Genomic DNA, 92,134 nt, shown 5'->3' on the forward strand with positions numbered 1-92,134 from the left:
GCAGAAGGCTCGCTCGGCAAGATCGGCGAAAACCTGCAGCGTATGCGCGAACTGGCGGTCCAGTCGATGAACAGCACCAACAGCACCGACGACAAAGCGGCGCTTGACCAGGAATTTGGCGAACTGGCCAGTGAAGTGACGCGCATCGCCGGCGGCTCCGATTTTAACGGCACCAAAATTCTCGGCGCTGGCGCTACCTCGGCAGGCTTCACTTTCCAGGTAGGCGCTGGAACCTCGGCCAATGACAGCATTACGGTCAAGACCAAGGACATGACGGCCAACCAAAACATGGTCCGGGTCGTGGGCGGTTCGCTGACAGTCAACGTCGACGACGCAGCGACGACCAACATCGATGAAACCAACGCTACCGCAGTCCCTGTGTATGGACGTCAGGTCATTACCGGGACTGCAACGGCAACCAAAGACGTTGTCAACAAGATCGACGAAGCGTTAAAGACCGTGAACAAGGAGCGCGCTACCTACGGTGCTACGCAAAACCGCTTCGAATCGGTGGTGAGCAATCTGCAAATATCGATCGAATCGCAGTCTGCTTCCCGCAGCCGCATCATGGATACTGACTTCGCTGCGGAGACGGCCAGCCTGACCCGCGGCCAGATCCTGCAGCAAGCCGGCACCGCCATGCTGGCCCAGGCGAACTCGCTGCCAAACGGCGTGCTGTCACTGCTGCGCGGTTAATTTACCAGCAAGCGCAAGCCACGCAGCCCGGTCCGAATGATTTCGGCCGGGCTGTTTTACTTGCTACCCCGTCATTGTCGAGACGGCGCTACCGCGATGGTTCGCGCAGTTTTTACGCGAACCGCGGCAACACAATGCGCATGCTTTGCACATTTTCGTTTCCCAAGCTCAAGTTATCGAAAACCGCACCGTTACCCATAATAACTGCGGTGTGATTGTCCCGGAAAAATGGGGCAGACCAAGGTGAACAAGGCACCTTCGCCGACCCGGCAATACCTTCTGGAGAATTATCATGGCTGCATTTATCAACACCAACACCGCATCGATGAACGCTCAGCGCAATCTGAACGCTTCGCAATCTTCGCTGACCACGTCGCTGCAGCGCCTCTCGTCGGGCATGCGTATCAACAGCGCCAAGGATGATGCAGCCGGCCTGGCCATTGCCGACCGTATGACGTCGCAAATTCGCGGCAACACCGTTGCCATGCGCAACGCAAACGATGGCATCTCGCTGGCCCAGACGGCCGAAGGCTCGCTCGGCAAGATCGGCGAAAACCTGCAGCGTATGCGCGAACTGGCGGTTCAGTCGATGAACAGCACCAACAGCGCCGATGACAAGTCGGCGCTTGATCAGGAATTTGGCGAACTGGCCAGTGAAGTGACGCGGATTGCTGGCGGTACCGATTTCAACGGCACAAAAATTCTCGGCGCTGGCGCTACCTCAGCCGGTTTCACCTTCCAGGTGGGCGCAGGAACCTCGGCCAACGACAGCATCACGGTCAAAACCAAGAACATGGCATCTGAAGCAAAATTGGTCAACGTTGTCGGCGGCACCACCAGCACCACCATTGCCGCAGTCACCGACGATGCGAGCACCACCACCGTCGACGAAACCGATGCAGGCGCTGCTGCCGGCGCCACCGTGGCACGCAAGACGCTGACCGGCACTGCCGCCCAAACCGGCGACATCGTCAACAAGATCGATGAAGCGCTGAAAACGGTGAACAAGGAGCGCGCTACCTACGGTGCCACGCAAAACCGTTTCGAATCGGTGGTAAGCAACTTGCAAGTGTCGATCGAATCGCAGTCAGCTTCCCGCAGCCGCATCATGGACACTGACTTCGCTTCGGAAACGGCCAGCCTGACCCGCGGCCAGATCCTGCAGCAAGCTGGCACCGCCATGCTGGCCCAGGCGAACTCGCTGCCAAACGGCGTGCTGTCCCTGCTGCGCGGTTAATCTTTAGCCTCGGCATCAACATGATACAGCCCGGACCGATTCGTCGGCCGGGCTGTATCGCATTATGGAACACATTTTGTTCGCCGCACTCCGCCCAGGGTGGCGAAAAGGACCACTACCGGACGCTTCCGCGCCGAATTGACGGGTAAATCCCCCTTTAAAGTAAAGTTGCTTGCTGCCGATAACAAGGTATATTCTAATTTTACGTAGGAGGCAATCGTGGGACTTTCCTCAGCTGGTCTTGGCTCCAATCTGCCGGTCGATAGTATCGTCACGCAATTGATGGCCGTCGAACAGAAGCCTCTCGCACTGCTCGACAAAAAAGTAACGACCTTTCAGTCCAAGCTGTCCGCGCTCGGCACGCTCAAGAGTGCGCTGTCGACCTTTCAGAGCGCCGTTACCAAATTGTCCAACCTGAGCAAGTTCATGGCCATGAACGGCGTCATGAGCGACCCTGCGGTGGCCGGCGTGACCGCTGGCGCCTCGGCCACGGCCGGGACCTACTCGCTTGAAGTGAGCAAGCTGGCGCAAGCCCAAAAACTGGCGACCGCCGGCCAGGCAAGTGCGAGCGCGGCGATCGGATCGGGCACCATCAATTTCGACTTCGGCACCGTCGCCGGCGGCACCTTCGACGCCACCACGGGCAAGTACAGCGGCGCTTCCTTTACTTCGGCCGGCGGCGGCCTCAAGAGCGTGGTCATCGATCCCGCCAACAACTCCCTGTCGGGCATCCGCGACACCATCAACAAGGCTGGCATCGGTGTCACCGCGTCCATCGTCAACGACGGCAGTGCCTCGCCCAATCGTCTGGTCTTGACCGAAACGAGCACCGGCAAGGCGAGCAGCATGAAGATCAGTGTCGACGCCGCCGGCGACGCCGCCCTCAAAACGCTGATGAACCATGACCCGGCCGGGGTGCAGGGCATGAAAGAAACGGTCAGCGCGCAAAATGCGGAATTCAAGCTCGATGGCCTGGCGATCAGCACCCCCACCAACAATGCCGGCGACGTCATTGAAGGGGTCACCCTCAAGCTGACCAAGACCAATGTCGGGACCCCGGCCAGCCTGACCATTGCGCGCGATACCGATGCGGTGGTCAAGTCGGTCAATGAATTTTCCAACGCCTACAATGCGATCACCAAAACATTGAAGGACTTGACCGCCTACAACGAAGCGACCAAGACCGGTGCGGTCTTGAATGGCGACGCCACCGCGCGCAGCATCTCGACCCAGTTGCGCACGATGCTCACTGCCCCGATTGCCACCGGCGACTCGGCCTTTTCGGTGCTCTCGGCCGTTGGCGTGAGCGTCAAGGCGGGCGTGATGGCGGTGGACGACGCCAAGCTCAAAAAAACCATCGACAGCAATTTCAGCAGCATCGCCGGCCTGTTCGCCGCAGTGGGCAAACCGAGCGACTCGCTGGTGGCCTTCAAGAGCGCCAGCGACAAAACCGTGGAAGGCAACTACGCGGTCAACATCAGCCAGCTCGCGGCCAAGGGTAACGTCGCCGGCAACGCCACGGCCAACCTGGTCATTGGCAGCGGCAACAAGACCATGGACGTGACGCTGGACGGCAAAACGGCCACCATTACCCTGGGCGAAGGTACTTACGCCAGCGCCGACGCACTGGCCACCGAAGTGCAGTCCAAGATCAACGGCAGCACCACGTTTTCCGCTGACAGCTCGGCCGTCACCGTCACCAACACCGCCGGCAAGCTCACCATCACCTCGAACCGATTCGGCTCTGCCTCAGGTGTCAGCCTGGCCGCCGGCGCCGGCGCGGACAGCCTGCTCGGTCTGACCCCCGTCAGCAACGCCGGCCGCGATGTGGCCGGCACCATCGGCGGCGTGCCCGCCACCGGCAGCGGCAAGACGCTCACCGGCGGCGTGGGCGATGCCGAAGGACTGGCCTTGACGATTGAAGGCGCCGGTGCGCGCGGCACGGTCAACTACTCGAAGGGCTATGCAGCCCAGTTCGAGACGTTTGCAAAGAAACTGCTCGACACCACCGGCCCGCTTACCTTGCGCACCGACGGCATCAATACCTCGATCAAGGAACTGGCGGCGAACCGCCAGAAAATAGTTGATCGCCTGGCCGACGTCGAGAAGCGCTATCGCACGCAGTACACGACGCTCGATACGACCATTAGCAAGATGAACGCCACCAGTAGCTACTTGACTCAGCAGCTCGCTTCGCTGGCACGCCTGTAATTAAAGTTTATTGAAAGGACATACCATGTTTGGATCAACGCGCAGCGGTGCCAATGCCTACGCCAAGGTTGGACTGGAAACCGGCGTCGTCGCCGCCAGCCCCCACAAACTGATCGTCATGCTGTTTGAAGGCGCCATTGTCGCCATCAACAACGCCAGGACCGCCATGAAGGCGGGCCAATTCGAAGTCAAGGGCAAGGCCATCACCAAGGCGGTCCTGATCGTCGACGAAGGCATGCGCGCCAGCCTGGACAAGAAAGCCGGCGGCGAAATCGCGACCAACCTCGACGCCCTGTACGCTTACATCATCCAGTGCCTGATGCGGGCCAACCTGCGCAACGACCAGGCCCTGCTCGACGAAGCGCTGACCCTGTTGACCGACCTTAAAACAGCGTGGGACGCGATCGGCAATGTAGCGCCTCCCGCACCGGCCCCAGCCCCAGCCCCGCGCGCGACCGTCTACGATGGCCTGGCGCCACGTGCCACCTCTTATGTAAGCGCTTGAACCCATGAACAGCGAACAAATTATTTCGATTTACGAAGAAGTGTCGAGCCTGACAGGGCAAATGCTGGCTGCGGCCCAAACGCGCGACTGGGAGAACCTGGCCGCGCTCGAATCGCACTGCACCAGCCACGTGGCCACGCTCAAGCAAGCCGAGCCGGCACTGCCATTGACGGGCGAACTGCGCGCGAAAAAAATTCGCATCATTCACCAGATCATGGCCCAGGATCGCGAAATCCGTTGCCTGACCGAACCCTGGATGGCCGAACTGGCCGCGCTGATGCACAGCGCCGGCACCGAACGCAAGTTGTCGCGCGCCTACGAGGCGCACCGCACGGCTTGAAGCGCGCGGTTTAGTTTATTTAACCCAACATGCAGCTGCGCACCGACCTGACGCCGGCCGGCACGGTCGGCAAGGTCGACCGCGCCGGCCGCGCCGACGGCGTCGCCGACCCGCGCCAGGAAGCCTTCCAGCGCACCATGTCCGGCATGGTCGGCAAATCGATGCTCTCGCAAGTGCTCTCGCGCCTGGTCGACGGCAATTACATTGTCCGCGTCGCAGGCGACCCGGTGCGCATGCAGCTGCCGCCTGGCACCAGGATCGGCAGCGAAGTGCCGCTCACGCTGCTCTCGGCAGACCCCCGCCCCACCTTCCAGATCACCAATGGCAACGGCCAGGCGCTGCCCGGCACGCTGTACACGCCGCCCTCGCCGGCCTCGCAAGCTGCGCAATTGCTGGCCGACACTGCCAATGCCCTGCCGGCCAAGGGTGCCGCCGCCACCGCCGGCGCCGGCGGCACGGGCGGCGCCGCGCCGCTGCAAGCGGCCGTTCCCGCCAAGGATGGCGCCGCCGCCGCATTGCTGGCGGGCGCCCCGCCGGCACCGGTGCTCAGCGACGCGGGGCGGGTCATCAGCAGCGTGATCGTGGCGGCCCAGAATGCACCGGGCGCCGCACTGGCGCTTGCCGGGCACCAGCCGCTGATGGCCAACCATGCGCCGGACCCGGCGCAACTGGCCGCGCGCCTGCAGGACGCCATCGGCCAGAGCGGCCTGTTCTACGAATCGCACCTGGCCGAATGGGCCGAAGGCACGCGCCCCTTGAGCGAACTGATGCGCGAGCCGCAGACCGGCCGCCTGCCCTCGCCGGTGACCGATCCCACCACCGCCCAGTTCATTAACCTGCAACTGACCAGCCAGGAACAGGCGCGCGTCGCGTGGCAAGGCCAGCTGTTGCCGGGCCAGCACATGGCATGGGACATCCGCAAGGACGCCACAGACGGGCACGGCGGACGCGGGGCCGGTGGCGAGGAAGCGCCGACCTGGCGCAGCGGCATGACGTTCCGCTTGCCATTGCTGGGCGAAATCGCCGCCACCGTGGTGATGGCCGGCGACACCTTCCAGATCGAGATCCAGACCGGCAGCAGCGCCGTGGGCAGCCTGCTGCGCTCGCACGCGGCCGAACTGACAGGGGCGATGGAGGCGGCCGGCACGCCGCTGTCGTCACTGTCGATCGGCCACAAGCGCGAGGATGGCGATGGCTGACGCGGCCGATAAAGTCACGCTCAAGCGCAAGCAGCAAACCGCGGTGGCGCTTGCTTACACGGACGGCGCGCCCGCGCCCAAGGTCGTCGCCAAGGGTAAAGGCTTGATTGCCGAACAGATCATTGCACGGGCTGGCGAAGCGGGCGTGTTCGTGCACGAATCGAAGGAACTTGTGGCATTGTTAATGAATGTCGACCTCGACAGCCAGATCCCGCCCGGTCTGTACCGCGCGATTGCGGAACTGCTGGCCTGGCTATATCATATTGACTCCGCGCACGGGGCAAGAAGCACGCCGCCGCCCGATGCAACCCGATTCATCGACACCTAACAACGGCCGCGCCAATGCACACTCAAGAAGGTTCACTGCTGGAAAATTGGCACGACTATGAAGTCGATTCGCGCCGCGAGATTGTGTCACTGCTGCGCGCCATTGGCGAAAAAAACCAGCTGATCCGCATGCTGGTGCGCGGCGAAGCGGACGTGTGCGTCACTTCCATCCTCGACGTCGATCCTGACACCAACAGCATGTACTTCGACTGCTCGATCGAGGCCGATCAAAACCGCCGCATCCTGGAAGCCAAGCGCTTGTCGTTCGAAACCACGCTCGACAAAATCCGCATCCTGTTTTCCACCGAAGCGGCGCGCGCCACGACCTACCAGGGCGGGCCGGCGCTGCTGGTGGAGATCCCGCCCACGCTGATCCGCCTGCAGCGGCGCGAATACTACCGCATGGCCACGCCGGTCAGCAACCCGGTGCGCACCACCATCCCGATCCCGCCGGAACTGGGCGGCGGCAGCGCCATCGTGCCGCTGGCCGACATCAGTTGCGGCGGCATCGCGATTCTCGACAACAAGCTGATGCTGGGCGACACCATCGGCAACAAGTATCCCGACTGCCGCCTCGACCTGCCTGACATCGGCATGGTGACGACCGGGCTGCGGATCCGCAATTCGATGGAACTGACGCTGCTTAACAACAAAACCAACCGCCGGCTGGGTTGCGAATTTATCGACATTTCACGCGGCAATCTGGCGCTGGTGCAGCGTTACATTACCAAACTTGAACGCGAGCGCAATGCGCGCATTGCCGGCTTGAGCTGACACCACAAAGCTCTTCGAACGAAACAACCAGCGTAGTGCGCGCTGCACCCGTTTTTGCGCCCTGCGTGACCGGTGTCCCGAGTTGGAAGTTCATTGTATGAAGATCCCGAGAATCGACGCGATACTGCGTCAAAAATGCTCGCAAGGCCTCGGCCTTGCTCGGCGTTTGTTTCTTGTCTCTCGGCGATTTCGGAACATTGATCAGCAACGAATTTCTCACTCACGACACTAGCCCAGCCGCTCGCGCAATTGCCGGTTTTCCTTTTCCAGTGCGAGCGCCCACGACACCAGCCCGAAGCGTTTGGTATCAACCTGCTGCCAGAAACGCCCCGGGCTGCGCCTTGCCAGCGGCAACAGCTTGAGCGCCATTGCGCACTGCGCGCCCATGTCGGCCACTTCGGCCAACTCGCTAAAGCCGAACGGAAACGGTGCCTCCGGGTCGCCAATGGCATTGATATCGTCAGCCTTGAGCGCCTTGCGGCACGCCTGCACGCCATTCGCAAAATGCGCGGCCGCCGCCAGATCGTCATTTTCAGCCATCGCCATCGCCCCCAGCAGGCACGCGGCGGCAATCGACTTGGTGGCCAGCAAGGGACTAAACTCCATGAAATCGGCCTGTTCCACTGCCGTCAAGTACATACGCGCCAACGCGCGCGCGTCGCGCCCCAGCGCCAGCCGCCCAGCCAGAAAGGCGGACGAGATCTGCCAGCGCTTGGCATGTGGATTGGGCATGTCCTGGCCTAGGTAGGCGTCGATCAGCGGTAGTAAGTCGTCCACATGTTCCGACGCAGGTTCGTCGAGCAGGGCGTAGCCGAGCACCGTCAGCGCCGCACCGAAGTCGGCGCTGTCCATCTGCACCGTGCCCAGCGCGCGCGCGGCCAGGTCGGTCAACACCGCGCGCTCGCGCAGCCGGTCGCCCATGTGCACCATCGTGCGGTACAGCCACGGATTGTCGTAGTGGAGGCCGAATTGCGCCACCCAGCATCCCGGCACGTGCTTGAGCGCGGCAAACTCCGGATCGGTGTAGGCGCGCAGCGAGCGCTTGGCCAGCGGGTCGATCGATCCGATCAGAATCAACCATTCCGTCTCGGTCGGCGGGGCGTCCAGCGCCAGTTTGTAGAGCGTGCGGGCTGCCTGTTGCAGCACAAAACCGCCTGGCGCCGTCTGCGCATAGCGTTCCTCGAGCAGGAAGTACTGACCCATCGTGGCGCGGAACTTGGGGTAGTCGAACGCATGGAAGTGATGCGGATTGGGGTCATTGCCGGTTTCGTCGACCCATTGGTTGGGCACGCTCGCAACGATCCGACCGTCCGGGCGCAGTACGCGCACCGCTTCCTTCAAGAATGCCTGGTAGTCTTCCAGGTGTTCAATGGTTTCAAAGCTCACCACCAGGTCGATGCTGTCGTCGGCCAGACACGACAGGTCGGTCGCGCTGGCGGTGACGTACTCGATGCCGTACTGCTGGCCGAAGTGGGCGCTGGCGTAAGCCGCCGAGCCGGCATCGATATCGACGCCGATAAAGCGCGCCCCGCCAGACTGTGCGGCCAGGATGGCGCTGCCGTAGCCCAGGCCGCAAGCGCAGTCGAGCACAGTGTCGCCGCTGCGCACCAGGCTGGCGGCAAGCGCGTAGCGCACCATGTGGGCGTCGGCGCGCGCGCCGGCTTCGCGCGACATGTCCATGTGCAGGTCGCGCTCGGCCAACAATTGTTGCAATGGATAGGCGGCCAGCGCGGCGGGCGGAATGCGCTCGAATTCGAGCATGGCCGGCACCAGCGGGTCATTGCATTGTGTGAAGTAGCGCTGGCCCGATACGGCCTGAGGCGCGCGCCGAAAGCCCGCCTGGATGGCCGTGTTTTCCCAGTCCGCGCTGCGCCCCACCTCCCGCGACGTGCGGATCAGGTCGCGGTGCTCGGAAAAGCGGATCACTACCCAGCGCGGCTCGATCCGGTACAGCTCGGCGAAGCTCGATGCCAGCGTGCCCACTTCCAGCATGGCGCTGGCCTCGACTACCACGCAATCGTAGTGCGCAAACGTAGCTTCATCCCATGCGGCCAGTTCGGCCAGCGCATTGACGCTGTCGACCAGCGCGCCGCGCTGGCGCAACTGTTGTCCCAGCGTCGGGTCATTGCCGCCAACGCACAATACGGCGCCGGCGCCGACAAGGCTGACAATCTGTTCAGCATCCGAAAACGCCATCTGCATCTCCTGTCGTTAGCGGGCGTTCCAGGCGATCGGCCTGAAAATGACCCGGCACTGCATCTTACTCCCGTAACCGGGCAATCCGGGCAGGTACACCAGCGCGCCTTCGGCGACCTGGAACAAGCCATTGTCGGCCGCCGTCATCTGGTCGAACAGCACGTCCTCGCCCGGCGTCATGTTGGTCCCGCGCAGCAGGTCGCCATTGCTGATGAGCTGCACACTGTCGATCTGGATCCACGAATAATGCCGGCCGAACAAGATACCGACATTGAACTTCGATGACAGCGGCACCGACAGCGAAAAATACCCGTCATAGGTGGCGCTGGCCTCCACCTCCCTGACCGTATGCTCGCTGGCATTGGTCACCATCACTTGCAGCTTTTCGCGGCGATACGAGGCCGTGGCCGGCTGGATATCGAAGCCGCAGCGGTTCTGACCAAACATCAACACCGACAGCGACAGGTCGATTGCGCGCAACTCCCAGGGGTAATTGGTGCGCATCTGGTCCAGGTCCGCATTCATGTAGCCAAAGCCGTGCGTGCGCATTGCGCGCAAACCGGCGGCTGCGTCGAACAGCGCCATTTTCTTGTCGGTGCCCAGGTTGAAGTCGAACTGAAAGTCGGTCATGCAATCGAGTTCGGCCTGGGTCGGAAAATACAGCAGGCGGGCCAGGTCGATCACCATTGATTGCGCCAGCTCGCGTTCGTTGGGGCGTGGCTTGTGACAGGCCGGCATGTCGCGCACGTCGGCGATGAAGCGCAGGCACGCGGCTTGGATGACACCAACACGGGCTTGCTGCGCGGCCCCCACAACGCTGCCGGAAAAGACCGGGTCGCCCTCTTCGGTGTAGTCGACCGTGCTGGGCGCGCTTTGCGTGCACAGCATTTCAAAGCCGGCGATGTACATGCCCGTGAGTGCAGAGATGATGCGCGGATCCGAGCTGCCAGCATCGAACAGACCCTTGCGGTCCGTCTGGCGTGACGCCACCTTGTCGGCCAGCAGGTAGCGCCCGATCAACTCGACATTCAGGTCTTGCTTGAGGATATCTTTGAGCAGTGTCTGGGCCGTGCCGCTGTAGCCAAGGTCGACAAACATCAGGCAGTCGCCGCTTTCCACGCCGGTGGCCTTGCGCACATGTCGCACCAAGCGTTCGCGAAATTTCTGCGAGGCAGCCATGATCATCCTGAGCGTGTCGGGCTCCAGTACCAGGTTCATGAAATCTTTTTCCGGCTGGGTCGATTTGGCCACCCGCGTCAAGATGCTGTCGGCCAGTGCGCCCGGCAACAGCAATTGCCGGGTCAGTGCCTCGAACGCGGCGCGTGACAGCGACTTCGACAGTAGCGACACCACCCGTTCACGGCTGTTCAGCGAGGCGGCGATCGAGGTCAGGCGGCTGATATTGAGCGCGCTGCCGATGGGGGCGCCGGCAAGTTCCGCACACGCCCGGCCCGGCAAATAGCCGTCGCGCAGCAAGAAAGCCACCTTGAGGCGGGTACCGGCGGCGCGGATGGCTGCCGCTTCGCGCAGCACGAAATCGGCAAAGCAATACAGGATCGGACCGAGCGACGTGTAGCCGAAAGCGGCTAAGGGGTCACGCTGGTGCACGCATGCAATCTGAGCGTGATGGTAGCTTGGTATCGGAAACTGGCAACCCAGTTCAGGCATCAGCTGCACGGCGACCTGGGCCCGTGCCCTGAGAACTTCAGCGGCGCTGTCGCGCTGCTGGATGAAGTGGGTGGCGCGAATGCCGAAACGCTGCGGGCTGTGGTAGTCGGCCTCCATATTGTCGCCCAGGTGCAGGATCTGTTCAGGCTTGACCTTGAGCAGCGGCAGCAGTCGGCGCCAGATGCCGTCGGTCTTGGACAGCTTGTACACGTTGGAGCAGTAGACGGCGTCGATTAACTGTTCCAGCGGGGGCATGGCGGCAAACAGCAGCGCACGTAGCTGAGTTTGCGACAAGTACGTGTCGCTGACCACCACCACTTTCATGCCCAGTGCCTTGGCCTGCATCACCAGCTCGAACACGCCTTTGAAGGCAAAGCAGTAGTCTATTTCGCAAGCCAGCTCGGCAGCGGCGAGCGCGGCCAACTCGAGGTCGGTGGCGCCCGGTAAAGCCTGGCTGTAGATGTCGTTCAGATCGACTTCGCCGCACTGGCTATTGACCCACTTGATGCGACGCGCGGCAGTTTCCGCCTTGGCGCGCAGCGGCGCGGTCAAACCGAATTGCTGATAAACAGCGCTGTGGGCAAGGGCGAAGAACACGTCAGTCGGACTGGTCACCTTGCGCCACAGCAGGGTATCGAAACAGTCGAGCGAGAGGACTTTCACGCCATCATAGGAAGCCAGCCACGAACCGTCGAGCTCGTCTGCATGTAGTGCGTCTTGCATGTTTTCCTTCTGAAAGCCGGATCGACACCACCATATCACTTGCCCCTGCGCAGGTCTACCTACCGGGCAATTTACACTTGCATGTTCATGATTTCATGGTAAGCCGACACCAGCTTGTTGCGTACCTGGACCGTGGCCTGAAACCCAATGCTCGCCTTTTGCATCGACACCATCACGTCCGACAGGCTGACTGAATCATCGCCCATGGTGAACTTCTTGCTCATTTCGCCGGCGCCCTTTTGCGCCGCGCTCACTTCCGACAGCGAATTTTGCAAGGCGTCGGCGAAGTTGACCTTGGCGGCCGGCGTCTCGCCCACCCCGGCAAGGGGGCTGACGGCAGGTGCGGCCGGCTTGGTCGATGCCGCCTTGAGCTGGGCAATCATGGCCTCGATACGGCCGCCGTCGATAGCGCCTATGTTCATATGGTTCTCCGGTGAAGTAGCAAGGCAGGCGCGGCAACAAGCACCTGCCACGCGAGTACAATGCATGCACAAGCGAAGTCAGGCTGTCAGAATACCAGCGCGTGCGCACGGTGTCGTCACAAGCAGGGGGCAAAAGAGCGCTCTGTTTGGGCCTTTGATTGCCGGGGCGGGCCGCCATAATTGTGCCTGAGCCCCACTTTGTAGTTTGTGGGAACATTTGACGCGTAGGGCGGAACCGCCTGTCGGAAAAAAACAATCATGGCAGCAGCAACCGAAGAACTCGTCGACATCAACACCAGGGCCACGTTCTTCCAGACGGCCATGGGGCGCAACTTTGTGCTCGGCATCGGCATTGCGATCGTGCTGGCCATTATGGCCGGCGCCTGGATGTGGAGCCAGCAGCCGGAATACCGCATCCTGTTTGCCAATATCAGCGACAAGGATGGCGGCGCGATCACCGCTTCGCTCGACCAGATGGCCATTCCCTACAAGTTTTCCGAAGGCGGCGGCGCCATTCTGGTGGCGGCCGACAAGGTGCACGACGCGCGCCTGAAGCTCGCCGCGCAAGGCTTGCCCAAGGGCGGCAACGTCGGCTACGAGCTGATGGAAAACCAGAAACTGGGTGTGTCGCAGTTCCATGAACAGATCAATTACCAGCGCTCGCTGGAAGGCGAACTGGCGCGCTCGATCGAGTCGCTGGCCGCCGTCAGTTCGGCCCGCGTGCATTTGGCGCTGCCCAAACCGACCGTATTCGTGCGCGAACAGCAAAAGCCCACCGCATCGGTACTGCTGAACCTGCAGACCGGGCGCACGCTCGACCAGTCGCAAGTGTCGGCCATTGTCCACCTGGTCGCTTCCAGCGTGGCCGAACTGCCAACCTCGAACGTAACGGTCGTCGACCAGGCCGGCAACCTGCTGTCGGACACCACCAAGCAGGCCGGCGCCAAGATGCTGGACCCGAACCAGCTCAAGTACGTGGCGCAGATCCAGCAAAACATCATCCGCCAGGTGGAGTCCCTGATCACGCCGCTGGTTGGCCAGGGCAATGTGCGCGCCGAAGCGACCGCCGACATCGATTTTGCCCAGGTCGACACGGCCGCCGAAACCTTCAAGCCCAATTCGCCGCCCGAGCCGTCGTCGATCCGCAGCCAGCAAACTAGCGAGGCGGGCACCCCGGCCACGCCGGCAGTGGGTATTCCCGGCGCGCTGTCGAACCAGCCGCCGGGCGCGGCCACCGCCCCGATTGCCGGCGCCACACCCACCCCCGGCACGGCCAGCGCCGGCCCTACGCGCAAGGATTCGACCACCAATTATGAAGTCGACAAGACGGTCCGCTACGAGCAAAAGCCGATGGGCGGCATCAAGCGCTTGACCGTGGGCGTGCTGGTGAACCACCGCCGCATTATCGACGCCAAGACCGGCAAGGTCACCGTGCAGCCCTTGGCGGCGGCTGAAGTAGCCCAGATCAACGAGCTGGTCAAGGAAGCGATGGGCTACTCCAAGGAGCGCGGCGACACCCTGACCGTGACCAACGCCCCGTTCGACGGCGTCGGCAAGGCGGTCGACGCGCCCGAGGCGCTGGCCTGGTGGCGCGATCCGGATACCTGGGCGCTGGTGATGAAGGTGGCCAAGTTCGTGCTGGCCGCCGTCATCATCGCCTACCTGTTTTTCCGCATCCTGCGCCCCATGCTGCGCCCCGTGCTGCGCAAGCTCGACGAAATTTCCGACGTGCCCCCGCCGCCGCCGCGGCGCGTACTCTCGCCTGAAGAAGACGTTCAAGCCGCCCTTGCAAGCACCGAACTGGAGCACATGGAGGCAGGCCAGGCGCAGGGCTACCGCGAAAACCTGCAGATGGCAAAAAACTTGGCCAGGGAAGACCCGCGGGTCGTGGCAAACGTCGTAAAGGCATGGGTAGGCGCGAATGAATGATAACGGCATACAAAAAGCGGCCATCCTGATGCTCGCCCTGGGCGAGACCGAGGCGGCCGAAGTGATGAAGTTTCTCGGCCCGCGCGAAGTGTTGAAACTGGGCGCGGCGATGGCCACCATGAAGGCGGTGCAGCACGGCCAGGTGGTCGACGTGCTGGAAGCGTTCCGCGCCCAGACCGAGCTTAACTCGACGGTGGGTTTGGACTCGGACGAATACATCCGCCAGGTGCTGACCAAGGCACTGGGCGACGACAAGGCGGCGGTACTGCTGTCGCGCATTTTGGGCGGCAAGGACGCCTCGGGCATTGAAAGCCTGAAGTGGATGGACGCCTCGTCGGTCTCGGAGCTGATCCGCAACGAGCACCCGCAGATCATCGCCACCATCCTGGTCCACCTGGAACGCGACCAGGCCTGCGAAATCCTGGGCAATTTTACTGACCGCTTGCGCAACGACGTGGTGCTGCGCATCGCCACGCTCGACGGCGTGCAGCCGGCCGCGCTGCGCGAATTGAACGATGTGCTCACCAAGCTCTTGTCGGGCAACGAGAACATCAAGAAGTCGTCGCTGGGCGGCGTACGCGCGGCCGCCGAAATCCTCAACTTCATGAGCGGCGAGCAAGAGGGTTCGGTGATGGACAACATCAAGAACTACGACAACGACATGGCGCAAAAGATCATGGACGAGATGTTCGTATTCGATAACGTGATCGACATCGACGACCGCGGCATCCAGCTGCTGCTGCGCGAAGTGCAGTCCGAAATGCTGATCATTGCCTTGAAAGGCGCCTCGCAGGACTTGCGCGAAAAGATTTTCAAGAACATGTCCCAGCGCGCCGGTGAAATGATGCGCGAAGACCTGGAATCGAAAGGCCCGGTACGGCTGTCCGAAGTGGAAGCGCAGCAAAAGCAGATTTTGCAGATCGTGCGCCGCTTGTCGGATGAAGGGCAGATAGTACTGGGTGGAAAAGGAGAAGATTCGTTTGTCTGATACCCCAAAAGAACTGCAAAGCGCCTACCAGCGCTGGGAAATGAATTCGTTCGGCGACGAGCGGCCCAGCGTGGTGGCCAAGCGAGCGCCCCCGCCCGAGCCGCCGAATCTGGATGTAATCGCCGGCATGCAGGAGGAAGCGCGCCTGATCGGCTACGACGAAGGCCACGCGGCCGGCTACGCGGACGGCCTGGCGATCGGCCGCGCCGAGGCGGCCCAGGAACTGGAACACCTGCAGTCGATTGCCGCCACCTTCGGCACGGCGCTGGCCGAAGCCGATGAAACCATCGCCGGCGACATGCTCGAACTCGCCCTGCAGCTGGCGCGCGGCATGCTGCGCACGGCGCTCGACGTCAAGCCCGAACTGATCATCCCGCTGGTGCGCGAAGCCATTGGCTATTTGCCCATCTTGCAACAGCCCGCCATTTTGCAGCTGAACCCGGCCGACGCGGTCATCGTGCGCGGCGCCATGGGCGAGGAACTTGAAAAAGGCGGCTGGCGCGTGGCCGAAGACGACACCATCGCGCGCGGCGGCTGCAAGATCGATACCGCCAGCAACCAGATCGACGCCCAGTCCCCTGCCCGCTGGGCACGCCTGACTGCCGCGCTTGGCAAGAACAATGTGGAGTGGCTGGAGCGGTGAGCACCCTGCCCGACCGCCACATCACCCCCGATCGCCAGATCACGCCCGATCGTCAGATCACGCCCGATCGTCAGATCACGCCCGATCGTCATACCGCGCGCTGGAAGTCGTACATCCGCGACTGCACGGCGCTAGCGAGCTTTGTCGAGCCGATGCTGGTGTCCGGGCGCGTTACGCGCGTGGCCGGGCTGGTCATGGAATGCGTGGGCTTACGCCTGGCCGTTGGCAGCGCCTGCACCATTCCCATGCCCAGCGGCCAGCGGGTCGAGGCGGAAGTGGTCGGTTTCGACGGCGAGCGCCTGTTCCTGATGCCGCAGTCGGACGTTGAAGGCATCGTGCCCGGCACCCGCGTGTTTCCCATCGAGCCCTCGGTGCCCAAGCCGGGTTCGGTGGCGCACCCGCGGCGCCGGCCCAGCGACCGCGCGCGCCACCTGCCGGTGGGCTGGGGCTTGATCGGGCGCGTGCTCGACGGCGCCGGAAGGCCGCTGGACAATCTGGGTCCGCTCGACTCGAGCGAAAGCGCGCCGCTCAACGTGCGCCCCGCCAATCCACTGGACCGCGCGCCGATTGTCGACACGCTCGACGTGGGCGTGCGCGTCATCAATGCCATGCTCACGGTCGGGCGCGGCCAGCGCCTGGGCCTGTTCGCCGGTTCCGGCGTGGGCAAGTCGGTGCTGCTGGGGATGATGGCGCGCTACACCACCGCCGACGTGATCGTGGTGGGCCTGATCGGTGAGCGCGGCCGCGAGGTCAAGGAATTCATCGAACAGATTCTGGGTCCTGAAGGCTTGGCGCGCTCGGTCGTGGTGGCCGCGCCCGCCGACACCCCGCCGCTAATGCGCCTGCAAGGGGCCGCCTACACGACCACCATTGCCGAGTACTTTCGCGACCAGGGCAAGAATGTCTTGATGATCATGGATTCGCTCACCCGCTACGCGATGGCGCAGCGCGAAATTGCGCTGGCCATTGGCGAGCCGCCCGCCACCAAGGGCTATCCGCCGTCGGTGTTTGCCAAGCTGCCGGTGCTGGTGGAGCGGGCCGGCAACGGGCTTGAAGGCGGCGGCTCGATCACCGCGTTCTACACCGTGCTGACCGAGGGCGACGACCAGCAAGACCCAATCGCCGACTCGGCGCGCGCAATTCTGGATGGTCACTTTGTATTGAATCGCAAGCTTGCCGAATCGGGCCACTACCCGGCAATCGACATTGAGCAGTCGATTTCGCGCGCCATGCATGGCATTACCACCCACGCGCACCAGCTGGCCGCGCGCAAGCTCAAGCAGCTGTATTCACGCTACGAGCGCTCGCGCGACCTGATCAGCGTGGGCGCGTACGCAGCCGGCAGCGACCCGATCCTGGACCAGGCGATTGCCAAAAATGACAAGATTGAAGCGTTCCTGTGCCAGGAGATCCACGAACGGGTCGGCATGCTGGAGAGCTTGGGGCAACTTACCACCCTGTTCGACTGATGAATCCGGTCCGCCTGGGCCTATACTCGACCCATGGCAAAACAGTCTGCACTTGATACCCTGATCGAACTGGCCCAGCGCGACACCGACGAAGCGGCCAAACGGCTGGGGGTGGCGCTGAAAGCCGTGGACGAGGCCGAGCAAAAACTGACCATGCTGCTGGGGTTCCGGGACGACTACGGCATCAAGCTCGAAGCGGCGCAAATTGCCGGCATGACGCCCATGGCCTACCGCAATTTCATCGCCTTTATCGATAAGCTCGAAGTGGCCATCAATGGCCAGCGCGACGTGCTCAAGATCGCGCAAAACCGCAGCGCGAATGAAAAGACCACGTGGCAGGCGGCCGAGCGCAAGCGCTTGTCGTACCGGACCTTGAGCGAACGGGCCTCGGTCGAGGCGCTGCGCCTTGAAAACAAGCTGGACCAGAAACAGATGGACGAACACGCCGCCCGCCAGGCTTATTACAAACGTTGATTCACTACCGACTGCCCATCATGCAAAAGCCACTCCTCCCGATCCAGATCAGCGGCGCCAGCGCGGCGCCGGCCCGGGCCAAGAATGCACAGCCGGACGCGGGCGCCCAGTTCAACCAGACGCTCAACCGCGAGATCGCGCAGCGCCGTGCGCAAGCGCCCGAAGCAAACAAGCAAAACGGCCCGGCCAGGGCGCAGCAGGGCCAGCACAGCGACAAGGCCGGCGCGCCAAAGAAGGCGGCGTCCGAGCCAGCGCGCGCGACCAGTGAACGCAAGGACGACGCAGCTGCGGACACGGCCGCCGTGCCAACGATCGCGCCCGACATGGCAGCGCTGATGGCGGGCCTGAACCTGCCGGCAGCCATTGCCACCGCGCCGGGCGACTCTGCAGATAACCCGCAACTGGCGGCAAGCGCCGCGCCGCCGGGCCTGGACGCCATGTTCGCCGCAGCCAAAGCCACCGCTGGCATGGACAAGCTGATTGCGGCCGGGGCGGCCTTGCTGGAAGGCGGCGCCGTTGCGCCCGCGGCGCTGCCGGCCGACTTTGGCAACGCGATGGCAAAGCTCGACGGCGTCAAGCCGGCAGCGGCCGACAACGCCAATCCGACCGGGCCGGAAAAATCGACGCTGGCCAAAGACATTGCCGCAGCCCTCAGTCCGGCCGACACGGCGCCGGGCAAGGCTGCGCCGGACCCCGGCCAACTGGTCCAGGTGCGCGGGCGCGAAGCGGCCCTGCCCGACCAGATGCCGAAAGAACTGCCGGTCACCGCGCCGGCGGCGGCGCCGGTGCAGCAGGCATCGCTGGCGATGGCGAATGTGGTGAATGGTGTGGGCGCGGGCGCGGGCGACAGGATCGCCGCGCGCGTAGGCACGCCGGCGTGGGACAACCAGGTGGGGCAAAAGATTGTGTGGATGGTGGCGGGCAAGGAGCAAAGCGCTTCGCTCACGCTTAATCCCCCGGACATGGGGCCGATGCAGGTGGTGCTCAGCGTGACCAATGACCATGCGACGGTCACGTTCTCGTCGGCCACGCCGGAAGTGCGGCAGGCGCTGGAAGACGCCATGCCAAAATTGCGCGAGATGATGAGCGAGAGCGGGATTGCGCTGGGCAACGCGAGCGTGAATGACGGCTCGGCCCAGCAGCAACAGCAGGCGCGCGACGACGCGAGTGGGCGCATGGGGCGCGGCGGCGGGCGTCTGGAGGGTGACGCCAGCGGCAGCGCCGGGCAAGCGGAGGCCAAGGTGGCTGAGCGGCCTAAGCGGACTGGGCAATTGCCGGGGCTGGTGGATACGTTTGCATAAAGGTCGAAGGACGAGCGGCCGGGCGGGAACCGAAATATCAGCGGACCGGAAAATCAAACCTGCATCGTCGGGTCGGCCGGTTTTGATCCTGCGATTGGCAGTTTGAAATGACTGTATGCCTCAAGCCACGAGTTGACCCTTCTTATTCCCTCTTTTCAACACATCCAACTGCTCGGCTATTCGCGATAATGACATAATGAGACCACGTTCCATCCACTGCACCAACGAGGCAACTTGAAAGCGAATCCCAAAATGAAGGCTGATCCGAAGGCAGAGCCGGCAGCACCCAAATCTTCCAAAAAGAAGATGCTGGTCATCGCCATCATCGGCATCGTCGTGCTCGCCATTTCCGGCGGCGCAGCCTGGTATTTCACCCAGGGTAAATCTGACCCGGCCCACGCCGAAGTCAAGAAGCACGCCAAGCCCGAATTCGTCGTCATCGAGGCCTTCACCGTCAACCTGCAGCCGGAAAACGGCGAACAGTACCTGCAAATCCAGTTCACGCTGGAAGTAGCCGGCCTGGAACAGGTCGAGATCATCAAGACCAATATGGCGCGCGTGCGCAGCCGCGTGCTGCTGCTGCTGTCGGCCAAGAAGGCGTCCGAACTGTCTACCGTCGAAGGCAAGACCCAGTTGTCGAAGGAAATCATCGCCGTCATCAAGCAACCTTTCGCCACCGGCGCGCCGCCGCAGGAAGTGACCGACGTGCTGTTCACCTCGTTCATCATCCAGTGATCCTCCATGGCCGATAATTTTCTCTCCCAGGAAGAAGTTGATGCGCTGCTCAAAGGCGTCAACGGCGACCAGGACGACGCTGCCGCGCCGGAAGAGACGTCCGGCGTTCGCACCTACAACCTGGCCACCCAGGAACGGATCGTGCGCGGCCGCATGCCGACGCTGGAAATCATCAACGAACGTTTCGCGCGCTTGCTGCGCGTGGGCCTGTTCAACTTTCTGCGCCGCAGCGCCGAAGTGTCGGTCGGTTCGGTGCGGGTGTCCAAGTACAGCGAATTCATCCGCAACCTGGTGGTGCCCACCAACCTGAACCTGGTGCACATGAAGCCGCTGCGCGGCACCGCGCTGATGGTGTTCGATCCGGGCTTGGTGTTTCTGCTGGTGGACAACCTGTTCGGTGGCGACGGGCGCTTCCATACCCGGGTCGAGGGACGCGACTTTACCCAGACCGAGCAGCGCATCATCTTGCGCATCCTCGATATCGTGTTCGAGGCCTACACCAAGTCGTGGGAGCCGGTGTTCCCGGTCGAATTCGAATATATTCGTTCGGAGATGAATACCCAGTTCGCCAACATTGCCACGCCCAATGAAGTGGTGGTGTCGTCGACCTTTACGGTGGAGCTGGGCTCGGTCTCTGGCCAGATCCACTTTTGCATGCCGTACTCGATGATCGAACCGATCCGCGACGCGCTGACCTCGTCGCTGCAGGGCGAGGCGCTGGAAATCGACAAGCGCTGGATCCGCCTGATGACGCAGCAGATCCAGGTGGCCGAAGTCGAACTGGTGGCAACGCTGGGCCACGGGCGCGCAACCTTCGACGAAATTTTGAACATGAAAGTGGGCGACATCATTCCCTTGAACGTGGCCGAGCAGATCCAGGCTACCGTGGACGGCGTGCCCGTGATGGACTGCACCTACGGCATACTGAACGGCCAGTACGCGCTCAAAGTGGAAAAATTGATCGCCAATGCCGATATTAAATAATGACAGGAGTGCATAATGTCCGACAACCAAGATGATACGAGCATGGACGACGACTGGGGCGCGGCCATTGCCGAGCAGGCCAAGGCGGAAGCTGACGCACTGGCAAACCAACCGGCCAGCGCGGCTGTGTTCAAGGACTTTTCAAACAAGGGCACCAAGAACGAAACGCCGAACGATATCGACTTCATCCTCGACATTCCGGTGCAGCTCACGGTCGAACTGGGCCGCACCAAGATCGCCATCAAGAACTTGCTGCAGCTGGCGCAAGGTTCCGTCGTCGAACTGGACGGCATGGCCGGCGAGCCGATGGACGTGCTGGTCAACGGTTGCCTGATCGCCCAGGGCGAGGTGGTGGTCGTGAACGACAAATTCGGTATTCGCCTGACGGACATTATTACGCCGTCCGAACGGATTCGAAAACTCAACAAATGATGGTGAAGGCAGTTCCGGCACTGATGTTGGCCACCGTGCTGGCGTGCGCCTCCGCGGCGGCGCGCCAGACGCCAATGCCAGAGGCCGCCGCCCCCGCAGCAGCCCCGGTCCAGGCTGCGTCTGTTCCTGCGTCTGTTCCCGCGTCCGTTCCTGCTACTGCTCCCACGCCGCGCGCGCAGTCGCCCCGTCCGCTGCCCCAACCGGCCGCGCCAATGGCGGCGGCATCGGCCGGCAGCCTGCTGCAAACCGTGTTCGGCCTGGCCGTCGTGCTGGCCACGCTTGCCCTGTTCGCCTGGGCCATGAAGCGCTACGGTCCGCGCCCGGGCGCGGGCGCAGCGGGCCTGCGCATCGTCGGCGCCCTGAACCTGGGCGGACGCGAGCGCATCATCGTGGTGGAAGTGGGCGACCAGTGGATCGTGGTGGGCGCCTCGCCCGGACGCGTGAACGCGCTGGCGACCATGCCCAAACAGCAGCTTGACGTGGCCCCGGCCACGCTGCACCCGGCCACGCTGCACCCCGATGCGCCATCGGCCAGCAGCTTTGCCGAGTGGCTCAAACAAACGATCGAAAAACGCAATGCAAAATAAGCTGCTTTCCGCTTCCCGTACGGCCTTGACGTTTGCCGCGCTGGCGCTGCCGCTGCTGGCCGCCGCCGCGCCGGGGATCCCCGCCTTTACCAGCGCCCCGGCGCCCGGCGGCGGCACCGCCTATTCGCTGCCGGTGCAAACGCTGCTGTTGATGACGGCGCTGTCGTTCCTGCCGGCCGCGCTGCTGATGATGACCAGTTTTACACGCATCATCATCGTCCTGTCGCTGCTGCGCCAGGCGCTGGGCGCGCAATCGTCCCCGCCCAACCAGGTGCTGGTGGGCCTCGCGCTGTTTTTGACGCTGTTCATCATGGGGCCGGTGTTCGACAAGATTTACGTGGACGCCTACGTGCCGCTGCAGGAAAACAAGATCCAGATGGGCGAAGCGATGGACAAGGGCGTGCAGCCGCTCAAGGACTTCATGATCCGCCAGACGCGCCAGGGCGACCTGGCGCTGTTCGTCAAGATGTCGCGCTCGCCGGCGCTGCAAGGGCCCGAAGACATTGCGCTGCGCGTACTGATTCCCGCCTTTGTCACCAGCGAACTGAAAACCGCGTTCCAGATCGGCTTTGCCATCTTTATTCCATTCCTGATCATCGACATGGTCGTGGCCAGCGTGCTGATGGCAATGGGGATGATGATGATGTCGCCGGCCGTCATCTCGCTGCCCTTCAAGCTGATGCTGTTCGTGCTGGTCGACGGCTGGCAACTGATCCTCGGTTCGCTCTCGCAAAGCTTTTACTAGCAAGGGCGCACAATGACTCCAGAATCCGTCATGACGATCGGGCGCAACGCCATGGAAGTGACGCTGATGGTGGCCGCGCCCATGCTGCTGGTGGCGCTCATCATCGGTCTGATCGTCAGCATCTTCCAGGCCGCCACCCAGATCAACGAAGCGACGCTGTCGTTCATCCCCAAGCTGGTCGGCATTTTTGTGGCGCTGATCGTGGCCGGTCCCTGGATGCTGGCGGTGCTGCTCGACTACATGCGCCAGGTGTTTACCGGCATCCCCGGCCTGATCGGCTAGGCGCCTGGCCGCCACCCCATGCTGACACTGACCAGTATCGAGATGAACACCTGGATCGTGGCGCTGCTGTGGCCCTTGACGCGCATCCTGGGCCTGGTCACTGCCGCTCCCCTGTTTGGCAACAACAGCTTTCCCGTCTCGTCCAAGGTGGGGCTGGGCGTGCTGCTGGCCCTGATCATCGCGCCTACGGTCCCTGCCCTGCCGGCGGCCGATCCGCTGTCGATGGCCGGCGTGTTAATCCTGTTGCAGGAGCTGCTGATCGGGGTGGCGATGGGCTTTGCGATGCGCATCGTATTCGCCGCCGTGGAGATGGCCGGCGAAGTGGCGTCCATGACCATGGGTCTCGGTTTTGCCACCGTGTTCGATCCGCAGTCGCGCGGCCGCTCGTCGGCGGTCAGCCAGTTTGTGGCGCTGATCGCGACCATGGCTTTTTTGGCCGTCAACGGTCACCTGGTGCTGCTTGAGGTGCTGGCCGAAAGCTTTGTCAGCCTGCCCATTTCCGCCACGCCGATTTCGGGAACGCTGTCTTTGCAAGTGGTGAAATGGGGCAGCGTTATTTTTTCGACGGGGCTGCAATTGTCGCTGCCGATCGTGGCCGCGCTGCTGGTGACGACGGTGGCGCTGGGAATCCTGACGCGCGCCGCGCCGCAGTTAAATATTTTCGGTATCGGCTTTCCGATCACGCTGGGTGTCGGCCTTTTTTTGCTGAGCCAGACCTTGCCGTATTTGAGCGGACCGCTGCAAACGCTGTTCAATCAGGGGATGGAGGCCAGCCGCGGGATCGCGCGCGGGGCGGCTGACCGAAAGGCACCGCTGGTGCCGGTGCTTGCTCCGCCAAAGGCGCCGCCCAGGTAAAAGTTCAGCTGAGCTGCATGGCGACTGGCGCCGCTGGCGCCAGTCGCGGATGAAGAAATTCCCGCCCGGTTTAACCGATGTAATTAAACAGCGACAGCCCCGTCAGCGATTTGAACGACTTTTGCGCCGCTTCCAGCGTCTGCTGCTGCTGCGAGTATGAAGTAATGGCCGCTACCATGTCCAGGTCCTGCAGGTTCGACAAGGTCGATGCGTACTGGATGCCCAGGTCTTCGCCGGCGCTGTCGAGCGTGTCGAGTTCCTTCTGGCGCGAGCCGACCGCCGAACGCACCGTGAGCACCGAATCGAGCGCCGAAGTCAATCCTTCGGAAGCCTTGTTCAAACCGTTTTTCAGCGCGGCCAGCTGCGCCGGCGTGGAAGCGGGCGCGCGCAGGGTGGCGATCATGTCGGTCATGGTCTTGAACACCGACTGCTTGGCGCTCGGATCAATGTTGACCTTGTCGCCAGCGGCCGGGTTGCCCGCCACCGTGAACGACAAGCCCTCAAAGGCGATCTGCTGGCTCGGCTGGAATGGCTGCGGGCCGGACAGGCTGGGCGGCGGCAAGCCGGTTTTTTTGTCGAGCACGCTGTAAGTGGTGGCTGCCGGCGTGCCGGACACGGCAAAGCTGATTTCGTACTGGTGGCCGGTCAGCTTGCTCGCATCGGCCACCGCGCCCGTGGAGACGACCCCGGTGCCCGTATTGCCCGCCGGCGCGCTCAGCACAAACGTGCCGTTGCCGGTGCGGTTGCTTTCAAACACGGTGGTGCCCGAGTCGCCCGTCGGCACCTGGCGCGACGTGGACGCCTGCAACTGGCGCTGACCCTGGTCACCCAGGTACTGCGCGCCGGCGCCCGTCTTGGCAAATGGCGCGGTGTCGCTCTTGAAGCCGCCAAACAGGTAGTCGCCCGCGCTATCGGTCGAATTGGCCAGGCCAAACAAGTCTTCCAGATGGCCTTCGAGTTCCACCGCAAGCGAGGCGCGGTCGGCCGCCGACAGCACGCCATTGCTCGCTTTGACGGCGATATCCTGCACATCGTGAATCAAGTTGGTGGCGCTGGTCAGCGTCAGTTCTTCTTCCGTCAGCGCGGCGCGCGCATTCTGGCGGTTGATGGCGTACTGGGCGTTGACCGATTGCGACTGCGTCACTTCCAGCGCGCGTGCCGACGCGATCGGGTCGTCCGAGGGCGTGAGAATGCGGCGGTTGGCGGCGATCTGCTGCTGGGTGCGGGCCAGGCTGCTTTGCAGCGTGTTAAGCTGGCTGGTGCCGGATTCGTAAATGGTGCTCGAAGCGATGCGCATGATGTGCTTTCCGTAATGAGTTTAGCGACCGAGCGAGAGCAAGGTGTCGAACAGCGTGCTGGCCATCGCCATGACCTTGCCGGCGGCCTGGTAGGCTTGCTGGTACTTGAGCAGATTGGCCGCTTCTTCGTCCAGGTTCACGCCGGACACGCTTTGCTGCGCATTGTGCGCCTGGCGCAGCAGCGAGTCGCTGGCCTTGGCGTTCACTTCCACTTCGCGCGTCTTGTTGCCGATGAAGCTGGTCATTTCCGCATACGCCCCCTGGAAGCTGGTCTTGCCGCCCTCCATGGTGTTTTTGGTTTGCAGGTTGCCCAGCGCGCGCATGTTGCGGTTGTCGCCCGCGCCGCCCAGGTTCTTGGAAACGGTAAAGGTATCGGCGTCGCCCGGCGTGCCGCTCATGCCGATGTTAACGCCCCCAAAGTTGTAGCTGGCGCCGTCCTGATAGGGAACGGCCGCCGTGCCGGCCGGGTAGACGGTAGTCACGCCGCCCATGGTTTTTGTCACTGCCTGGCCGGGAGGAAAGCCACTCAGGGTGCCGCTGGCGGAACTGTACTTGAGCGTGACCGGCGCCGTCAGCGCGTTGCCCGGCGTTAGGTAGGCGGCGTCGACGCTGCCTTCGCTGATGCGCCCGCTGCCAGTGTTGGTGGTCGGCATGGCGGTGTTGATCGGCGCGCCTGCGGCAATTTTTGAGCGGTCAGCCAAGGCCACGCCAAAACCGGCGGCGCCGTTGATGGTCGGGCGCACCAGGAAATTGTCGCCGCTGCCGGAGGCGCCATTGATCGAAAACTCGATGCCGTCGATGCTCTGGGCGCCGGTCTGCGGATACGGGCTGATCACGGTCTGCTGGCTGTCGGACAGGCGCGTGACGACATACTTGGCGCCGTCATAGGCGACCTTGTAGTCGCTCTGCGTGAGCTTGGACGGGTCGCTGATGACGGCCTTGACAGCGGCGGTGCTGTTCAGGGAATTGTCGCGGCTGGCCGTCACCGACGGCTTGGCCTCGGTGAAAAAGTCGGCGCCCGGCTTGCCTTCGGCGTCCACGCCCAGGTGGTGCTGGTCATTAAAGGTGGCGGCAATGCTGATCGCGATGCGGCCGAGCGAATTTTGCGCGCGGTCGAGCGCGGTGTTGCGAAAGTCCATCAACCCGCCCAGCTCGCCGCCTTTAAGCGCGCTGTCGCCCAGCGGAACCACCTTGCCGCCGGCCACGTAGCCGACCTCGACCCGGGTCGGATCGGTGGGCGACGCCATGGCGGCCAGGTCGTACGATTTTTTCCCCACCACCAGCGGCTGGCCGTTGCCAATCGATACCGTGATGCTGTTGTTCGAGCCGGCCACGACGGTCGCCTTGATCTGCTTGTTCAAGTCCAGCACCAGCTGGTCGCGCTGGTCCATCAGGTCGTTCGGCCTGCCCCCGCCGGCGGAGGCGCCGCCGATCTGTTCGTTGAGCGCGGCAATCTGGTCGGCATAGGCGTTAATCATCGTCACGTTCGACGTGATTTGCGTATTGACCCCTTCGCGAAGCTCGCTCAGGCGGCCATTCAAGCCCTGAAAGCGCGCCGCCAGCGAATCGGCGCCCGACAGCAGCGCCTGGCGCGACGCGGTCGAGGCGGGATTGGAGGCGACATCCTGCACGCCCTTGAAAAAACCCTGCAGCGACGGCGACAGGCCGGAAGCCGGGTCGGCCATCACGTTGTCGATCTGGGCAATCTGGGTGTAGTACGCGTCGAGCGACGCCTTGGAGGTGGTCGCGGTGCGCACCTGGGCATTGAGGAATTCGTCGGAGTAACGCTTGATGTCGGTGACCTGGGTGCCGCTACCGATGAAGCCCGAACCAATGTTCTGGCCCGGTCCGGCGCCCTGCATGACGACCTGGCGGCTATATCCCACTACATTGGCGTTGGAGATATTGTGGCCCGTGGTCGACAGTCCCGCTTGCGCCGCGAACAGTCCGCTTTTGCCAATGTTGAGTATATTTCCGGCCATGATAGGGTTTCTTTCTTTTGTATATCACTGTCTACGGCAGAATCCCCGGAAACTTGACTTTCACTGCGGAAACGTTACTCAACCATCATGCCAGGTTGTGCTTGATGATGCGGCTCAGCTTGGCGGCGTACTGGGGATCGGTCGCGTAACCGGCTTGCTGCAGCCCCTGCGCGAAGCCGGCCGCATCCTTGGCGTTGGCCAGCACCTTTTCGTAACGCGGGTTGTTGGTAATCAATTTAGCATAATCCTTGAAACTGTCGGCGTACGAATCGTAGGCGCGAAATTTCTCGACCCGGGTCTGCGGCACGCCGTTGACATATTCGGTGGTGACGGCGGTGGCAACCTTGCCTTTCCAGCCAGGACCAGCCTTGATGCCGAACAGGTTGTTGGCGCTGCTGCCGTCCTGGTGTCGGATTTCGCGCTTGCCCCAGCCGGTTTCCAGCGCTGCCTGGCTGAGCATGAACTTGGCCGGGATGCCGGTGCTGCGTTCGGCCTCTTGCGCATGGACGGCCAGCTTTTCCTGGAACGCGCGCACGTGCGGCGCCTGGATGCGCCCGCTGGCAGCGTGGGTGACGCCGGTCGGCGCGCTGGCCGCGGCCGGGACGGCCAGCGCGGCCGGTGCGCTCATCATCGCTTCAAGCGTCGGCGTCGGCGAGCGCCCGGTCGGCTCGCCGCCGATGGCGAGCGCCTGCGTGCCGGCAGCCTGCGACGACAACTGGCGGATCAGCATGTCGGCCAGGCCCACGCCGCGCTTAGCCATGTTTTGGCTCATCTGCTGGTCCAGCATGCCGGTAAACATCTTGGTCTGTTCGCTGCCGGTCAATTCGTCCTGCGGGGTGGCTTCGCGCATGCTTTTCATCATCATGTTGATGAACATGGCTTCAAACTGGGTGGCCGCGCCTTTCAGCGCTTCCGGGGAACCGGCCTTGGCCGACTGCTTCAAGTCGCCCATGCCCTTGGTATCGAGGGCAAACTTGCTGCTCAAGTCAATGGATGGGACGCTCATGGTGGTTCCTTAAATGATTTCGAGGTCGGCGCGCAGCGAGCCGGCAGCCTTCAAGGCTTGCAGGATCGACAGCAAGTCTTGCGGCGAAGCGCCGATCGCATTCATCGCCTTGACCACTTCGGCGAGCGAGGCGCCGCCCTTGACCAGCAGCACCTTGCCCGGATCTTTTTTAATTTCAACCGACGCGTTTTGGGTAGGCGCCGTCTGCCCGGCTCCCAGCGGGCCGGGCTGGCTGACCTGGTTGTCGGCGCCGATCGTGATCGACAGGTTGCCGTGCGAAATGGCGCACGTTTCCAGCGTGACGGACTGGTTCATCACCACCGAACCGGTGCGCGCGTTCATGATCACCTTGGCAGCCTGGCGCGCGGGATTGACTTCCAGCGACTCCAAAATGCCCAGGAAGGCCACGCGCTGGTCGGACGACGAGGGCGATAGCACGCGGATCACGCGCCCGTCGAGCGCGGTGGCAATGCCGGGACCGAAATGGTTGTTGATCGCTTCGACCACGCGGCTGACGGTGGAAAAATCGGTGGTATTCATTTCCAGGCGAATTTGGTTGTTTTCACCCAGGCTGGAGGCGACGGCGCGCTCGACCGTGGCGCCGCCCGAAATCTTGCCCACGCTCAGGTGGTTGACTTGCACTTGCGAGCCGGCCGCAGCCGCCCCCACGCCGCCCACCAGCACATTGCCTTGCGCCATGGCGTAGACCTGGTTGTCGGCCCCTTGCAGTGGCGTCATGATCAGCGTTCCGCCGCGCAAGCTCTTGGCGTTGCCGATCGACGAGACCGTGATGTCGATGGTCTGGCCCGGCTGGGCGAACGCGGGCAGCGAGGCGGTGACCATGACGGCGGCCACGTTCTTGAGCTGCAGCGTGGTGCCCGGCGGCAGGTTGACGCCCTTCGCTTGCAGCATCGAGACGATCGACTGCACGGTAAACGGCGTTTGCGTGGTCTGGTCGCCACTGCCGTCCAGGCCGACCACGATGCCGTAGCCGGACAACTGGTTCTGGCGCACGCCGGCGATGGTGGTCAAGTCCTTGAGGCGTTCAGCGCGCACCAGTTGCGGCGCGAGCGTGGCAAGGCAGATGGCGGCCAGGGTCAGCCAGTGAAAAGTACGGCGCATGGGGAGTCCGATCAGAACGGTACGAGCGACTGGAAGAAACGCGACACCATGGCCGTCAGTTCAGCGCGGTCGATCTGGCTGTTGGTGCGGTACTCGACGCGCGCGTCGGCTACCTGGGTCGACGAGACGGTATTGCCCACGCCAATATTGTCCGGACTGATCATCCCTGAAAAGCGGATGAATTCCACGCCCTTGTTCATGGCGATCTGCTTTTCGCCCGAGACGATCAGGTTACCGTTGGAAAGCACTTCGGTGACCGTCACGCCCATGGTGCCGGTAAAGGTGTTGCTGGCGCTCTGGTTGTCGGCATCTGAAAACTTGGTGGCAGCTTCGGTCGCCACCGACGCGCCGAACACGCCGCGGGCCGGCACCGGCACCACAAAACTGGCCGAACCGGACTTGTTGCCCGAGCTGGCGCCGGCTTTCACGGCGGCGGTCTTTTCGATGATGTTAATGGTCAGCATGTCGCCGATATGGCGCGCGCGGCGGTCTTCGAACAGCGGGCGGTACTGCGAGCTCTGGTAGATGGCGCCATTGCTAGCTACCACGGGTTCGGTGTACATCGGGCGCGCGCTGGTGGGACGGTCGACAATGGTGCCAGGAGTGGCGGAGCAGCCGGCCAGCGCCAGCAGGGACAGAATCAGCAGGGTTTTCATGAATCTCTTCCGGTTAAAGCTGGGCCAGCTTTTGCAGCATCTGGTCCGACACCGTGATAGCCTTGCTGTTAATTTCGTAGGCGCGCTGGGTGGTGATCATGTTGACCATTTCCTCGACCACGTTGACGTTCGACGTTTCCACGTAGCCTTGCATCAAGACGCCCGCGCCATTGGTACCCGGCGTATTGGTGCCCGGGCTGCCCGAGGCGCCCGTTTCCACGTACAGGTTTTCGCCCTTCGATTCGAGGCCCGCCGGATTGACGAACGTGGTCAGCTGCAAGGTGCCGATCTGCGACGGCGCGGCGGTGCCGGAGACGGTGACGGAGACGGTGCCGTCGCGCCCGATCGTGATCGACTGCGCATTGGCGGGCACGGTAATGGCAGGCTGCACCACAAAACCGGACGAGGTGACCAGCTGGCCGTTGGCGTCGCTCTGGAACGAGCCGTCGCGGGTGTAGGCGGCGGTGCCGTCGGGCAGCAGCACCGAGAAGAAACCGGCGCCGTTGACCATTACGTCTTTCGAGTTGCCCGTCGCCTGGGGATTGCCTTGCGTGTGAATGCGTTCGATGGCGACGGTGCGCACGCCGGAACCGATCTGGGCGCCGGACGGCAAGTTCGTTTGCTGGGAGGACTGGGCGCCGGGCTGGCGGATATTCTGGTACAGCAAGTCTTCGAACACCGCGCGCGAACGCTTGAAGCCGTTGGTGCTGACGTTGGCCAGGTTGTTGGTGATGACGTCAAGCTGGGTCTGCTGCGCTTCGAGGCCGGTCTTGGCCGTGTACAGGGAACGGATCATGGTTTTCTCCAGTTACGGTGGCAAGGCGAAGTTTGCCGGCCACCGATCATTGAAGACCATTATGCGCGGGTGCTACTTAATTCAAAGCGAGGATCTGGGTAGCTTTACCGGCGTTGTTCTCGGCGTTCTTCATCAGGCTCATCTGAAGCTCGAAGCTGCGCGCCAGTGAAATCATTTGCACCATCGAATCGATCGGGCTGGCGTTGCTGCCCTCGAGGGCGCCGCCGGCCACGACCACCGACGGGTCGGCCGGGGCGGCGGCCCCGTCCTTCAGGCGGAACAGGCCGTCGTCGCCGCGCACCAGGTCTTTTTCGGGCGGATTCACCAGTTTCAGGCGTCCCAGCACGGTGGGCGCGCCCGGCTTGGTGGTGGTCGCGATGGTCGAGATGGTGCCGTCGCCGCCGATGGCGACCGTCACTTCAGGCGGCACCGTGATCGGGCCGCCGTCGCCCTGCACCGTCTGGCCCTGGGCCGTTTGCAGCAGGCCGTTGGCGTTCATTTGCAAGGCGCCGTGGCGGGTGTAGGCTTCGCTGCCGTCGGGCATTTGCACGGCGATCCAGCCTTTGCCCTTGAGGGCGACGTCGAGATCGCGCCCCGTCATTTGCAAGGGGCCGGCGCTAAAGTCCGTGCCCGCTTCGGTGTTGATCACAAAGGCGCGCGTGGGCAAGGCGCCGGCCGGGCCGACCACGGGCACGGCGCGAAACACGTCAAGCTGGGCGCGAAAGCCGGTGGTGGTCACGTTGGCCAGGTTGTTGGCGGCGGTGGCCTGCTGGTCCAGGATGTGCCTGGCGCCGCTGGCGGCGGTGTAGATCAGTTTGTCCATGGGGTTCCCCGACACGCTTGGCGGAATGCGCTACGCTTTTCCGCCCTACGGTCCAATGCGAATCGATTTTTCCACCCGCCCGGCGCGCCGCAAGGGCACGTGGGGCGAATTTTCCACCCGCCCGGCGCGCCGCAAAGGAACGTAGGGCGGAAAAGCCTTGGCGCATTCCGCCATGCTCAGTGTTAACGCAGATTGACCAGCGTCTGCAGCACAGAATCCTGCGTCTTGATGGTCTGCGCGTTGGCCTGATACACCCGCTGCGCCGTGATCATGTTAACCAGCTCAGCGGTCAGATCGACGTTCGAGTTTTCCACCGCCGACGACTGCAGCACGCCCAGGCTGCCCGAGTTGGGCGTGCCCACCAGCGGATTGCCCGAGGCCGACGTTTCCGCCCAGGCGTTGTTGCCCAGCGGCGTCAAGCCGTTCGGATTGGCGAAGTTGGCAAGCACGATCTGGCCCAGCGCGTGCGACTGGCCATTGCTGTACTGGCCCAGGATGATGCCGTCGGGACCGGCCGCAAAGCGCTGCAACTGGCCGGCCGTGTAGCCGTCCTGGGTGGTCTTCTTTTCGCTGGTGGCCGCGCCGTACTGGGTCGAGTTGGCAAAATTGAGTTTCAGCGTGAGCGTGTTGGCCGAACCGGTGGATGGAAAGATCGGCAAATCAATCTTCAGCGGCAGCGTTTGCGGCGCCATCGCCGAGGCGCTCAGCGCGCCGCTGGTGTCAAAGCGCAGGTAGCCCGAACGCACGGCGGGCACCGTCACCGCCGCCGCAATCAGGGCGTCGATGCCGTCCGGATTAATGCCGACGGTGGTGCCGGCGCTATTGGCCGCGGCCTGGATTGCAGCGAGCGTGGTCGGGGTCGCGCCGGCCGCCGCAGCGGCGTTCTTGACGGCAGTCGCGGCGGCCTGGGCGTAGGACACGGCCTGGGCCGAGGTGTCGCCCGGCGGCGTGGCGGCCGCGGCCTGGTAGTTGTCGCGCGCGGTCATGGACGCCGGATCGTCCTGGGCAGCAGCCGCTACTTCCTGGTTGGTAATTTCCACGCCATCGACTGCGCTGTAGACGTCCCACTCGCCGCCGTCGGTTTTCACATAGTAAGTCGACATCACGTGCGGATTGCCCAGGCTGTCGAAGACGTCGATCGGGGTCTGCTTGTTGTAGCTGGTCGGGTCGTTGGCGTTGAACGGCGCGGTCACGGGAACCACGCTGCCCGAATCGAGGTTGATCTCGGTGTCCACGCGCGAGGTGGCCACCGGTTTCAGGTCGGCGGTATTGATCTGGATGGGCGACGGCGAACCGGCCAGGATGGCGCCGGTCGGGCCGGCGGCAAAACCGGTCAGCTTGGCGCCCTGGGCGGTGACCATGAAGCCTTCCTTGTCCAGCGAAAACTGGCCGTTGCGCGAATACTGTGTGGCGCCGGCCACGGTGGTGCGGAAAAAGCCCGCGCCATTGATGGCAATGTCGAGCGGATTGTTCGACGCTTCGACGTTACCCTGGGTGAACTGCTGGGCGATCTGCGAAACCTTCACGCCGATCCCGGCCTGGTTGCCGCCGCCGCCGTTGAGCGAATTGGCGTACACGTCGGCGAACTGGACTTGCGAACCCTTGAAGCCGACCGTGCTGGCGTTGGCGATGTTGTTGCCGATGACGTCGAGCTGTTTTGCAGCGCCGTTCAAGCCGCTAAGTCCCTGTTGGAAAGACATGTGATTCTCCTGAAATGTTAGTGAATGCGGCCTGGCGCTACAAAATCTGGCGGATGTCGGCCATCGAGACCACGCCCAGCGTCGGCAAGTTGAGCTTGACGCCATCCTTGGGATTGGTGGTGACGCTGGCCACGCTGTCGAACGAGAGCGTCTTGGCGTCCTTGAGCACTTCTTCGCCGCGGGTGGCGACGACGCGAATCAAAAAATTGCCGTCGCGCAGAGTGACCGGCTTGCCGTCCGCGCCCATTTGCGATGGATCGGGCACGCCGTCCCACGCGATCGGCGTGATGCCCGGCTGCTGCGCTCCCATGTCGATCACCTGCACGTCCTTGCCGGTGCGCGGGTCGGTAATGATGACTTGCACCTTGTCGGCGGCGCTGCCGACCTCCACGCCCATGATGCCCTTGCCGCCGGCCAGCGCCACCTTGTCGCCGGCCACCAGCACGCCGTGGCCGATCATCGTGGCCGCCTGCAGCGATTCCGACGACTGGTAGCTCGACTTGAGCGACTCGAGCGTGGTATTTAACTGGTTGATGCCGGTGACGGTCGAGAGCTGGGCCAGCTGGCTGGTCACTTGCGCATTGTCGAGCGGGTTCATCGGATCCTGGTTTTTCATCTGGGTGATCAGGAGCGTCATGAACTTGTCCTTGTCGGCGTCCACGCTGGCGCCGGCCGTGCTTCCCTTCTTGGCATTGACGGTGTTCATCAAGTCTTGGGAGACATAGCCGGGCAGAGTTTGAATGGTAGTCATGGCATTTTCTTCGTCGTTTACTGACCAAGCGTCAGCGTTTTCATCAGCAGCGCCTTGGCTGCATTCATGGTTTCCACGTTGGTCTGGTACGACCGGGAAGCCGACAGCATATTGACCATCTCATCGACCACGTTCACGTTTGGCATCGCCACATAACCCTTGTCGTCAGCCAACGGATGTTTTGGATCGTATACCTGTTTCAAAGGCGACGGATCGTCGATCACCTGCTGAACCTTGACGCCGGTGCCGCCGCCTTCGGTCTGCACGGCCTCGAAAACCACCTGTTTAGCCCGGTAAGCCTGGCCCGTGGCGCTGCTGGCGGAATCGGCATTTGCAAGATTGCTGGCAACGGTGTTTAACCTTTGCGCCTGTGCGCTCATGGCCGAACCGGAAACATTAAAGATATTAAAGAGCGACATGATCAAGAACCTCCCTGGATCGCGGTCAGCATGCCGCGGATCTGCATATTAAGAAACGTGACGCCCGCTTCGTAGCGCAGGGCGTTGTCGGCGAACTGATTGCGCTCGACATCCATGTCGACCGTGTTATTGTCGGCGGCGCCCTGGGCCGGCATGCGGTACTGCACCGGCGTGCCGTTGGGCAGGTAGTCGCCACTGCCGCTGATCGGCATGTGGGCCGGCGCCGTCTGCGCCAGTACGCCGGCCGGCGGGGTGCCGCTGTTGCGCGCCACGACCGCCTGCAAGGCGCTGGCGAAATCGATGTCGCGTGCCTTGTAGTTGGGCGTGTCCGCATTGGCGATGTTGGACGCGAGCACTTGCTGGCGCTGCGCCCGCAGCCCCAGGGCCGCCTCGTTAAAACCCATGTATTCGTTGAGTTTGCCAATCATGTCGTTCGCCTCGCGTTCGCCTCGTTATATGACAGGATCGATAGTACGTGGGCTTGGGGCTTGCTAATCGGGCGATCAAGATGGGTAAACGGCGGCTGTTCATCACTTCGCCCCCCTCGCGCGAGGCCTATCATCGCTTCACTAGATAAAGGCGCCCACCATGAAAACCCTGTTGACGATCGTACTGTTCCTTGCCGCACCGTTTGCTCTGGCCCAGGCGCCGGCACGCCAGGACCTGGAGTCGCTGCGCCAGATGGCGCAGCAATATCTGGTCACCCAGAGCGCCGGCCTGCCGGGCAAGGTCACCGTCACGGTGGGCGCGCTCGACCAGCGCATGAACCTGGCCGCCTGCCCCGACCCGCAGCCGTTCCAGCAGCCGGGCGCGCGCGCGTGGGGCAAAACCACGGTCGGCGTGCGCTGTCTGGCGCCTACTGCCTGGACGGTGTATATTCAATCGCAGGTAAGCGTGCAGGCCGAGTACGTGGCCGCCGCCACGCCACTGGTGCAGGGCCAGACCATTGACGCGTCGCAGCTGGTGATGGTCAAGGGCGACCTGGCGGCGCTGCCCAACGGCGTGCTGACCGATATCGCGCAGGTCGTCGGGCGCACCAGCAGCATGTCGGTGCAGTCAGGGGCGCCACTCCGCGCCGACCTGCTGCGCAGCAAACCGGTGGTGCAGCAAGGCCAGGCAGTGCGCGTGGTGTCGGGCGGCGCCGGGTTCCGGGTGACGGCCGAAGCGCGCGCGATTGGCAACGCCAGCGAAGGCCAGGTGGTGCAAGTGCGCACGCCGGCCGGGGCGATTATCAGCGGCGTGGCCAAGGCCGGTGGATTGGTGGAAGTTGTTTTCTGAATATTTCAGGAAGTAGACGCAACAATGCTGCCGGTCGCGCTAAAGTTTACGGGGATGGCGCCGTAATAGATGCAGACCATGGAGTTTCCACTCCGCGCAGAGAAGGATGATGCCGTGAAAATCAACGATACAATCAAGGGTGGCCCTGCATTGGCGGCAGCAAATACGCCAGCACACAGCGCCAAAAACGCCGAAAAAGCCAGCACCGCAGGGCCGGCCAGCACCGACAGCGTACGCTTGTCGTCGCAGGGGCAAGCCATGTCGGCGGCAGCGAGCAGCACGGGCGTGTTCGACACCAAAAAGGTCGAGCGCATCAAGCTGGCCATCGCCGATGGGCAGTTCAGTATCAATTCAGAGAAAGTCGCAGACGGCTTGCTGGAAACAGTGCGCGACCTGTTGCATTCCCGCAAACGCTAATTGAAGCGACGAAGGCGAGCTTTTCATCATGTCCACGGCCAGTGCACACACCACGCTGCAAGACGAACTAAAACTGATCAATTGCTTGATCGACCTGATGAAACAGGAACAGCAATGCCTGGTGGCCGCCGATACCGACGGCCTCGGCACGCTCACGTCGCGCAAGACCGAGCTGGTTGAACAGCTCGGCACCCTCGCCGCCCAGCGTCACGCGAGCTTGCAGCAAGACGGCTGCGACGGCTCCGAAGCGGGCATGCAGGCGTGGGTGAAGCGGCTGAACAATCCCGCGATCCAGGCCAATTGGCAGCATGTGCTGGAAAAAATGCGCGCGGCGAAAGAACTGAACCGCATCAACGGCATGCTGATCAACAAGCAGATGACCCACAACCAGAATTTGATACAAGCCATGCGCACGCCGTCGCATGCGGTCGATACGGGGTTTTATGGCCCCAGCGGGCATGCGACGCCGGTCAGCGGGAAGCGGCCGTTGGTGGTGGGATAGAACTGACTTGCTACTTCCAGGAAAACCGGCCGCGCGTCGGTTTTTTTGTTTCTAGCCCCCAACAACATCGTGCTCGCGCACCACAACGATGTAACGCTGCTGCATGACTTTCGCAAGGGCGATGGAGACGTTCCTCCACCTTGCGTGACTAAATTGACACATTTCATAAATCAACTTTACTTCTGCGCGTGAATCCGTGAGTATCAGTCACGGGTTTCCGGTATAGACAAGTAATATTTTGTCACGGCAACTTCTATAAAAAGCTGCACGCCAGCGCCGGCCACAAGCTGGTCAATGCGCGATGCGGCAAACAACACGACTCATCTTCGGAGGAAAACAATGAATTGGAATAACGTAGGCAAGGCAAGTGTTGCAATCGTCGCAGGCGTGGCATGCATCGGCGCACACGCAGCGTCCAAGCACGGCGTGACCGCCACCGTGGCGGCCGAGAAAAGTTCGTTGGGCAAGAACGACAACGTCACCGTCCGCCTGACCATCACCAACACCTCGGCTCAGCCGCAAATGGTCTTGAAGTGGCATACCGCGTTTGCCGAGATTGAAGAGTCGCTGTTTGAAGTGACCCGCGACGGCGCCAAAGTTCCCTACCTGGGCGCCCACTACAAGCGCGGCACGCCAACGGCGTCCGATTACTATCTGTTAAAGCCGGGCGCCTCGCACACGGTACGCGTTGAACTGTCGGACATGTACGACATGAGCATCACGGGCCAGTACACGATTGCTTACAAGGCAGCGTCAGTGAACCTGTTCGGCACCCACGAGAAAACGGTTGGCGAGATCACCTCGCCGGTGGCATCGGTATGGATTGACGGCGCCCAGCCGCGCGGCGCCCAATCGATCGCTGGCAAGGCGCCGGCAGACACCGGCTATTCACTCGCCGCACTGTCGTTCAGCAAGTGCACCGCCGCCCAGCAGGGCGAGATCACCCAGGCCATCGGCGTGGCCAGCGGCTATGCCAACAATGCCACCAGCTACATGGGCGGCGCGCTCGGTGCTCGCTACAGCAAGTGGTTCGGCGCCAGCGATGCCGGCCGCATCGCACACGTGAAGGCCAATTACACCGCCATCAAGGGCGCGTTCGACAGCAAGCCGATCACGGTCGACTGTGGCTGCAAGAAGACCTACTACGCGTATGTCTACCCAAACCAGCCTTACAAGATCTACGTGTGCAAGGCGTTCTGGACGGCGCCGATGAGCGGCACCGATTCCAAAGGCGGCACGCTGGTCCATGAAATGAGCCATTTCACGGCCACCGCCGGCACCGACGACTGGGTCTACGGCCAGTCGGGCGCGGCCAGCCTGGCGATCAGCGATCCTGCCAAAGCGACCGACAATGCGGACTCGCACGAGTATTTTGGCGAGAACACGCCGGCGCAGAACTGATCAGCCGTGCTTCACGACAAGCCGGCGTCCTTGTGGGCGCCGGTTTTTTTCGTCTCGCCGGCAGCGCTGAACTAACTGTGGAAATAATGTTACACCGCTGGAACGGTCCACGACAAACATTTGTTTATTTGCCCTTGTAAGCGTTCAAAATTTAACAATCCATTGTCACAGTGCTCAAGCCAGATGTGACAGTAACAACTTGTTTTCATAGCGGGCCCGTTAAAATTTCTTTGGAGAACCAACAAAAGTTAAAAACATTAAACATTCGCCTATTTGACACAATTACCGATGATTCAACGTTTACTCGGCATCCGGGTTTATGTGACGATGAATTGTTGAGCTCGGTTTTATATGCATGACGGCTCAGCGGACAACGACAACCACATATACTTCACGGAGCAGAAATGAACTTGAATACATTGGTAAAAGCTGGCGTATCGATTGCTACACTCGCAGCATGTTTCTCCGCACAGGCTGCATCTAACGGCGTGACCGTCAGCATTGCACCGGAAAAAAATTCGCTCAAAAAAGATGACGACGTTGTCATGCGCGTCACCATCACCAACACCTCGGCCAGCCCGCAGTACGTGCTCAAGTGGCATACCCCGTTCTCCGGGATCGAAGACCATATCTTCGAAGTCACGCGCGATGGCGTGGACGTGCCCTACCTGGGCCGCCACTACAAGCGCGGCGCGCCAACGGCCAAGGATTACTACCTGCTCAAGCCGGGCCAGTCGCACACCAGCCGGGTTGAACTCTCGTCGGTCTACGACATGAGCGTGACGGGCGACTACGCCATCAAATACCACGTTGCATCGGTCAACCTGTTCATGCCGAGCAAAGGCTTGCCAAGCATCTCCGCCGCACCGGTTGGCGCCAACGTCGACGACCTGGCATCGGCGCCGGTATCGATGTTCATCGATGGCCGCCTGCCGCGCGGCACCGTGGTTGGCACGCCGTTCGAGCTGGCCAAGCAAGGCGCGGGCACCCCGGGCGCGATGAGCCTGGCCACCACCGGCTGCACCGCGTCGCAATCGAGCTCGATCACGTCGGCCATCAGCGCGGCCAAGACCATGGCCAACGGCGGCGTCAGCTACCTGAACGCCGGCACCAACGGCACCCGCTACAAGAAATGGTTCGGGACCTACAGCTCGACCCGCTACGCGACGGCCCGTTCGCACTTCACCGCCATCAAGGATGCGCTCGACAACAAGCCGATCGTCGTCGATTGCAGCTGCAAAGAGTCGTACTTCGCTTACGTGTACCCGACCCAGCCATACAAGATCTATGTCTGCAACGCGTTCTGGTCGGCGCCAACGAGCGGCACTGATTCCAAAGGCGGCACCCTGGTGCACGAGCTGTCGCACTTTAACGCCGTCGCCGCCACGGACGACCGCGCTTATGGCCAGTCGGCGGCAGCCAGCCTTGCCATCAGCAACCCGGCCGGCGCGCTGGACAATGCGGACTCGCACGAATATTTTGGCGAAAATTCGCCATTCCTGAACTAAGGAAGCACACTTCTTTCCCGGCTTGGGAATTTTGGCGGCGCCGTGCGAACGGCGCCGTTTTTTTATGTGGGCGCGTCGTCGCAACGTCGCGCGTGCGCGCTGGGGCGCTTAGCGCGCGGGTCCGAAAGTGAAGGTCACCGCGGGAACCACGGCCGCCGACACGGCCTCCACCTTGGATGCATCGCCAAGGTAGCCGCCCGTATAACTGAGCTTGTAGGTATGCCTGGGCTTGAAATCATAGCTGCGCGTGATGTCGATGGCGTGACTGATCTTGTGGCCCGGCTTGACGGCGATGAAGTCATCTTTGGTGAACGGGCCGCGCTTGACCATGGGGCCGGTGTAATCGACCTCGGCGCCGGTGGCCGCATCGGTAATGGCGAACTCGCGCCGGAAAATCTGCTTGTCTGCATACACGGCCTTGGGCACGTAGACCGGCTTGCCGCTGGCGTTGTCCAGCGTGAGCTTGACCACGACCTTGCCCCCGTTGGCGTCAACCTGCAACTGCTGTTTTATACTATTCATGCCACCATTCATGCCGCCTCCTGCGTAGGCCACCAGCGGCAGCGCCAGCAGCACCGCCATCATCGATTGAATCAACTTGTTCTCCCCAGGTTAATAGGTGCGCACCTCTTTCGGCGAATCGGGCACCGCCGACAAGATGGTGACGGTGACGCGCCGGTTGCGCGCCTTGCCTTGCGGCGAATCGTTGGCCGAGACCGGCATGTTCGATGCGCGTCCAACGGCCGTCAAACGCGCCGGCGCCACGCCGCTGTCGATGAACAAGCGTACCACGCTGCTGGCCCGTACGGCGGACAGTTCCCAGTTCGACGGGTAGAGCGCAGTGGCGATTTTGGTGTCGTCGGTGTGCCCTTCGACCTGCAGCGCGTGGGTGTCGTTGCGCAGCACCACGCCAAGGGCGCGCAGCGCCTGGGCCGACTCGGGGGCCAGACGCGCCTCGCCCGGGTCGAACAGCACGCTCGCGTTGATCTCCACCGTCACGCCCAGCGCGGTCTGGGTCACGCGCACCTTGCCTTCCTTGACCAGCGGCGCCAGGGCGGCCGACAAGTCCTTGGCCAGCTTCTTGAGCGTTTCGGCTTCGCGCCGCAAGGCTTCGTTGCGCTTTCTCATGGCGGGCGTATTGACGGGCGGGGCCAGCGTGGCCATCGGCTGCACCTGGCCGGGCACGCTGACCGCTTCGCGCTCCTTGCCGGTAAAGGCTTTGTCGAGCGACAGCGCAAAGGCCTTGTACTTGCCTTCGTTGACCACGGAGATGGCGTACATGACGACGAAAAACGCGAACATCAGCGTGATCAGGTCGGCGTAGGAAATGAGCCAGCGCTCGTGGTTGTCCGGCTCTTCGGCAAACCGTTTGCGCGCCATGGTCCGTGCTCCCTAAGCGCGCGACAGCAGGCTGGCGACGCGCTCTTCGATCACGCGCGAATGGTCGCCGCCGGCGATGTCGTGAAAGACGTCGGTCAGGATTTCATACTGCGTGACCGTCTCGGCGATGATGTTTTTGAGCTTGTTGGCGACCGGGTAGTAAAACAGGTTGGCTAGGCCCACGCCATACACGGTGGAGACAAAGGCGACGGCGATGCCGCTGCCCAGCCTGGCCGGCTCGGCCAGGTTTTCCATCACGTGGATCAAGCCCAGCACGGCGCCGATGATGCCGATGGTGGGCGAGTAGCCGGCGGCCGACTCCCAGATCTTGGCCGCCTGGCGCTCCGAAAATTCGTAGGCCGTTACTTCCGTTTCCAGCAGGCCGCGCACCTTGTCGGGCGCGATCCCGTCAACCACCAGGCGCAAGCCTTTCTGGATGAATTTGTCCTGCGACTTGAGCATGAACGGCTCGAGCGAAAGCAAGCCGTCGCGCCGCGCGTGCAAGCTCCATTGCGCGATGTCGCGCGCCAATCGCGTGCGCTGCGACTCGGGCGGGCGAAACACCCAGCGCAGCATGTGCACGCCGCGCAAAAAGGTATGCCGTTCGGTCTGCAGCAGCACCGCGCCAAAGGTGCCCACGACCACGATGATGAAGGCGGCCGGCTGCACCAGCGAGGCGAACTTGCCCCCTTCCATGCCGTGACCGAGCAGCAGCGCGGCCAGCGCGAGGACAATCCCCGCTACGCTGGCCCAGTCCACGCCTGCTCCCGTAGTGTCGCGCGCAGGCGCGCCACCGCTTGCGTATGCAATTGCGATACGCGTGATTCGGACACCCCCATGACGGCTCCAATTTCTTTGAGATTTAATTCTTCTTCGTAGTAAAGCCCCATCAGAATTTTCTCGCGCGGGGGCAAGGCGTCAATGGCGTCGATGACGGCCTGGCGAAAGTCGCCATCCATGAGCGAGCGCAGCGGGTCGGCGGCGTCCACCGCATAGCGGTCCAGAAAACTGTCGTTGCCTTCGCTGTCGTGGAAGTCTTCGTAATACACCAGTTGGTGGCCGCCGCCGTCCGAGAGCATGTCCTGGTAATCGCCCAGCGAGAGCTTGAGCGACTTGGCCACTTCCGATTCGGACGGCGCGTGGCCCAGCTTTTGCTGCAGCGCGCTCATGGCCGCTTCAATTTTGCGCATGTTTTGGCGCATGGAGCGGGGCAGCCAGTCGGACGAACGCAATTCGTCGAGCATGGCGCCGCGGATGCGCAGCACGGCATAGGTTTCAAATTGGGCGCCGTGGGTTTCCTCGTAGCGGGAAATGGCGTCCAGCAGGCCGATCATGCCAGCCTGGATCAGATCGTCGACTTCCACGCTGGCGGGCAACTTGGCCTTCATGTGGTGGGCAAGCCGCTTCACCAACGGCATGTGCTCCGTCAGTAAGTTGTTCTTGTCGGTTTTGCCTTTGACCGTGTACATGTTTACCGTAAAGTTTTATGAGCCAAAATGGGTGCTTCCCCCTGCTCGGCCTAGCGGCGCCATGCCCGCCATGGCAAACCGCCCTGCCAGCCGGCGAAACGCGACGGAGGCGCCCGCCAGCGGGAACGCATCGACCACCGCGCGCCCGAGGCGCGCTGCGCGCTGCAGGTATTCATCGGCCGGCACCGAGCCCATCGACACAAGTTGTACCGCAAGGTAACGACTTGCCGCAGAGGACATATTATCGTATACCACCTTCGCCTCCTGTTCGGAAGCCCCGGTCACCAAAATACCGTAGGGACGGCAGCCCAACTGTTGCGAAAGGCGCTTGATGAGGCGGTAGGCGGCCGTGATCGACTCGGCGCTGGTGGATACCTGGACCACGATTTCGCAGTTGCCCATGATGGGGACGGGAAAGCTGTCGCGGCTGTCGAACTCGCCGTCGACGATGACGATGCCGCTTTGCTTGACCAGCACATCGAACGTCTTGGCCAGGCGGCGCGCATCGTCCGCGCCGCTGCATGCGCGCCGGGTGCGCGCCATGCTGACCACGCCAAAGCCTTGCGGCACCTGGTTGATGACCTGGTTCAGGCCGCATTCCTGGCGCGCCACGTTCAGCAGGCTCGAACCGCGGTCCACGCCCAGGCGCTGGGCCACGCCGTATTCCTGGTCGCAGGCGTCGACGATGACGACGTCGTTGCCGGCGCGCGCCAGCGACGCGCCCAGGTTGACCAGCATGGCGCCCTTGTCGTCCTGGGCGGTGGCCGATAAAAACGTGACGATGCGCGGCTTTGGCCCGGCCAGCATCCTGCGCAGGCCTTCGGCCTGGTCGAAATCGAAATTAGCCAAGGAACACCTCGCGCAGGCTGCGGTCATTGTTGGCGTTGGTCGCGCCGGCCATCAGGAGCGGCAATTCGGCGTCCGCGTACTGGGTGGCGGCGTCGCCCTTTTTGAGACGGAAGGCGCGGTCGATCAGCATGGCGCGGTCGGCCAGGTGCAAGTCTTCGGGCACGCGCTGGCCGTTGGAGATGTAGAACAGGTTCAGCTTCTGGCGGATCACGACGTCGAGCACGTTGCCGAGCGAGGCCGCTTCGTCGAGCTTGGTCATGATTGCCCCCGCCAGACCGCTGCCCTGGTAGGCGCGCACCACTTCGTTGAGCGTTTCGTTGGTGGACGTCGAGTTCAGGCACAGCAGGCGCTTGACGTCCGCGCCGGTGCCCGACAGCATCGCCACCTGCTCGGCCACGTTGTGGTCGCGCTGCGACACGCCGACCGTGTCGATCAGCACGGTGTGCTTGTTGCGCAATTCTTTCAGGGCGATGCGCAGGTCCGATTCATCCTTGACCGAGTGCACCATCACGCCGAGGATCTTGCCGTAGATGCGCAACTGTTCGTGGCCGCCGATACGATACGCGTCGGTGGTGATCAAGGCCAGTTTTTCAGGGCCGTGGCGCATCACGCAGCGCGCCGCCAGTTTGGCGGTGCTGGTGGTCTTGCCCACGCCGGTGGGGCCGACCAGGGCGAAGACGCCGCCCTTTTCCAGGATTTCATTTTCGTTGGAAATGGTGGTCAGGTTGCGCGACAGGACAGTCTTGATCCACGCCAGGCTCTGCGCTTCATCTTTTCCCGACGGGAGTTTTTCGATCAGGTAGCGCGACAGGCTGGCCGAAAAACCGGCCGCCAGCATTTCGCGCAGCACGCTGGTTTTTTGCGGTTCGCGCTGCGCGGTCGTGCTCCATGAAATTTCGGCCAACTGGGTTTCCATCAGGCCGCGCATGGCGCGAATTTCGCTCATCATGCCGCTCATTTCGGCCGCCGCCGTGTCTTTGGCCTGCGCCAGCGCCTGCTGCATCATCGACGACATTTGGCTGGCCATCAGCGACATGTCGAAGTGGCCAGGGACTGCAGGTAGCGGAACCGCGGCTGCCGGCGCGTAGCGGTTGGCGTAGGACTCGGGCGGCAGCGACAGGCTGGGGCGCGGCTGGGCCATTTCCGTTTCATGCGCGGGCGAGGCCATCGAGGCGACATCGTCGCTGGCCAGCGCCAAAATTTCGACCACGCCGTCGACCGGGCGGTTCGACAGGATCACGGCATCAGGCCCAAGCGCGTCGCGCACCTTGCGCAGCGCTTCGCGGGACGTTGCTGCGGTAAATTTTTTGACGTTCATTGTCGACTCCTGGGTCCGGCCGGCGTGCTCACATGAGGCATTGACCGATTCACAGGATGGATTATTGACGATGCCGAACGGAAACCATCAGCGGAGAAGGACGGGGAAACAGGGTCACTTCAACGTTAGTCATTTCCTAATGGAAAAATGGCAATCCTGTGCGACAGGATTTTGGAGAAAACAGCATGATGGGCGCATGGAAAAGCTCAACTACGTGTACATATTGGACAGCGCGCCGCACTTGTTTATTGGCGTCACTGGCGACTTGGAAAAGCGGGTGGCGCAGCCGCGCAGGAAGCTGGTGTGGTTTGAACCGCATGCCGATTTGCAGACCGCCGTTGCGCGGGAAAAACAGCTCAAGAAGTGGAATCGGGCGTGGAAGGCGAAGCTGGTGACGAACAATAATCCGGAGTGGCGTGATCTGTATCACGACTTTGCACGATAGGCTTATCGCTTCGATCGGGGCCACCGTTGCGCTCCATGCAGCAGGCGTAAGAGCTCGATGCGCCCGGCCTTTGGCGTCACGCGATATACGGCAATAAAAGGGGTGCCGCTGATGACCAGTTCCCGAGTTCCGCGCATGCGACCGGTGCGGCCCATCTCCGGATGGTCGGCCAGCAGGCCCACCTGTTTTGCGCTGCAATCGCGCTGCTCAACGGCCGACTTGATACTGTCATGGGCAATGTAGTCGAGTTGCGCGACGCGATCATGAATTGCCCGATCCAGCCATACCAGTTTCACACTGCGTTCGCTGTAAACCTCTTGACCAATGCGGCCCGCTTCGTCGCCCAACTCGTATTCGCCTCATTATTTGTCACCCATTCCGCGCTCGGATCGTCCGCCTCTGCAATGGCTTGCCCGACCTCTTCACGGAACCACTTGTCATGACCGGCTGCTTCGTGCGCATTGCGCAAACGCGTGGCGGCATCGGCGCGCGATGTGACGCCGGCAACAGCGACGTCGCTATGATTGGTCGCATCCAACAGTTCAAAGCGAGCAATCCGCAGTTCCCGTTTCAAGTACTCCACACACCGGTCCAGGCTGCGCCACATGCGCGGCTTGTCCGTCCGCTGTACGCAAAGGGGCTTTTCTTGCGTACCAAGCTTCAATATGACCGACCAGCCGCCGGGCTGGCCGATATGCAAATACACCTCTCTTTGTCGCGTGACGTTAGCCATCAATCTACATTCCCGCACCCACCAGGCTGGTTACGCGGATCGTCTTGGTCTCGGGAATCTCATTGTGGGACAACACCTTCAACTGCGGCAGCGCGCGGCGCAGGAAGCGCGACAGCATCGCGCGCAGCGGCCCCGGCACCAGCAGCACTGGCGTCAAGCCCATCTGCTCCTGCTGGTTCGCCGCATGGCCGGCCTGCTGCGCAATCGTGTCGGCCAGACCAGGCTCAATGCCGGCGCCCTCGCCCCCTGCCCCCAACGCTTGCATCAGAAGCCGCTCGAGCCGGTTATCGAGCGTCATCACCGACAATTCATTGGTGCCCGGGAACAGCTGCTGCACGATCGCGCGGCCCAGCGCCACCCGCACCACGGCCGTCAGCTCGGCCGGATCCTGGGTCTGCGGCGCGTACTCTGCCAGCGCCTCGATCACGCTGCGCATGTCGCGGATGTGCACGCCTTCAACCAGCAGGTTCTGCAACACCTTCTGCAGGCTCGACAATGACAGCATCTTCGGCACCAGGTCTTCCACCAGCTTCGGCGTTTCCTTGGCGATATGGTCCAGCAGCGACTGCACTTCGGCGCGGCCCAGCAATTCGGATGCATGCGACGTGATCAAATGGTTCAGGTGGGTGGCCACCACAGTGCCCGCATCGACCACGGTGTAGCCCATGTTTTGCGCTTCATCCTTCAGACTCGCATCGATCCACACGGCAGGCAGGCCGAAGGCGGGATCGGTGGTGACCAGGCCCGGCAAGGTGCCGCTCGCCATGCCCGGATTGATCGCCAGGTACTGGCCGCTGAGCGCTTCGCCGGCGCCCACTTCCACGCCCTTGAGGGTGATCCGGTAGGAAGAAGGCTTGAGCTCGAGGTTGTCGCGGATGTGCACGGGCGGCGCCAGAAAACCGACTTCCTGCGCGAACTTCTTGCGGATGCCCTTGATGCGCTTGAGCAGCTCGCCGCCTTGCGACTTGTCGACCAGGGGAATGAGGCGGTAGCCCACTTCCAGCCCCAGCGTATCGACTGGCATGATGTCTTGCCAGCTCGCTTCTTCGCTCTCCGGCGTGGCCGTCGGCGTTGGCGCGGCTTCCTCAATCTCCTTGGGCACCTTGCGCTTCTTGCTGACCAGGTAGCCGGCGCCAATGAGCGAACTTGCCAGCAGGATGAAGACAAAATTCGGCATGCCCGGGATCAGGCCCATGCCCCCAATGATGGCGCCGGTGATGTACAGCACGTCCGGCTTGGCGAACAGCTGGCCCACCAGCTGGGTGCCGATGTCCTGGTCGGAGGCCACGCGCGAGACTACGATACCGGCGGCGGTGGAAATGATCAGCGAAGGAATCTGCGCCACCAGGCCGTCGCCGATGGCCAGCAGCGTATAGGTTTCCAGCGCCTGGCCAAACGCCAGGTCGTGCTGCAGCACGCCCACCAGCAGGCCGCCGATGATGTTAATCACGGTGATCATGATGCCGGCCACGGCGTCGCCGCGCACGTACTTGGAGGCGCCGTCCATGGCGCCGTAGAATTCCGCTTCCTGGCCCACTTCCAGGCGCCGCCGGCGCGCTTCGTCTTCGGCGATCAGGCCGGCGTTCAGGTCGGCGTCGATCGCCATCTGCTTGCCGGGCATGGCGTCGAGCGCGAAACGGGCGCCCACTTCGGCGATCCGGCCGGCGCCCTTGGTGACGACGGTAAAGTTAATGATGGTCAGGATGATGAAGACGATGATACCTACCGTGTAATTGCCGCCGATCAGGAAGTGGCCGAACGCTTCGATCACCTTGCCCGCCGCCGCGCCGCCGGTGTGGCCTTCGGTCAGCACGATACGGGTCGAGGCCACATTGAGCGACAGGCGCAGCATGGTCGAGACCAGCAAAATGGTGGGAAAGGCCATGAAGTCGAGCGGCTTGACCGTATACAGGCTGGTCAGCAAGACGATCACCGCCAGCGCAATATTAAAGCTGAAGAACACGTCGAGCACGAACGCCGGCAGCGGCAGGATCATCATCGACAGCAGCAAGATGATGATGATCGGCGCGGCCAGGGCGTTGCCGCCGCCCTTCATTCCGGCCATCCAAGTTGGCATCTTCATGGTGCAGCTCCGTTATTCGTATCAGGTGGATTTTTTTGCGCAGCCGGGTTTAGCGGGTCAAGCTCGTCGGGCACCGCCAGGCGCGTGGGCCGCTCGGGATGGGCCGCGCCGCCCTGTTTGTAGGCACGCAGCTGGAACACGTAGGCCAGCACTTCGGCCACGGCCGCATACAGCGCTTCGGGAATTTCGTCGCCGATCTCGGTATGTTTGTGCAGCGCGCGCGCCAGCGGCGGCGCTTCCAGCAGCGGGACATTGTTTTCCCTGGCCAGTTCGCGAATCTTGGCGGCCACCTCGTCGGCGCCTTTGGCCACCACGCGCGGCGCCCCGCCGGCGCCATCGGTGTACTTGAGCGCGACGGCGTAATGGGTCGGGTTGGTGACGATCACGTCGGCCGTGGGGACGTCGGCCATCATGCGGCGCTGGGCCATCTGGCGCTGCAGCTGGCGGATCTTGGCCTTGATCTGGGGATTGCCGTCGGACTCTTTCGACTCCTGGATCATTTCCTGGCGCGTCATCTTCAATTTGTTCGCGTAGTGCCACATCTGGTAAGGCGCGTCGATCGCCGCCACGATGCCCAGGCCACCCACAATGTAGAGAAACGCCTTGCCGACCAGGCTGATGGTATGCGCCACGCCGCTGCCCAGCGGCTCGAGCGCGAGCGTCATGACTTCATCCTTCTGGCTCTTGATCACCAAATAGGCGACGAAACCGATGACCAGCGTCTTGGCAATTGCCTTGCCCAGTTCCACCAGCGCATTGGTGGAGAACATATTGACCAGGCCCGTGGCGGGGTTGAGCTTGGAAAACTTGGGCATGAAGCCGCTGGGGGTGAACAACAAGCCGCCGATCAACAGCGGCGACGCGACAGCGACAAACATGATGGCCAGCGCCAGCGGCAGGCAGGCCAGCATGACCTGGCCAACGTCGCTGACTACCCGCATGATGAGCACGTTGGTGTCGAATACTTGCTCGCGGTTGAGGGAAAGGCCGGACACCATGCTGGCATTGAGCTGCCGGACCAGGCCGGCGCCGGTGAGCCACAGGCCGGCCCCGGCCGTCATCAGGACGACAAAGGTCGACAGCTCGCGCGAGCGCGGCACATCGCCTTCCTTGCGCGCGTCTTCCAGGCGTTTGGCTGACGCGGGTTCGGTCTTTTCTGCGTCGCTGTCTTCTGCCATCATCGACTCCGGTTAACAGAAGACATTATTGGTCAATTTTCTTGCGGGCAATCTCCGGAACAGGGGTGGGAAGGCGTCCTTGTTCATGCAACACGGGCAAAAAACCCTGTCCGGCTTGCGTTTTGGTCCACAAACAACACGTTTCGGCGCGAACAGCGACGCCAAAATGAAAAGGTTGCTATCATCCCGTTACCGCTAAAGATATGACCATCTTTGAATTTTATTATGTAAGCAATTCATACATTGCTATAATAAAAGACTGATGGTGTTATATTTGAAGATGTACAATTTTTAACGAAAAGGGTTTCATAATGAAGAAAATTATCTCCGTAATCGCCATGATGGCTTTCGTGTCGGGCCAGGCTTTTGCCCAGGCGACTCCTGAAACCGCACCAGCAGAAGCGCCTATGGCTGCTCCTGCTGCTGCTTCCCCAGGCCTGTCGGTCGCTGCAATGATTTCGATCGGTGTAGCCCTGGCAGCTGTTGCTGCTGTTGCTTCGGATGACAGCGAGACGCCAGCGTCGCACGCTACGACCACGCACCACTAATCAAACGGGAGGGCTTTTGCTCTCCTGCTTGTTAAAAAGCCGCCCACCCCGCTAACGCGGGCTGGGCGGCTTTTTTTGGGGGGGGCGAGCCGGTGTGGTGAATTAAAACTTCCCTTGGTAAGATACGCTGATCTCCTTCGGACCCGGCAGCACGGCAAACTGCGACTTGGCATTGTCGCGCTGGCCTTTCCACAGCAAGGTCCCGGTGGCGTAGCCGACAATGCCGCCGGCCACCGTATCCGATACCCAGTGCTTGCGCCCGGCTAAGCGGCCCATGGAACTGACGGCTGCCACGCCATACAACCACGGCGCGTCATACTCTTGCGCGAACGGCGTAATGGCGGCGAATGCGACGGCACTATGGCCCGACGGGAACGACGAATTGGTGCGGGACTCCCCTTCGCCCACGCGCGCCCACGCGCCACGGTTCTCTTCGGGACGGGCGCGCCCCACAACGTATTTCCCGACGGCTGACACGCCAAGCGATGCCGCAACGGCCTGCAGGGAAATAATGCCCATATTTTGCATGCGCTCGTCACCCATGGCCACGGCTACGCCCGACGTCGCCATCAGCGCGATCGGCATGTTCTTGCCAAAATTGTTCCAGCTGCGCGCCAAGCGCGTATTGCCATGCTTACTGACATATTTGTCGACAGGCTTGTCGAGCAGCGCGCTGGCAAGGACTGCCCCGCCGGCCAGCGCCGTGCCGTAGGCAACCGAAGACAACGGCGGCGTGGCGGCCTTGGACTGCTCCAGACGAAGGCGGAACAACGGCCAGGCATCGGGCAGCGGCCGGTCCGGGAGCGTCACGGCCGGCAGCTTCTGCTCGTCCGGACGCTCCGCGAAATTGCCCAATCCGTCGTAGTCGGTCATGTCGCGGCGCGGCTGCTCGATCATGCCGTACAGGTCGCCAGGCGAGGCCACCATCTGGCCTACGTCGCGCGTCCACGGGCCGATCGCCACCCCCGCCGTCGCCTGCGTGTCGGCCGGCAGCATGCTCTTGAGCGGTATCGATACGAAGACCCCCTTGTCATGGTACGGATTGGACGGCGAACCGGGGCTGGTAATGTCGTTGCCGTTGGTCTTGGTATACCAGGCGCCGACTTCCACTCCTGAAGGGAAGCGGCGCTTGAATTCCATGCGCACGCCCGTATCCCTGGCCAGGAATCGCCCGGCCCGCGCGGTGACCGTCATGCCGTAGGGAAGCCGGTAATGCAGCGCTCCAATGGCGGTAACGGTTCTGTAATCGAGCTTGTCGAGCCAGCCTTTGTAGCCGCGCTGCTCGAGCGCATCGACCGACAGGTCCGCCGCCCAGCGTTCGTCCTTCGGCAGGTAGAGTACCTGGCCGCCCACGCCGCGGTACATTTCTTCGTAAAAACCGCCCGAAACGCGCGCATACCAGCGCTCGGCCGGATTGAGATACTGGTTGAGCATCAACCGGTTCAGCTTGAAGCGGCCGCCGCGGTTATATTCGGCAACATCAGAGCGTACGTGCGGCAACAGGCTGTTCGAGCCCTGCGTAACCTTGGACACGTTTTCGACCAAGTTGAGCTGGACGGCGCCGTTCAGGTACAAGCCATTGCCCAAGCGCTTGTTATAGGCGCTGGCGGCCGATAGCTCGTAGCGCAGGGCGCCGCTGGGATCGTTGAAGAAAAAGCCTAATTTCGGGGTGATGCGAAAGCGACTGCCCTCGCGGTCTTCGGAACTGACCTGAATGACATTGCCGTCCCGGTTGGCGTAAATACCCAGGCCGGCACTGTCGTCCACCCCGGCGACCATGGCAGCACGGTCGCCTTCAATCGTGTCGGCAGGAGTGGCATAACGCATTTGGACCGTCTGCAGGAACGTTTCACGCTTGCTGGCGCCGGCCAGGTAATCGCTCAGCGCGCCAATATCCTGGAACTCATAGGTGGCGATCGGCTGCTCGATCTTGGTGTAAGTAATGTGCAGCGCATGGGTCCCGGTCGGGGCAAAAGCGAGCGCAGTGCGCGCGGCCCTTCCAACCGCACGCCCCATCTGGGAAATGCGGCTGTTGGTCAGGGCGATGCGCAGCGTGGCGCCGTCCAAGGTAATGCGGATGTTCTTGAAGTCCTGCTTGGAGAGCGCGTTTATCAAAGGCGCGGCCTGGCGCGGGTCCTCACGCCAGGCCGCGGCAGACAGGCGCACCGGTGCGGTTTTGGGCTTGAAATAAGCGGGTTCCAGCACCTTGGGGATGAATTCCCGCTGTGCCAGCGGAATCGTAGCGTAGACATTTGCACTGAAATGATTAGGATGGCGAGCAATCTGCGCGCCAAGCCAGCCCCAGCGGTACTCGAGCCCGACGACAGCGCCCTTGCGCCGTTTTGCCGCGCCGGTCGAGACGGCTTCCAAGTCGACGCTGTAGTCATTGGCATCATATTCTGCCACCACAGCCCAGTTCGGCGCGCTGACCGGCTGCCAGCGTACACCACCAAAGACACCGTCAGGGCGCCGTCCGCCCACACCAATGCTTGCCTCAAGCTGCCGCGCCGGGCCGAACGTTTTGGTGGCGACCACATAACGGCCCTTGAACAGCCCGGTGCCCTGCAGGTCGGTGGCGCCCACGGCGATGGCCGGCATCCAGACGGACTCGGCCACCAGGCGCGCCTTCAGGTCGAACACCTTGTCCTTGTAGCGGCCGTAGTTCCTGAACGCAGGATCGACTGCATCATCGGCAAACTGCGGCGTTCCCGAGATCGACACATAACGCCCGGTAACCTGCATGAAGGGCAAGAGGGTCGATGAGGCCCAAATCGTGCCATACGGGCTGTCATAGCTGTAACCGAGGCTCAAGTCGCCATCCCTGCCGACATCGGCGTTCGGCATGTTGACGTAGCCCGACTGGCCCTGCAGCGTCGGCGCCGCCGTGGCGGCATGAGCGGCTAGTAAGATACAGCCGCACCAGGTGTAGTGGATGGAGTTACGCAATACGGTCAACAAGATGGCTCGCCTAAAGAATGCCGCAGCGGTGCTGGCGCGGAGCCACACTGTGGCTAAAAGTGAAGTGCTGGTCCAGGGCACAACGAGGACGCCCTGTGAAAATCAGATCGCGGGAAGTGTAACACCGGCTATCTGACAAGTACAGCGCGCGCCAAGCGGACGCGCTGGCGTAGGTTCAGTCGAGCGGGCAAGGGCATGCGCCCAAGTGATAAAATCGCACAAAAGCCACATAGTGGCTTCCCTTAAATCGCGCGGAAGCGATAGTAAAGCAGCGGACGGAGAACCCCTTGGATAGAAATGGCGCGCTAGATATTCTAAAGATCATATTGGCACTGATGGTAGTCGGAATCCACGCCAGCTTTCTCACCGAATGGAGCGCCGTGGCGTCATACTTGACGGTCAATGGACTGTTCAGGATTGCAGTGCCCATCTTCCTGCTAATTAACGGCTATTTTTTCTTTCAAGTCGTCGTTGCTGGTACCGCCTTGAAATGGCTCAAGCGCATATTGATCCTGTACTTGGTATGGATGGCGATCTACCTGCCTTACTGGCTGCCTGATGTACACCAGAACATGATCTCTTTCGTGCTGCGGTCAGGCCACACCATCGTCTTCGGTTATACCATCTTTGGTACCTGGCCGGCATGCTGGGCGCGGCGCTAATGATGCTGGCCGCGGCCAAGGCAAGCACCAAGGTATTGGTCGCCGCGGTGATCGTCACCTTCCTAGGAGGCGTCTTTATCCAGTATATCGGGTCCTATCAACTCTTGGGGAGCACAAACATCTCGAAGATATTTAGCCTAAGCTGGCCGCACCGAAATTTCCTCTTCTTTTCATTCCCGTTTTTTTGCGCTGGCTACTTGATCAATAAACACAAGATTCACAACAGATTTACCACGAGAACCGCATTGACCATGGCCGGCTTTGGCGCCGTACTCATGTTCGCAGAGTCCTACCTGAACTTTATTGGAACCGCCGCCGCCGCTGGGGTGGACAACCTGGTCTCGCTTGCGCTCATATGTCCTGCCATTTTCATCCTGTTCATGAAACTAAACCTGCCAACCGACAGCAGGGAGCTAGCGCGCTATTCCACCGGCATCTACCTGGTCCACGTTCTCATCATTTCACTACTCCAGAAGACGTTCGAGATCCCCCCCACCGCGCTTACCGCCTGGACCGCGATCGCCGCGACGGCGCTGGCTGCTGTGCTTATCCGCCTGGACCGGAAACTCGGTTTCTTGCTGTGATTCGGGCCGGTCGGCAGGCGCTACTCCAACCAATTACGATTACGGCATATGAAAATTTTCGCATTTCATCTTTTGAACGATTACAGCGGCAGCCCCAAAGTGTTAAGCCAGCTCTTAAAAGGCTGGATTGAAAAGGATTACGACGTCAATGTGGTGACGTGCAAAGGCAGGGACGGATTTTTGTCCGATATTACAGGGGTGAAATATCACTACTACAAATACAACTTCGCGGAAAACAAGTTGGTCCGGCTATTCAATCTGGCTCTAAGCCAGTTGATTGTTTTTGCGAAGTTCTTCGGGCAGGTGAGCAGGGATGACATCGTGTATATCAATACAGTCCTGCCCTTTGGCGCTGCACTAGTCGGCAAACTGAAGGGTTGCAGAGTGATCTATCACGTCCACGAAACCACTGTAAAGCCGGCCATTTTCAAGAAATTCCTTTTTGGAATTGCGAAATGGGCAGCGGATGACGCGATTTACGTTTCAAATTTCTTGAAAGAAGAGGAGCCATTTGCCCATGCGCGATGCCACGTAATCTACAACGCGATCGAAGACGTTTTCTATCGCAAGGCCATGGCGGACAGAACGTTCTGCGCAACGCCGGAACATGTGTTGATGGTTTGCTCCTTGAAGGCGTATAAAGGCGTGAGCGAATTCCTACAGCTATCCAGACTGAACCCCAAGTACGGATTCAGGTTGATCGTCAACGCAGCACAATCGGAAGTCGATTCCTATTTCGCAGCGGAGAAACTGCCCGCGAATTTACAGATCTTGGAGACGCAAACGAACTTGCACCCGCATTATCAGTGGGCCGACATCATCCTGAACCTGTCAAGGCCGGACGGGTGGATTGAAACGTTCGGTTTGACGATTATTGAAGGCATGGCCTACGGCCTGCCGGCCATCGTGCCACCAGTTGGAGGGATCACCGAACTGGTGGTACAAGGAAGAAATGGCTACAAGGTCGATAGCCGCAACATCGAAGAATTGAACAGAAAATTAAACGATATTTTGGGAAATCAGGACACTTACCGTGACATGGTGCAACGTTCCCTCGAAAAGATCGCTGAATTCAGCGAGCCTGTGTTTTTAGAAAAGAACATCAAACTGCTCGCACAAGCGTGAAACAGGGACGAGCGCCGACTGCGGGCGCCTGCTGGCCGGATCATGCCGTTTGGCTGAGTGGCTTGCTTGCTTGCCACAGCCGCCGTGCCCGGCCATTCAGCGGCGTCTCAACAAACAGGAAAACCAGATGCCCGGCCACGATCGAGATCAGCGCCGTTGCAACGATGATCAGCGGTACCGATGTCACGTGCAGCTTCCACATGACCAAGCACAGCGCCGGTGCGAGGATCGGATGGATCAGGTAAAGAGCATAGGAACTGTCGCCTAGCCGCGCAAGCATCTGGCGCATGCGGGGGAACACGTTCATGCGCATGGACATCGCCCCGAGCATGATCATGACCGCGCCAATGTCAAAGCGCTTGAACAGCGGGAACCACAGGTTGCGGGCGGAATCGCTGAGCATCAGCAACAGCCCGCCAATGAAAAGCACCCATGCCAGCACTTGCGGCAGGCGCAGCCCGCGCCGGTACAGGTAAGCGAGCGTCATGCCTGCGATGAACAGCAGGTTTTGCTCGCTGACGGCCACCCGCACCATGGCGAAGTCGGTTGGCAGCGCCAGGCCCACCAGCCACAGCCCTACGATCACCGCGCTGCACACGGCGAATGGGGACGCGCGCAACAACAGCGCTGCGGCAAACAGGTAATAGAAGTACATCTCGTGCAACAGGCTCCATCCTACGCCGTGCAAAGGCTCGACGTTGCCAAAGGCGTTGGTCATCGGTACCAGGAAGTACGACGCCAGGGTGTAACCCAGCGTTGGCTGGTTGCCCACCAGCGCCGCCGGCAACGCGAGCGCAAGCACAAGCTTGAACGTGGTGATCAGCCAGTACAGCGGGAAAATGCGCAGGACACGCTTGCGCATGAAATCGGTTGCGCCCGGACCGGTGCGCGGCAATTCTGCCCCAGATAAATAAATTACAACCCCGCTGATAACAAAAAACAAGGATACACCGGCGGCACCCGGGTGCCAGATGCCAAAGGCAGGGTCGATACGCGCCGATACGTAAAAGCTTATGTGCGTCAACAGGACCACCGCCGCAGCGAAAAATCGCAGGATCTGGACGTTTTCGATACGTCCGTCGTGCCCGTCCGGCATGGCTGCGACCGCGCTCATGCCGCCTCCCCGCTGCACATTGCCAGGTAAGCCGATGAAATGCCGGCGCGGCTGTACTTGGCCCGTATGTCCAGCCGGGGCGGCGCCGTTCCATGCTCGGCATCGAGCAAGGCGGCGAGCGCCTGTGCCGAGTCGAAAAATTGTGCATGGCGGCCCGCCGTCGAGTGGTGATAGCAAACGTCCAGGCAGTATATCTGGCAGTCGTAAAACAGCATTTCGACCAGCGAAGGATTGGTGCCGCCGACCGAGTGGCCATGCACGTAGCTCGAACAGGCTTCGCGGTAACGCGCCAGTTCCAGCGGCTCGTAGATCGGATCGAGCAGGTTCAGGCGCGGATGCTGCCCATATTTTTCGCACAGTGCGATACCATAGGGGCTGCGCTGCCAGTTGCCGATAATCGTGTACGTATGGTGCGCCGACGCCAGCACGCCTTCGATCAGCATGGCGATGTTGTTTTCAGGCTCGATCCGGCACACCGTCAGCGCCGTGCGCGGCAGCATCGGCGTAACCACCCGCATGACATGATCGCCCGGATAGGCAATACACAGTGTCTTGGCTGGATAAAGCGGGATCAGCGCATCGCTGTCGATGACGACTTTGTGGGCGAAGCGTTGCGCCAGATAGTCGAGCGCGCGCAAGAACAGGCGCTTGCCCCCGGAAAATTTTCCGCGCTTCCATTCAACGCCATCGACGTTCACGTACAGGCGTTTGCCGGTCAGGCTGCACAGCAGGCGGAACAGGGGGAACCACATCCCGCCCGACACGCCCAGCACGATGATGTGCGTGGCACGGCCGAACACGGCGAAAAACGCCAGCAGGTCGTGCAGGATCGAAGCGGCGCCGTTGGCCGGACAATCAATGAACACGCGCTCGACGCCGTTGTACAGCGTCGCGCCTTCCGGATACATATTTTTGGCACAGGTGACCATGACTGCGTCGGCCCCTTTCAGGATATAGGGCGTGGTGTGCTCAAGAAATGCTTCAAACCCGCCATACAGGTTGGGGATGCCAACGCTGCCGATGAAGGCGATATTCTTCGGGGAATGTTTACTACGAGATTGCAACATAATATCCTTTGGAAGACGAGCCGGCGCAATGCCCCGCTACGCCCCGGCAGCTCGGCGGGGAAGACTATACTGCAGCAATACAAGCGCTACCAAAGTAGTCACCTGGGGCGAGAACACGACGTGGCCAGCCATGAAGGCGTGGGCCAGGGTACCAATCAGGGCGACCAGTATTTCAGGCGGAAACCTCACGCTGCATGCACGCTTGGCGATAGGCCACAGCAGCGCCGTATAACACAGCGTGCCGGCCACCCCATACGCGACGAACAGATCGGAAAAGTCCATTTCGAACAGACTGCCTTCGCCCGACGGCAAGCCGAGCGGGCGCAGCGAGAGATGGCGCGCGTAATACTCTCCCGCGCCGAACAGCACGATCAGCCAATTCATTGGGTGCTCGATCAACTGCGGCACGATGGCGTCGATGTAGTCGTACCGACCGCGAAACAGGAAAGCGATGATGCCTTCATCGAGCAACGCGGCGAAAAAAGTGCCGCTGGCGAAGGCTTCGATGACATCGAGGTTTTTCACGACCAGGTAACAGCCATACAGAAAGCCACCGAGCAGCACTGCGCGTGCGCACCCGCGCGCAGCACCGCTGCGCTGGGCACTCATCCGGTAGACGGCGTACGTAGCCACCACCGACGCAATCAGTGACGACTTGGTAAAGACATACACGCCGGCTGCCAGGTACAGTGCCAGCCCAATGCAGGCGGCGAGCAAAATGTTGTTGCACATTTGAAGGCAATGGCGCACCACAAAGGGTGCCGTCAGCAACAGCAACAGTCCGACTTCGTTGGCGCCGATCATGAACCCCTTGCCGCCGTCGATGTTGGTCCCGCGCGCGCCGATCACCCCGCCCAGTCCGCTGATCTCACCGATGAAAAGCGATGCAAGCACCATCCAGCCATACGTGAGCAACCCGTCGCGCAGGTCGTCGGCCAGCAGCCAGCCCCGATCGAGCTGATCGCGCAAATAGCCATAGAACAGCGGGAAATACAGCAGGCGCAAGCTGGTGCCGACCTCCATGGCCAGCGCCCGCTCGTCGCGCAATATCAGGTAATCGACCAGCACCCTGAGCACGAAGAACCCGATCACGCCCACCCACAGCAGCTTGGTCACCAGCGTCGAGCGGGCCAGCAGGATGGCATGCACCACGAAGTAGAAACACAGGCACCCGCGCAACAGCATGGTGATCGGTACGAAATTTTGCACCAGTGCGCCGAAGGTATCGGCCAGCGCCATGCACCACACCAGGTTCTGCGCACTCCACATGGGCAGGCGCGATGTCGGCAGCAGATGTCTGAGCATTATCATCGATTCACTCCGGCATCAGTGCTGGACATAGTCGATGAAGTGGCTCACGTGGTGTTCCAGCGAGTAGTGGCGCAATGCGCTGCCACTGGCCTCGATCCGGCCCACCATGTCCGGCCGCCGCGACAGCGCTGCGGCAAATGCCGCGGCCAGCGCCGCAACGTCGCCCTCTTCCACATACAGGGCCTGCTCCTGGTCCAGCACCTGCTTGTAAATCGGCGAATCCCAGGCGATCACGAGGCGGCGAGCGCCCATCAGCTCGAGCAAGCCGTTCGAGACCCCGCCCCCGCCCGACTCTTTTGAGTAGGTCAGGCAGACCCCGGCGTCGGTGGTCTCCAGGTACGCCAGCATCGCTTCGTTGGCCAGCGGCCCGCGGAAAGTGACGTGGGAGGCGCACTCGGCGGCGAGCTGGGCCGCCACCTCGCGTAATGGGCCATCGCCGACAATGTCAAACTGCAGTTGCGCGCAGCCGCCGCCGGCAACGTAGTGCCGAACCGCGCCGGCGAAATCGCGCAAGCCCTTTTCTTCACTCAGGCGCCCGATGTAGGCGATGACGACACGCTCGGTGCGGAACGCCTGTTGGCGCAGCCGCGTGTACTTGTCCAGGTCGAGCGCGTTCGGAATTGCTTCGACGTGCCGGCCCAGCGCATCCTCGTAGAATGCCTTGGTATCCTGTCCGTTCGCGATGATCCGGTCAGCGCCGTGCATAAACCAGCGCTCCGAGGCACAAATCAGGCGCTTGATGCCTTGTCCATGGCGGTGGTTGATTTCCTTCGACAACACGCCGCGGATCCACACCACCAACAGCGGCGCGCGCCACGACAGTATCCGTACCAGGCGCATCACGGCCGCTTCGTAAAACGTGCCGACGGCAACCACGACATGGCCCTCGGCCGGCACCCGCAGCAAGCGGCGCGTGACGTGCGAGCAGAAGATGACAATGCGGCGCAGCGACACCAGCTTGCCCGGACCGGCCGGCAGGCGCGTTTCGATAAAGTTGACCGCCGTATGGCGAAACACCGACAGCTTTTCGTGCACGTCTGTGGACGCGTCTGCCGCGTAATACACATCGATATGACCGAACCGGCCATCGGTTACCAGTTTGGGCAACACGTTGTTAAGCCAGGTTTCCCTGCCGCCGCCGTGACTGAGCAAGGCCGACAGCATGACGATGCTGAGCCGCCTATCAGTCATGACGGCAGGTCGCAACGAAGCCGGTCGCTGGCGCGTGGGGCGACACGATCATTGCGCTGCCGCCTTTTTCGGGACAGGGGCGGACTTGCCGCGCAAGGCATTGAAGGTGCGCTCGCATAAATTCCACAGCCCCCGTTCGGACGAATAGGCATCATGCGCAATTGCAGGGCGTGCGATGTACGCTTGCAGCTGCGCTTCGGTCCAGCCCATCTTCTTGAGGAAATAGTGATAATCCTCTTTCATCTGCACCGGATCCGGATAGGGAGATTTGGCCAGGTCAGCGAGCGCGTGCTCGCGCGTCATCTGGCCCGATGCCACCAGCGTGCCCAGGTGAAGCATGCGCTTGTCCACGCCGAATTTGTTTGGCAAGATATAGGCCTGATAGAAGCGCGTGAAAATCGACTCGTAGTGCTTGTACGGATACGGCTTGTAGCCATAGCTCTCCTGCAACTGGCGCAAGACGTCGGCCTTGTTATAAGGCATCAAGTCGAGAATTGAGGTCCAGCGAATGCCGCGCACGAAACGGAACTTGAAGAAATCGATTGTTCCGATGGCCGGGAAGGTGCGGATCCGCATCTTGCCGAACTTCTTTGCAATGCTCTTGATGTTCTGCTTGTCGTACTTGTTCCAGTTCCACCCTTCCGGCATGCGCATGCCTTCGGTGGCCGAGTTGGTGCCGGCCAGGATGTACGAAATGCCGTACTTGGCCGCCTCCCGGTAGTTCACGGCCACCGCTGCATTGTCGTAGAGCAGTTCGACATCGATAACGTCGGCATCGAAAAACGATTGCATCAGTTTGCGGTACTCCTGCCAGTCAATCACGTGGGTGTGCAGGTCAACGCCCAGGCGCTGCACCAGCGTCGAGATATTGTGCTGCGCCAGTTCCGAATTCCAGCCATTGTCCATGTGCACGGCCAACGGACGCAAACCCAGTTCGATGGCGCGCACCAGCACCCACGAGCTGTCCACGCCGCCCGAGACGCCAATGATGCAGTCATATTTCTTGCCGGCGCCGGCCTTCTTGACCTTGTCGACCAGGGCCTGCAGCTTGGCTTCCTTCTTGCCGTCGTTGTCGATGAAGACGTGGCCGCACTGCTCCAGGTAGTCGGTGCAGTAATTGCATACGCCTTGGGCGTCGAACGTGATGTTGGGGACATTGCTGTCCATGATGCAACGTGTGCAAACGGTCTCCGCGTGTTTCATTGTTTAACTCCTACAATTTGTTCAAGATCCGCGTAATGCGGATAGGTAATTAGTACGGCGCGGTGGGGTCCGTAGAAAACGAACATGGCGCCGGCGGCGCAGGCGGACGCGCCGGCGTCGATGGCTGCCTTGAAGTCGGTCAGCTTGCCGGCCCCCCCGGCGGCAATCAGCGGCACTTCGATCAGCGCCGTAGCCTGCCTGATCAGCTCGATATCGTAGCCGCTCTGTTCGCCATCGCGGTCGACCGCGTTAAGCATCACTTCGCCAGCACCGGCGGCAACGCCAATGCGCATGAATTCGGTCCATGCCATCGGTGCCGTCTTGCCGCTGCGGGACTGGTACAGCTTGGCCGTGCGCAGCCAGTCACGCTTGACGTCGACCGACAACACCACCGCCTGGCTGCCGAAGCGGCTGGCGATCTGGGTGATCAAGCCGGGGTCGTCAATGGCCGACGACTGCAGGCAGACTTTCTCGACGCCGCAGTCGAAAATGCGCGCCGCCATCTCGAGCGTGCGGATACCGCCGCCATAGCACAGCGGCATGAAGCATTCGCCGGCAATTTCAGCCAGGGCCTCAAGGTTCGGTCCGCGTCCCTCGCGCGAGGCGTCGATGTCGAGCAAAATTAGCTCGTCGACTTCCTTGTCGTTGAAGATGCGAATCGCGTTAATCGGGTCGCCAACATACTTCGGGTTTTTGAATTTGCGCGTCTTTACCAGGCCGCCTTCATGCAGCAACAGCGTCGGAATGATTCGGTTATTGAGCATGCTGCCACTCTAAAAAATGGGCCATCATTGCCATGCCGAAGCGATGGCTTTTTTCGGGGTGAAACTGGGCGCCGAACAGGTTGTCGCGCCCAAACACCGACACGAACGGTGCGCCGTACTCGGTCGTGGCGATAACGTCGTCCGGGTCGTTGCAGCGCACTTTGTAAGAGTGAACAAAATAGAAGCGGGTACGCGCCAGCGCGTTGTCGAGCAGTGCATTCGGGCGCGCGATCGCCAGCGTGTTCCAGCCCATGTGCGGCACCGGCAGCCGGGTCTGTGCATCGAACTCGAACTTGGTGGCGTTGGCGTCGAGCCAGCCCAGGCCAGGCAACTCCCCCTCCTCGCTGCCCTTGCACATCAGCTGCATGCCCAGGCAAATGCCCAGTACCGGGATTTTCCGCTCAAGCGCGGCGCGGTGCAGGGCTTCGATCAGTCCGCGCTCGGCCAGCCGGCTCATGCCGTAGTCGAAGGCGCCCACGCCTGGCAGGATCAGCTTGTCGGCGGCGTCGATTTGCGCAGCGCTCGCGACCCGTTGCGCGCGGCCGCCCACCTTTTCAATCATCCGGATTACCGAACCCACATTGCCGGCGCCATAGTCAACCACCGAAATCATGCTTTATCCTTTGTTGTTGATGCCGCTGTTTGATAAATCGCCGCCATGACGCTGCAAAAGGCGCGTGGCGAGAATCGCTCCACGGTGGCGCGTGCGATGGCATGCCGGTCGTACCGGCCATAATGCTCGCGCATCGTGCGCAGCGCGTCGGCCATGGTATGGTCCGCATGGTCCGCGGTGATAATGCCGTTGGCGTCGTCGATGATGTCGCCCGGCCCGCCGCTGGGGGCGGCAATCACAGGCATTCCGAACGATAACGCTTCGATCACCACCACGCCGAATGTTTCCTTGATACTAGGCAGCACGAAGCAGTGCGCTCCTGTCATTTCGCTGGCCACCGCCTGGCGCGACAGAAGACCGAGGAAGGTCACCTGGCGCGCAATCCCGAGGTCATCGGCCAGCGTGCGCAGGCGCGCCTGCTCGTGGCCATGGCCGCCGATGCGCAGCAACACTGGCTGGCCCTTGAACGCCGCAGCGAAGGCACGCAGCAGCAAAGCGTGATTCTTGTTCGTATCCAGGCGACCGATGCTAAGGAAGGTAAACGGGCCCGGCGGCGCGGCGACCACGGCGCCGGCGAAGTCGGTCTCGATCACATTGGGCACCACCATGAAGGGCTGCGCAAGCTTGCCGAACAGCACATTCAAGCGCTTTGCCAGCGCACTGCTGACGGCAATATTGCACGCGCTCGCGCGCAGCGCCTGCGCGAACTGTGGCGCCAGCGCCTGCGGATAGCTACCGGTGAGAAACGAACTGTTGTGTTCGGTGATGACAAAGGGGATGCGGTGCCGTTCGGCGACCTGCGCCGCCACGATCCCGGCATATTGCAAGTTGTGCGCGTGGATGCAGTCAGGTCGTCCGTTGTCGCGCATGTACTGTTCGACCGCGGCCGTCAGTTCACCCACATTGATCTGGTCGACGTGTCCCGGACGGCAAAAACGCAGCGGAAGCACGCTTTTCCTGAAACGGCGCGCAATGGCCACGCCACTTTGCAGTTCGCGGCGCGGCCGCCCGCGAAAGGACAGCAGGTCGCGCAGCGGCAGCAGGCCGCCGCTGGCCACGCCCACGCGCATGCCATGACCGTGCAACGCCATGGCCTGGTGCTGCTGGAAGATACCACCCAGCGGCACGGTTGGAATCAGGTAAGGCTCGGAGCTGATGATTAATATATGCATGGAGGTAGCGGGCGAACGCGTGGCGTGCGGGGGGCGAGCCGGGAAACCGTTGTCGACTCGGGCGTTCATACCTTCACTTCGCCCTGTCCGGCACCGGCAGGCAGTGCCCCTTCGGGCTGGGCGACGGCGCCGGAGGTATTGGCATGGCGTGCCAGCTTGTTGAACAGTTCGACGAACAGGGCCCGGAAGCGCAGCACGAAGCCGATTGCCAGCAAATGCCAGGCGATGATCCAGTAGGTTGGCGCCAGCGGGCCAGTGAGCGCGAAAAGGATCGAACACGCCGTGATCGCGGCCATCGGCAGGTACAAGGCGCGACGCTGCATCGGCCGCCATTGGCGGATTGATACTTCCGTGCGCAGGAAAAACATTACGAGGAACGACGCCGCAGTCGCCGTGGCCGCCCCGGTGGCGCCCAGAACAGGAACCAGGGCGAACACCAGCGCCACGTTAAGGGCGCACGCCAGCGCGGAACTGCCCAGCACGGCCAGGTTCCTGCGCATGATGCCAGCACCGATGCCAGTCACTTCGGCGCAGGCATACAGGACCGGCGGCGCCATGCACACGCACACCAGGTACTGCACCGCCGCGAATTCCTGGGGCAGCAGGAAGCGCAGGGTCCAGGTACAGGCACCGGCGGCGCTGATGATGGTCGCGCCCAGCACCACCACGCGGCGCGCGAGCGCCTCGATGCGCTCGCCGCAATCGGGCTCGTCGGCCCAACGGTATGCGGTCGGGATCCAGATCGTTGTAAACAGCACCGCCAGGGTGCCCGCAACCGACGCAATACCAACTGCGACGGAATAATTGCCGAGTTCGCGGAAGTCGCTCAGTATGCGCAACGCCACCTTGTCCATTGCCTCCACCCCCCAGAACAGCAGGCCCGACACCATCAGCGGCGCGCCATAGGCAAACATGGCGCGCAGCGCGATCGTGTCAACCGACGCGGCGGCGGCTAGCCAGGTGCGGCGGGTATTCCAGGCGAAAATGAGGGTGGCCGCCACAAACGACAGCGTATGGATCCCGAGCAGTTGGCCAAGCGAACGCGGCTCCCGCGACAGATACAGGCCCAGCAGGGAGGCAAGGAAAAACAATTTTGGGAGCACCTGGCTCATCGAAAAAGCCAGGCCACGCTCTTGCATGCGCAGAATCAGCGAAAAGTACCGAGAGCAATAAGCAGCCAATACCACCAGTACGATGACCAGGTCAAAATGGGAAATCTCGCGCCCGAAAATACTGCGAGTGAGCAAGCCCGGGGCAAGCAGCACCGATACCAAGGCAACCAGCATCAGTGCGGCAAGCCCGGGCAGCATCGCTTTACGGAACAGCGCAACGCGATTACCCGCCCCGTTATATTCGCGCAGATAGCTTTGGTCGAGCCCCATGCCAAAGACGATGATCGCCAGGTTGGTGACGGTTTGAAGCATGGCGACGCGGCCAATGTCGGCCGCGCCAAACATCCAGGTCGAAGCGGGCAGGCTGACGAACCCCAGCACGGCAGCGCCGATGGGTCCGACCGCAAATCCAAGTACTTTGCTTCGATTCATGGATGTTTCTAGCCCCTGGCCGTCAGGCCGCCAGCGCGGCCGACTGGGTCTGCGCCAATACCGCCACGATCCGCTGCAGCGTGGCCTCGTCCAGATTGGGCGACATGGGCAGGCTCATCACTTCACTGGCGAGCGCTTGCGCTACCGGCGTGTGGCCGGTCACCGACTTGTTCTTATAGGCCGGCTGCTCATTGACCGGAATCGGATAGTGCACGGCGGTCGGCACGCCCTGCTCCAGCAGCGCCTGCTGAACGGCAGCACGGTCGCGCACGAAGACGGAATACTGGGCAAACACGCTGGTGCGGCCGGCACGCTGGCTGACCCGGCGGATCCCGGCAACATCGACCAGTTCGTTGTAGCGCTGGCCGATCGCCAGGCGCTGCGCAACCTCCCATTCGAAGCGTTCGAGCTTGGCCAGCACCACCGCGCATTGCAAGGTATCCATGCGTCCGCCCACGCCCACGCGGGTGTGGACGTAGCGCCGCTCTTGTCCGTGCACGCGGATCTCGCGGCAGGCTTTTGCCAGCGCATCGTCGTTGGTGAAAATGGCGCCGCCGTCGCCGTAGCAGCCCAGTGGCTTGCTGGGGAAAAAGCTGGTGCAGCCGAACGTCGACAGGTTGCACGACTTGCGGCCGTGATATTCGGCGCCGAAACTTTGCGCGGCGTCTTCAATGACAGGCAAATTGCCATGGCGCGCCGCCAGCGCATTGAGCTCGTCCATGTCTGCTACCTGGCCGTACAGGCTGACAGGCATGATCGCTTTGGTGCGCGGCGTGATCGCCCCTTCGACCTTGGAGATGTCGATGTTGCCGGTGTCGGCTTCCACGTCCACGAACACTGGCGTGGCCCCGACCAGCACGATGACCTCGGCGGTGGCGGCAAAGGTGAAGGCGGTGGTGATGACTTCATCGCCCGGGCCGATGTCTAGCGCCATGAGCGCGATCAGCAATGCCTCGGTGCCACTGGCAACGGTGATGCAGTGCTTGGCGCCGCTGAAGCCTTGCAATTGCTCTTCGAGCTCCTTGACCTCCGGACCCATGATGTACTGACCGTGCTCGAGCACGGTGTTGATGCGCTGCTGGATCTGCGGCTTAAGCGCCTGGTACTGCTCCTTCAGGTCGATGAAGGGGATCATTTCGGTTGACATGCAAGGTCTCCATTGTCGAGGGTATAGATGCTGCCCGTGTGCGGGCACGTAACTTGGCCGGAACCGGTCAAGGGGAGCGCCAGGCGCTCGCCGTGCTGGCTCATCCAGCCCACCTGGCGCGCCGGCACCCCTACCATCAGCGCGTAGGGCTTGACGTCGCGGTTGATGACGGCCCCGGCGCCGATGAATGCATAGCGCCCCACCGTCACGCCGCACACGATGGTGCTGTTGGCGCCAAGTGTGGCGCCTTGTTCGATGAGCGTGCGGCGGTATTCATCCTTGCGGGTGACGGCCGAGCGCGGATTGTACACATTGGTAAACACCATGCTCGGGCCGCAAAAAACGTCGTCTTCCAGGGTGACCGCGTCATAGATGCTCACGTTGTTCTGCACCTTACAGTTGTCGCCAATGGAGACGTCGTCCCCGACAAAAACGTTCTGGCCGAAGGAGCAACGCGCGCCTATGCGCGCCTTGCCTGAAATATGGACCCAGTGCCAGATGCGCGAGCCCGCGCCGATCTGGGCCCCGGCATCCACAATAGCGGTTGGGTGGACCGTGTAGTTGGTATTGATGGTCATTTGTTTACAGAGTGCGTGGATGGACCGGCCTGTGCGCAGGCCGGAGCGCTGCCGGGCGCGTTAGAGATCGAGGGGCAGCGACACGGTCTTGCCGTCGCGCGCCGCCAGGTAGGCCGCAATGAGCAGCTCGAGCGACTTGAGGCCTTCGCGGCCATCGGTCTCCGGCTCGGCCAGGCCGCGCATGGTCTCGACTACGTTGTTGTAGTACAGGGGATGGCCGAAACCGTAGACCGACGTGGTCTCGTAGTTGGCGGTCTTGAGCGTGTCATCGTAATCCATGGCCTTGTCAAACTGCCATAACTGGATGTCGTTGACCGCCACACCGCCGATGCGCACAGTGCCCTTTTCGCCCAGGATGGTGATACTGCCTTCCAGGTTTTGCGGATAGGTCAACATCGTCACGCTCATCGACCCGAGCGCGCCATTACGCCACTTGACGTTCAGTACGCCCGTATCTTCCACTTCGATGTCACGCGTTGTGCTCATCATCGACTGCACTTTTTCAACCGGGCCAATCAACCAGTCGAGCAGGTCGACATAATGGCTGGCCTGGTTCATGAAGGCGCCGCCGTCGAATTCCCAGGTGCCGCGCCAGCCTCCCTGGTCGTAGTACGACTGCGGACGGGTCCAGAACACATTCAAGTTAACCAGGTGGATTTTGCCGAAGCGTTTTTCTTCCACCGCGCGCTTGAGCAACTGCAAGGTCGTGTTGCGGCGATTCTGCTTGACCACGAACAGGCGCACGCCGGCATCGTCGCAAGCCTTAACCATGCGCTGGCCGTCGTGCCAGCGGGTCGCCATCGGCTTCTCGGTCATGACGTTTACGCCCAGTTTGGCCGCCATCACGGCTTGGTCGGGATGGATCCCGCTCGGGGTGCACAGCACCACCAGGTCAATCGTTTCCTTGGCCAACATGTCGGCAATATCGCGGTAGCCGGGCACCCGGTACTGCTCGGCGTGGGTGGCCATGACGGCAGCGTCGATGTCGCATACGGCCGCCAATTCCAGATGGGCAGCGTGCTGCTCGATGGCACCGAAATGGTTCTTGGAGATCCGGCCGCAGCCCACAATGGCGATACGGATTTTGCGGCCGGTGATCGGCGTGAAGTGACGCATGCTCTACCTCTGACTAATTGGATGACGTAAATGGATAAGGCCGTTGCGGCGCCGCAGGGGCAGCCGCCGCCGGCCGTTCAGGCGGGACCGCCCCTCCACTGCATGGTGAGCGGGCTTGCGTGGCGCGCTCAGCGCTCAGTTCGGCCTTTAATGTTTCGATTTCGGCTTTCAGGGCGTCATACTCTTCCAGCTTGCGCTTTAGAAAATCGCCCGTCAGCGCTGCTTTCTCCGCAATGCCTTTCGCAGTGAGAATGTAGACATAACCAAACTTGTTCTTGCTATAACTAAAATTTTGCATCTTCACCCAGCCCTTGTTGATCAAGGCCTTCAAGCAATAGTTCAAACCGCTGACGCTAACGCCAAGCCGCTCCGCCAGTTCGCGCTGGGTGAGGTCGGGACTGTCGCGCAAGATATGCATTACCTGGTAATAGGTATCTTCTTGCAGTTTCGACTGGCGGCTCTTGAGTGGCTGATTCGGCTCGTGCATGGGTACGATGAGCGAGCTAACCAGCATCGATGCGGGTCACTGGCAGGGTTTGTACGAAGTCGAACAATTCTACACGATTACTTGCTGTCCGTCCACGGGCACGGGAGCCTGCAAGGCGACCATATGGCAGTGCCGGGGTAGGCAGCGGCAAGGGCTAGCGGATGCCGGTCCCCAGCCGCGCCTTACAACCGGCGCAAGTCCTGTTTCAATTGCTGCCACTCGCGCGCATTTTTTTCCGACCGGAGCGCATCGCGCAACAAGGCCAGGGCAACGGCGGCAAAAAGCGCGATAAAGGTGCAGGCTAAAACCATCAGCATGCGTCGCGGCCTGAACTTGCGCTCGGGGGTGACAGCCGCATCGAGCACCTGGACCACGGCCGTATCCTTGGCCTCGTCGATCCGCGCCACTTCGTACTGCTTGGCCAGCAATTCGTACAGCATCTGGTAATACTTCACGTCACGCAAGCGCTGAATGTTGTCCAGACCTGGCTGCACCGCGTTGCCAGCACCAGCATCGCGTGGGCGACCGTTTTCCAGCTTTGACAGCTCGGCGCGAACACTGGACAATTCGTGCTGCACGCGCTGGTAATCGGTGTTGGCAGTGGTCACAAAGGCACGCATGGAACTTAACTCAACTTCCTTGACCGAGGCCGTCGCTCGCAAGCGCGCGACCGTCTCGACGATTGCCTGCGATTGCCCGTCGACGCTGACCACGCCGTTTGCGTCAAGCGAGCCTTTCAAGGAAAGTTCCGCTTTGGCCAGATTGTTCTTTGCCAACTCCAGCTGGGTCCCAAAAAACAAGCGGCGCTGGCTCGCTTCGGTCACGGCAAGAACCCGCGTCAACGCCAGCAACTCGGCGATATAGCCGTTGGTCAGCGGCGCCACCAGCTGCTGGTTGCGATCTTCGACGAAAATTACAATCAAGCCATCTTTTCCCGACGCGATCTCCGTGTTCGCTTCCAGCGTGCGGCGCGCCAGCTCGTCCGAGTCGGTGCCGTACACCTTTTTGAGGTCAAACTTGGCGACCAGCTTGTCGGCCACGGTCCGGCTGCGCAACATGCCGATATACATCTCATTCGGCGTCTTAAGCGCCGCTGCGCCGACGGCGCCACCAGCCATCCCGCCCAACTGCGACAGAAGCATCGCAGTGGCCGAACTGGCCTGCTGCGGCGGCAACAGTTGCGCGCTGGCCTTAAAGGTGACCGGCAATACCAAGCTCAGCACAGCCGAAAGCACTGCCGCAACCACGGGCAAGCCCACCACAAGTCGTTTTTGCCGGGCCAGGACGGCCAGCAGTCCAAAGATGCCAATATCGTCGCTTGCCGAGGTGCCGTCGCTGCGGGAGGCCGTGATCTGCTCTTTATTCATCAATGTAACCGCCAATTTCATTCACTTCAATTTGCTGTATCGGGCCACTTGCTCGCAAACGATAACACCGGCGTGCAGGCCTTGTGCCACCCAAGACTACATGATGTTTTCACGCTTGCTTTCGACCAGTACCGGGGGCTGGGCGGGATGGGCCTTGCGCCGCCCGCTCTTGCGCCGTTGCAGGATCAACCAGGCGGGCACGTTGAACCGGACAATCTGCGCATACAGCCACACGTAGGAGGTCACAAACACAAAACAGCACAGACCGAGCGTCAAGGTACTTTGCCAAAACAGCGTGGCCGGGATCACCGCCATCAGCGACAGCAGCCACAAATAAGGGGAAGTCATCGCGTTGCGGCGGGTAACGGCGCGCGCATCCCGACTGCGGACCGTCCAGCGCACCAGGCGCTTGAAGATCAGCATGTGCAAATGCACGCCATCAGGCAGCCCGGGCGGTACGCCCCTGACGAATTTGCGGCGGTAAATGGAAAATACCGTCTCTACCACTGGATAGATCAGCAGCAGTATTGCGTACCAGGCAGAGACCCCCGGATTGCGGGCCACGAGCAGTACGGCTAACTCTGCGAGCATGAAGCCGATAAAATAGGCGCCGCCATCACCCATGAAGATCATGCCGTGAGGATAATTCCAGAGCAGAAAACCGGCGATCGCCCCGACCATGACCAAGGCGGCGCTCATTACGTGCACATCGCCGACCTGGAATGCCACATATGCCAGCGAGAGGAACATGAACATGGTAACGGCGCCGGCGAGGCCATTGAATCCATCGATAATATTGACCGCATTGGCCACTCCGGCCACGGCGAAAATAGTCAGCGGCAGGGACAACCACATGTAACTGAGGCACAAGTCTACGAACGGAACATCGATGCGCCAAATCCCCGCGTCCAAAAGAAAGTACGCCACGGTCGCCGACACCATGGTCAGGATCAGCCGCCGACGCGGACTCATGTTCTTGGTAAAGTCCTCGACGATGCCACAGCCGAAGGCTGCAAATGCGGAAAATAGCAAGGTGGCGACCCAGACGCCAACCACGGGCACGCGCAGGTACACCGCCACGCAACCGGCGATGGCGCCCACAAATATAGCCAATCCACCGATACGCGGGACTGGTACAGCGTGAATTTTCTGAATGCCCTTCAAATCACAGTCCAACATTTTCTTGTTGGTGTGAGCAAAACGAATGATAAGCAAGGTTACTAATAATGATGCAAAGAAACTGACGACTGTCGACAACATGGGTACCACCTAACTTGGATGATGCAGCTATCCGCTGAGCCGAATTTCAGTGGTGCGTCGCCTTATTCCGCACACTCACCGAAAAACTCCCGCGTACAACGGCGCACCGGCGCCGCCAAGCGCTGCCCTGACAAATACAGAGCATTTATAAAACAATATTTACTTGAGAGCGTGTTTTGGTGCGGGACCAGCATTGCACTGCCTCAAACGAGGGAGGCTTGCTTGCCAGCTGCTGAATGTTATTCTTGATCCATCGAAACTTGATACGAATCAACCGGCTGTATTTTACCCCAGAATGGCTGGCGTTCGAATGGCGTATACAACTTCAGTACACTTTTGTATAGTGCACATGACATTAATCAGCCAAGTTTCGTAGGCTGGAAATGGAAATAATCCCTCGTGATCAAAGGATATCGATGCGCATCATAATTGGAAAGGCCACGAACTTGCCATCTTTCGCAACGCTCTGGGCACGTGTAGAGCGTGCACAGGCCATTCAAAACGTCGAACCGGGGCGCCGGCCAGCGCGTACCGCAAGCCCGCCAACGCTATTTACAACGTAGTTGAGACTGCAATTCATCCCGTCTCGCCGCAAGCGCGGCCATCGAACGCTGCCTGGCTGCCACGAAAAAAGCCCAAAGAATCGCTGCAAAAAGGGCCAAGAGGGTCGCCACCACCACGATCAAGGGGCGATTCGGTCCGGACTTGCGCTCAGGCTCAGCGGCCGGATCGAGAACTTGAATCAGCGATGCATCCTTGGCCTCGTCAAGCCGCGCCGCTTCATATTGCTTTGCCAACAGTTCATACAGCATCTGGTGATACTTCAGATCGCGCATTGACTGAATATTTTCCAACCCGGCCTGGCCGGTCCCACTCGGCCGGCCTGCAGGCGGGCGGCCTCCTTCCAGTTTGGCCAGTTCACTACGCAAACTGTTCAACTCCTCGCTGGCACGCTGGAATTCCGGGTTTTGCGGCGTCACGAAGGCGCGCATGGCGCCCAGTTGGACTTCCTTCGCGGAAATCTGCGCCTTGACCCGTGCGGCCGTTTCAAGAATCGCACGCCCTTCGCTGTCCACGCTGATCACGCCGCCGGTGTCCATCGCGCCTTTTAGCGACATTTCGGCCCTGGCAAGATTGTCCTTGGCAGCGGCGAGCTGGCGCTCAAAGAACAGGCGGCGCTGGGAGGCTTCGGTAATGGCGAGTAGTTTGTTCAAGCCCTGCAGTTCTTCGACATAGCCATTGGCCAGCTGGGCGACGAATTGCGGGTCTTTATCGGCGACAGCGATGGTGATCATGCCATCTTTGCCAACGTTGACGACGGTGCTCCCTGCCAGTTGCTGTCGGGTGGCATCGAGCGACGAGGCGCCATATCTGCTTTTCAATCCAAAGCGCGCAATCAGCTTGTCTGCAATGGTCCGGCTGTTGAGCATGCCGACATAGAGCTCGCCTGGACTTTTCACGCCCGCAATGCCAGCGGCCAGACTAGAGGCGCCGCCCAATTGGGCCAACAGCGCAGCCGTACCCGATTGCGCCTGCTGGGGCGGCAGCAATTTGGTGGTGGCAGTGTAGACGTTGGGCAGCAGCAGGGACAGTCCCAACGCTAGCAACGCGACCAGGACCGGAAGTCCAAAGACTAACTTCTTGTGCTTGACCAGGACAAGCATCCAGTCGACGATCTCGATTTCACGGCTGGACGCGTCCAAGGGCTGCGCTACCGGAATTGGCTCGGCATCCATCCCGCCGGGGTGTGTACTGTAATTATCCACTGCGTTAATTGCGCAAGGTTTTGATCGCTGCAGCACCGAGCCCGAAATTGGCGAAGATCTGCGCCCATTCCTTGGTGCCCTGAGTGAATTTGGTCCAGCCGGTTTCTTTGTCGAACTTTTCGGGAATCACGATACTATCGCCAGGCATCACTTCAACGCCGCCGAATCCGCCGAAATACCAGTTGCCGGAACTGCGCGACACGACGCTGCCATCAACACGTAAGATGAAAATATTATCCTTGTCAGCGTCAGGCGTCATGCCGACCAGCTTGATATAGTCGTTGACGCGGCTGTTTGGACGCCATAGCGGCGAAGACTCGCCATTGACGGCACCAAACACGTGAACGAAATCAAGCCTGGCAGGCACTACCAGACGGTCGCCGTTTTGCAGCTTGAGCGGCGGCAGCTTGCCGAACGACTGTTCGCGCGGATCGAGGCCAAAGGCAATGCGGCCTTCGGGGCGCAGCTGACGCAGGCGGGCTACGGCTTCTTTCGCCGACAGCAGGTCGGCCTGGCGGCGCGCCTCCATCGACATGGCATCGGCGGTGCTGCGCGCGTTTGCCGCCGCCCTGCTTTGCTCATTGCGCAATTGCGTTTCGAGCCTGCTGGCGGCCTTCTGTAAATTCATTTCCTGCTCCTTGCGCACCTGCTCCCGATAGAACGCGGTACCGAACAGGTAGCCGTTTGCGGTCGGCCCGCCCGCCCGTGCCAGCAGCGACTGCAGCGTTTCGCCCGCCGTCATCTGGTACACGCCCGGCACATTCACTTCGCCTTCAACGCGCACAAAAATGCGGCGCCTTTCCATCGGCACCGCTACATCTTTCTGCGAAAAAATGGTGACCGTGTCGCCTGCTTGCAGCGTGACGTTTTGAGGCCCGGCGGGCTCGGTAAACACTTTGCCTAGGTTGAAGGGAATCAGGCTGACCGTCAAGTCGGAGCGGTTGATGCGCTCGACAACCGCGTAGTCCCAGTTGATTTCATCGATCAGGCCGCCGATGCGCGCGGCGATCGAATCCACCTTGGCGTTGCTGACAGCGTTTTCGGCGACGCGATCGCGGTCCTGATCAGTATCGAGGGCAGTGTCGTGGTCGCGATCACGCTGTTCCTTGGCTTTTTCCTTGTCGCCGGCGTCAAGCGCATTATTCTGGCGCTTGATCGATTTGCGGGTAATTAGGTATTCGCGGTTGGGAATCAGGTCGCTGACGCGCATGCCCGGCTTGAACGGTACGCGCACGGCCTGGTCAACGTTGCCGCGCAAAATTACGGCATTCGAAAAATCCGGCGTGATCGAGGTGATGTTGAGCACATCGCCGTTTTTCATGGTGCGCTTGAGCCCTTCGCCATTGAGGACGAACTGCTCCACGCTGCGCGGCTGGCTTCTGCTCGCGTCAATGCGCTCGAGGAAGGCACGGCGCGGATCGGCCACGACCGGCATGCCGCCGGCAAAATCGAGCAGCGACTCGACCGTATCCTGGTTGCCGCGAAGCTCATAGATGGCAGGGGTATTGACCTTACCAACCAGTGCGACGTAAGCGCTGGCGGCAGGGATGAAGATGGTATCGCCGTCGCGCAACTTGACGTCGGCCGACTTGTCCCCACGAGCAATAAAGGAATACAGGTCCAGTTCGGCGGCCACGACACCACCGCGCTTGACCTGCACGCGCCGCATGCTGCCGTTGGCGTTGGGGCCGCCGCTGGCAAACACCGCCGTCACCAGCGTCGACAGGCTCGATACCGTATAAGTGCCCGGGCGCTTGGCCTGGCCGACCACGTACACCGTAATGGCCCGCAGCTTGCCAAAATTCACGTTCACCGTCACGCCCTTGTACAGGCGCGCCACCGCGTTACCGATCACGCGCTCCGCATCGGCTGCCTTGACCCCGGCCAGCACCACGGAACCGACTGTAGGGATGGCAATAAGCCCATTACGATCAATCTTGGCCCGGTAATTGATGTCGATGCTGCCCGAGCCGCGGATCATCAGCTCATCGCCCACGCCAAGCGTGTAGTCTGCAGGCACGGGAGTATTGCCCAATGGCGCGAACGTCGACGCGCCACTACCGAAGAAGTTCGCGCCGAAGACGGGTAATGTTTTGCCACTGCTGTCAAAGATGAATTTTTGAAACTCGTTGGGAACGGGGCGGAGTTCCTTGCTGGCCGAACGGACACTGGTGCGACCATCCACGTCGCGTTCGTTTTGGCGCTGCGGGTCGCGCGCTAGGTTCAGCTCGCGCTGGCGCTCGGCGTCAGTTCCGGCCTGACGCTGCTGCAAATACGCAGGCGCGCCGTCCGGGTTATATTCTGCCGGAACGTCGCTTTCGTCATCGGCTTCATTGCGAATGATGACACGTTTTGGGACAGGCGGATTTTGCACAGGCTCGGCCGCTGACGGATTCTGTCCAAAATAGTCGGATTTCTCCTGACCAATCGCGGTGACAGACATCGCGGTCAGGACAACAGCCAATAATAAACGAGGGAATTTATGCATTGATCGATTCAAATGGCAGGGAATGTGGTATGGCGGCTCATTGTCGGCATATTACATTATATCGCGTTTCGCAGTCGACATTTCACCCCGGCGCGCGCGCAGGGACAGGGAGTCCGGGCTGTACCAGGCTCCTTTTTTGGGGCGATTCCTGCTCGTTTTCGCCTGCGATTACGCAACATTCTCATTTCCATGGAACATTATAATCGGGACAAGAGCAAGCACACTGCACCGCAGGTCGAACTCTCGGCCACGGCCATGCTCTACCCATTTTCGCCTGCAAAACCGATTATGACAAAGAACCTGCCACCATTGCCACTTGAAAATTCTCTGCCGAAAGGCGACTTGCGCGAGGACGGCGATCTGTCCGACATGCTCAGCGAGTTGCGCATCTTGCTGCCCGGCGCCCAGATGCTCACCGCATTCCTGATCGTGCTGCCCTTCAGCACTGGTGCGCGTCAGATCATCCAGGCCGAGCGACTGGTATTTCTGGCAACTTTCTTTTTTGCGCTGACCAGCCTGGTGTTGCTGAGCGCCCCCGCCATCCAGCACCGACTGATGCGCCCGCTAATCAGCCGCGAACGCTTCAAACGGGTCGCGACGCGCCAGATTGTGGCCGGATCGGCTGCGCTGGCGTTCGCCTTTACCCTGGGCACCAATCTCGTCATCTCCTCGGTATTTGGAAAAATGGTTGGTAATGTCGCCAGCGCCACCATGGCGCTCCTGATCGTGTGCCTGTGGTGTGTGCTGCCAATGTACCTCAAGCGCAGGCACGGCTTCTAGCGTCCCCGCTTCGGCGCTTCCGCCTGCTCTACCTTCTGTTCGATGGCCCCGAAAATGGACTTGCCGGCGGCATCGAGCATCTCGATCTTGATCATGTCTTCAAAGAGCATGAAGGGCGTGCTCGCCACGCCATCGGCAATCATTTCCAGGCAGCGCTTCTCCGCGATGCACGAATAACCTTTCTTCGCATCCTTGTTCGACACCGTACCCGAGCCGACAATGGTACCCGCGCGCGCCTTCCTCGTCTTGCACAGGTGCGCAATCAACTGCGGAAAATTAAACACCATGTCCACCCCCGCATTCGGCTGCCCGACCAGCTTGCCATTCCAGGTCGAGCGTAGCGGCAGGTGCACCTTGCCATCCTTCCAAGCCTCGCCCAGCTCGTCGGGCGTAACGGCGACCGGTGAAAAGCTCGACGCCGGCTTGGACTGCACAAAGCCGAAGCCCTTGGCCAGCTCCGGCGCGATCAGGTTGCGCAGTGACACATCATTGACCAGCATCAGCAACCGAATATGCAGCTGGGCTTGATCGGGCGTGACGCCCAGCGGCACGTCGCCCGTAATCACCGCCACCTCGGCCTCGAAATCGATCCCCCACTCCTCATGCGCCATGACAATATCGCCGGTCGGCCCGCTGAAGTCATCGCTGCCACCCTGGTACATCAGCGGATCTTCCCAAAACGACGCCGGCATCTCGGCGCCGCGCGCCTTGCGCACCAGTTCGACATGGTTCACATAGGCCGACCCATCAGCCCACTGGTAGGCGCGCGGCAGCGGGGCCATGCACTTTGCCGGGTCAAATTCAAAGCTCTTGGCCGCGCGTCCACCATTGAGCAGCTGGTACAAGTCCGCCAACTGGGGCGCGATGAAGGGCCAGTCGTCCAGCGCCGCTTGCAGCGTTGGCGCAATACCGTCGGCCAGGTGCGCCGTTTTCAGGTCGCGCGCCACCACGGCCAGCTGGCCGTCGCGGGTGCCGTCGTTGATAGTGGCCAGCTTCACGCGAGCGGCACCAGCAGGTCGAGCTGGGCAGGCTCCAGAAAGCACCATTCGCCCTCGGCCAAGCCCAGCGACGCAAGCGTCAATTGCCCGATCGCAGCGCGGTGCAAGGCACTGCAATGGTTGCCGGCGGCGGCGAGCATGCGCTTGACCTGGTGGTATTTCCCCTGTTCCAGCACAATTTCCAGCAAGTGTACGCCGCGCTGCACGCACGAGACCGCCGCGAGCGGCGCCGGCTCGTCATGCAGCTTGACGCCGCCGAGCAACTGGGCCACCAGCTCGGGCGTCACCGGGTCTTGGGTTGTCGCCTGGTAAATCTTGGGAATGTGGCGCTTGGGCGACGATTGGGCGTGGATGAACGGTCCATCGTCGGACATCAGCAGCATGCCGGTGGTGTCGTGGTCGAGCCGGCCGACCGGCTGCACGTCGCGCCAGGTGAACTGTTCCGGGAGCAGGGTCAGCACGCCGGGATGGTGGCTGGGTTTGCGCGAACATTCGAAGTTGGCCGGCTTGTGCAGCGCAATATATAGCTGCTCGCGATACACCCACTCTTCGTCGAACACGGTCAGCACCAGGCCGTCCGTGTCGATGGCGTTCTTGTAGCTGGTCTGGACTTGGCCGGCAATGGCCACTTCGCCGTCGTCGATCAGCGCGCGGCAATACTTGCGCGTGCCAAAGCCTTGGGATTGCAGGATGCGGTCTAAAGATAATTTACTCATGGCCGCAACTTTAACAGATGCGCCATGCGGCTGACAGTGGCAGACTACGACGACGTAGGACAACTTCCCTACCCTCTCAGCATTTCGAGAAAGCGGCGATCCGACCTTTGAGCAAAATCAAATTTGACCGGCATCGCGTGGTTACACTGAGACATCATTAGGAATCGGCTGAACAGGAAGAGGGTAACTTACCACCCTCCTTAGGATAAAAAGCGACGAGAAAGAGGACGAGCATGCGCAATCCGATGCACACCGAGCCGACATTGACGGCAAACCAGTTTCCGCCAGCCGATGCGCTGGCCATGTCGGCATTGCAGAGCACGCGCGAAGCGATTGCGCGCTGGAGCGGCAAGGTGCCGCCCGCCGCCGCCGCTCTGCCGCGCGATACGTCCCGCGTGTCGCCCCAAGCGCGCTGGGTGGCTGAGACCCAGCGCGGGCTTGCGGCATTTTTCGAACACGGCGGATTTTCCCAATTTGAAGGCCCCGGCGAACCGAGGCCGGTCGCGCTCAGACCTACCATGCATACCTGCACGCACGAAGTTCACTGCGGTAACGACCGCGTAGATGCCTGACGGATCGGCTCAGCGGGCCGGTTTCGCAAACCACTTGTGGAAGGTATAGTAGCTCTTGAACGGCTCGAACCGCTGGCGGCACCATACTTTTTGCACGGCCAAGTTGGTCACTTGGGTGGAGACAATCATTTGCTTAAAGTTATGGTTCATTGCCCAGTTTTGAGCAAGCAACCTCAAAGCATTGTACAGACTGCGCCCCTGGTGCTCCGGTGACACGCCGAACAACACCCCCTCCATCATGTAACTTTCGACCTTTTTCACCGTTGCGAATGCGACGGCTTTGCCGCCATGCTCGATCAATATGACTTGGTCAGCCACTGCGGTACTGGCGCAAGAACTCGCCGCCCACGATGAGTAGACCGCATCGCAATCGGCGGACGCAAGCCGTGGATCGGCATGGTAATGCCCAGTGTAGCCCGCAAACGTGACCTCCGCCAGCGCACCGACTGTTGCGGCGTCCGCGGCCGTCGCGAAGCGCGTGCTATAGCCTTCCTTCAGCACGTCTGCCGATTGCGTCAGTTCCTTGTTGCGGTAATACACCAGCGTGTCGGTCAGGAAAAACCCATCCGCTTCCAGCTTCTGCACCAGCGCAATATCGTCGCAGCGGCAGCGGGCAATTAGCAACTCCACGGAGTTTGCGTCGCACCAGGCATTGATATCAGGGACTGGTTCATCGCCTGCCAGTTGAATCTTGGCGGTCGTAATGCCGAAGCGGCTCTTGTCAATAGAGGACAGGGATATATTCATTATGCGGTCAGAAATTGTGGGTTCTTGAAGATTGCACTTTATTACACATCAAGGGACTTTGAAAGCGGTAAAAACATGACCCATGACCCACGACCCACGACCCACGACCCACGACCGGCAGGCGTGCATCCTTAGCCGCTGCGCGTCACTTCGCTCATGCTGAGCATACAAAATGAAAACGACAGCATTGCGCTGTCGTTTTCGGGTCCCCATTCGAGGACAACTTGCGAGGAATATAAATTCTCTCAATGCCGCATAGTAATGCAGTCCGTGAATCTTCTATAGGTTTGGTGTCCACTCACAGTTACTTTTTATATTGCCCCCTTTGCAAAGACTACATCTCCACTATAGAACACCTGTCTGAACATTCAAGGGAAATATTGATTAACCTCACCTGACGCTCGGCCGGCTGCCAGCATGCAGCGTCTTGATTGCGCCGGCACCCACCGCCGCGCCAAACTTTTTGAGCACCCGCTCAGGCAAGCCTTCATGCGCGGTGTAGTCAACCACGTCTTCGGCCTTGATCACGTCGCGCGCGACCGTTTCAACGGTGCCAAAGCCGTCCGCCAGTCCCATGTCAACCGCCCGGGCGCCGCTCCAGAACAGCCCTGAAAAGGTTTCCGGCGTTTCCTTCAGGCGCGCACCGCGCCCGCTGCGCACGACGGCGATGAACTGCTGGTGAATTTCGTTGAGCATCGATTGCGCGTGCGCCTTGTGCTTGTCGGACTGCGGGCTGAACGGATCCAGAAAACCCTTGTTCTCGCCGGCAGTCAACAATCGCCGCTCCACGCCCAGCTTTTCCATGGTGCCGGTAAAGCCAAAGCCATCCATCAGCACGCCGACCGAACCGACGATGCTGGCCTTGTTCACATAAATTTGGTCGGCCGCGGCGGCAATGTAATACCCGCCCGACGCGCAAATTTCGTCCACCACCACGTACACCTTCTTGTGCGGATAGCCGCGCTTCAAGCGCTGAATTTCATCGACGATGATGCCGGCCTGTACGGGACTGCCGCCTGGACTGTTAATGCGCAGCACAATGGCAACCGACTGCAAGTCCGAAAACGCCTTGTTTAGCGCTGGAATGACAACATCGGCCGAACCGCTGCCTTCATCTTCGATCTCGCCCTTGATTTCAATGAGCGCCGTATGCTTGCCGACCAAGTCGCCGTCCGCCCCGGTAAAGTTGAAGTCGTAGAGCGACCACAGCGCAAAAAACGCCAGCAGTAAAAAACTGAGCTTGAAAAAAGTGCCCCAGCGGCGCGCGGCGCGGCGCTCGTTGACAGTGGCGAACACCAACCTTTCCAGCGTATCGCGCTCCCAGTTGCCATTAGGCAGCGTCAGCGCCGGGGTTTCGTGCGGCAAGTCGCTGCGGGGGGTCTCGCTCATAGGGTCTTCATCCGTGTGGAGTGGGTCCGGCCGCCGGCGGCTTGATGAATTCGTCGGGCGTCCAATAGATATTGCCGTCTTCTTCCAGCAGGCCGATCGGGCGCAGCCGTCCGTCCTTGCACGGCCCGCCGGCGCAAAAGCCGCTCTCGGGCACGTAAATGGCGCCGTGCGTCGAGCACATCAGATACAGCCCGCTCGACTCGAAAAATTCGCCCTGCGCCCAGTCCAGCTCGATGGGCACGTGGGCGCAGCGGTTCAGGTAGGCATAGGCCATGCCGCTGTAGCGCACCACAAAGCCGGTTGCCTTGTCGCCAAAGGCGCGCACGTCAAAGCGCACGCCGCGCCCACCTTCGAGCACCGCGCCGGAAGCGCACACCAAGATGGCGCCGTCAAGCCTCATGCGTTCGTTGTCAGCCATTGGTGCAATTCCCCGATCGTGGCGGCTGAAAACAGCGGCTTGCACGCGTCGAGCTGGTCGCTTGGATGGGCGCCATACTGCACCGCCACGGCCGCTGCGCCGGCGTTGCTCGCCATCAGCAGGTCGTGCGTGGTGTCGCCGATCATGACGGTGCGCTTCAAGTCCTGGCCCAGTTCGCGCGTGAGCTCTTGCAGCATGGCCGGGTGCGGCTTTGAGAATGTCTCGTCGGCACAGCGCGTGGCGTCAAACAACGACAGCAGGCCGACCGCGTTCAGGGCCCGGTTCAGGCCGACCCGACTCTTACCCGTGGCAACGGCCAGGAAATAGCCATCTTGCGACAGTTCATTTAGCATCTCGCGTACGCCGTCGAACAGCACCAATTCATGGTGCTTGGAGAGGAAATGAATGCGGTAGCGCTCCACCATCTTGGGGTAGAACGCCGGATCGATATTGGGCATCACAGCCTGCATCGCTTCGTGCAGGCCGAGCCCGATCACATGCGAGGCATCGTCGTCATGGGGTATCGGCAAGCCGAGGTCGCGTGCGGATGCCTGGATGCACTTCACAATGGCGGAAGTGCTATCCATCAAGGTGCCATCCCAATCGAAAACGATCAGGTCAAATTGCTTTCGTGCCATGTATTTCAGCCGCTTGTGGCGGCCGGCTCCTGTCAATGTCGGAAGGCGAAACGCAGAATCAGCGTGTCGCGATAGTTAAAGGTTTCCCCAAGCTTAGCAAAAAACGCTCAAGTTCACCGGCCAGCGGCGCGTTGAGTGTCATGGGCTTGCCCGTTTCCGGGTGGGTAAACGTAATTTGATGTGCGTGCAGGAACATGCGCTTGAGCGCGCCGCGCGTGTCATCAGCCTTGAGCAGCACGCGGTTAAGCGCGAAATCACCGTATTTGTCGTCACCTGCGATAGCAAAGCCGGACGAAGCCAGATGTACCCGGATCTGATGGGTACGCCCTGTCTTCAGCTCGGCTTCCAGCAAGGCGAATTTGTTAAATTTTCGCAACAAGGTGAACACGGTGTGCGACTCCATCCCGCCCGCCTGCACGCAGACACGGCGCTCGCCTTCGGGCGTCGTAAATTTATGCAGCGGCAGCTTGATGTGCTGGCGCGCATTTTTCCAGTCGCCATACACCATCGTCAGGTAGCGCTTGTCAGTCAGGCCGTCGCGCATTTGCTCATGCAGGTTGGTCAAGGCCGAGCGCTTTTTGGCCAGCATCAGCAGGCCCGACGTTTCGCGGTCCAGCCGGTGCACCAGTTCCAGGAACTTGGCGTCGGGCCTGGCGGCGCGCAATTGCTCGATCACGCCATACGACACGCCCGAGCCACCGTGCACGGCCACGCCGCACGGCTTGTCGATGACGAGAATATGGCTGTCTTCATGCAAAATCGTAAATTCTGCGCCCGGTACCACGGCCGTGGACTTTTCAGCCACGCGCACCGGGGGAATGCGGATCACGTCGCCCGCCACCAGCCGGTACAGCTGGTCGATCCGGCCTTTATTGACGCGTACTTCGCCGGAACGCAGGATGCGGTAGATATGGCTCTTAGGGACGCCTTTGCAAACTCTTAACAGATAATTATCTATCCGCTGGCCGGCGTCTTCTTCGGAGATGGTGACAAAGTATGCTTGGGGGGTCGCCTGTGTTGAAGGGGGAGCAACATCGGTTTGTATCTTCATTTGCTCTGTCTTCCCAGAAATTCTCTCTAAGTCCTTCATTTTGAATATATAATCGACAGGCGGCGGTCAAACCTCTGCTGGTGTAAGAATTAAAACGATATTTTACACAGGGGCGTCTCCATCGGCCTCGCCAAATTGCAAATTCGATGGAAAAAATGTGTATGCACAGTTTTGCGCGGGTCAAGGTTGCACCGTTGTTGTAATCGGATAGCGCGCAGGGCTGCTGATGTGGATGGCTTGGAATTTTAAGGATAAGTACTGGCAAGCTGGCCGGTGTTGATGGTCAGCTCGCCGGATGTTGGCGTCGATAACGCTTGTCGTTTTCGCCCGACCCGATTGTTCAGCCTCATACCAGGGCTTGAGGATATAGGCAGAAAGTATGCCTCGGTATCGAAGTTAGGTATGTTGTCTGGCTACGGTTTGGCTCACTGAATTGCTCACCGCCTGGCTTTGCCTGCGCCCCCCGGTTCTGACCGGGCCGATACAGGCAGGTTGCAGGTGATGCGTGCACTCGGCATGTCGATCGACCTCACTGCGCCCTGTTGCGGCCGCGTTGCTTCTCGCATCGCTGCACCGCAACGCTAAGGCATTACCCTCCAGCTCTCCCCTTCTAGCGTACATCCCCTGTACTTTTTGCCGCCCTGACAAGGCGGCACTGGAACGGCCTACGGGCCGCGGAGTTTATAAAAATGAAACGCATGTTGTTTAACGCAACGCAGCAAGAAGAATTGCGCGTCGCGATTGTCGACGGTCAGAAACTGATCGATATCGATATCGAAACCGCAGGGCGCGAACAGCGCAAATCCAATATTTACAAAGGCGTCATCACCCGTATCGAGCCATCGCTCGAAGCCTGCTTCGTCAGCTACGGGGAAGATCGCCACGGTTTCCTGCCATTTAAAGAAGTCGCCCGCACTTACTTCCGCGAAGGCGTCGATGTGCGTACCGCTTCGGTCAAGGAAGCGCTGCGCGAAGGCCAGGAAATCATGGTCCAGGTCGAAAAGGAAGAGCGCGGCAATAAAGGCGCGGCGCTGACTTCTTTTGTATCGCTGGCCGGCCGTTATCTGGTCCTGATGCCGAACAACCCGCGCGGCGGCGGCGTGTCGCGCCGTGTTGAAGGTGAAGAGCGCCAGGAACTGCGCGAAACCATGGACAAGCTGGACCTGCCGCAAGGCATGTCGGTGATTGCCCGCACCGCCGGCATCGGGCGCAATGTCGAAGAACTGCAGTGGGACTTGAATTACCTGATGCAACTGTGGCGCGCGATCGAAGGCGCCGGCAAGCAGGGCAACGGCGCGTTCCTGATCTATCAGGAATCGTCGCTCGTTATCCGCGCCATCCGCGACTACTTCCAGCCCGACATCGGCGAAATCCTGATCGACACCGACGACATCTACGAGCAGGCGCACCAGTTCATGAGCCACGTGATGCCCGACATGGTGCACCGCGTAAAACGCTACAGCGACGATGTGCCGCTGTTTTCGCGCTTCCAGATCGAACACCAGATTGAAACGGCGTATTCGCGCACGGTGCCTTTGCCGTCGGGCGGGGCGATCGTCATCGACCACACCGAAGCGCTGGTCTCGGTCGACGTCAACTCGGCGCGCGCCACGCGCGGCTCGGACATCGAAACCACCGCCTTCAATACCAACTGCGAAGCGGCCGAAGAAGTGGCCCGCCAGTTGCGCTTGCGCGACCTTGGCGGCCTGATCGTCATCGACTTCATCGACATGGAAGTGGCAAAAAACCAGCGCGAAGTCGAACAACGCCTGAAAGACGCGCTGCACCATGATCGCGCACGCGTCCAGATGGGCAAGATTTCCCGCTTCGGCCTGATGGAACTGTCGCGTCAGCGCCTGCGCCCTTCGCTGTCCGAAGGCAGCCACGTGACGTGCCCGCGCTGCTCCGGCACCGGCCACATCCGCGACACCGAATCGTCCGCCCTGCAAGTCCTGCGCATCATCCAGGAAGAGGCCATGAAGGAAAATTCGGCCACCATTCACGTGCAGGTGCCGGTGGACGTTGCCGCTTTCCTGCTCAATGAAAAGCGCGGCGAAGTGCTGAAAATCGAGAGCCGTCATCGCATCAGCGTGATTCTGATCCCGAACAAGCACCTCGACACGCCGCACTACAAGCTCGAGCGCATCAAGCACGACGATCCGCGCCTGGAAGACGTGCAGTCGAGCTACAGCCTGGCCGAGTCGGCGGAAACCGACATGGGCTACAGCAAGCGCGAGAAAGAAGAAGCCAAGCCGCGCCAGGAAGCCGTCGTCAAGACGATTACCCCGGCCCAGCCAGCGCCAATGGTCGACCGTACCGAAGCGCCCAAGCCGCTGCCAGTGCCCGTGCCGGTGCCCGTTCTCGTTGCACCAGTGGAAGTGGGTTTCTTCACCAAGGTGATGAACTTCTTCCGCGGGGTCGAAGAGCCTGCAGTTGTTGCACCAGCGCCAGTGGCGCCGGTCAAGACCGCATTAACCACGGCAACCGATCGCAATGGGGCCGACCGCAACAGCCGCAGCCCCCGTGGCCGCAGCCGTGGCGGCAAGCCGGGCGGACGCGAACGTGAAGAACGCGAGCCGGGCAGCAAGATTGCAAGCGAAAACGACAGCGTCAAGGCAGCCGATGCCGACAAGCCGGTGCGCCCGCCCCGTACGCCGCGCCCACCGCGCGAGCCACGCGAAGCGCGCGATCCGGCCGACGTCTCTACAACGCCGGCGCCGGCGCCGCGCGCCGAACGTGGCGAGCGTCCTGAACGCGGCGAGCGCCCTGAGCGCACCCCGCGCCCACCGCGCGAGCGCGCCGACTACCGCACCCCGGTAGCCGAAAGCAAGCTCGATGAGATGGCAGCCGCTCCGTTCGCAGCTGAAGTGCAAAACGCCGGTCCTGTCGGCGAACTCGACGTGATCGTGGCGCCAAAAATGGTGACCGCCATCGGCCCGAACGGCGAAGAGATCGAAGTCGAAGCCAATGGCGACGAGCCGCGCCGCCGCCGCCGCCGTGGTGGCCGCAACCGCAACCGCCGCGACCGCGAAGGTGGCGAGGGCGTTGAAGGCGTGGACGGCGAAGGCACCGAGAACGACGCCGGCGAGAACGATGCCGACGGCGTTGCGCACGAAGCAAGCTTTACGGTTCCGGCAGCACCTGCCGTAGCTACTGAGCAAGCTGCCGCGCCGATGCAAGCCTATGCACCGGTGGAAACGCCAGAGCCAGTTGCCGCCTATGCACCGGTCGAAGCGCCGGAGCCTGTTGCTGCCGTTGCAGCGCCGGTACCGGTGTCGGAATACCGTCATGCTGCCGCTGTTGCTCCTGTTGCGGTTGCCGTTGCACCTGCACCGGCTCCCGCCCTTGCAGCTGCTCCTGCTGTAGATGTTGCACCAGCTCCTGCACCGGCACCTGTCGTTGCAGCGCCGGAGCCGGTCGTGGTTGTCGAACCTGCCACGGTGATCGTTGCCGAGGAAACGCTCGCAGCGCACGTTGCCGTCGAAGCAGCGGTCGACGTTGCCGCTCCTGCCCCCGTGGTCCCGCAGACCATTTTCACGCCGGAAGCCGAAGCTGATGCCGTGGTCGAGGTAGCGCCGGCACCAGTTGCCGAAGCTGCAGCGGTGGTTGAGGCTGCACCTGCACCTGCCCCTGCACCTGCGCCTGCACCTGCGCCAGCGCCTGCCGCAGCCCCTGCGCCAGTACCTGTAGCAGCCCCAGCCGTCATCAAGCCCGTTGCGGATCTGAATGAGATCCTCAGCTCGGCTGGCTTGACGCTGGCGGCGACCGATCCTGACAAGCTGCGCGCAGCCCAGGAAGCGGCAGCCCAGGCGGCCCAGCCAGTACGCGTACCGCGCGAGCGCAAGCCGTTGCCGCCGCAGGTGGACGAGCCACTGATCCAGGTGGACACTAGCCGCCAGTAATCCGGTAGCGATCTTAAAAAGGGAAGCTTCGTGCTTCCCTTTTTTTTCGCCAGCTTTCCCCGTCAAAGCGAGGCCCACCTGTGCATATCCGGCCCTCGTGCTATCGTACTGGTATGGCCGAAAAAATCATCATGCTGGGCGACGCCCGTTCGCCCGCCCCCGCAATTCCCGCGCAACTGGAAGCGCCCACCGGGCTGCTGGCCGACGCGCTGGGGCGCCCCCTGCACGACCTGCGCATTTCGGTTACCGACCGCTGCAATTTCCGCTGCGTGTACTGCATGCCCAAGGAAGTGTTCGACAAGGACTACGCCTACCTGCCCCATTCGTCGCTGCTCTCGTTCGAGGAAATCACGCGCGTGGCCGCGCTGTTCGTCGCCCACGGCGTCGAAAAACTGCGTCTGACCGGCGGCGAGCCGCTCTTGCGCAAGAATGTCGAAAAACTGATCGGCATGCTCAGTGCCCTGCGCACGCCTTCCGGCGCCCCGCTCGACCTGACCTTGACCACCAACGGTTCGCTGCTGGCAAAAAAAGCCCGCGCCCTGAAGGATGCGGGCCTGAACCGCGTCACCGTCTCGCTCGACTCGCTCGACGACGTCACCTTCAAGCGCATGAACGATGTCGACTTTGCGGTCGGCGACGTGCTGGCCGGTATCGATGCTGCGCATGCTGCGGGCCTGGGCCCCATCAAGATCAACATGGTCGTCAAGGCCGGCATGAACGACGCGCAAATCGTGCCGATGGCGCGCCACTTCAAAGGCACGCCATCCATCCTGCGCTTTATCGAATACATGGACGTGGGCGCCTCCAACGGCTGGAACCTGGCCGAAGTCATTTCTTCGTCCGAGGTGGTGCGCCGCATCGCCGCCGAGATGCCTTTGGTACCGGTGCTCGCCAACTACGCCGGCGAAACCGCGGCGCGCTGGCGCTATGCCGACGGCGAGGGCGAAATCGGTTTGATTTCCAGTGTGACCCAAGCCTTTTGCAAGGATTGCTCGCGGGCGCGCCTGTCCACCGAGGGCAAGCTGTACACCTGCCTGTTCGCCACCCGCGGGCACGACCTGCGCGCACTGTTGCGCGACGGTCGCAGCGATGCCGAAATGTCGAGCGCGATTGGCGCCTTGTGGCGCGTGCGCGCCGACCGCTATTCCGAAACCCGCACCATCAACACCAGCGGCATCGCCAACGCCGAAGCGCCGGGCGAGCGCAGGGTCGAGATGTCGTATATCGGAGGCTGATTGACGATCGATCCCGCAACCATCACCGGCCTCATTCTCGCGGGCGGACGCGGCAGCCGCATGGGCACGGTCGACAAGGGCTTGCAGCCGTTTCGCGGCCAGGCAATGGTAGCGCACGTCATGCGCACGCTGGCCCCGCAGGTCGCATCCATCGCCATTAACGCCAACCAGAACCTGGAGACCTATGCAACCTTCGGCGCGCCAGTCTGGCCCGATGACCTGGCCGGCTTCGAAGGCCCGCTGGCCGGGCTGGAAACGGGCTTGCGCCGCTGCCGCACCGATCTGCTGGTGAGTGCTCCCTGCGACTCCCCTTTCCTGCCGCAAGACCTGGTGGCGCGCCTGCACGCGGCCATGCAGGACGCCGGCGCCGACCTGGCGCTGGCCGAGACCGAAGAAGTCTCTGGCGACGGCACCACGCGCATCCAGCCGCATCCCGTGTTCGCGCTGATCAAAGCGAGCGCCCTGCCACAGCTGTCAGCCTACCTGGCCGGCGGAGGACGACGCATGGACGGCTGGTACGCCGGCATCAATGTGGCGCGCGCGCGCTTTGCCGACGCCGGCGCCTTCCGCAACATCAATACCCTGCGCGAACTGCAGCAATATGAAGACGACAAAGACGCATGAGTTCTCCCACCCTGAGTGAAGTCACGAGCTGCCTGGCCGGCTACGATCCCGATGCACTGCCGGTGCGCGACGCGCAGCGCATCATCAGCCAATTCATCGAACCGGTCGGCGGCGTCGAAGACGTCGCCCTGCTGTCGGCCCTTGGCCGCGTGCTGGCGGCCGACATCATCTCGCCGATCAGCGTGCCCGCGCACGACAATTCGGCGATGGACGGCTATGCCTTGCGCGGCACCGAACTCGACGCCCACGGGCCGACCACGCTGTCGGTGGTCGGCACTGTCTACGCGGGCCGGCCATCTGATACAGTTCCTGGGCCTGGCCAGTGTATCCGTATCATGACGGGCGGCGTGATGCCGGCCGGCTGCGACAGCGTGATCCCGCAAGAGCACGTGGCGGCCATCACTGAGCACAGTATCACCATCGCGCCCGGTTCCATTGGCATTGGCGAGAACCGCCGCTTCGCCGGCGAAGACCTGATGGCCGGCAGCGCGGCCCTGAAAAGCGGCAAGATCATCCGCCCGGCCGACCTGGGTTTGCTGGCCTCGCTCGGCATCGGGCAGGTGCGCGTGCGGCGCCGCCTGCGCGTCGCCTTTTTTTCAACCGGCGACGAATTGCGTTCGCTTGGCGAGCCGCTGGATGCCGGCTGCGTCTACGACAGCAACCGCTACACGCTGTTCGGCATGCTCACGCGCCTCGGTTGCGAGATCATCGACATGGGCATCGTGCGCGACGAGCCGCAAGCGCTGGAAGCGGCGCTGCGCGACGCCTGTGCCTGCGCCGACGCGATCGTCACCTCGGGCGGGGTGTCGGTCGGCGCGGCCGACTACACGCGCGACATCATGGCCAAAATGGGCGACGTCACGTTCTGGAAAATCGGCATGCGGCCGGGCCGCCCGCTCGCTTTTGGTCGCGTCGCCGCGAACGGCCATACGGCATTCTTGTTCGGCCTGCCCGGCAATCCCGTGGCGGTGATGGTGTCGTTTTACTTTTTCGCGCGCGCCGCGCTGCTGCGCATGATGGGGGCCGAGGCGCCGCTGTTGCTGGTCAAGGCCAGGGCGGCGGCGCCGATCCGCAAAAAGCCGGGCCGCACCGAATACCAGCGCGCCATCCTGGCGCTCGGCGAGGATGGCCAACAGCAGGTGCACATCACCGGTTCGCAAGGCTCGGGGATTTTGCGCTCGATGTCGGAGGCGAACTGCATGGTGGTGCTGCACGACGAACAAGGCAACGTGGCCGCCGGCGACATGGTCGACATCATGCTGTTCGATGGGCTGGTGTAAAAGCCATCGTAGGGCGGATAAGCGAAGCGCAATCGGCCAAGCGTCGCCGACGGCGCACGGCGGATTGCGCTTGCGCTTATCCGCCCTACGGCCCCTGGCTGTCTTCTTCCGGCCCCAGCATCAGCTGGGCGGCCTCGCTTGGCAGCGCTTCGACCGACTTGAGCTTGCGCGCCATCTGGCGGCTGCGCACTTCCGCGTTCTCAATGTTCTTGGCCGCCCGTTCCAGCGTCAGCCTGGTCTGCGACAGCACGTCGCCGAACTTGCCGAACTCGGTTTTGACCGCGCCCAGCACCTGCCACACTTCAGACGAGCGCTTCTCCAGCGCCAGCGTGCGAAAGCCCATCTGCAGGCTGTTCAAAATGGCCGCCAGCGTCGACGGCCCCGCAATCGACACGCGCAAGGTGCGCTGCAGGTCGTCGGCCAGGCCAGGCCTGCGCATCACTTCCGCATACAAGCCTTCGGTAGGCAGGAACAGGATCGCAAAGTCGGTCGTCTGCGGCGGCGAGACGTATTTGTCGCAGATTGTTTTCGCCTCCAGCCGCACCGCGCGTTCCAGCTCGCGCCCGCCCTGGGCCACGCCGTCGGCGTCGGCCCGCTCGGCCGCGTCGATCAGGCGTTCGTACTGCTCCTTGGGGAACTTGGCGTCAATCGGCAGCCAGAGCGGCGCGCCGCCGTCGATTTGCCCGGGCAGCTTGATCGCAAACTCCACCCGCGCGCCGCTGCCGGCAATCGTCTCCACATTCTTGGCATACTGGTCCACCGTGAGCACCTGTTCGAGCAGCATTTCCAGCTGCACTTCGCCCCAGGTGCCGCGCGTCTTGACGTTGGTGAGCACCCGCTTCAGGTCGCCCACGCCGATCGCCAGCTGCTGCATTTCGCCCAGCCCTTGGTGCACTTTTTCAAGCCGCTCCGAGACGTGGCGAAACGACTCGGTCAGGCGCGTCTCGAGCGTGGCGTGCAGCTTCTCGTCGACCGTCTTGCGCATTTCCTCGAGCCGCGTGCCGTTGTCAGTCTGCAGGTCCTTGATGCGCGCTTCCAGCGTGGCGCGCACTTCCAGCATGCGCTGCGCGTTCGACTCGGTCAGCGTCGAGAGGGTCTGGTTCATGGTGTCGGCAAAGCGTTTGAGCGTGGCCCCTTGCTCTTCGCGCCCGCTGCTGCTGGCCACGTGAATCTGCTGGCGCATGCTGTCAAGCTGCTGGACGGTGGCGCCGTGGTACTGCGCCAATGCCGCCGCCAGTTCCTGGCGCGTGCCCTGGGCGCCGCCCTGCACCTCGAGGCGCAACTCGCGTTCAAGGCGCTCCAGCGCATCTACGGCGCCGGCGCGCAACAGCGCTGCCACCTGCAGCACCAGCACCAGCACCACTGCCGCAGCCAGAAGCCAGAACTGGGTGTCGGTCATCTATTCGTCAGCCTTGTTGCGCATCCAGTCCGCAGTCTGGTAGAAGGACTCCATCAGGCGCAAGCGCAATGGCTGTTCGATGCCGATGTCTTCCATCGCCCACGCCATCGCGCGCAGCCACTGGTCGCGTTCGGACGAGCCAATGGCAAACGGCAGGTGGCGCGCGCGCAGGCGCGGGTGCCCGAACTGTTCGACGAACAGGTCCGGGCCGCCCATCCAGCCGGACAGGAACATGAACAGCTTGTCGCGCGAGCTGTCCATCGGCACCGGATGCATGGCGCGAATGCCGGCGAACTCCGGTTCCAGTTCCATCAGGTCGTAGAAGCGGTCAACCAGTTCGCGCACGCGTTCGCCGCCGCCGATCACGCTGTATAAAGTTTGTGGTTCATCCATGGCCGACATCATACCAGCGTCAGCCGGCGCAGGCGGCGCGTGGACGACCAGCCGTCCAGGTCCACTTCGCGCCGCATGTCGGCGCAGGCGTCCAGCAGGCGCGCGCAGTCGTCCCCGCTCATGCTGGCATTGAGCGTGAGGCGCACCAGCGAGCGGTTCTTGGCCGTGGCCGGGGCGCAGAACACGGCGCCGTAAATGCCGCGCCGCTCGAGCGCCTTGCGCAGCACCAGCGTCTTGGGCTCCGGCCCGGCTTCAAGCGCGATGATCTGCTCGCTGCCGTCGGCAACGTTGTAGCCCAGTTCCGTGAGGCCGGCGCGCACCGTGCGCGCGCTGGCGTGCAGCGCGCTGCGGCGCGCGTCGGCGAGCGCGATGAAGTCGAGCGCGGCGTCGAACCAGGCCAGCTCGTGTTCGAGCAGGCAGGAGCTGAAAATCGCCGGGCGCGAAGCCGACAAAAAGTAACCCTTGAAGTGACTCGAGCACGTCAAAAAGCCCGCCCGCCCGGCAAACGCCTTGGCCAGCGAGGCGGTGCGAAAGTGCACCCGATCGGCCAGCCCCAGTTCGGCCACGATGCCGGCGCCGCGCGGCCCATGCGTGCCGAGCGAATGCGATTCATCGACAATCAGGATGCTGCCGCTGCGTTCGGCAATGGCGACAATCTCATGCAGCGGCGCGATGCTGCCATTGGTACTGTAGAGAGCATCGACGACGATCACGCCGGCGCCGTGCTTGGCGACCTGGCGCGCCAGGTGGCCCGCATCGTTGTGCAAAAAAGGCACGCCCAGCGCCTGCGCCGACTGCACGCCTTCCCACAGCGAGGCGTGGGCCAGCATGTCGAGGTAGACCGGCACGCCCGGTTCGGCGATCGTCTGCAGCAGGCCCACGTTGGCGGCCCACCCGGATTGCGCCAGGATGCCATCCTCGGCGCCCATGAAGGCGGCAAATTTGGCTTCCAGCCGGTGCTGGCTGCTGCCTTCCTGCAGAAACACCGACGACATCAGCATGCCCTGGTGAGCGCCTAGCCTGGATTTTGCATAAAAAAGGGCAAGAATGCCGTAAGTGCTTGATATGATGTGAGTATCTCGAAACACACT

Annotated in this window: 89 protein-coding genes (1 of these 89 running past the window's edge); 37 read left to right on the forward strand and 52 right to left on the reverse strand. The window is 61.7% G+C overall.

Annotated features, from left to right (window positions below; all coding sequences use genetic code 11):
- The 8 genes from ACP7BV_RS14110 to ACP7BV_RS14145 all read left to right on the forward strand — a co-directional run.
- Nucleotides 1-696, forward strand: partial view of a flagellin gene (locus ACP7BV_RS14110; protein ID WP_426104638.1) — the 3' portion only. The gene continues 231 nt to the left of window position 1, outside the view; only the last 696 of its 927 coding nucleotides appear in the window; the start codon falls outside the window, past its left edge; its stop codon occupies nucleotides 694-696.
- A 292-nt stretch (nucleotides 697-988) separates the two neighbouring features.
- Complete coding sequence (locus ACP7BV_RS14115; protein WP_426104639.1) at nucleotides 989-1,933, forward strand: flagellin; 945 nt, start codon at nucleotides 989-991, stop codon at nucleotides 1,931-1,933.
- 219 nt (nucleotides 1,934-2,152) lie between these two features.
- Nucleotides 2,153-4,144, forward strand: coding sequence for a flagellar filament capping protein FliD (gene fliD / locus ACP7BV_RS14120; RefSeq protein WP_426104640.1), 1,992 nt, complete (start codon nucleotides 2,153-2,155; stop codon nucleotides 4,142-4,144).
- A gap of 25 nt (nucleotides 4,145-4,169) precedes the next feature.
- Nucleotides 4,170-4,649 carry a flagellar export chaperone FliS gene (fliS, locus tag ACP7BV_RS14125; protein ID WP_426104641.1) on the forward strand — a complete coding sequence of 160 codons (480 nt, stop codon included), beginning with the start codon at nucleotides 4,170-4,172 and terminating at the stop codon, nucleotides 4,647-4,649.
- A 4-nt stretch (nucleotides 4,650-4,653) separates the two neighbouring features.
- Nucleotides 4,654-4,989, forward strand: coding sequence for a flagellar protein FliT (locus tag ACP7BV_RS14130; protein ID WP_426104642.1), 336 nt, complete (start codon nucleotides 4,654-4,656; stop codon nucleotides 4,987-4,989).
- 29 nt (nucleotides 4,990-5,018) lie between these two features.
- The gene (locus ACP7BV_RS14135; RefSeq protein WP_426104643.1) at nucleotides 5,019-6,188 is read left to right on the forward strand and encodes a flagellar hook-length control protein FliK; all 1,170 of its coding nucleotides are present in this window, start codon (nucleotides 5,019-5,021) and stop codon (nucleotides 6,186-6,188) included.
- Nucleotides 6,181-6,516 carry an EscU/YscU/HrcU family type III secretion system export apparatus switch protein gene (locus ACP7BV_RS14140; RefSeq protein ID WP_426104645.1) on the forward strand — a complete coding sequence of 112 codons (336 nt, stop codon included), beginning with the start codon at nucleotides 6,181-6,183 and terminating at the stop codon, nucleotides 6,514-6,516. The genes ACP7BV_RS14135 and ACP7BV_RS14140 overlap by 8 nt, the downstream gene beginning before the upstream one ends.
- Before the next feature lie 14 nt (nucleotides 6,517-6,530).
- Nucleotides 6,531-7,289: a flagellar brake protein gene (locus ACP7BV_RS14145; RefSeq protein WP_426104646.1), complete on the forward strand. Its 759-nt coding sequence runs from the start codon at nucleotides 6,531-6,533 to the stop codon at nucleotides 7,287-7,289.
- Nucleotides 7,290-7,517: 228 nt separating this feature from the next.
- Here the strand turns inward: ACP7BV_RS14145 and ACP7BV_RS14150 are convergent, their stop codons facing one another.
- The 3 genes from ACP7BV_RS14150 to fliE all read right to left on the reverse strand — a co-directional run bounded on the left by ACP7BV_RS14150 (nucleotide 7,518) and on the right by fliE (nucleotide 12,298).
- A complete protein-coding gene (locus ACP7BV_RS14150) occupies nucleotides 7,518-9,485 on the reverse strand; it encodes a class I SAM-dependent methyltransferase (protein ID WP_426104647.1) in 1,968 nt (655 codons plus the stop codon).
- Between the two features lie 15 nt (nucleotides 9,486-9,500).
- Nucleotides 9,501-11,876 carry an HAD family hydrolase gene (locus ACP7BV_RS14155; protein ID WP_426104648.1) on the reverse strand — a complete coding sequence of 792 codons (2,376 nt, stop codon included), beginning with the start codon at nucleotides 11,874-11,876 and terminating at the stop codon, nucleotides 9,501-9,503.
- Nucleotides 11,877-11,947: 71 nt separating this feature from the next.
- Nucleotides 11,948-12,298, reverse strand: a complete 351-nt coding sequence (fliE, locus tag ACP7BV_RS14160) for a flagellar hook-basal body complex protein FliE (protein ID WP_426104650.1) — start codon at nucleotides 12,296-12,298, stop codon at nucleotides 11,948-11,950.
- Nucleotides 12,299-12,556: 258 nt separating this feature from the next.
- Here fliE and fliF point away from each other — a divergent pair, with 258 nt between their 5' ends.
- The 13 genes from fliF (at nucleotide 12,557) to fliR (ending at nucleotide 23,722) form a co-directional block, all read left to right on the forward strand.
- Complete coding sequence (gene fliF / locus ACP7BV_RS14165; RefSeq protein ID WP_426104652.1) at nucleotides 12,557-14,227, forward strand: flagellar basal-body MS-ring/collar protein FliF; 1,671 nt, start codon at nucleotides 12,557-12,559, stop codon at nucleotides 14,225-14,227.
- On the forward strand, nucleotides 14,220-15,215 hold the full coding sequence (gene fliG / locus ACP7BV_RS14170; protein ID WP_426104654.1) for a flagellar motor switch protein FliG: 996 nt from the start codon (nucleotides 14,220-14,222) through the stop codon (nucleotides 15,213-15,215). Before fliF ends, fliG begins: the two co-directional genes overlap by 8 nt.
- Nucleotides 15,216-15,255: 40 nt before the next feature.
- Nucleotides 15,256-15,858: a flagellar assembly protein FliH gene (locus ACP7BV_RS14175; RefSeq protein WP_426104762.1), complete on the forward strand. Its 603-nt coding sequence runs from the start codon at nucleotides 15,256-15,258 to the stop codon at nucleotides 15,856-15,858.
- Between the two features lie 152 nt (nucleotides 15,859-16,010).
- Nucleotides 16,011-17,327, forward strand: coding sequence for a flagellar protein export ATPase FliI (gene fliI / locus ACP7BV_RS14180; protein ID WP_426104764.1), 1,317 nt, complete (start codon nucleotides 16,011-16,013; stop codon nucleotides 17,325-17,327).
- 33 nt (nucleotides 17,328-17,360) lie between these two features.
- Nucleotides 17,361-17,801, forward strand: a complete 441-nt coding sequence (gene fliJ, locus ACP7BV_RS14185; protein WP_426104656.1) for a flagellar export protein FliJ — start codon at nucleotides 17,361-17,363, stop codon at nucleotides 17,799-17,801.
- A 20-nt stretch (nucleotides 17,802-17,821) separates the two neighbouring features.
- Nucleotides 17,822-19,102, forward strand: a complete 1,281-nt coding sequence (locus ACP7BV_RS14190) for a flagellar hook-length control protein FliK (protein ID WP_426104658.1) — start codon at nucleotides 17,822-17,824, stop codon at nucleotides 19,100-19,102.
- A gap of 234 nt (nucleotides 19,103-19,336) precedes the next feature.
- On the forward strand, nucleotides 19,337-19,837 hold the full coding sequence (fliL, locus tag ACP7BV_RS14195; protein ID WP_426104660.1) for a flagellar basal body-associated protein FliL: 501 nt from the start codon (nucleotides 19,337-19,339) through the stop codon (nucleotides 19,835-19,837).
- Between the two features lie 6 nt (nucleotides 19,838-19,843).
- Complete coding sequence (gene fliM / locus ACP7BV_RS14200) at nucleotides 19,844-20,821, forward strand: flagellar motor switch protein FliM (protein WP_426104662.1); 978 nt, start codon at nucleotides 19,844-19,846, stop codon at nucleotides 20,819-20,821.
- 15 nt (nucleotides 20,822-20,836) lie between these two features.
- Nucleotides 20,837-21,253, forward strand: a complete 417-nt coding sequence (gene fliN, locus ACP7BV_RS14205) for a flagellar motor switch protein FliN (RefSeq protein ID WP_426104663.1) — start codon at nucleotides 20,837-20,839, stop codon at nucleotides 21,251-21,253.
- Nucleotides 21,250-21,840, forward strand: coding sequence for a flagellar biosynthetic protein FliO (fliO, locus tag ACP7BV_RS14210; protein WP_426104664.1), 591 nt, complete (start codon nucleotides 21,250-21,252; stop codon nucleotides 21,838-21,840). Before fliN ends, fliO begins: the two co-directional genes overlap by 4 nt.
- Nucleotides 21,830-22,585, forward strand: coding sequence for a flagellar type III secretion system pore protein FliP (gene fliP / locus ACP7BV_RS14215; protein WP_426104665.1), 756 nt, complete (start codon nucleotides 21,830-21,832; stop codon nucleotides 22,583-22,585). Before fliO ends, fliP begins: the two co-directional genes overlap by 11 nt.
- Nucleotides 22,586-22,597: 12 nt before the next feature.
- Complete coding sequence (gene fliQ, locus ACP7BV_RS14220) at nucleotides 22,598-22,867, forward strand: flagellar biosynthesis protein FliQ (protein ID WP_426104667.1); 270 nt, start codon at nucleotides 22,598-22,600, stop codon at nucleotides 22,865-22,867.
- Nucleotides 22,868-22,885: 18 nt separating this feature from the next.
- The gene (gene fliR, locus ACP7BV_RS14225) at nucleotides 22,886-23,722 is read left to right on the forward strand and encodes a flagellar biosynthetic protein FliR (protein WP_426104668.1); all 837 of its coding nucleotides are present in this window, start codon (nucleotides 22,886-22,888) and stop codon (nucleotides 23,720-23,722) included.
- A gap of 70 nt (nucleotides 23,723-23,792) precedes the next feature.
- Here the strand turns inward: fliR and flgL are convergent, their stop codons facing one another.
- From flgL to flgB, 11 genes are all read right to left on the reverse strand, one after another.
- Nucleotides 23,793-25,019: a flagellar hook-associated protein FlgL gene (gene flgL, locus ACP7BV_RS14230; protein ID WP_426104669.1), complete on the reverse strand. Its 1,227-nt coding sequence runs from the start codon at nucleotides 25,017-25,019 to the stop codon at nucleotides 23,793-23,795.
- Nucleotides 25,020-25,040: 21 nt separating this feature from the next.
- A complete protein-coding gene (flgK, locus tag ACP7BV_RS14235; RefSeq protein ID WP_426104671.1) occupies nucleotides 25,041-27,002 on the reverse strand; it encodes a flagellar hook-associated protein FlgK in 1,962 nt (653 codons plus the stop codon).
- Nucleotides 27,003-27,087: 85 nt separating this feature from the next.
- Nucleotides 27,088-28,008, reverse strand: coding sequence for a flagellar assembly peptidoglycan hydrolase FlgJ (gene flgJ, locus ACP7BV_RS14240; RefSeq protein WP_426104672.1), 921 nt, complete (start codon nucleotides 28,006-28,008; stop codon nucleotides 27,088-27,090).
- A 9-nt stretch (nucleotides 28,009-28,017) separates the two neighbouring features.
- Complete coding sequence (locus ACP7BV_RS14245) at nucleotides 28,018-29,130, reverse strand: flagellar basal body P-ring protein FlgI (RefSeq protein ID WP_426104673.1); 1,113 nt, start codon at nucleotides 29,128-29,130, stop codon at nucleotides 28,018-28,020.
- 11 nt (nucleotides 29,131-29,141) lie between these two features.
- The gene (locus ACP7BV_RS14250) at nucleotides 29,142-29,786 is read right to left on the reverse strand and encodes a flagellar basal body L-ring protein FlgH (protein ID WP_426104675.1); all 645 of its coding nucleotides are present in this window, start codon (nucleotides 29,784-29,786) and stop codon (nucleotides 29,142-29,144) included.
- 13 nt (nucleotides 29,787-29,799) lie between these two features.
- Nucleotides 29,800-30,582 carry a flagellar basal-body rod protein FlgG gene (gene flgG, locus ACP7BV_RS14255; RefSeq protein ID WP_426104677.1) on the reverse strand — a complete coding sequence of 261 codons (783 nt, stop codon included), beginning with the start codon at nucleotides 30,580-30,582 and terminating at the stop codon, nucleotides 29,800-29,802.
- A 76-nt stretch (nucleotides 30,583-30,658) separates the two neighbouring features.
- A complete protein-coding gene (gene flgF / locus ACP7BV_RS14260) occupies nucleotides 30,659-31,405 on the reverse strand; it encodes a flagellar basal-body rod protein FlgF (RefSeq protein WP_426104679.1) in 747 nt (248 codons plus the stop codon).
- A gap of 182 nt (nucleotides 31,406-31,587) precedes the next feature.
- Complete coding sequence (locus ACP7BV_RS14265) at nucleotides 31,588-33,105, reverse strand: flagellar hook protein FlgE (RefSeq protein ID WP_426104680.1); 1,518 nt, start codon at nucleotides 33,103-33,105, stop codon at nucleotides 31,588-31,590.
- A 37-nt stretch (nucleotides 33,106-33,142) separates the two neighbouring features.
- Nucleotides 33,143-33,856, reverse strand: a complete 714-nt coding sequence (locus ACP7BV_RS14270; RefSeq protein WP_426104682.1) for a flagellar hook assembly protein FlgD — start codon at nucleotides 33,854-33,856, stop codon at nucleotides 33,143-33,145.
- Nucleotides 33,857-33,873: 17 nt separating this feature from the next.
- Nucleotides 33,874-34,275 carry a flagellar basal body rod protein FlgC gene (gene flgC, locus ACP7BV_RS14275; RefSeq protein ID WP_426104765.1) on the reverse strand — a complete coding sequence of 134 codons (402 nt, stop codon included), beginning with the start codon at nucleotides 34,273-34,275 and terminating at the stop codon, nucleotides 33,874-33,876.
- A 2-nt stretch (nucleotides 34,276-34,277) separates the two neighbouring features.
- Nucleotides 34,278-34,703 (reverse strand): flagellar basal body rod protein FlgB, encoded by a 426-nt coding sequence (gene flgB, locus ACP7BV_RS14280; protein WP_426104683.1) that lies wholly within the window; start codon nucleotides 34,701-34,703, stop codon nucleotides 34,278-34,280.
- A 160-nt stretch (nucleotides 34,704-34,863) separates the two neighbouring features.
- On the opposite strand from flgB, the gene flgA reads away from it, so the two are divergent.
- The 5 genes from flgA to ACP7BV_RS14305 all read left to right on the forward strand — a co-directional run bounded on the left by flgA (nucleotide 34,864) and on the right by ACP7BV_RS14305 (nucleotide 39,381).
- Nucleotides 34,864-35,553, forward strand: a complete 690-nt coding sequence (flgA, locus tag ACP7BV_RS14285) for a flagellar basal body P-ring formation chaperone FlgA (RefSeq protein ID WP_426104685.1) — start codon at nucleotides 34,864-34,866, stop codon at nucleotides 35,551-35,553.
- A gap of 114 nt (nucleotides 35,554-35,667) precedes the next feature.
- A complete protein-coding gene (gene flgM, locus ACP7BV_RS14290) occupies nucleotides 35,668-35,970 on the forward strand; it encodes a flagellar biosynthesis anti-sigma factor FlgM (protein WP_426104687.1) in 303 nt (100 codons plus the stop codon).
- 28 nt (nucleotides 35,971-35,998) lie between these two features.
- Nucleotides 35,999-36,472, forward strand: a complete 474-nt coding sequence (locus ACP7BV_RS14295; protein WP_426104689.1) for a flagella synthesis protein FlgN — start codon at nucleotides 35,999-36,001, stop codon at nucleotides 36,470-36,472.
- 339 nt (nucleotides 36,473-36,811) lie between these two features.
- Complete coding sequence (locus ACP7BV_RS14300) at nucleotides 36,812-37,873, forward strand: M35 family metallo-endopeptidase (RefSeq protein ID WP_426104690.1); 1,062 nt, start codon at nucleotides 36,812-36,814, stop codon at nucleotides 37,871-37,873.
- A gap of 404 nt (nucleotides 37,874-38,277) precedes the next feature.
- Complete coding sequence (locus ACP7BV_RS14305; RefSeq protein ID WP_426104692.1) at nucleotides 38,278-39,381, forward strand: M35 family metallo-endopeptidase; 1,104 nt, start codon at nucleotides 38,278-38,280, stop codon at nucleotides 39,379-39,381.
- A 108-nt stretch (nucleotides 39,382-39,489) separates the two neighbouring features.
- Here ACP7BV_RS14305 and ACP7BV_RS14310 read toward each other — a convergent pair whose 3' ends face one another.
- The 6 genes from ACP7BV_RS14310 to flhF are packed head-to-tail and all read right to left on the reverse strand — an operon-like array spanning nucleotide 39,490 to nucleotide 44,397.
- Nucleotides 39,490-39,978 carry a hypothetical protein gene (locus ACP7BV_RS14310; RefSeq protein WP_426104694.1) on the reverse strand — a complete coding sequence of 163 codons (489 nt, stop codon included), beginning with the start codon at nucleotides 39,976-39,978 and terminating at the stop codon, nucleotides 39,490-39,492.
- Nucleotides 39,979-39,993: 15 nt separating this feature from the next.
- Entirely contained in the window at nucleotides 39,994-40,761 is a 768-nt protein-coding gene (gene motD / locus ACP7BV_RS14315; RefSeq protein ID WP_426104696.1) for a flagellar motor protein MotD, read from the reverse strand.
- A 12-nt stretch (nucleotides 40,762-40,773) separates the two neighbouring features.
- Nucleotides 40,774-41,520 carry a flagellar motor protein gene (locus tag ACP7BV_RS14320; protein ID WP_426104697.1) on the reverse strand — a complete coding sequence of 249 codons (747 nt, stop codon included), beginning with the start codon at nucleotides 41,518-41,520 and terminating at the stop codon, nucleotides 40,774-40,776.
- Nucleotides 41,502-42,230, reverse strand: a complete 729-nt coding sequence (locus tag ACP7BV_RS14325; RefSeq protein ID WP_426104699.1) for an RNA polymerase sigma factor FliA — start codon at nucleotides 42,228-42,230, stop codon at nucleotides 41,502-41,504. The genes ACP7BV_RS14320 and ACP7BV_RS14325 overlap by 19 nt, the downstream gene beginning before the upstream one ends.
- Before the next feature lie 15 nt (nucleotides 42,231-42,245).
- A complete protein-coding gene (locus ACP7BV_RS14330; RefSeq protein WP_426104701.1) occupies nucleotides 42,246-43,079 on the reverse strand; it encodes a MinD/ParA family ATP-binding protein in 834 nt (277 codons plus the stop codon).
- Complete coding sequence (flhF, locus tag ACP7BV_RS14335; RefSeq protein WP_426104702.1) at nucleotides 43,072-44,397, reverse strand: flagellar biosynthesis protein FlhF; 1,326 nt, start codon at nucleotides 44,395-44,397, stop codon at nucleotides 43,072-43,074. The genes ACP7BV_RS14330 and flhF overlap by 8 nt, the downstream gene beginning before the upstream one ends.
- A gap of 196 nt (nucleotides 44,398-44,593) precedes the next feature.
- Between flhF and ACP7BV_RS14340 the strand changes: the two genes are divergently transcribed.
- Nucleotides 44,594-44,842 (forward strand): GIY-YIG nuclease family protein, encoded by a 249-nt coding sequence (locus tag ACP7BV_RS14340; RefSeq protein ID WP_426104704.1) that lies wholly within the window; start codon nucleotides 44,594-44,596, stop codon nucleotides 44,840-44,842.
- 2 nt (nucleotides 44,843-44,844) lie between these two features.
- Here the strand turns inward: ACP7BV_RS14340 and ACP7BV_RS14345 are convergent, their stop codons facing one another.
- From ACP7BV_RS14345 to flhB, 4 genes are read right to left on the reverse strand one after another with little or no spacing between them, the layout of a single operon-like run.
- Nucleotides 44,845-45,138 carry a type II toxin-antitoxin system RelE/ParE family toxin gene (locus ACP7BV_RS14345; protein ID WP_426104705.1) on the reverse strand — a complete coding sequence of 98 codons (294 nt, stop codon included), beginning with the start codon at nucleotides 45,136-45,138 and terminating at the stop codon, nucleotides 44,845-44,847.
- Complete coding sequence (locus ACP7BV_RS14350) at nucleotides 45,135-45,575, reverse strand: hypothetical protein (RefSeq protein WP_426104707.1); 441 nt, start codon at nucleotides 45,573-45,575, stop codon at nucleotides 45,135-45,137. The genes ACP7BV_RS14345 and ACP7BV_RS14350 overlap by 4 nt, the downstream gene beginning before the upstream one ends.
- 4 nt (nucleotides 45,576-45,579) lie before the next feature.
- Nucleotides 45,580-47,658 carry a flagellar biosynthesis protein FlhA gene (gene flhA, locus ACP7BV_RS14355; protein ID WP_426104708.1) on the reverse strand — a complete coding sequence of 693 codons (2,079 nt, stop codon included), beginning with the start codon at nucleotides 47,656-47,658 and terminating at the stop codon, nucleotides 45,580-45,582.
- Nucleotides 47,655-48,836 carry a flagellar biosynthesis protein FlhB gene (gene flhB / locus ACP7BV_RS14360; RefSeq protein ID WP_426104766.1) on the reverse strand — a complete coding sequence of 394 codons (1,182 nt, stop codon included), beginning with the start codon at nucleotides 48,834-48,836 and terminating at the stop codon, nucleotides 47,655-47,657. Before flhB ends, flhA begins: the two co-directional genes overlap by 4 nt.
- 311 nt (nucleotides 48,837-49,147) lie before the next feature.
- Between flhB and ACP7BV_RS14365 the strand changes: the two genes are divergently transcribed.
- Nucleotides 49,148-49,384, forward strand: coding sequence for a hypothetical protein (locus tag ACP7BV_RS14365; RefSeq protein ID WP_426104709.1), 237 nt, complete (start codon nucleotides 49,148-49,150; stop codon nucleotides 49,382-49,384).
- A 102-nt stretch (nucleotides 49,385-49,486) separates the two neighbouring features.
- Here the strand turns inward: ACP7BV_RS14365 and ACP7BV_RS14370 are convergent, their stop codons facing one another.
- Nucleotides 49,487-52,342, reverse strand: coding sequence for a YjbH domain-containing protein (locus tag ACP7BV_RS14370; protein ID WP_426104711.1), 2,856 nt, complete (start codon nucleotides 52,340-52,342; stop codon nucleotides 49,487-49,489).
- Nucleotides 52,343-52,629: 287 nt separating this feature from the next.
- Here ACP7BV_RS14370 and ACP7BV_RS14375 point away from each other — a divergent pair, with 287 nt between their 5' ends.
- Genes ACP7BV_RS14375 through ACP7BV_RS14385 form a run of 3 tightly spaced genes read left to right on the forward strand, consistent with a single transcriptional unit; the run spans nucleotide 52,630 to nucleotide 54,713 of the window.
- On the forward strand, nucleotides 52,630-53,004 hold the full coding sequence (locus tag ACP7BV_RS14375; protein WP_426104712.1) for an acyltransferase family protein: 375 nt from the start codon (nucleotides 52,630-52,632) through the stop codon (nucleotides 53,002-53,004).
- Nucleotides 53,004-53,588, forward strand: coding sequence for an acyltransferase family protein (locus tag ACP7BV_RS14380; RefSeq protein ID WP_426104713.1), 585 nt, complete (start codon nucleotides 53,004-53,006; stop codon nucleotides 53,586-53,588). Before ACP7BV_RS14375 ends, ACP7BV_RS14380 begins: the two co-directional genes overlap by 1 nt.
- Before the next feature lie 48 nt (nucleotides 53,589-53,636).
- Nucleotides 53,637-54,713 (forward strand): glycosyltransferase family 4 protein, encoded by a 1,077-nt coding sequence (locus tag ACP7BV_RS14385; RefSeq protein WP_426104714.1) that lies wholly within the window; start codon nucleotides 53,637-53,639, stop codon nucleotides 54,711-54,713.
- 40 nt (nucleotides 54,714-54,753) lie between these two features.
- Here ACP7BV_RS14385 and ACP7BV_RS14390 read toward each other — a convergent pair whose 3' ends face one another.
- The 17 genes from ACP7BV_RS14390 to ACP7BV_RS14470 all read right to left on the reverse strand — a co-directional run bounded on the left by ACP7BV_RS14390 (nucleotide 54,754) and on the right by ACP7BV_RS14470 (nucleotide 74,787).
- Nucleotides 54,754-55,827 (reverse strand): acyltransferase family protein, encoded by a 1,074-nt coding sequence (locus ACP7BV_RS14390; RefSeq protein WP_426104715.1) that lies wholly within the window; start codon nucleotides 55,825-55,827, stop codon nucleotides 54,754-54,756.
- On the reverse strand, nucleotides 55,824-56,894 hold the full coding sequence (locus ACP7BV_RS14395) for a DUF1972 domain-containing protein (protein ID WP_426104716.1): 1,071 nt from the start codon (nucleotides 56,892-56,894) through the stop codon (nucleotides 55,824-55,826). Before ACP7BV_RS14395 ends, ACP7BV_RS14390 begins: the two co-directional genes overlap by 4 nt.
- A gap of 36 nt (nucleotides 56,895-56,930) precedes the next feature.
- Nucleotides 56,931-58,205, reverse strand: coding sequence for a hypothetical protein (locus ACP7BV_RS14400; RefSeq protein WP_426104718.1), 1,275 nt, complete (start codon nucleotides 58,203-58,205; stop codon nucleotides 56,931-56,933).
- A gap of 15 nt (nucleotides 58,206-58,220) precedes the next feature.
- Complete coding sequence (locus ACP7BV_RS14405; RefSeq protein WP_426104719.1) at nucleotides 58,221-59,396, reverse strand: glycosyltransferase family 4 protein; 1,176 nt, start codon at nucleotides 59,394-59,396, stop codon at nucleotides 58,221-58,223.
- Between the two features lie 48 nt (nucleotides 59,397-59,444).
- A complete protein-coding gene (locus ACP7BV_RS14410; protein ID WP_426104720.1) occupies nucleotides 59,445-60,599 on the reverse strand; it encodes an N-acetyl sugar amidotransferase in 1,155 nt (384 codons plus the stop codon).
- Nucleotides 60,596-61,363 carry an AglZ/HisF2 family acetamidino modification protein gene (locus tag ACP7BV_RS14415; protein WP_426104721.1) on the reverse strand — a complete coding sequence of 256 codons (768 nt, stop codon included), beginning with the start codon at nucleotides 61,361-61,363 and terminating at the stop codon, nucleotides 60,596-60,598. The genes ACP7BV_RS14410 and ACP7BV_RS14415 overlap by 4 nt, the downstream gene beginning before the upstream one ends.
- Complete coding sequence (gene hisH / locus ACP7BV_RS14420; RefSeq protein ID WP_426104722.1) at nucleotides 61,353-61,976, reverse strand: imidazole glycerol phosphate synthase subunit HisH; 624 nt, start codon at nucleotides 61,974-61,976, stop codon at nucleotides 61,353-61,355. Before hisH ends, ACP7BV_RS14415 begins: the two co-directional genes overlap by 11 nt.
- Nucleotides 61,973-63,148, reverse strand: coding sequence for a glycosyltransferase (locus tag ACP7BV_RS14425; protein WP_426104724.1), 1,176 nt, complete (start codon nucleotides 63,146-63,148; stop codon nucleotides 61,973-61,975). Before ACP7BV_RS14425 ends, hisH begins: the two co-directional genes overlap by 4 nt.
- Nucleotides 63,149-63,213: 65 nt before the next feature.
- Nucleotides 63,214-64,692 carry a lipopolysaccharide biosynthesis protein gene (locus ACP7BV_RS14430; RefSeq protein ID WP_426104725.1) on the reverse strand — a complete coding sequence of 493 codons (1,479 nt, stop codon included), beginning with the start codon at nucleotides 64,690-64,692 and terminating at the stop codon, nucleotides 63,214-63,216.
- 22 nt (nucleotides 64,693-64,714) lie between these two features.
- Nucleotides 64,715-65,824 carry a DegT/DnrJ/EryC1/StrS family aminotransferase gene (locus tag ACP7BV_RS14435; RefSeq protein ID WP_426104767.1) on the reverse strand — a complete coding sequence of 370 codons (1,110 nt, stop codon included), beginning with the start codon at nucleotides 65,822-65,824 and terminating at the stop codon, nucleotides 64,715-64,717.
- Entirely contained in the window at nucleotides 65,824-66,417 is a 594-nt protein-coding gene (locus tag ACP7BV_RS14440; RefSeq protein ID WP_426104727.1) for an acyltransferase, read from the reverse strand. Before ACP7BV_RS14440 ends, ACP7BV_RS14435 begins: the two co-directional genes overlap by 1 nt.
- A gap of 60 nt (nucleotides 66,418-66,477) precedes the next feature.
- Nucleotides 66,478-67,533 (reverse strand): Gfo/Idh/MocA family protein, encoded by a 1,056-nt coding sequence (locus tag ACP7BV_RS14445; RefSeq protein ID WP_426104729.1) that lies wholly within the window; start codon nucleotides 67,531-67,533, stop codon nucleotides 66,478-66,480.
- Nucleotides 67,534-67,546: 13 nt separating this feature from the next.
- Entirely contained in the window at nucleotides 67,547-68,020 is a 474-nt protein-coding gene (locus ACP7BV_RS14450; RefSeq protein WP_426104730.1) for a MarR family EPS-associated transcriptional regulator, read from the reverse strand.
- A 182-nt stretch (nucleotides 68,021-68,202) separates the two neighbouring features.
- Nucleotides 68,203-69,387, reverse strand: coding sequence for a Wzz/FepE/Etk N-terminal domain-containing protein (locus tag ACP7BV_RS14455; protein ID WP_426104732.1), 1,185 nt, complete (start codon nucleotides 69,385-69,387; stop codon nucleotides 68,203-68,205).
- A 96-nt stretch (nucleotides 69,388-69,483) separates the two neighbouring features.
- Nucleotides 69,484-70,647: a glycosyltransferase family 4 protein gene (locus ACP7BV_RS14460; protein ID WP_426104733.1), complete on the reverse strand. Its 1,164-nt coding sequence runs from the start codon at nucleotides 70,645-70,647 to the stop codon at nucleotides 69,484-69,486.
- A gap of 548 nt (nucleotides 70,648-71,195) precedes the next feature.
- Complete coding sequence (locus tag ACP7BV_RS14465) at nucleotides 71,196-72,350, reverse strand: Wzz/FepE/Etk N-terminal domain-containing protein (protein WP_426104735.1); 1,155 nt, start codon at nucleotides 72,348-72,350, stop codon at nucleotides 71,196-71,198.
- A gap of 67 nt (nucleotides 72,351-72,417) precedes the next feature.
- Complete coding sequence (locus ACP7BV_RS14470) at nucleotides 72,418-74,787, reverse strand: SLBB domain-containing protein (RefSeq protein WP_426104736.1); 2,370 nt, start codon at nucleotides 74,785-74,787, stop codon at nucleotides 72,418-72,420.
- A 126-nt stretch (nucleotides 74,788-74,913) separates the two neighbouring features.
- On the opposite strand from ACP7BV_RS14470, the gene ACP7BV_RS14475 reads away from it, so the two are divergent.
- Nucleotides 74,914-75,681 carry a DUF6328 family protein gene (locus tag ACP7BV_RS14475; RefSeq protein WP_426104738.1) on the forward strand — a complete coding sequence of 256 codons (768 nt, stop codon included), beginning with the start codon at nucleotides 74,914-74,916 and terminating at the stop codon, nucleotides 75,679-75,681.
- Here ACP7BV_RS14475 and ACP7BV_RS14480 read toward each other — a convergent pair.
- Nucleotides 75,678-76,679, reverse strand: coding sequence for a fumarylacetoacetate hydrolase family protein (locus ACP7BV_RS14480; protein WP_426104739.1), 1,002 nt, complete (start codon nucleotides 76,677-76,679; stop codon nucleotides 75,678-75,680). The two genes, ACP7BV_RS14475 and ACP7BV_RS14480, sit on opposite strands and share 4 nt — an antisense overlap.
- A complete protein-coding gene (locus ACP7BV_RS14485) occupies nucleotides 76,676-77,395 on the reverse strand; it encodes a pseudouridine synthase (protein ID WP_426104741.1) in 720 nt (239 codons plus the stop codon). Before ACP7BV_RS14485 ends, ACP7BV_RS14480 begins: the two co-directional genes overlap by 4 nt.
- Nucleotides 77,396-77,628: 233 nt before the next feature.
- Between ACP7BV_RS14485 and ACP7BV_RS14490 the strand changes: the two genes are divergently transcribed.
- Nucleotides 77,629-77,967 carry a hypothetical protein gene (locus ACP7BV_RS14490; protein WP_426104743.1) on the forward strand — a complete coding sequence of 113 codons (339 nt, stop codon included), beginning with the start codon at nucleotides 77,629-77,631 and terminating at the stop codon, nucleotides 77,965-77,967.
- 9 nt (nucleotides 77,968-77,976) lie between these two features.
- On the opposite strand, the gene ACP7BV_RS14495 is transcribed toward ACP7BV_RS14490, so the two are convergent.
- The 5 genes from ACP7BV_RS14495 to ACP7BV_RS14515 form a co-directional block, all read right to left on the reverse strand.
- Nucleotides 77,977-78,714 (reverse strand): GNAT family N-acetyltransferase, encoded by a 738-nt coding sequence (locus ACP7BV_RS14495; protein WP_426104744.1) that lies wholly within the window; start codon nucleotides 78,712-78,714, stop codon nucleotides 77,977-77,979.
- A gap of 390 nt (nucleotides 78,715-79,104) precedes the next feature.
- The gene (locus tag ACP7BV_RS14500; RefSeq protein WP_426104746.1) at nucleotides 79,105-80,103 is read right to left on the reverse strand and encodes a S49 family peptidase; all 999 of its coding nucleotides are present in this window, start codon (nucleotides 80,101-80,103) and stop codon (nucleotides 79,105-79,107) included.
- 7 nt (nucleotides 80,104-80,110) lie between these two features.
- Nucleotides 80,111-80,521 carry a Rieske (2Fe-2S) protein gene (locus ACP7BV_RS14505; RefSeq protein WP_426104748.1) on the reverse strand — a complete coding sequence of 137 codons (411 nt, stop codon included), beginning with the start codon at nucleotides 80,519-80,521 and terminating at the stop codon, nucleotides 80,111-80,113.
- Complete coding sequence (locus ACP7BV_RS14510) at nucleotides 80,500-81,159, reverse strand: HAD-IIIA family hydrolase (protein WP_426104750.1); 660 nt, start codon at nucleotides 81,157-81,159, stop codon at nucleotides 80,500-80,502. The genes ACP7BV_RS14505 and ACP7BV_RS14510 overlap by 22 nt, the downstream gene beginning before the upstream one ends.
- Nucleotides 81,160-81,217: 58 nt before the next feature.
- Nucleotides 81,218-82,210: an RluA family pseudouridine synthase gene (locus ACP7BV_RS14515; protein ID WP_426104751.1), complete on the reverse strand. Its 993-nt coding sequence runs from the start codon at nucleotides 82,208-82,210 to the stop codon at nucleotides 81,218-81,220.
- Between the two features lie 689 nt (nucleotides 82,211-82,899).
- On the opposite strand from ACP7BV_RS14515, the gene ACP7BV_RS14520 reads away from it, so the two are divergent.
- The 4 genes from ACP7BV_RS14520 to glp all read left to right on the forward strand — a co-directional run bounded on the left by ACP7BV_RS14520 (nucleotide 82,900) and on the right by glp (nucleotide 89,251).
- Nucleotides 82,900-86,112 carry an Rne/Rng family ribonuclease gene (locus tag ACP7BV_RS14520; protein WP_426104753.1) on the forward strand — a complete coding sequence of 1,071 codons (3,213 nt, stop codon included), beginning with the start codon at nucleotides 82,900-82,902 and terminating at the stop codon, nucleotides 86,110-86,112.
- A gap of 113 nt (nucleotides 86,113-86,225) precedes the next feature.
- Nucleotides 86,226-87,347 carry a GTP 3',8-cyclase MoaA gene (gene moaA, locus ACP7BV_RS14525; protein ID WP_426104754.1) on the forward strand — a complete coding sequence of 374 codons (1,122 nt, stop codon included), beginning with the start codon at nucleotides 86,226-86,228 and terminating at the stop codon, nucleotides 87,345-87,347.
- A complete protein-coding gene (gene mobA / locus ACP7BV_RS14530; RefSeq protein WP_426104755.1) occupies nucleotides 87,348-87,971 on the forward strand; it encodes a molybdenum cofactor guanylyltransferase MobA in 624 nt (207 codons plus the stop codon).
- On the forward strand, nucleotides 87,968-89,251 hold the full coding sequence (gene glp, locus ACP7BV_RS14535; RefSeq protein WP_426104756.1) for a gephyrin-like molybdotransferase Glp: 1,284 nt from the start codon (nucleotides 87,968-87,970) through the stop codon (nucleotides 89,249-89,251). The genes mobA and glp overlap by 4 nt, the downstream gene beginning before the upstream one ends.
- Before the next feature lie 85 nt (nucleotides 89,252-89,336).
- Here glp and ACP7BV_RS14540 read toward each other — a convergent pair whose 3' ends face one another.
- From ACP7BV_RS14540 to cqsA, 3 genes are all read right to left on the reverse strand, one after another.
- Nucleotides 89,337-90,650, reverse strand: coding sequence for a DNA recombination protein RmuC (locus ACP7BV_RS14540; RefSeq protein ID WP_426104758.1), 1,314 nt, complete (start codon nucleotides 90,648-90,650; stop codon nucleotides 89,337-89,339).
- Complete coding sequence (locus tag ACP7BV_RS14545; protein ID WP_426104769.1) at nucleotides 90,651-91,052, reverse strand: group II truncated hemoglobin; 402 nt, start codon at nucleotides 91,050-91,052, stop codon at nucleotides 90,651-90,653.
- Nucleotides 91,052-92,134: alpha-hydroxyketone-type quorum-sensing autoinducer synthase (gene cqsA / locus ACP7BV_RS14550; protein ID WP_426104760.1), on the reverse strand; the 1,083-nt coding region annotated here is incomplete at its 5' end. The genes ACP7BV_RS14545 and cqsA, both read right to left, overlap by 1 nt.

The sequence above is a fragment of the Massilia sp. TSP1-1-2 genome, from assembly GCF_049896185.1.
In the GTDB taxonomy this organism is placed as follows: Bacteria; Pseudomonadota; Gammaproteobacteria; order Burkholderiales; family Burkholderiaceae_D; genus Telluria_A.

Coding starts and splice junctions, on each gene's coding strand:
- ACP7BV_RS14410 (WP_426104720.1), bottom strand. CDS start 60,599: ATGAAACACGCGGAGACCGTTTGCACACGTTGCATCATGGACAGCAAT.
- fliS (WP_426104641.1), top strand. CDS start 4,170: ATGTTTGGATCAACGCGCAGCGGTGCCAATGCCTACGCCAAGGTTGGA.
- flgK (WP_426104671.1), bottom strand. CDS start 27,002: ATGGCCGGAAATATACTCAACATTGGCAAAAGCGGACTGTTCGCGGCG.
- ACP7BV_RS14365 (WP_426104709.1), top strand. CDS start 49,148: ATGAAGAAAATTATCTCCGTAATCGCCATGATGGCTTTCGTGTCGGGC.
- ACP7BV_RS14540 (WP_426104758.1), bottom strand. CDS start 90,650: ATGACCGACACCCAGTTCTGGCTTCTGGCTGCGGCAGTGGTGCTGGTG.
- ACP7BV_RS14515 (WP_426104751.1), bottom strand. CDS start 82,210: ATGAAGATACAAACCGATGTTGCTCCCCCTTCAACACAGGCGACCCCC.
- ACP7BV_RS14545 (WP_426104769.1), bottom strand. CDS start 91,052: ATGTCGGCCATGGATGAACCACAAACTTTATACAGCGTGATCGGCGGC.
- fliP (WP_426104665.1), top strand. CDS start 21,830: ATGCAAAATAAGCTGCTTTCCGCTTCCCGTACGGCCTTGACGTTTGCC.
- fliE (WP_426104650.1), bottom strand. CDS start 12,298: ATGAACATAGGCGCTATCGACGGCGGCCGTATCGAGGCCATGATTGCC.
- ACP7BV_RS14395 (WP_426104716.1), bottom strand. CDS start 56,894: ATGTTGCAATCTCGTAGTAAACATTCCCCGAAGAATATCGCCTTCATC.
- flgB (WP_426104683.1), bottom strand. CDS start 34,703: ATGATTGGCAAACTCAACGAATACATGGGTTTTAACGAGGCGGCCCTG.
- ACP7BV_RS14250 (WP_426104675.1), bottom strand. CDS start 29,786: ATGAAAACCCTGCTGATTCTGTCCCTGCTGGCGCTGGCCGGCTGCTCC.
- ACP7BV_RS14300 (WP_426104690.1), top strand. CDS start 36,812: ATGAATTGGAATAACGTAGGCAAGGCAAGTGTTGCAATCGTCGCAGGC.
- ACP7BV_RS14450 (WP_426104730.1), bottom strand. CDS start 68,020: ATGCACGAGCCGAATCAGCCACTCAAGAGCCGCCAGTCGAAACTGCAA.
- ACP7BV_RS14500 (WP_426104746.1), bottom strand. CDS start 80,103: ATGAGCGAGACCCCCCGCAGCGACTTGCCGCACGAAACCCCGGCGCTG.
- ACP7BV_RS14380 (WP_426104713.1), top strand. CDS start 53,004: ATGATGCTGGCCGCGGCCAAGGCAAGCACCAAGGTATTGGTCGCCGCG.
- ACP7BV_RS14350 (WP_426104707.1), bottom strand. CDS start 45,575: ATGGCTAACGTCACGCGACAAAGAGAGGTGTATTTGCATATCGGCCAG.
- ACP7BV_RS14475 (WP_426104738.1), top strand. CDS start 74,914: ATGGCAGGGAATGTGGTATGGCGGCTCATTGTCGGCATATTACATTAT.
- ACP7BV_RS14130 (WP_426104642.1), top strand. CDS start 4,654: ATGAACAGCGAACAAATTATTTCGATTTACGAAGAAGTGTCGAGCCTG.
- ACP7BV_RS14190 (WP_426104658.1), top strand. CDS start 17,822: ATGCAAAAGCCACTCCTCCCGATCCAGATCAGCGGCGCCAGCGCGGCG.
- ACP7BV_RS14455 (WP_426104732.1), bottom strand. CDS start 69,387: ATGAATAAAGAGCAGATCACGGCCTCCCGCAGCGACGGCACCTCGGCA.
- ACP7BV_RS14425 (WP_426104724.1), bottom strand. CDS start 63,148: ATGCATATATTAATCATCAGCTCCGAGCCTTACCTGATTCCAACCGTG.
- ACP7BV_RS14150 (WP_426104647.1), bottom strand. CDS start 9,485: ATGGCGTTTTCGGATGCTGAACAGATTGTCAGCCTTGTCGGCGCCGGC.
- fliM (WP_426104662.1), top strand. CDS start 19,844: ATGGCCGATAATTTTCTCTCCCAGGAAGAAGTTGATGCGCTGCTCAAA.
- ACP7BV_RS14400 (WP_426104718.1), bottom strand. CDS start 58,205: ATGATAATGCTCAGACATCTGCTGCCGACATCGCGCCTGCCCATGTGG.
- ACP7BV_RS14265 (WP_426104680.1), bottom strand. CDS start 33,105: ATGTCTTTCCAACAGGGACTTAGCGGCTTGAACGGCGCTGCAAAACAG.
- fliF (WP_426104652.1), top strand. CDS start 12,557: ATGGCAGCAGCAACCGAAGAACTCGTCGACATCAACACCAGGGCCACG.
- ACP7BV_RS14270 (WP_426104682.1), bottom strand. CDS start 33,856: ATGACTACCATTCAAACTCTGCCCGGCTATGTCTCCCAAGACTTGATG.
- flhF (WP_426104702.1), bottom strand. CDS start 44,397: ATGAACGTCAAAAAATTTACCGCAGCAACGTCCCGCGAAGCGCTGCGC.
- ACP7BV_RS14390 (WP_426104715.1), bottom strand. CDS start 55,827: ATGAGCGCGGTCGCAGCCATGCCGGACGGGCACGACGGACGTATCGAA.
- ACP7BV_RS14155 (WP_426104648.1), bottom strand. CDS start 11,876: ATGCAAGACGCACTACATGCAGACGAGCTCGACGGTTCGTGGCTGGCT.
- ACP7BV_RS14405 (WP_426104719.1), bottom strand. CDS start 59,396: ATGACTGATAGGCGGCTCAGCATCGTCATGCTGTCGGCCTTGCTCAGT.
- flgF (WP_426104679.1), bottom strand. CDS start 31,405: ATGGACAAACTGATCTACACCGCCGCCAGCGGCGCCAGGCACATCCTG.
- ACP7BV_RS14490 (WP_426104743.1), top strand. CDS start 77,629: ATGCGCAATCCGATGCACACCGAGCCGACATTGACGGCAAACCAGTTT.
- ACP7BV_RS14505 (WP_426104748.1), bottom strand. CDS start 80,521: ATGGCTGACAACGAACGCATGAGGCTTGACGGCGCCATCTTGGTGTGC.
- hisH (WP_426104722.1), bottom strand. CDS start 61,976: ATGATTTCGGTGGTTGACTATGGCGCCGGCAATGTGGGTTCGGTAATC.
- flgC (WP_426104765.1), bottom strand. CDS start 34,275: ATGTCGCTCTTTAATATCTTTAATGTTTCCGGTTCGGCCATGAGCGCA.
- ACP7BV_RS14460 (WP_426104733.1), bottom strand. CDS start 70,647: ATGTTGTCGACAGTCGTCAGTTTCTTTGCATCATTATTAGTAACCTTG.
- ACP7BV_RS14295 (WP_426104689.1), top strand. CDS start 35,999: ATGTCCACGGCCAGTGCACACACCACGCTGCAAGACGAACTAAAACTG.
- ACP7BV_RS14340 (WP_426104704.1), top strand. CDS start 44,594: ATGGAAAAGCTCAACTACGTGTACATATTGGACAGCGCGCCGCACTTG.
- ACP7BV_RS14175 (WP_426104762.1), top strand. CDS start 15,256: ATGAATTCGTTCGGCGACGAGCGGCCCAGCGTGGTGGCCAAGCGAGCG.
- ACP7BV_RS14430 (WP_426104725.1), bottom strand. CDS start 64,692: ATGAATCGAAGCAAAGTACTTGGATTTGCGGTCGGACCCATCGGCGCT.
- ACP7BV_RS14510 (WP_426104750.1), bottom strand. CDS start 81,159: ATGGCACGAAAGCAATTTGACCTGATCGTTTTCGATTGGGATGGCACC.
- ACP7BV_RS14305 (WP_426104692.1), top strand. CDS start 38,278: ATGAACTTGAATACATTGGTAAAAGCTGGCGTATCGATTGCTACACTC.
- flgL (WP_426104669.1), bottom strand. CDS start 25,019: ATGCGCATCGCTTCGAGCACCATTTACGAATCCGGCACCAGCCAGCTT.
- ACP7BV_RS14520 (WP_426104753.1), top strand. CDS start 82,900: ATGAAACGCATGTTGTTTAACGCAACGCAGCAAGAAGAATTGCGCGTC.
- ACP7BV_RS14145 (WP_426104646.1), top strand. CDS start 6,531: ATGCACACTCAAGAAGGTTCACTGCTGGAAAATTGGCACGACTATGAA.
- flhA (WP_426104708.1), bottom strand. CDS start 47,658: ATGAAGATGCCAACTTGGATGGCCGGAATGAAGGGCGGCGGCAACGCC.
- ACP7BV_RS14115 (WP_426104639.1), top strand. CDS start 989: ATGGCTGCATTTATCAACACCAACACCGCATCGATGAACGCTCAGCGC.
- moaA (WP_426104754.1), top strand. CDS start 86,226: ATGGCCGAAAAAATCATCATGCTGGGCGACGCCCGTTCGCCCGCCCCC.
- glp (WP_426104756.1), top strand. CDS start 87,968: ATGAGTTCTCCCACCCTGAGTGAAGTCACGAGCTGCCTGGCCGGCTAC.
- flgA (WP_426104685.1), top strand. CDS start 34,864: ATGAAAACCCTGTTGACGATCGTACTGTTCCTTGCCGCACCGTTTGCT.
- fliI (WP_426104764.1), top strand. CDS start 16,011: ATGCTGGTGTCCGGGCGCGTTACGCGCGTGGCCGGGCTGGTCATGGAA.
- ACP7BV_RS14140 (WP_426104645.1), top strand. CDS start 6,181: ATGGCTGACGCGGCCGATAAAGTCACGCTCAAGCGCAAGCAGCAAACC.
- fliJ (WP_426104656.1), top strand. CDS start 17,361: ATGGCAAAACAGTCTGCACTTGATACCCTGATCGAACTGGCCCAGCGC.
- flgJ (WP_426104672.1), bottom strand. CDS start 28,008: ATGAGCGTCCCATCCATTGACTTGAGCAGCAAGTTTGCCCTCGATACC.
- ACP7BV_RS14445 (WP_426104729.1), bottom strand. CDS start 67,533: ATGCGTCACTTCACGCCGATCACCGGCCGCAAAATCCGTATCGCCATT.
- fliN (WP_426104663.1), top strand. CDS start 20,837: ATGTCCGACAACCAAGATGATACGAGCATGGACGACGACTGGGGCGCG.
- ACP7BV_RS14440 (WP_426104727.1), bottom strand. CDS start 66,417: ATGACCATCAATACCAACTACACGGTCCACCCAACCGCTATTGTGGAT.
- ACP7BV_RS14135 (WP_426104643.1), top strand. CDS start 5,019: ATGCAGCTGCGCACCGACCTGACGCCGGCCGGCACGGTCGGCAAGGTC.
- ACP7BV_RS14245 (WP_426104673.1), bottom strand. CDS start 29,130: ATGCGCCGTACTTTTCACTGGCTGACCCTGGCCGCCATCTGCCTTGCC.
- fliQ (WP_426104667.1), top strand. CDS start 22,598: ATGACTCCAGAATCCGTCATGACGATCGGGCGCAACGCCATGGAAGTG.
- ACP7BV_RS14485 (WP_426104741.1), bottom strand. CDS start 77,395: ATGAGTAAATTATCTTTAGACCGCATCCTGCAATCCCAAGGCTTTGGC.
- fliR (WP_426104668.1), top strand. CDS start 22,886: ATGCTGACACTGACCAGTATCGAGATGAACACCTGGATCGTGGCGCTG.
- ACP7BV_RS14385 (WP_426104714.1), top strand. CDS start 53,637: ATGAAAATTTTCGCATTTCATCTTTTGAACGATTACAGCGGCAGCCCC.
- ACP7BV_RS14325 (WP_426104699.1), bottom strand. CDS start 42,230: ATGTACACGGTCAAAGGCAAAACCGACAAGAACAACTTACTGACGGAG.
- ACP7BV_RS14495 (WP_426104744.1), bottom strand. CDS start 78,714: ATGAATATATCCCTGTCCTCTATTGACAAGAGCCGCTTCGGCATTACG.
- fliG (WP_426104654.1), top strand. CDS start 14,220: ATGAATGATAACGGCATACAAAAAGCGGCCATCCTGATGCTCGCCCTG.
- fliO (WP_426104664.1), top strand. CDS start 21,250: ATGATGGTGAAGGCAGTTCCGGCACTGATGTTGGCCACCGTGCTGGCG.
- flgG (WP_426104677.1), bottom strand. CDS start 30,582: ATGATCCGTTCCCTGTACACGGCCAAGACCGGCCTCGAAGCGCAGCAG.
- motD (WP_426104696.1), bottom strand. CDS start 40,761: ATGGCGCGCAAACGGTTTGCCGAAGAGCCGGACAACCACGAGCGCTGG.
- ACP7BV_RS14415 (WP_426104721.1), bottom strand. CDS start 61,363: ATGCTCAATAACCGAATCATTCCGACGCTGTTGCTGCATGAAGGCGGC.
- flhB (WP_426104766.1), bottom strand. CDS start 48,836: ATGGCAGAAGACAGCGACGCAGAAAAGACCGAACCCGCGTCAGCCAAA.